We start from the raw sequence: 81,112 nt of genomic DNA on the forward strand, positions 1-81,112 counted from the left end.
CTTGACCATGGGGTGCCAGGCGAACCAGAGCGCACCGAAGAGCCAGAAGACGGCGAGCCAGCAGATCGCGAGCCAGGGCCGGTAGCCGTAGCCGACCGTCCACCGCTGCACGACGCCCCAGACCCGCCCCGCACGGCCGAGTTCGGAGTAACGACGCCGCTGCTTCTCCAACTGGACCTTCTGCGCGAGCTCCTCCTCGCCGCCCTGCTGGTAGACGGCGGCGAGCTGTTCGTACGGTCCGGGCGCGAAGTCGGGCTGCACCTTGAGCAACCACTGGAGCCGGGTCTGCACCGGCACGTCCGGGTCGGCGGTGATGCCGGCGAACTCGAAGTCGTCCACGGCGACGCCGCCCTCGGCTGCCCACAGCCCCGGCCCGTCGGTCACCGACACCGCTTTGAGGCGGCTCAGCACCACCTTCCCCTTGGGCTGCTGCCCCTCGGGGATGTGCAGGCGGAACTGGTGGACGGTGAGGCCGTAGGCGTTGAGCGCGATGTCCGCGGCGGTCGAGCCGAGGTGCGAGTCGCTGAACGTGGCCATCTTGCCGACCTCGCCCAGCCGGATCCGGACGCCGCCGACCGCGGTGAACCCGCGGCTGCACAGGAGGTCCTTGCCGATCGTGATGGCGCGGGCGTCCAGCGACGGCTTCTGCGTGCCGTTCGCCCGGAGCCGCGGGAGGGTCAGCTCGGCGCCGGACATGTCGAGCGTGGAACCGATGTTCGCGTTCTGCAGCCGGACCGAGCCCTTGGCCTTCAGCTCGCGCAGGAAGAGCGTGCCGCCGACCTGGAGGCGGTCGGCGAACAGGACGTCGATGCCCGGCCCGTGCAACGAGACGCCGGACATGCTGGCGCTGCCCATGATGTGCGCGTTGGACAACCGCACCTGGCCGTAGGTGTGCAACGGCTGCGAACGGGTGCCCGCGCCGTTGACCGCGCTACGGGCCTCGACGTCGCCACGCACCTGCATGCCGTCCGCGTGCAGTGCGACGGGGATGCGGTTCGTGACGTCGCCGGCGAGCTCCTCGGCGACCTCGCGCGGCCCGATCACCGCGCCGGACAGCCGGAGGTAGCCGCCGATGCTCGCGTTGGGCAGCCGGACCGTGCCGGTGCTCGTGAAGCCGTCGTCGAGCTCGAGGTTGCCCTCGACCCGGATGCGGTCGGCCACGAGCGTCGCGGCCTCGTCCGCGGACCCGTGCGGCAGGACCAGCACCTGGTTGTCGACGCGGTGGGCGGAGTTGAGGCGGGCGCCGGTGAACTCGACGTTCCCGTTGACGCGCGCGCCGTCGAACAGCACCCGTCCGTCCGCGGTGAAGCGGCCGCCCTCGGCGTTGCAGAAGACGTTGCCCACGACGACGATCCCGGACGCGTCGAGCGCGTCCTTGCCGGTGTTGATCAACCGCGCGCCGCCGAGGTGGACGCTGCCGCCGATCGACGCACCCCTGAGCCTCACCTCACCTCGCGCGCGCATCGCGATGGCCTGGACCGAGCCGCTGACCCTGATCCGGGCACCGAGCAGCGCGTGGTCGGTGTCGGACCGCAGCACCGAGCCGGCGAGTCTCAAGGTGCCGTCGACGGCGGCGTCGGTGAGGTCGACGGTGCCGGTGCAGGTGAACCCGGCCTCGAGGACGAGGTCGCTGAAGACCCTGAGATTGCGGCCCTGCAGGCCGGGCACGCGGGTGCCGCGCAACCGCAGGCCGATGAGCCGGGCCATCCGGAGGTCGAGCGGCTCCTCGAACGTGCAGTGGGTGAGGTCGATCACCCGCGTGACGCGGGTGCCCTCGAGTTCGAACTTGCCGGTGATCCGCGCGTTGCGAAGCCTCAGAGCGGGTAGTCCCTTGCGCGGGACGCGGTACAGACCGGTCAGCAGACCGGTGAGCACCTCGCCGCGAGCGCTCTGTCCGGTCAGGTCGATCTCGGTACCACCCGCGTAAGCCGCTGCGACCTGGCGCTCGACTTCGGTCAAGTCTTCCGGCTTGATCACTTCGTCCTCCCCTGACGAGTTGGATCATCCCTGGTGGAGTTCCGGCTTGGCGAGGGTCCGAACAGTTAACGTGAGGCACATGAGCACGCCGGAGTCGGAGATCAGCGGCCGCGTCCCGAAGCTGCTGCGGGTGAGTGCCGCCGTGAGCTGGCGCTTCGTCGTCGTGATCGCCGCGTTGTACGTGGTGGCGTACGCGTTGGGCTTCATGGCGTCGGTGGTGATCCCCGTCGCCATCGCGCTGCTGCTCGCCGCCCTGTTCTCGCCTGGGGTGTCGAAGCTCGTCGAGTGGCGGGTGCCGCGCGGCGTGGCGGTGACCGTGATGATGATCATCGGCATCGGTGTTCTCGGCGGTGTGCTGACGTTCGTGATCAGCGAGTTCTCCCGGGGTCTGCCCGAACTGCAGACGCAGGTCGCGGCGTCGCTCGACACGATCCAGACGTGGCTGAAGGACGGGCCCGCGCACCTGTCGGACGCGCAGCTGCAGAACTACGTCAACGAGATCGTGAAGACGATCAAGGAGAACCAGGCCGAGATCACGTCCGGTGCGCTGACGACCGCGGCGACGTTGGGCGAGCTGCTCACCGGGCTGCTGCTGGCGCTGTTCACGCTGATCTTCTTCCTGCACGACGGCGACGGCATCTGGCGCTTCGTGACTCGGGCGGTGCCTCGCGACGTGCGTCAGCGCGTCGAGGTGGCGGGTCGTCGTGGGTTCAGCTCTCTCGTTTCCTATGTGCGCGCCACGGCCGTGGTCGCGATCGTGGACGCCGTCGGTGTCGGTGTCGGGCTGGCGATCATCGGGGTGCCTCTGGTCGTGCCTCTGTCCGCGTTGGTGTTCCTCGGGGCGTTCATCCCCATCATCGGTGCGGTGTTCACGGGTGCCGTCGCGGTGTTGATCGCGTTGGTGACCAACGGGCCGATCGCGGCGCTTGTGGTGCTGGCTGTGCTGATCGGCGTGATGCAGTTGGAGTCGCACGTGCTGCAGCCGTTGTTGCTGGGGCGTGCGGTCAAGCTGCACCCGTTGGCCGTGGTGCTGGCGATCGCCGGCGGGTTGGTCACCGGGGGCATCGCCGGGGCTTTGCTGGCCGTGCCGTTGCTGGCGGTGCTGAACTCCGGGATCCGGTCGCTGGTGTCGGACTCGGACGCGGTGCAGAAGCCGGAGAAGGTGGACGTGCTGAATCCTCAGGACACGGCGCCGAAGGACGACAACAGCGAACGGGTCAAAGAGCTTTAGGCCATGGACACAAGGTTGCGGCCGTAGGCCTTGGCTGCCAGCAACGCCGCATCGGCCGCAACCAACAGGTCCGGCAGCTCGTACCCGAACCGAGTCGTCGTCGACACTCCTATGGACACAGTCAGCCCGTGCAGCTCCCGAGGCTTCCCGTCCGTGGCCATCGTCGGCACGCGAAGAGCGGCCACGGCCTTGCGCACGCGTTCGGCGACGTGCTCGGCCTCGTCCGGCGTGGCCTCGGGCAGCAGCACCACGAACTCCTCGCCGCCGAACCGTCCCACCAGGTCTCCGCGGCGCACGGTGCCGCGCAGCAGCAGGGAGATCGCGGCCAGCGCGGCGTCTCCTGCCAGATGGCCGACCTCGTCGTTGACGCGCTTGAAGTGGTCGAGGTCGAGGAGCATGACGGCCATCGGGCGGGTGCGCTCGGAGCCCTTGGTGAGTTCGTAGCGGGCTCGGCTGTCCCAGTGGACCGCGTTGGCCAGGCCCGTTTTGGCGTCGCGCTGGGCCGAGCGGCGCCATTGGGGGAGTTGGGCGGCGCGTTCCAGCAGGGCGAGGGGTGGGCCGGCGATCAGGGCGTGGACGGCGTTCGACTCCGCCACGCAGCCCATGAGGCCGCCGATCGACACCGCGACGATGCCGAGGATGGCGTCGATGGGGTCGCCGACGTTCTCCTCGAAGGTGGCCGAGGGGCTGCGGAGCTTGAGGCCGAAGGAGATCAGGCCCGCTCGCAGGATCAGCAGGAGGGCGGCGGCCAGGGTGAGGACCAGGAGGTTGGCGTGCGGGCCCGCCCAGCTGAGCACGTAGCGGGTGGCGAAGACGGCCAGTGCGGTGGCGCTCAGGGTGAAGAGCCAGCGGTGGGTTTCCGGGCGCTGGGCCAGCAGGCAGTGCAGGGCCGGGCCGAACAGCAGCAGGACCAGCAGGTTCGGCGGCAGGGCGAGGATGCCCGCCGTCAGGTAGCAGAGGTGGGCTGCCCACGGGTTGCGCTCGGTCTCGCCCAGGCGGTGGCTGTAGATGGAGCTGCCGATGATCACCGCACCCGCGGTGCCCGCGATGGCCGCGAACCTGACGATTTCGGAGGGTGACGGCGTTTCCGACGAAACGATCGCGTGCACGACGGTGGCGAACGCGAGCATGTCGATGAACAACCAGTAGCAGAGCGCGGGCCGCCGCAAAGTCCACACCGGCCAGTCGCGCACCTGCATTCACCCTCCCCCGAACCCGGAGAGCGTCGCACATTCCTCCGTTCGGCAGAAGACGGCCACCTGGGGGTTAGCCAGCACACGTTCACGCGGCAGGATGGTGTCCGAAGGGAGCACAGAGTGCGCAAAGAGCCTGCCGAACGTGTGACGAAGGTGATCGACGACCCGACCACGCCCCTGTGGCGCGGGACGATTGCGCTACGCATAGTCACATTTCTCTTCGCGACGGCGAACATCATCGCGAACCAGTCCGACTACGTACGGCCGTGGCTCGCGTGGGCCACGCTCGGGGTGATGGCGCTGTGGTCCGTCTTCACGAGCCGCGCGTACAGCACGACGTGGGGCAGGCGGTGGCCGCTCGTCCTCGTCGACCTGGCGCTGACCTGCGGTCTCATGTCGCTGTCGCCGTTGATCATGTCCGACTACCAGTTGCTGGTCCAGCACGTCCCGCTGATCACGACGATCTGGGCGTGTGTGCCGGCGGTCGCGCTGGGTGCGCTCGGCGGGGCGGCCGCGGGCTTCGGCGGTGGGCTGACCGTCGGACTCTTCACCTACCTGTCCCACCGTTCGCCGAGCCTCGACCTGCTGCGCGACGTGGTGCTGCTCGCCGGTGCGGGCATGGTCGTCGGCATGGCGTCCGCCACGGCACGGCGTTCCGCTGTGCTCCTCGCACAGGCCTTGAGAGCGGAAGCGGCCACGGCGGAACGCGAGAGGCTTGCCCGCTCGATCCACGACAGCGTGCTCCAGGTCCTCGCCCGCGTGCGCAAGCGCGGCCTCGAGGTCGGCGGCGAGGCGGCGGAGTTGGCCACGATGGCGGGCGAGCAGGAGGTGGCGCTGCGGAACCTGGTCGCCGCCGCCCCTGGCGACTCCACTGTGGATGGAGAGATCGACATGCGGCCGGGGCTGCAGTTGCTGGCCACGCCACGCATCCAGGTGTCCACGCCCGCCACTCAGGTCATGCTGAAGGCCGCCGCCGCGAACGAGCTCACGTCGCTGGTGCGCGAGGCGCTGTCCAACGTGGACAAGCACGCCGGTGAGGACGCACGGGCCTGGGTGCTGCTGGAGGACCTGGGGGAAGAGATCGTGCTCAGCGTCAGGGACGATGGTCCCGGCATCCCGGAAGGCCGGATCGCGGTGGCCGCCGCGGAGGGCAGGATGGGGATCGAGAAGTCGATCAAGGGCCGGGTGGAGTCGCTCGGTGGCACGCTCGAGCTCCAGACCGGGCCGGGGGAGGGCACGGAATGGGAGGTTCGGGTGTTCAGGAAGGGGGCGGCAGGATGACGGTCTCGGTGATGGTCGTGGACGACCACCCGATGTGGCGCGAAGGCGTGGCACGCGATCTGCAGGAACGCGGCTTCGAGATCGTGGCGACCGCGGGCGACGCGCCCTCGGCCGTGCGGATCGCGAAGGCCGTGCGGCCCAACGTGGTCCTGATGGACCTCAACCTCGGTGAGCTCTCCGGGGTCGACGCGACCGCGATGATCACCAGCGAGCTGCCGGACACGCGCGTGCTCGTGCTGTCCGCGTCCGGCGAGCACGACGACGTGCTGCAGGCCGTGAAGGCGGGCGCGTCCGGTTACCTGGTGAAGTCCGCGTCCTCCGAGGAACTGGTCGAGGCCGTGTCCCGCACGGCCGCGGGCGACGCCGTGTTCACCGCGGGCCTCGCGGGTCTGGTGCTCGGTGAGTACCGGCGGATGGCCGCCGCGCCGGACGACTCGGAGGAGAAGCCGCAACTCACCGAGCGGGAGACCGAGGTGCTGCGGCTGGTGGCCAAGGGCCTGACCGCACGGCAGATCGCGAACCGCCTGGTGATCTCCCACCGCACGGTCGAAAACCACGTCCAGTCGACTTTGCGCAAACTTCAACTGCACAACCGGGTGGAGTTGGCGCGTTATGCCATCGAGCACGGTCTCGACGCCGATCCGGAGGCAGAGAAATGACAGACCCCAGAATGTCGGACGCCAGAGAGTTACGAGTGTCCGACGCCGAGCGCGAGCACGTCGTCAGCCTGCTGAACAAGGCGGTGGGCCGCGGCATGATCACGCTGGACGAGTTCACCGTCCGCACGGACACCGCTCTGGCAGCCAAAACTCGCGCCGACCTCAACGCGGTGCTGATGGACCTGCCCGGCATGGTCAACAACGAACTGGCCCGCGAGCGCACCGAACTGAAGAACACGATGAGCACCACGACCCGCAAGGGCCACTGGGTCGTGCCGAACGAGCTCGTCATCCGCAACACCCTCGGCACCACGAACCTCGACTTCACCGCCGCCGAGGTGCCGCCGGTCGTCAACGTCGACCTGGACGTGTCGCTCGGCACCGTGAAGATGCTGCTGCCGGCCGGGGCGTCGCTCAACTTCGACGCCGTCGAGATCACCGCGGGCGAGGTCAAGGACAAGGTCCGCAACTCCATGGGCAACCCGCACTTCCAGCTCAAGGGCGTGGTGCGCGGCGGGACCGTGGTGGTCAAGCGCAGCAAGCGCTGATCTGCACGCCGACCTGCGAACCCGCAGGATCGAGGCATGCGATGCCTCGTGACCGGCGCGACCGGGTACCTCGGCGGACGACTCGTGCCCAGGCTGCTGGCCGAAGGGCACGAGGTCCGCTGCCTGGTGCGGTCGCCGGAGAAGTTGCGCGACGTCCCGTGGGCCGCTGACGTCGAGATCGTGCGCGGAGACGTGCTCGGGGACCTGGACGAGTCGATGCGGGACGTCGAGGTCGTGCACTACCTCGTGCACTCGCTGCAGTCGAAGGACTTCGCCGACGCCGACCGCAAGGCCGCGGAGAACACGGCGAAAGCCGCCGAGCGGGCGGGTGTGCGGAGGATCGTCTACCTGGGCGGACTGCACCCCGAGGGCACCGAGCTGTCACCGCATCTGGCCTCCCGCAAGGAGGTCGGCGAGGTCTTCCTGCGGTCGGGGGTCCAGGCCGTGGTGCTGCAGGCCGCGGTGATCATCGGGTCGGGGTCGGCGAGCTTCGAGATGCTGCGCTACCTCACCGAACGGCTGCCGGTCATGGTCACGCCGCGCTGGGTGCACAACCGGATCCAGCCGATCGCCGTGCGGGACGTGCTGCGCTACCTGGTCGAGGCCACCACGCTCGAGAACGAGAACCGGACGTTCGACGTCGGCGGCCCGGACGTCCTGACGTACCTGCAGATGATGCTGCGGTACGCCGAGGTCGCGGGCCTCCCCAAGCGCCGTGTGCTGCCCGTGCCTCTGTTGACTCCGGGTCTGTCGTCGCACTGGGTCAACGTCGTCACGCCCGTGCCGCGTTCGATCGCGAAGCCGTTGATCGAGTCGCTGGTGCACGAGGTGGTGTGCCGCGAGAACGACATCCGCGAGGTGCTGCCGGGCGAGAACACCGGCTACGACAAGGCCGTCGAGCTGGCACTGAGCAAGATCCGCGACGCCGACGTCGAGACCCGCTGGTCGGGGGCGACGCTGCCGGGCGCGCCGAGCGAGCCGCTGCCGACCGACCCCGGCTGGTCCGGCGGTTCGGTCTACACCGACGAGCGTGAGCGGCGCACGAGTGCCACGCCCGAACGCCTGTGGGAGGTCGTCGAGGGCATCGGTGGCGAACGCGGCTGGTACTCGTTCCCGCTGGCCTGGGCGATTCGGGGGTGGATGGACCGGCTGGTCGGCGGCGTGGGGCTGCGGCGCGGGCGGCGTGATCCGCAACGGCTGTACGTGGGTGAGGCGCTCGACTTCTGGCGGGTCGAGGAGATCTCGCGCGGTGAGCTGCTGAGGCTGCGGGCCGAGATGAAGGTGCCCGGCAAGGCGTGGCTGGAGCTTCGAGTGGCGGGCAACGAGGGACACGGGTCCACTTACCGCCAACGCGCCGTGTTCGTGCCCAAAGGGCTCACCGGACACATCTACTGGTGGGCCGTCTGGCCGTTCCACGGCATCGTGTTCGGCGGCATGGTGCGCAACATCGCCAATGAAGCTGAGCTGCACAAGAACTTCAGAAAGTCCTGATGGACTGCACAAGCAGCAAAGGGTGAAACTTCCCGCATGAAGGCTCTCGTCAAGGTCGCCGCTGGGCCTGGCCTGGAACTGACCGACGTCCCGGACCCCACCCCCGGACCGACGGACGTGCTGGTCAGGGTGCTGCGCACCGGTATCTGCGGCACCGACCTGCACATCGACTCGTGGGACGACTGGGCCGCGACCAACATCAAGGCGCCGCTGGTCCTCGGCCACGAGTTCGTCGGCGAGGTCGTCGAGATCGGCGGCAGCGTCACCGGCGTCAAGGTCGGCGACCTGGTCAGCGGCGAGGGCCACCTCGTCTGCGGGACCTGCCGCAACTGCAAGGCCGGCCGCCGCCACCTCTGCGCCAACACGCGAGGTCTGGGCGTGCACTCCAACGGCGCGTTCGCGCAGTACGTCGTGCTGCCCGAGCAGAACGCCTGGGTGCACCGCACGCCCGTCGACCTGGACGTGGCCGCGATCTTCGACCCGTTCGGCAACGCCGTGCACACCGCGTTGAGCTTCCCCGTCATCGGCGAGGACGTGATCATCACGGGCGCCGGCCCGATCGGCATCATGGCCGCCGCCGTCGCCAAGCACGCGGGCGCGCGCAACGTCGTGATCACCGACATCTCCGAGCACCGCCTCGACCTCGCCCGCAAGGTCGGCGTCGACCTCGCGGTGAACGTCGCCGAGAAGACCATCGCCGATGCTCAGGAGGAACTCGGCATGGCCGAGGGCTTCGACATCGGCATGGAGATGTCCGGCAAGCCGGTCGCGATGCGCGACATGATCGCGAACATGGCCCACGGCGGCCGCATCGCGATGCTCGGGCTGCCCGCGGACGAGTTCTCCGTCGACTGGAGCAGCGTCGTGCTGAAGATGCTGCACATCAAGGGGATCTACGGCCGCGAGATGTTCGAGACCTGGTACTCGATGACCGTGCTGCTGCAGCGCGGCCTCGACCTCGCACCGGTCATCACGCACCGGTACGACCACACGCAGCACGCGGAGGCCTTCGCCACCGCGCGCGAAGGCAAGTGCGGCAAGGTCATCCTCGACTGGAGTGGAGCCTGATGTACGGCGAGCTGAAGACCGACCTCCTCAAGACCATCGAGGAGATCAGGGAGGCCGGGCTCTACAAGTCCGAACGCGTCATCGCCACCCCGCAGAACGCCAGCGTCAGGGTCGGTTCCGGCGACGAGGTGCTGAACTTCTGCGCCAACAACTACCTCGGCCTCGCCGACCACCCGCAGCTCATCGAGGCGGCCAAGAAGGCGCTCGACGACTGGGGCTTCGGCATGGCCTCGGTGCGGTTCATCTGCGGCACCCAGGAACCGCACAAGGAACTGGAGCGCAAGCTCAGCGAGTTCCTCGGCACCGAGGACACGATCCTCTACAGCTCGTGCTTCGACGCCAACGGCGGCCTGTTCGAGACGCTGCTCGGCGCCGAGGACGCGATCATCTCAGACGAGCTGAACCACGCCTCGATCATCGACGGCGTGCGCCTGTCGAAGGCTCGCCGGTTCCGCTACAAGAACCGCGACATGGACGACCTGGAGCGCCAGCTCAAGGACGCCGCCGACGCCCGCTACCGCCTGATCGCGACCGACGGCGTGTTCTCGATGGACGGCTACCTCGCGCCGCTGGACGAGATCTGCGACCTGGCCGAGCGTTACAACGCCCTGGTCATGGTCGACGACTCGCACGCCGTCGGCTTCACCGGCCCGACCGGCCGCGGCACCCCGGAACTGTTCGGCGTGCAGGACCGCGTCGACATCGTCACGGGCACGTTGGGCAAGGCGCTGGGCGGCGCGTCCGGCGGGTACACCTCGGGCCGCAAGGAGATCGTCGAACTGCTGCGCCAGCGCTCGCGCCCGTACCTGTTCTCGAACTCGCTGGCGCCGTCGATCACGGCCGCCGCCATCGCCACGCTCGACATGCTCTCGAACTCGTCGGAGCTGCTGGTCCAGCTGCGGTCGAACACCGAGCTGTTCCGCCGGCGGATGACCGAGGAGGGCTTCGACCTGCTGCCCGGCGAGCACCCGATCATCCCGGTGATGATCGGCGACGCGGCGGAGGCGGCGAAGCTCGCGGACCTGTTGCTGGAACAGGGCATTTACGTCATCGGGTTCTCGTACCCGGTCGTGCCGCACGGCAAGGCACGAATCCGCACGCAGATGTCGGCTTCACACACCACCGAGGACGTTAACCGGGCGGTCGATGCGTTTATCGCCGCACGCGCAAAGATGTAAAGATCGGACTTGTACCGGCTCCAAGAACTACTTCCTTCGGTGATATTCGGGGCGAAACAATGGAGCCGGTACCGGTTTTTCTTCTAGCTTCTTCGACATGCCACGACGAAAGTCCAGTGTGGTGGGACGCGAGTTCGGCGACGGCGTCCGGCACGCCATCGAGCAGACCCAGTCGACCCACCGCAAGATCGCCGAAGAACTCGGCTGGGACGAAGCCAAACTCTCCGACCTGGTGCGCGGCAAGGGCGGCGTGACCGAAGCCGACGTCACGCTGCTGCTCGGCTTCTGCCGCGTCAAGACGCCGGAGGTCCAGCGCCTGCTCGCACTGTTCCGCGAGACACGCGAACGCGGGTTTCTGCAGTTCCCCGGCGACGAGCAGATATCCACGCTGCTCAAGCAGGAGCTCCTCGCCAACGAGATCACCGTCTGGTCGTCGCTCCTCGTCCCCGGCCACCTCCAGACCACCGACTACATGCGTGCCGCCGTCGACGGAGTGGCTCAGCCCGAGTCGGTCGACTACGAGATGGTCATCGCCGCGAAGCTCGAACGCCACAAGCTCTTCCACTGGAGCCGCACGTTCGTCTTCTACATCCACGAATATGCCCTCCGCTTGCCTGTGGGTGGGCCGGACGTGATGAAAGATCAATACATCCACTTGCTGGGGATGGCACAGCGTTCCTACATCACCCTGCGAGTCGTACCGGCCTCGATCGGCTCGCACGCCGGCGTTTCAGGTTCATTCATCCACCTCGGCTACGAGAAGTTCGAACCGGCCGTCTTCCTCGAAGGCGAGAACTCCGGCCTCTTCCTGGAAGACCCGACGTCGATCGCTGTCTACACCGCAGTGCTGAAGCGGCTCGACGATCAAGCTCTGGATCCGGAACAATCGAAGGAGCTGATCACCGGCTTCCTGATCTGAGGAGACGTTCCGCATGTCGACCTGGCGCAAGAGCTCCTACAGCCCGAACTCAAGTGACTGCGTCGAGGTCGGCCGCGGCGTCGGCATCCGGGACAGCAAGGCGCCGGCCACGCACCTCGCCGTCTCGGGCGAGGCGTGGTCTGCGTTCCTCCGTGATGTGACCCGCGTCACTCGACGGTAAGAATCCGTCTGGTCGGCGCACTACCTCACGTGGAGGACTTCTCGGCGGTGTACCGCGAGTGCTACCCGCGGGTGCTCGCTTATGCGGCGAGCCACGCGGGGCTGCGGCTTGCCGAGGACATCACCAGCGAGACCTTCACGATCGCGTGGCACAAGTCCGACCAGATGCCGTCGAACGCGCTGCCGTGGCTGCTCGGCATCGCGCGCAACCTGGTGCGTTCGGCTCGTCGGCAGACGACGCACATCGAGCTCACGGACTTCCCGGCCGAGGACGACTTCGCGGTGATCGAGCTCCGGGCGGCACTGGCGAGCCTGTCCGAGGCGGATCAGGAGGTGCTGACGCTCATCGCGTGGCACGGACTGGCCGCGGCCGAGGCCGCACAGGTGCTGGGGTGCACGACCGCCACGTTCTTCGTACGGCTGCATCGGGCTCGGCGACGTCTGCAGGCCGCTCTCTGGACACCGAACTTCGACCGTGCGAGGGCGTCGTGGAAGACATCCTGAAGGACCTGGCGCAGGCCAAGCCGCCGACGCCCGAGGTCGACCGCGACCGGATGGAACGCGACCTCGCACGCATCGTCACGTTGCCGCGAGAGAGGCCGGCGCGAAAGCAGCTCGTGCGGCGGTTCGCTCCGTTGGCCGTCGTTGCTGCCGTGATCATCCTTGCGGTCGTGGTGCTGCCTGATCCTTCTCAGCCCGTGCAACCGGCTGCCACGTCTCAGTGGTGGCGGGTGTTGCGGCAGCAGTCGTCGTTGATGGTCGTCGGGGAGCCGTCGAAGCTGTACGTCGTGCGGTTCGATTCCAAGACTGATCAGTGGCAGGCCGGGAAGCGCGAGATCGCGGTGGTGCAGAAGGACGGCGAGGTCAAGCCGTTCTCGCGACAAGACGACACCGCGTGGGAGGCCTCGGGCCGGCCGGAGGTCGCGCCCCAGTTCGGCGGCAGCAGGTCGGTGCGCATCGGTCCGATGGCGCCTGCGGTGCAGGAGTCCTACGTCAGCGGGCTCTCGCTGACGTCCACCTACTGGGAGCGGCTGGAGTCGTTCGACGACCTGCCCGCGGACCCGGCGGGCATGAAGGCGAAGCTGCAGCCCGAGGAAAAGGGTGCTTACGGACTCGCGGACCTCGTCATGGCCGTGATGATCGCGGACGTGCGCGACGACCAGCGGCGGGGAGCGTTCGAACTGCTCAAGTCGCTCGACGGGGCGCGGTACCTCGAACGCGTGCCCCTGCCCAACGAGGGCGTGGGGGTCGGGGTGGCGTTCCCCGCGCCGCCGCAGTTCCAGTTCAGCGACGTCGAAACCCAGATCGTCATCAACCCCGCGACGGGCAAGCCGGTCCTGAAGCGGAACGTCATCACGACGTCCCAGCACGGCCTTCCCGCGCAGACGTCGATCGCGGAGGAGCAGTACCTCCTGCTGGAGGGGACGAACGTCGAGCCGATCCTGCCGCTGGGCGTCGCCGTGAACGGTGGAGTGGAATCCCCCATCATTGAGCGGTGATCGACCCACGACGGCTCCGCGTGCTGCGCGCGCTCGCTGACCACGGCACCGTGACGGCCGCAGCCGCCGCGTTGCACCTCACGCCGTCAGCGGTGTCGCAGCAGCTAGCGGCGCTGGAGTCCGAGGCAGGGCATCCGTTGTTGCTGCGCAAGGGCAGGCGGGTGTCGCTGACTCCGGCCGGTTCGTTGCTCGTCGCGCACGCCCACGTCGTCGCCGCCGAACTGGAGCGCGCACAGGCCACTTTGGACGCTCTCGCCTCCGGCACGGCCGGGCGCGTGGCGGTGGCGGCGTTCGCGTCGGCGATCACGCAGGTCGTCGCACCCGCGCTGGCGGCGTTGAAGGAACGCTCGATCGAACTCTCCGTGCGCGACGCCGAAGGGCACGAGAGCGTCCGGCTCCTGCTCGACGGCGAGATCGACGTGGCGATCACCGAGGAGCACCGCACGACGGACCGCCTCACCCGGTTCCCGCTGTACACCGAGCCTTTCGACGTCGTGCTGCCGCCGGAGCACCCGGTGTCCGGACCGGTCGACCTGGCGTCGCTCGCCGACGAGGACTGGGTGGTGACGCTGCCCGGCAACCCGCTGCGGGACGTCGTGGAGATGGCGTGCGCGCAAGCCGGGTTCACGCCGCGCATCAGGCACACGTCTGACGACTTCCGCGCGATCGAGGCATTGGTCGCGGCAGGTGCGGGGGTGGCGTTGGCGCCCCGGAACGCCGTCGGTGGCGTGCGGGTGGGCAGCGCCGTGGCGGTACGACGGGCCGTGTCGGGCGTGGCGCCGTTGCGACGAGTCGTCGCGGCGGTGCGCCGTGGGTCCGAGGACCACCCGTTGATCCGGGCGGTGTTGGACGAGCTCCAAGCCTAGGGCGGTGGGATGGTCACGCTCAGCTTGGCCGCGATGCGGGTCAGCGCCTGGCGGTCGGCGGCGGAGAGCGGGTCGAGCACGAACTGCCGGACCGTGCGCAGGTGCGTCGGCGCGGCGGCCTCGACCACCTCGTAGCCCTCGTCGGTGAGGAAGGCGACGGTGTAGCGGCCGTCGTCGGGATCAGGGGACCGCACCACCCAGCCACGCTGCTCGAAGCGCTTGACCACGTTGGACAGCCGCGACAGCGACCCGTTCGCCAGGTGCGCGAGCTCGCTCATGCGCATGGTGCGGTCCGGCGCCTCCGAGACGTGGCTGAGCACCAGGTAGTCGAAGAGGCTCAGCCCCGACTCCTGTTGCAGCGGCGCCTCCAGCCGGCCCGGCATCAGCAGCAGCAACGAGACCAGCCCGGTCCAGGCGTCCTTCTCCTCGGCGTTCAGCCACTCCATGCGCGGCAGCTTACTTCACGCTTGAAGTCATGTACTGTTGACTTCAAGCGTGAAGTCAATGGAGGTAATCATGAGCAAGCCGGAGTTCTTCGCCACCCCCGGATACGGCGAGACGCAGCTGAAGAACATGCACTACAGCCAGGCGGTCCGCATCGGCGATCGCGTTGAGATCTCGGGTCAGGGCGGCTGGGACGACTCGTTCGAGTTCCCCGAGACGCTGGAGGACGAGATCGTGCGGGCGTTCGAGAACGTCGAGCGCACGCTCGCGACGGCGGGCTCGTCTTGGGCCGATGTCGTGCACGTGAACTCGTACCACGTGCTCGGCGACGACTCGTTCGACGACCACAACCGTGTGATGGTGGAGCAGTTCCGTGCGCGCATGGGCGAGCGTGCGCCGATCTGGACCGAGAGCGGAGTTACCGCCCTCGGTCACCCGAAGATGCGCATCGAGATCCGCGTGACCGCGATCGGCTAGACGCGAGGCAGGTGGGCGGCGACCTCGGCGAGTGCGTCCAGGGTGTCGTGGTCGATCCGGCCGCCGGCGGTCTCGGCCTCCGCGATGGTCACGGACTTGCCGTCGCGGTCGCTGCCGTAGCGCAGGCCGGTGAAGTGGATCTCGGCCAGGCCGAGCAGGTGGCTGCCGAGCGGGTGGACGTCGCCGCTGCCGTGCCTGTTCATGACGGTTTCGAACTCGCGGGCGTCGCCGGTCGAGGCGAGGCCGACCCACACCACCGAGATCACCGCGGTGTTGCCCGCGCCATCGGTGACCGCGAACAGGGCTCGTTCCAGTGAGGTGCAGCGGGTCCGGGTGAAGAACTCGCGAATCTCGCCGAACGACACCGCGACGCACTCGGCCTGCTGCCGTGCGGTGCGCTTGAGCTGCTTCATGCCCATGCGCTGCCACGCGCCTTCGGCGTCGCCCCTGCGTGCCGCCTTCTGACCTTCGGCTTTGCGCGGGCCGAATCGTAACGACGACCCACCCGAGCCCACTTCGGTCGAGCCGAGGCCGCCGATGGAGCTGACGCCGCCCGTACCCGCAGCGACGGTCAGCGCCAACGCTCCCGCCACCACCACGCCGGCGCCCTTCTTGCCGCCACCTCCGCCGTTCAGCGGGATGACCTTGCCGTCCTTGGTGATGAAGTCGGTCATGCGATCAGAACGCGGGGGCAGGACCCCCGCGTTGATCACACGATCGGGTGAAGCGCTAGTGCGGGGCGCGCGCCGCCAGCTTGGCCGACGCCGGGTCGCCCGCCGCCAGTGCGCCGCGGGCCGCGAGCTGGCAGATGTCCATGCTGGACGTCGCGAGCCTCGCGCCGACGCTGGAGAGCGCGGTGTGGTTCATCGACAGCGACGTGACGCCCATGCCGATGAGCACGCACGCGAGCAGCGGGTCGGCCGCTGCCTCGCCGCAGACGCCGACGGGCTTGCCGGTGGCGGTGGCCGCCTCGCCGACCAGGGAGATCAGGCGCAGCAACGCGGGCTGCCACGGGTCGTTGAGGGCGGCGACCCCGCCGAGCTGGCGGTCTGCGGCGAAGACGTACTGGGCCAGGTCGTTGGTGCCGATGGAGATGAAGTCGACGACCTGCAGGATCTCTTTCGCGGACAAAGCAGCGGACGGGACCTCGACCATCACGCCGACGCGGGCGATGCCGGCCTTGCGGGCGCGCTCGACGAACCAGGCGGCCTCGGCGGCGGTGGCCACCATCGGGGCCATGACCGAGACGTCGGCGCCGGAGGACTCGGCCGCGGCGGCGATCGCCTCGAGCTGGCGGTCGAGGACCTCGGGGCGGTCGAAGGCGACGCGCAGGCCGCGGACGCCCAGGGCCGGGTTGGGCTCGGGGTCCGGGCTCAGAAACGCCAGCGGCTTGTCCGCGCCCGCGTCGAGGGTGCGCACCACAACGGGTTTGCCCGCAAACGGCGCCAGCACGGCCTCGTAAGCAGCAGTCTGCTCAGCAACGGTCGGTTCCTCAGCTGCGTCCAGGAAGCAGAACTCCGTGCGGAAGAGGCCCACGCCCTCCGCACCCGCCTGAGCAGCGGCCTTGGCGTCCGCGGGGGAGCCGACGTTGCCGAGGACCTTCACGCGCAGGCCGTCCTTGAGGACTCCCACGCCGTTCCACTCGGCCTTTTTGCCGGTGCCGGCCGCGCGGACCTTGCCGTCCGACTCGCGGACCTGGCCCGTGTCGCCGTCGACGTCGAGAGAGGTGCCCTCGAACGCGAGAATGCCGCGGCACGCGACGATGGCCGGGATGCCCAGCGAGCGGGCGAGGATCGCCGTATGCGAGGTGGGTCCGCCCTCTTCGGTGACCAGGGCGAGGACCTTCGACGGGTCGAGGCCCGCGGTGTCGGCGGGCGCGAGGTCGCGGGCCACCAGCACGGACGGCGACGCGAGGTCGGGGACGCCGAGCGCGGGCAGGCCGAGGAGCTCCGCGACCACGCGGTCGCGGACGTCCTGGACATCGCGGGCGCGTTCGGCCATGTAGCCACCGGCGGCCTGCAGCGCGCCGATGAACTTCTGGGCCGCCTGGTGCACGGCGCGGGCGGCGGGCAGCGACTCGTCGGCGACGAGCTTCTCGGCGGACTTGATGAGCGACGGGTCGCCCGCCATCGCGGCGGTGGTCTCCAGCACGGCGCGGGCGTCGCCCTCGACCGTCTTCGCGCGCTCCATCAGGCGCTGCGCCACGGCTTCGGTGGCCGGGCGGATGCGCGCGGCCTCGGCTGTCGTGTCCGCAGGTCGTGGACCTGCAGGAGGTTCGGGCAAGGCCTCGGCGACCTTCACCACTGGGCCGGAAGCCCGGCCGCTGCTGACACCGACACCGCTGAGCCGCGTGCTCGACATGGTCTAGACCATACCCTCCGACCGGAAACCCAGGACAGTTCAGTGTGACCAATTCACAGCCTGGGCGCGGACTGGGCCGAACGGAGCGGTGACCAGCCGTGCGGCTTCCGTCCGCCCTCACCGCAGTGGTGCCGTGCCGAGCGTCGGAGAACACGGTGAAGATCGTGATCACCGCACCGGGTCAGCCGACCTCGGCGGCCGTCGGGTAGGACGGCTGCGCGCCCGCCTTCGTGACGGACAGCGCCGCCACCTTCGCGGCGTAGCGCGCGGCCCGCACCAGGTCGTCGCCCTCGGCGAGCCGGGCGGACAGCGCACCGGCGAACGCGTCACCGGCGCCGGTCGTGTCGACCACCTCGTCGACCTCGATCGACGGCACCTCGACGACGCCGGACTTCTCCACCACGGCGGCGCCGCGCGAGCCCAGGGTGATGATGGCCGAGGCCGGGCCCAGGTCGAGCAGGCCCTGCCAGTCCGAGGCGAGTTGTGCGGCCTCGTGCTCGTTCACGATCAGAACGCTGAGCCGCCGCAACGTCTCCGCGGGCAGGTCGGCGACCGGCGACAGGTTCAGCACGGTCCGGACGCCTGCTTCCGAGGCCACGCCGATCGCGTGGACCACCGTCTCCAGCGGCACTTCCAGCGAACAGGTCAGCACCTGCACGCCGTCGAACGACAGAGCGTCCACATCGGACAACGACACGTCGGCGTTGGCGCCGGGGGAGACGACGATCGAGTTCTCGCCGTCCGGCGTCACGGTGATGTACGCGATCCCGGTGGGGCGCTCGGAAGTCTTCACCAGTGCCGTGCCGACACCGGACGACTCCAGCGACTCGCGCAGCAGCGAGCCGTACCCGTCGCCACCGACAGCACTTACCAGCGCGACGGACGCTCCGACGCGAGCGGCGGCAACGGCGGTGTTCGCGCCCTTGCCGCCGGGCAGCACGACGGTGTCGCCGCCGAGCACGGTCTCACCGCCGGCGGGCCGCCTGCCGACCTCGACCACGAGGTCGGCGTTGGCGGACCCGAGAACGAGCAGAGTCTGCGTCACTTGACGAACTCTGCCACGTTCTTCGCGGTGATGACCTTGACCTCGACGTCCACGACCTGCTGGACCGGCTCGCCCTTGGCTGCGTGCACGGCCTGCTCGACGGCCCTGGACCCCAGCAGCTTCGGCTGCTGCGCGACGGTCGCGGCGAGCGTGCCGTCCTGGATCGCCTTCAGGCCGTCCGGCGTGCCGTCGAAGCCGACGACCTGGACGTCCTTGCCGGCGCGGGCACCGAGGGCCTTGATCGCGCCGAGCGCCATCTCGTCGTTCTCGGCGAAGAGGCCCTTGAGACCGGGGTGGCCCTGCAGCAGGTTCGTGGTCTCGTTGAGGCCCTTGGCGCGGTCGAAGTCGGCGACGGCCGAGGCGACGACCTTGATGTTGCCGCTGTTCAGGCCCTGCTCGAAGCCCTGACCGCGGTCACGCGACGCCGACGCGCCCGGGATGCCCTTGAGGTGCGCGACCTCGCCGGACGTGGCGCGGCCGAGCTCGATGGCCGCGAGGCTGCCGCCCGAGACGTTGTTCGAGGCGACCTCGGCGGCGACCTTGCCCTCGACGGCGCGGTCGACCGAGATCAGCGGGATGTTCGCGGTCTCGGCGGCCTTCGCGGCGGGCGCGGACTGCTTGGAGTCGACCGGGTTCAGGATGATCGCCTTGACGCCCTGGGTCACCAGCGTCTGCACCTGGTTGACCTGGTTCGTCGCGTCGTTCTGCGCGTCGACCACGGTGAGCTTGGCACCGAGCTTGTCCGCCATCTCCTGCGCGCCCTGCTGCAGCTCCACGAAGAACGGGTTGTTCAAAGTGGACACCGCGAGGCCGATGGTGATGTCTCCGGACGCCCCTGTTCCGCTGCAGCCGGTCGCCACGAGAGCAGCGGCACCGAGCGTCAGCGCGATCCGTCGGGTCACCTTCATTGGTGTCTTCCTTACCTGTTGCGGGTTTTCTCAGCGACGGCGAAGTGAGTCGAGCAGCGCGGCGAGAGCGATCACCGCGCCGATGACGACCTGCTGCCAGAACGGCGGGACCTGCAGCAGGTTGAGGCCGTTGCGCAGGACGGCGAGCACGAGTGCGCCGACCAACGTCCCGGTGGCGCGGCCAACGCCACCGGACAACGACGCACCGCCGATGACGACCGCGGCGATGGCGTCGAGCTCGTAGCCGACCGCTGCCTGCGGACCGGCGGACCCGAGCCGTCCCGCGAGCACGAGGCCCGCGGCGGCGGCGAACAGGCCGGACAACGCGTAGATCCAGAGCTTGTTGCGGCGCACGTCGATGCCGCTGAGCTTCGCGGCCTCCTCGTTGCCGCCGATCGCGTACATGCGACGGCCGAGGTTGGTGCGCGTGAGGACCAGGCCGGTGATGCCGAAGAAGGCGAGCATCAGCAGCAGCGGCAACGGAACCATCGGCGCGAGGTTCGAGCCGAGGAACGTGACCAGCGCGTCGGTCTCGTGCGGCTGGCCCTCGGAGAACACCAGCGTGAGACCGCGGGCGACGCTGAGCATGGCCAGCGTCGCGATGAACGGCGGCAGCTTGCCGTAGCTGACCAGCGCGCCGTTGACGAGGCCGCAGAGCGCGCCGACCAGCAGACCGATCGGGCCCGCGGTGAGCGCACCGACCATCGCGGCGAGCGCGGCGATGCTGCCGACGCTCAGGTCGATGCCGCCCGCGACCACCACGAACGTCATGCCGAACGCCATGATCGCGATGACCGCGGCCTGCACGCCCACGTTGAGCAGGTTCTGGGCGTTGAGGAACGCCGGCTGCATGATCGCGATGACCAGGGCGAGGACGAGAAGCCCCGCGAGGGCACCGTTCTCGCTGGCGTACTTGCGGATGCTGATCGTGCTCACGCTGAGATCTCCTGCACGGCGAGTGCCATCACCTGGTCTTGGATCGCGCCCTTGGGCAGCTCACCGGCTATCCGGCCGTGCGCCATCACGACGACCCGGTCGCTCATCCCGATCACCTCGGGCAGATCGCTGGACACGAGCAGCACGGCCCGGCCCTGCGCGGTCATGCGGTTGATCAGCTCGTAGATCTCGACCTTGGCGCCGACGTCGACGCCCCTGGTCGGTTCGTCGAGGATCAGCACCTTCGGGTCGGCCAGCAGCCACTTGCCGATGACGACCTTCTGCTGGTTGCCGCCGGAGAGCTCCTTCACCGGCTGCTCGACGCGGCCCTTGATCCGGAGCTTGCCCGCGATGTCGTGCAGGCGCTGCTGGTCGCGGTTGCCGAGCGTGACGAGTTCGAGGTTCCGGCCGACCGTGGCGGTGAGGACGAGGCCCTGGCCCTTGCGGTCCTCCGGGACCAGGCCGAGGCCTGCCTTGATCGCGGCCTGGACGTTGTGGCTGGGCAACGGTTTCCCGTCGACCTCGACCTTGCCGTGGTCGTAGCCGTCGACACCGAACGCGGCCCGCACGACTTCCGTCCGTCCGGCTCCGACCAGGCCCGCGATGCCGACGACCTCGCCCGCGTGGACCTCGATGGTGATGTCCTCGAAGACCCCGCGCTTGGTGAGGCCCGAGATGCTCAGCAGCGGCTGGCCCGGACGTTGTTGTGCGCGCGGGTACTGCTCGTCGATCGGGCGGCCGACCATCAGCTCGATCATGTGCTGGGTGGTGGCCTTCGGGCCGAGGACTCCGACGCTTCGCCCGTCGCGCAGCACGGTGATGCGGTCGGCGACGCGCTGGATCTCGTCGAGGTGGTGGGTGATGAAGACGAGGCCGACGCCGTTGTCGCGCAGCTGGGCCATGATCTGCAGCAGCCGGTCGGTCTCGGTCTCGGTGAGCACGGCGGTCGGTTCGTCGAGGATCAGCACGCCCGCGTTCTTGTCGAGCGCGCGGGCGATCTCGATCATCTGCTGCTGGGCGATGCCGAGGTCCTTGACCTTGGCGTCCGGGTCGACGTTCAGGCCGACGCGGTTCAGCAGTTCCGGTGCCCTGCGGCGCATCTCGGCGCGGTCGACGAAGCCGTACTTCCTCGGCAGCCGGTTCAGGAACAGGTTCTCGGCGACGCTCAGTTCGGGGACCAGCGCCAGTTCCTGGTGGATGACGGCCAGGCTGGAGTGGCCCTCGATCGTGCCCGCGTCGTGGCCGTGGATGCCCGCGAGGACCTTGACCAGCGTGGACTTGCCCGCGCCGTTCTCGCCGAGCAGGACGTGGACCTCGCCCGCGAAGATGTCGAGGTCGACACCGTCCAACGCTTTGGTGGCACCGAAGTGCTTGGTGATGCCACGGGCCGTGATGAGGGCGTTCACAGCTCGGCCTCCCCGAGGGAACCGCGCAGCACGAGCTTCGCGGTGAGACGGACGTCGTCGGGCTGCCGTCCGTCGATCAGGGCGAGGAGGCTGCGCGCGGCGGCCCTGCCCATCTCGACGGTGGGCTGCGCGATGACCGTGATCGGCGGGTCGAGCAGCGGGAACCACGGCTGGTCGTCGAACACCGCGAACGCGATGTCGTGCGGGATCTGCAGGGCGCGGGCCCTGATCTCGCCCAGCGCGCCGAGGCCCATCAGGTTGTCCATCGCGATGAGGGCGGTGACGCCGTCGTCGAGGAGCCTCGCGGCGGCCTGACTACCGCTCCCCTGGCGGAAGTCGCCGTGCACGACCTGCGCGAGGCCACCGAGCGAGCCCGTGAGCACGTCGGTTCGTTCTCTTCCAGTGGAGGTGTTCGGCGGACCCGCGATCACTCCGATGCGGGTGTGGCCGGCGCCGACGAGCCGCCGGGCGAGCGCGGTCAACGCCTCGCTGCCGTCAGCGCGGACGACGGGGCATGTGGCGCCCCTGACCGTCCGGTCGAGCAGAACCAGGGGTACGCCGCCTGCGCTCACTTCGCGAACCAGACCCGGGTCGTCTGTCGCAGGGCACAGCAGGAGGCCGTCCACCCGGCGGTCGAGCAGGGTGCGCACGTAGGTGGCTTCCTGCTCGGTGTTCTCGTCGGCGTTCCCGATCACGACGCAGTAGCCCTGTGACCGGGCTTCGTCCTCGACCGCTCGGGCGATCTCGGCGAAGAACGGGTTCAGCAGATCGCTGATGACCAGACCGAGGGTCTGGGTGCTGGTGGTCCTGAGGGAGCGCGCCAGGGCGTTGCGCCGGTAGCCGAGCTCCTCGATCGCGGCGAGCACGCGCTCACGGGTCTCGGGTGTCGGTGCGGCATGCCCGTTGAGCACGCGCGACACGGTGGCGGTCGAGACGCCGGCGTGCTGCGCGACGTCCTTCATGGTCGTCACAAGGCCGTAGTTAATCGATTACACATGGATGTAGTCAAGCCGAGACCGGTGGATGAGTAGGTGTACGGATGTCACCGGGCGTGCTCTGCCTCACTCTGATCACATGGACGGACAGGATCGCCTCGGAGACGAGCAGCGCCTCGCGCTGGAGCTCGCTGCCATCGGGCAGCGGCTGACGACGATCAGCACGGAGCTGCGTGAGCGCTCCGCCTCGACCGCGACCGCGGTTCTCGAGGCACCTGAGGTGGCGCGGCCGGTCGCGGTGCCGCAGCCGCCGGCCACGACCGTCCCGACTCCGCCGGCCGGAGCGCCGCCTGTGGGTGCGCCGCAGCAGGCGAATCCCTGGTCACAGCAGACCGCGGCCTCGGCCCAGCTGCCTCCCGCCGGCCCGCCGTTCCCCGGCCAGCAGCCACCTCCCGGCGCGCAGTTCCCGCCGCCGGGACCGCAGTTCCCGCCTCCGCCCGGCCGGCAGTGGCCCCACCCGCAGCAGCAGCCGTGGCCCCAGCAGCCGCGCGAGACCCTGTTCGAGAAGCTCGGCAAGGACGGCGCCGGCGCCAAGCTGCTGGCGTGGGTCGGTGGCGCGATCACCGTGCTCGGCTTCGTGTTGCTGCTGGTCCTCGCCGTGCAGCGCGGCTGGCTCGGCCCGTTGCCGCGTGTGATCGGTGGTGCGGTCTTCAGCGCCGCGCTGGTCGGCATCGGCATGTGGCTGCACCGCAACCCGGCCGGACGCACCGGCGCGATGGCACTCGCGTTCACCGGTTTCGCCGGGCTCTACCTGGACGTGATCGCCGCGACCAGCCTCTACCACTACCTGCCCGAAAGCGTCGGCCTCGTCGTCGGACTCGCCGTCGCGGCAGCCGGTGTCGTGCTCGCGCTGAAGTGGGAGTCGCAAGCGCTCGCGGTCACCGTCGTCGCAGCGTGCGCGCTGTGCTCGCCGATCATCACCGAAGGCTTCACGGTCCTGCTCGTCGGCTTCCTGCTGGTGCTCAAGATGGCCAGCACGCCGGTCCAGATCAGGCGCAACTGGCCGGGCCTCGCCATCGCCGGTGGCTTCCCGCCGATCCTCGCCTCGCTGCTCACCACCGCTAACGCCATCCCGCGCTCCTACGAGTGGACCGTGGTCGGCGTCGCGGCGGCCACGACCGTCGTCGGCATCGCGGTCGCGTTCCTCACGATCCGCAAGCGTCCCGACGACGTCGTCGCGGTCGCGTTGATCGCGGGGTCGGCGCTGCCGGCGATGTTCGCGACGACGCTGCTGGAGAACCCGGCCAACTCGATCCTCGCCGGTGTGGTCGCCGCCGTGCTGCTGGCGATCTGGATGGTCCCCGACCTGCCCCGCGCGTTCACGACGGCGGCCGGTGCGACGGGCATGCTCGCGTTGTTCCAGACCACGGTGATCGCGCTCGACGGCAACGTCCGCACGGCGATCGTGCTGGCCGAGGCGGTGCTGCTGGCGTTCCTCGCGGCTCGCCTCAACAAGAAGAGCGCGCTGGTGGGCTCGATCGCGTTCGGCTTCGTCGGGTTCATCATGACGGTCGGGATCGCCGTGCCGATCACGTGGCTGCTCGACGAGCCGCGCTTCTTCAACAACGTCGAGGCCGGCGACTACGCGGCGGGCCTGGTGACGGCGATCGTGCTCGGCGTGTTCGCGGCGGTGCTGCCGTGGGCCGCGCTGAAGATGCAGGTGCTGCGCGAGCCGGCCAGGCACCCGTTCCCGTGGATCGTCTCGGGGCTCGTGCTGCTCTACGGCGCGGCGGGTGCGGTGCTGTGCGCGGCGCTCCTCGTGTCGCCGGACGAGACCGGGTTCCTCTTCGGACACTCCGTCGTCACCGTGTCGTGGACGATCGCCGCGTTGTTCCTGCTGGTCAGGGGGATCAACAACAAGGCGCTGCGGATCTCCGGCCTGATCCTGGTCGCCGCCGCGGTCGTGAAGCTGGTGCTGTTCGACCTCTCCGCGCTCGACGGCGTCGCCCGCGTGCTGGCGTTCCTCGGTGCCGGTCTGGTCCTGCTCACCGCGGGCGCCCGTTACGCCAAACTGGTGACATCCGCGAAGAATCCGCAGTCATATGAATCCAAACCAGTGGCTCCGCCCTCCTACTGATCGTGCTGCCGTGGTCCGCACCGCCGTCGCGGACCACGGCAGTACTACATCCAGGCATAGATTTCCCTCGGTCGAGTGACTGAAGTGGATCGAAGCCACCCGGAAGTGTTCCCATCGGCCGTATGGCAAAGCCACGCCTCGTGGCCGCGGTTCTAGCGCTCTCAGCGGCCTTCGCGGCGATGGGTGTTCACCAAGGGCACGAGTACACGACCACTTCTTCCGCATCGGTGGCACCGCTTGCGTACGTGGTGGGCAAGACCGGTCTCGTCCAGGTCGTGGACACCCGCAACGGTGCCGTTCTGGTGCAGGCCGACACCGGGGGCCGCGCGACGGGTGTCGCGGTGTCGCCCGACGGGCGGCGGCTCTACGTGGTCAACGGGTGGACCGGCGCGATCACCGTCGTCGACCCCCAGAGCGGTGCGATCGTCGACCGGCTCTTCACGCAGGTCCAGCTCTCGCACGCGGTGATGCGCCCGGACGGCCAGCGGCTCTACGTCTCGGCCAGCGGCGGCGTCGCGGTGGTGGACCCGGAGAACTTCCAGATGGTCGCGGTGATCAAGGCGGGCGGGCAGCCGCAGGGCCTCGCCGCCCACCCGGACAACAAGATCCTCTACGTCGCGAACTCCCAGGACGGCACGGTCGGCCTGGTCGACACCGCGACGGCGTTCCAGACCTCGACGGTGCAGGTCGGCGGGCTGCCGCAGCACGTGGCGATCTCACCGGACGGCAAGCGCCTGTACGTGAGCAGCATGCGCCTCGGCCAGACGACGCCCGGCACGTTGTCGGTGATCGACACGACCACGAACCAGGTCGTCGGCGCGGTGGAGGTCGGCAGGGGAGCGGGCAGCATCGCCGTCACGCCGGACGGCCGCACGGCCTACGTGACGCTGCCGAAGGAACGTTCCGTCGCGGTCGTCGACACGGCGTCCATGACGGTGCGCGAACGTTTGCCCATCGACTCGCCGAGCGTCGCCATCGCGCCGGGTGACACGAGGGTCTTCCTCGCCACCGGCGCGACGACGACGGTCCTGGACAGCACGAACGCGGTGCTCACCACGTACCGGATGAAGACGGGTGAGCTGGAGGCGAGGCCGCGCCTGTTCGACGCGGCCCTGATCGCCTTCCCTCCCGGTCAGCCGACCGGAACGGGCCTGCGGACCTCGTCGTCGAAGTCGTCGAGGTCGTCCACCGGCTCGTCGTGAAGGGCCAGGCGTTCCTGGATCTTCTTGAGCGGGCCGGGTGACCACCACGCGGCGTTGCCGAGCAGCTTCATGACCGCGGGCACGAGCAGCATCCGGACCACGGTGGCGTCGAGCGCCAGCGCGAGGATCATGCCGACGCCGACGAACCGCATCATCGCCACCTGCGAGAACGCGAACGCACCGGTCACCACGATCAGCAGCAACGCAGCCGAGGTGATCACGCGGCCGGTCTTCGCGAGGCCGGTGGTCACCGCCTCCTCGGTCGTCGCACCCTGGCCGCGGGCCTCGACCATCCTGCTGAGGAGGAAGACCTCGTAGTCCGTCGACAGCCCGAACACGATGGCCGCCATCAGCACGACGATGCCGGACTCGAGCGGCCCCGGCGTGACGCCGAGCCAGTCTGCGCCGTGGCCGTCCTGGAAGATCCACACCAGCACGCCGAACGTGGCGGACAGCGACAGCGCGCTCATCAGCACGGCCTTGATCGGCAGCACGACCGAGCCGAACGCCAGGAACATCAGGATCAGCGTCGCGCCGACCAGCAGCGTGACCATCAGCGGCAGACCGTCGGCGATGGCGTCGAGCGAGTCGCTGACCGTCGCGGTGTTGCCGCCGACCAGCACCTCGGCCCCGTTCGGCGGAGCGATCGCGCGGACGTCCTTGAGCGCCTGCTTCGACTCCTCGCTCAGGGCGTCGCCGTCGAGACCGGCGGACGCGGCCGTGACGCCGTTGCCCGAGCCCGTCGGCTGGACCTCGCCGACACCGGGGACGTCCTTGACCTTGCCCAGGTAGGCCTGGACCGCGGCCTCGTCACCACCCTTGACGACGATCTTGAAGCCGGTATTGGAGAGCGCCGAGAAGTTCTGGTTGATGTTCTCGGTCGCGACGCGCACGGCGTTGCCCTCGGGCAGCACCTTCTCCGTCACCTGGCCGAACTGCACGCCGAGGAACGGCGAGCCGAGCGCGAGGAGCACACCGACGATCGGCACGGCGATGAGCACGGGCCGCTTCATGACCTTGCCGCTGAGCTTGCGCCAGCCGCGTTCGCTGGGCTCCTTCTTGCGCCACGGCATCGCGAGCTTGTCGACCCGGTGGCCGAGCACGCCGAGCAACGCGGGAAGCAGCGTGACCGAGACCAGCGCCGCGATCGCGACCGAGGCCACGCCGCCGTAGGCGAGGGACTTCAGGAAGCCGTGCGGGAAGAGCAGCAACCCGGCCAGTGCGATGACCAGCAGCGTCGCGCTGAACACCACAGTGCGGCCTGCACTTGCCACCGTGCGGCCGACGGCCTGTTCGACCGTACGGCCTCGAGCGATCTCTTCGCGGAACCGGCCGACCATGAACAGGCCGTAGTCGATCGCCATGCCCAGGCCGAGCAGCGAGGCGACGTTGACCGCGAACGAGTTGACCTCAGTGAAGATGGCGACGGCGTGCAGCACGCCGAGCGCACCCATGATCGCGAGCCCACCGACGACAACGGGGAGGCTGGCGGCGACCAGGCCGCCGAAGATGATCACGAGCAACAGCAGGACCAGCGGCAGCGAGAACATCTCCGCGCGCGTCAGGTCCTCCTGGGACATGTCGTTGATGGCCTTCTGGGTGGGCACGAGCCCGCCGACCTGCTCGGTGAAGCCGTCGATCTTCAGCTGGGGCTGGATGTCCTGGAACTGCTTGATCTGCTCGTTCGAGTCACCACTGCTCAGCGTGATGGCGACGAGAGCCTGCTGCTTGTCGTCCGACGGCACCGGTCCGACGGCCTTGAGCACGTCGTCCTTGGGAAAGCCGCTGACGTGGTCGACGACCTTCTTGAGCTCCACCGGGTTGGCGAAATCGCCGCGATAAATGACGATCACGTCACCGTTCTGCCGCCCGAACGCCTCCTCGGCTACTTTGTCGGCCCGCGCAGCCTCACTGGAAGGAGCCTCGTAACCACCCTGGCTGAGCTTGTCGAACACGCCGATGCCCCACACACCGCCGACGACCGCGAGCAGTACGGTCGCGATCAACACCACCCACCGGCGGCGATATGCGATAGATCCCCACTTCGCGAACATCGACGACCGGCCTCCTGGGTTACCGTGCTGTAAATCCCGTGAACTCTTGTAAACACCGTTCACTGAAACCGTACGGGTCAGCGGACGGGGTCTACAACCCGATGGAGTGACATATGACCGAGGCCACTCGCCGAGAACGACTCCGCGCCGAGACCGAGCGTGAGATTCGGCAAGCGGCCCGCACTCTTTTGGTGGAGAGCGGCCGCGACGCGGTTACCCTGCGTGCGATCGCACGCAAACTAGGCATCACCGCGCCGGCCCTGTACCGCTACTACGACTCGCACGACGCGCTGCTGCGCCAACTCTGCGACGACATCTGCGCCGACATGGCGGCTGCCCTGCACACGGACCTGGCCGCGGACACGTCAGGCCAGGTGGGGTGCAAGGTTCGCGCCGTGTGCCACGCCTTCCGCCGTTGGGCGCTGGCCCACCCGCAGGAGTTCGCGCTGGTGTTCGCCTCGCCGCGCGACCCGTTGGGCGCCGACCAGTTCGGCTCGGTGTTCCTGCAGTTGGCTGGGCCGCTGATCGCGTCCAACGAGGACGCACACCACGTAGAGGAGGAAGTGCCCTCCGTGCTGCACGAGGACCTGGTGAGGTTCCAGCAGGTGCTGCGGGACGCGGTGGCGGAGCACGGCGTGACGCTCGCGGACGAGGTCCTCAACCTGGGCAAGATCTACCACGTGGTGCAGTCGTGGGTGCGGCTGTACGGGCACGTGGCGCTGGAGGTGTTCGGGCGGTTCCCGTTCGCGGTGAGTAACCCGGAGCCGATGTTCGACAGCATGCTGGACCAGATGTTGTCGGACATCGGGTTCGCGCAGGTCGAGCAGTGATGTAGCGCCGAGCGGACGTTCGACGACATACGACCCGTGGCAGCCACCGATCTCCCTGACACCGTCGAAGAACCGGAGCCGTCGAGCGGCCCGGGCCAGGCCGTCCTCGACCTGCTGGACAAGGCGATCGGACTGCAGGCGCCGCTGGTGCGCAAGAACATCGCCCGAGCTCGTCAGCGCAACCCGGAGTCGACGCCCGCCGAGGTCATCGGCACGCTGGAGAAGATGTACGTCAGCGCTCTGACCGGCACGGGAGCCGCAGTCGGAGGAGCGGCGGCCGCGCCCGGCGTCGGAACCGGGGTCGCACTGGCGCTGTCGGCAGGCGAGGCGTTGTCCTCGCTCGAACTGAGCGCCCTGTACGTTCTCTCGCTCGCCGAGGTCCACGGGATCCCGCTCGACGAGATCGAACGCCGCCGCACCCTCGTCCTGGGAATCCTGCTCGGCGAGTCCAGCTCCAAGACGATCGGCAAGATCGCCGAGCGCACCGGCCAGCACTGGGCCCGTCAGCTCGTCAACGCGGTGCCCGTGACCACCTTGAGGCAGATCAACAAGGTCCTGGGCAGGAACTTCATCACCAAGTACGGCACCAGGCAGGGGATCATCGTCCTCGGCCGGGCGGTCCCGTTCGGCATCGGCGCGCTGATCGGCGGTGGCGCCAACGCGGCCATGGCCACCTTCGCCGTCCGGGCAGCCCGGCGCGCTTTCGGCCCGGCCCCGGAGGAGTGGCCGGCGCAGCCGTAGCCGCGCCGGCTCCTCTCGTCCCTACAGAACGATGTTCACCAGACGACCCGGCACCACGATCACCTTGCGCGGCTCGCCACCGGCGACCAGTTCGGCGATCTTCTCCTCGGCCAGTGCCGCGGCCTTGATCTCGTCCTGCGCCGCGGACGCCGAGACGACGACCCGCGAGCGGACCTTGCCGTTGACCTGGATCGGGTACTCGACGGTGTCCTCGACCAGGTACTGCTCGTCGGCCGTGGGGAACGGGCCGTGTGCCAGCGAGCCGTCGTTGCCCAGCTTCGACCACAGCTCCTCGGCCACGTGCGGGGCCTGCGGGGCCAGCATCAGCACCATGGCCTCGGCCAGCGCGCGGGGCGTGCCGGACGAGTAGTGCTTGGTGACGAAGTTGTTCAGCTCGATCAGCTTCGCGCCCGCCGTGTTGTAGCGCAGGTTGGCGTAGTCGTCGTGGACGCCGGCGATCGTCTTGTGCAGCAGCCGCAACGCTTCCACCGAAGGCTCGTCGGAGGTGACGCGCAGCGAGCCGTCGGTCTCGTCGACCAGGTTGCGCCACAGGCGCTGCATGAACCGTTGCGCGCCAACGACGTCCTTGGTCGCCCACGGCCGTGACACGTCCATCGGGCCCATGGACATCTCGTAGAACCGGAAGGTGTCGGCGCCGTACTTCTCGCACATCTCGTCCGGCGTGACGACGTTCTTCAGGCTCTTGCCCATCTTCCCGTACTCACGGCGGACTTCCTCGCCGTTGTACGTGTACTTGCCGTCCTGCTCGACTACCTCGTCGGCCGGGACGTAGACGCCGCGCGGGTCGACGTAGGCGTACGCCTGGATGTAGCCCTGGTTGAACAGGCGGCGGTACGGCTCGTCGCCGGACAGGTGGCCCAGGTCGAACAGGACCTTCTGCCAGAAGCGCGAGTACAGCAGGTGCAGGACCGCGTGCTCGACGCCGCCGATGTACAGGTCGACGCCGCCGGGGTCGGTCGCGCCGTGCTCGGCCGTGCGCGGGCCCAGCCAGTACTTCTCGTTCTCCGGGTCGACGAACCGCTCGGTCTCGACCGGGTCGACGTAGCGCAGCTGGTACCAGCACGAACCCGCCCAGTTCGGCATGGTGTTCGTGTCGCGGCGGTACGTCTTCAGGCCGTCGCCCAGGTCCAGCTCGACGGTGGTCCACTCGGTCGCGCGCGACAGCGGCGGCGACGGCTCGGTGTTCGCGTCCTCCGGGTCGAAGGTGCGCGGCGAGTAGTCGTCGACCTCGGGCAGCTCGATCGGCAGCATCGACTCGGGCAGCGCGATGGCGGTGCCGGCCTCGTCGTAGACGACCGGGAACGGCTCGCCCCAGTAGCGCTGGCGGCTGAACAGCCAGTCGCGCAGCTTGAACTGGACGGTGCCGTGACCGTGGCCGTTCTCCTCCAGCCAGCCGATCATGGTCTTCTTGGCTTCGTCGATCGCCATGCCGTCCAAGAAGCCACTGTTCACCGCCGGGCCGTCGCCGGTGTAGGCCTCGCCCTCGAAGCCTTCCGAGGGCTGGACGGTGCGGATGATGGGCAGGTCGAACTTCTTCGCGAAGTCCCAGTCGCGCTGGTCCTGGCCGGGCACGGCCATGATCGCGCCCGTGCCGTAGCCCATCAGCACGTAGTCGGCGATGTAGACCGGGATGTCCTTGCCGTTCACCGGGTTCGTGGCGTACGCCCCGATGAAGACGCCGGTCTTCTCCTTGTTCTCCTGACGGTCCAGTTCGGACTTCAGGGACGCTGCGCGCCGGTACGCGGCGATGTCTGCCACGCGATCGGACGTCGCAATCTGGTCCACCAGCTCGTGTTCCGGTGCCAGGACCATGTAGGTCGCGCCGAACAGCGTGTCCGGACGGGTCGTGAAGACCTCAATGTTCTCGCTTCCCACCGCAAATCGGACTCGGGCACCGTGCGAGCGCCCGATCCAGTTGCGCTGCATGGCTTTGACCTTGTCCGGCCAGTCCAGCCTGTCCAGGTCGTCGATCAGCCGGTCCGAGTACGCGGTGATGCGCATCATCCACTGGCGCAGGCTTTTCCTGAACACCGGGAAGTTGCCACGCTCACTGCGACCGTCCGCGGTGACCTCTTCGTTCGCCAAGACAGTACCCAGTCCGGGACACCAGTTGACGGGCGCCTCCGACATGTAGGCCAGGCGGAAATCGCCCAAGATCCTTTGCTGGTCGGCAAAAGACAGCTCAGACCACGTGCGGCCGCCCTCGACGTCGCGCTCGCCAGACTCGAACTGCGAGATCAGCTCGGCGATCGGACGAGCCTTGCCGGCGTCGGCGTCGTACCAGGAGTTGAAGATCTGCAAGAAGATCCACTGGGTCCACTTGTAGTACTCGGGGTCGATCGTCGAGATGCGACGGCGCTCGTCGTGACCCAGCCCCAGCCGGCGGATCTGGCGCAGATAGGTGTTGATGTTGTCTTCGGTGGTCTTGCGCGGGTGCTGACCCGTCTGCACCGCGTACTGCTCCGCGGGCAGGCCGAACGCGTCGAAACCCATGGTGTGCAGCACGTTGCGGCCGTTCATGCGGTGGTACCGCGCGAAGACGTCCGTGCCGATGAAGCCCAGCGGGTGGCCGACGTGCAGGCCGGCGCCGCTCGGGTACGGGAACATGTCCTGCACGAACAGCTTGTCCGCGGGCACGTCACCCTTGAGCGCGCCAACGGGGTTGGGCGCGTGGTAGGTGCCGTGGTTCTCCCAGTACCGCTGCCACCGCTCCTCGATCTGGTTCGCCAGCTCGGCGGTGTAGCGGTAGGCGGGAATCTCCGCCGCGTCCGTGCTCATTTCAAGGTCCCTCTCACGTCTGTTCCTGCCCCTGACATGACGAAACCCCCCAGCCCATACGGGCATGGAGGGTGGCCGCGCCGACCGTCTCTCGAAGAGGTCGTCGCGGCTAGATAAGGAGCAGGCGGGCCGTGCTCATGTCCTCAACGGTATCAGCGCAGCGCAAGCACGATGAACCGGGCGGTGGCCTGCGGCACATCAGACCGGGGTGAGCGTGAGGCCGGCGGCGGTCCGGTCTTACCCTCATGGGGTGAACATCGTGCTGTCGGTCGTCCTGGGTGTGCTCGGCGTCGCTCTCGGCGCGGTCGGTCTGCTGGGTCTGCAGGGCAAGCTGCGCCGCAACCGCTTCGTCGGCGTGCGCACGGCCGCCGCCCTGCGGGACGAGGAGACGTTCGCGCTGGCCAACCGGGTCGCGGGTGTGCCGAACGTGGCCGCCGGCGTCGTGGCCGTGGTGTCCGGCGCGATGGCGTTCGTGATGGCCGACCTGGCGGTGACCGCCGGGGTCATCGGGCTGATCGGCGCGCTCACGATCGCCCTCGCGGGTGGCGTGATGGGCAGCCGGGCGGCCGCGCTGGTGCCGGAGCCGGTCAAGCCGAAGGGCTGTGGCGGGTGCGCATGCGGTGGTGGCGGCTGCTCGCCTCTCGCGGGGCTCTAGGACTTCTCGCAAGGCCGATCACTGGGTGGTCCGGCCTTTTCGTGCCCACGTTTCACGTGAATCAAGACCGCTGACCCGGCTCACAAGCCCCCTTTGGATCGCTCAGACGTCAGTACGCTGTCCACCGTGCGAACAGCGTACAAATGCCGGGCTTACCCCTCTGCTGAACAGGCTGCGGTACTGAACCGTACGTTCGGGTGCGTACGTCTGGTGTGGAACATGACGTTGGGACAGCGCAGGCAACGTTTCCTGACCAAGGGCATTCGCACGTCGTACCGAGAGACAGACAATGCGTTGACCGAGTGGAAACGGACCGAAGGACTCGCGTTCCTGTCCGAGGTGTCGTCAGTGCCCCTGCAGCAGACGCTGCGCCACCAGCACACTGCGTTCCAGAACTTCTTCGCTCAACGTGCCCAATACCCGAGGTTCAAGTCTCGGATGGGTCGGCAGAGTGCGCACTACACGCGCTCCGCGTTCCGAATGCGCGACGGCTTGCTGACGCTCGCTAAAAATGCAACGCCGCTGAAGTTCGTGTGGTCGTTCAACGACATCGACGTCGTCGAACTGGATCCGACGATGGTCGTGATCTCCCGCGATCCAGATGGACGCTGGTACGCAACCTTCGCCGTGGACACGGACGCACCGGTCTCCGCTGAGCCGACCGGGCGCTCCATCGGCGTAGACCTGGGCTTGTCGGACTTCCTCGTGACCAGTGACGGCGAGCGGATCGCCAACCCACGACATCTTGCGGTCAAAGCCCGAAACATTGCCCGCTACCAGCGCCGAATGGCTCGCTGCCAGCGGGGAAGCAGTAATCGACGCAAAGCGAAAGCCAAAGTCGCGCGTGCTCATCGCAAGGTCCGCAACGCTCGTCAAGACTTCCTGCACCGCTCTACCACTCGGCTGGTGCGTTCAGCCGACGTTATCGTGATCGAGGACCTGAACATCCGGGGAATGGTCCGCAACCGCCACCTCGCCCGCGCGATTTCCGACGTGAGCTGGGGCGAGTTTCGCCGTCAACTCGAATACAAGTGTTCCCGGACCGGGCGCGCGCTGGTCGTGATCGACCGCTGGTTTCCGTCCAGCAAGCTCTGCTCCACCTGCGGCCACCGACTGACACAGCTCTCGCTGTCGTCTCGGCATTGGACGTGTCCGAGTTGCCGCACCCGGCACGACCGGGACATCAACGCGGCGAAGAACATCCTTGCGGCTGGTCAAGCCGTAGCCCGAGGCGACTCGGGCGATGCCTGCGGAGCTGATGTCAGACGGAAGGGTTCGCCCCTACCGCAATCGGCAGCGAAACAGGAAGCCCGAGTTGTGGGTGAAGTCAAGTGAATCAGTTGTCCTTGGGGTCGTTCGGATAGGTCGACAGCAGCGCCAGCGGCATGCCCTGCCGGCGCAGCACCCTGCCCCACAGGTCGGCCTTCGCGCCGACCAGCACGTCGTCGGCCAGTCCGGTCACGACGAACCAGTCGCCGCGGTCGATCTCGCCCTGCAACTGGCCCTCGCCCCAGCCCGCGTAGCCCGCGAACACCCTCAGGCCGCGCACCAGCGGCATCAGGTCGTCCGGTTCCGCGTCGAGGTCGACCAGGGCGACCGGGCCCTGCACGCCGACCAGACCCTCCACGGCGGACGGGTCGGTGCCCGCCTTCAACGCTGCCAGGCACAGCGCCGTCTTCTGCTCGACCGGGCCGCCGATGTAGATGCACTGCGGCTTCGTGACGTGTGAGCCCCATGGCGGCAGCACGTCGTGCACCGCCACCTCGGAGGGGCGGTTCAGCACGACGCCGAGGGTCCCCTCTGGACGTTGGTCGATGATGTAGACGACGGTGCGCTTGAAGTTCGGGTCGTTCAGGCTCGGAGCAGCTACCAAGAGGGAACCTGGCTCGACTTCGACTTCGTCATCGGGACGCACGTCACCATGAAATCACCCGTGATCGCCGGAACAACTCAGGCCCGCGTCCCGTTAGACTGAGGTGTCGGATGTCTTTGTGTCCCCCGGGCTCAACAGACAACCGCCCTTGCGGAATACCGTTCGGCTGGAACCGCTTGGTGCACCGCGCCGTGAGGCGACCTGGCATCCGGCACCAGGGGAGCCGGACCGCGAGGTCCGGCTTTCGTGGTTTTCACCGCCACGCGCTTAGAGTGCAACGGTGACAACGCTTGCGGTGGAGAAGCACCACTGGGGATCACGCCGGTTCCTCGGCATCCCCGCCTACCGCAGACTTCTCGCCACCCGCCTCGCGTCGCAGTGGGGTGACGGGCTCTTCCAGGCCGGGCTCGCCGGGGCCGTGCTGTTCAACCCCGAGCGCCAGGCCGATCCGGCGGCGATCGCGGCCGGGTTCGCGGTGCTGCTGCTGCCGTACTCGCTGATCGGGCCATTCACCGGCGCTCTGCTCGACCGGTGGGACCGCAAGCGGGTCATCGTCGTCGCGAACCTGCTGCGCGCCGCGTTCGTGCTGCTCACCGCGCTCGCCGTGGGCGCTGGGCTGAGCGGGCTGCCCCTCTACGTCTCCGCGCTCGTCGTCATGGGCATCGGCCGGTTCGTCGGGTCCGGGCTTTCGGCGTCACTGCCGCACGTCGTCGACGAGGACCACCTGGTCGAGGCGAACGCGCTGGCCACGACGGCCGGCGCGGTCATGGCCGTGATCGGTGCGGCCAGTGCGATCGGGTTCCGCACACTGCTCGGCGCCGGGGACGGCGGTTCGGCGTGGACCACCAGCATCGCCGTGGTCGGGCTGCTGCTCAGCGCGTTCATCGCCAGCCGGTTCAAGGCGGGCGTGCTCGGGCCGGACGAGGTCGACGAGCCGAACCACGCCATCACGGCCGTTGCCCGTGGCCTGGTCGACGGCGCGAGGGCCACCTGGCGCACGCCGAGCGTGACGGCCGGGCTGGCCGCGTTGCTCGCGCACCGGGCCGCGTTCGGCATCAGCCTGATGATCACGCTGCTGCTGATGCGCTACAGCCTGGAGGACGTCGGCATCCTCAAGGCCGGCATCGGCGGGCTCGGCGAGGTCGCGGTCGCGGGCGGCGCCGGTGTGCTGCTCGCCGGCGTCCTGACCGACCGGATCGTCGACAGGTTCGGCACCAAGCGCACGATCTGCGGTGCGTTGCTGCTGACCGCCGCGGCCCAGGTCGGACTCGGGCTGCCGATGACGCTGCCGACCATCCTGCTGGCCAGCTTCGTGATCATCTTCGCCGGTCAGATCGTCAAGCTCTGCGTGGACACCGCCGTGCAGCAAGACGTCGGTGACGAGGTGCGCGGGCGCGTGTTCGCCCTCTACGACACCCTCTTCAACATCGCGCAGGTCACGGCGGTGTCCATCACCGCGATGGTCGTCCCGCTGAACGGGCGCTCGCACGCGCTCATCCTCGTCGCCGCGAGCCTCTACCTGGTCGGACTCGGCGCCTACCTGTTCCTGTCAGCGCGGGAACGGCAGGTGCAGCATCCCGGCCTCGTGCGCGAAGACGACGGCAGCCACCCGATCGGGTAGATCCAGCCTTCGCAGGATGTCGGCCACCTCGTCGGCCACCCGTTGCAGCGCGAAGCCGAGCACACGCGCGATCTCGTGGTCGGCGTGACCACGCGCGAGACACCTCAGCACGGCCCGTTGGTCATCGGTCAGCACGTCCAGGTCCCGTACGGCAGGAACTGCGGAAAGCCCCCACACGATCATCTGCACCACCCCCATGCGCCCCCCTGGCGCACTTCACATGGTGCACCCCGGCGCTGACATTTCGCTCACACCGGGATTCCATTCACTCACAATGAGTCACCGGGCAGGCGGGGTGATCCCTTGTTCACGCGCCCAGTCGAGCAACGCGGCCTCGGCCTCGTCGCGGTCCAGCGGTCCGCGGTCGAGCCTGAGCTCCTTGAGGAACTTCCACGCGGCACCGACCTCGCGGCCCGGCGCCAGGCCGAGCAGCTTCATGATCTCGTTGCCGTCGAGGTCCGGACGCACGCGCGCGAGGTCTTCCTCGGCCTCGATGCGCGCGATGCGTTCTTCGAGAGAGTCGTAGGTCCGGCGCAGCAGGCTCGCCTTGCGCTTGTTCCGGGTCGTGCAGTCCGCACGGACGAGCTTGTGCAGCCGCGTCAGCAGGTCACCGGCATCCGTCACGTACCGGCGCACGGCCGAGTCGGTCCACTCGCCGTTGCCGTACCCGTGGAAGCGGAGGTGCAGGTAGACGAGCTTGGCGACGTCCTCGGTGATCTCCTTCGAGTACCGCAACGCCCGCAAGCGCTTGCGGACCATCTTCGCGCCCACGACCTCGTGGTGGTGGAACGAGACGCCGCCGCCGGACTCGAACTTCCGGGTCGCCGGCTTGCCGATGTCGTGCAGGAGCGCGGCGATCCTCAGCACCAGATCGGGTGACTGATCAACTTCTTCAAGATCAATTGCCTGTTCCAGCACAACCAGCGAGTGGTCGAAGACGTCCTTGTGCTGATGATGTTCGTCGATCTCCAGCTTCATGGCCGTGAGCTCGGGCAGCACGACGTCGGCCAGCCCGGTCTCCACCATGAGCTCGATGCCGCGGCGGGGGTGAGCCCCGCACAGGAGCTTCGAGAGCTCCACCTGCACGCGCTCCGGCGTGATGCGGGCGAGTTCGCCTGCCATCGACCGCATCGCCTCGACCACCCGGGGCGCGGCGGTGAAGCCGAGCTGCGAGACGAACCGGGCCGCGCGCAGCATGCGCAGCGGGTCGTCGCCGAACGACTCCTGAGGCGTCGCGGGGGTGTCCAGCACGCCTTCACGCGCCGCCTGCAGACCACCGGTCGGGTCGACGAACTGCGAGGCGGCGATGTCGAACGCCATGGCGTTGACCGTGAAGTCACGCCGGACCAGGTCGCCGTCGATGGAGTCACCGAAGGTCACCTCGGGGTTGCGGGTCACGCCGTCGTAGACGTCCGCGCGGAAGGTCGTGATCTCGATGATCTCGCCCTTCTTCGACGCGCCGACCGTCCCGAAGGCGATGCCGGTGTCCCACTGCGCGTCGGCCCAGCCGCTCAGCAGCTTCTGGATCTCCGCTGGTCGCGCGTCCGTGGTGAAGTCGAAGTCGTTCGTCGGGCGCACCAGCACGGCGTCGCGCACACTTCCACCCACGAGGTAGAGGCGCTTGCCCTCGGCTGCGAACCGAGCGGCGAGCTCAGCGACGACTGGTGTGATGGTGGGCTTTTCCACCACCGCATTCTGCTGGAGCGATCGAGACACGAGAAACCAGCGTACTCAAGGTTCGTAAGTACGATCGGCCGTATGCCGCCGTCAGCCGCACGTTCCGGGAGTCCCAAGCCGGGGCGCCGGAAGCGACGCCGGGGCCGCAGGCTCGAGACCGTCGACGAGACGTCGGCCGGTGGCCTGGTGCTCGACGCAGAGCAACGGGCTGCGGTGATCGGCAGACTTGACCGCCGAGGCCGGTTGCTGTGGTCTTTGCCCAAGGGTCACATCGAGGCCGGCGAGACCGCGGAACAGACCGCGGTGCGCGAGGTCGCCGAGGAGACCGGTATTCATAGCAGGGTGCTGCGCCCGTTGGGGTCGATCGACTACTGGTTCGTCGCGGACGACCGCCGGGTGCACAAGACGGTTCACCACTTCCTCCTCGAAGCGACGGGGGGAGAGCTTTCCGACGAAGACGTGGAGGTCACCGAGGTGGCGTGGGTGCCACTCGGCGAGCTGGACGAGCGACTCGCGTATGCCGACGAGCGCCGACTGGTCCGCCGAGCCGCCGAACTGCTCTCCGACCGCTGCCGGAACGGGGCGGAGTCGGCGTGAGCCTGAGGAAGTTCGTCTGCACAGCCGCCGTCACCGCGTTCGTGGTGCTGGCCGCGCCGCCCGCCGGCGCCCAGCAGTCACAACCGGACGAGATCGACGCGCTGCCGTTCATGCCCGCTCCCGCCACGCAGGTGTGGGCGACCAGATCTCTCTCCGCCCAGCCCGGCACGGCGCAGCCGCAGTTCCTGCGGCTCGACATCGACCAGCTCACGCCCCGGTTCGTCACGAGCGACTCCCCGGGGACCGTCAAGATCACCGGCAAGATCGCGAACGTCGGCGACCGCAAGGTGTTCGACATCGTGCTGCGCCTGGAGCGCGGTGTGCCGCTCGCCACCGAGGACGAGCTGCGCAAGTCGTTGCGGGAGCCGGCGGCGGCCGAGGCCGTGCAGCCGAAGTTCACGCCGGTCACCGGTGAGCTCGAGCCCGGCCAGCAGAAGGACTTCACGCTGGAGGTGCCGCTGCGCGGTACCGAGCCGACGTCGCTCGAGATCGAGCAGCCGGGCATCTACCCGATCCTCGCGAACGTCAACGGCAGGCCGGACTACGGCGGCCAGGCGCGTCTCGCGGCGCTGTCGACGCTGCTCCCGGTGCTGGGCGTGCCCGGCGGCGAGACCAAGGGCAAGCCGGGCGACGGCGCGAAGCTGACGGTGCTGTGGCCGATCGCGGACCGCCCCCGGCTCGTCCGGCTCGGCGGCGAGGGCCAGTCGGAGCTGATCGACGACGAGCTCGCGGCGTCGCTCTCGGTCAACGGCCGGCTGTACGGCCTGTTGCAGGCCTACGAGCAGGCGGTCCCGTCGATGAGCACGGCCATGTGCCTCGCCATCGACCCGGACCTGCTGCGCACCGTGCAGGCGATGAGCACCGGCTACCGGCTGCGGGGCGGCGCCGAGGGCAAGGGCAGGATCGAGGCGAAGCTCTGGCTCGACCGCCTCAAGCTCGCGGTCACCGGCCGGTGCGTCGTCGCGCTGCCGTACGCCGACGCCGACCTCGTGGCGCTGAACAGGGCGAAGCTCTCCACCATGCGCACGCTCGCGGTGACGGACGGACCCAAGCTCATCCAGGACGTCCTGTCCGTGCGGCCGCTGCCCGACCTGGTGTGGCCCGAGGACGGCGTGCTCGACCAGCCGACGTTCGACGAGCTGGTCACCCCGCAGCCGGACAAGGGCTATCCCGGCGCGAAGTCGCTGCTGCTCGACCCGAAAGGACTCGCCGACGCGCCGGGCACCGCGCCCGTCGGGGTCGGCGGCAAGACCCCGGTCACCGCCGTGAAGATCGACTCGATGGTCTCGGACGCGCTGCAGGGCAGCGAGTCGCGGCCGCGCACGTTGTCCGGCGTGACCACGCCGGTCGAGAGCCAGCCGGTGTCCGTGCAGAACGCGCTGGCGGTGCTGGTGTTCCGCGCCGGCTGGCAGGGCGACGGCCGCAACGTGCTGGTCGCGCCGCCGCGCCGCTGGCACGCACCGGTCTCGGAGATGACGGAGTTCCTGACCACCGCCCGGAAGCTGCTGGCCGGCAACTACGCGTCCCAGACGGGGCTCGAGGAGCTCACCGGCACCACCCCCGCGGTGACGAACGCCAAGATCGCCTACCCGCCGGAGGCCGGTGCGCGGGAGATCTCGGCGCTCATCTCGGACTCGGTGACGAACCAGAGCGTCGAGCTCAACGGCCTGGTCGCGGCCATGCAGCAGGAGGACAGCGCGCACGCGTCGCCCGGCGACCTGGCCGACCCGCTGTGGCTCGGGCTGCTGCGGGTGATGTCCGGTGCGTGGCGGGGCAACGAGGAGGGCGCCCGGTCCGCGGCCGAGGTGAGCCAGGGCGAGCTCAACGCCCTGACCGGCATGGTCGGCGTGACGCAGCCGAACAGCCCGATCCTGCTCGGCTCCGGTGACAGCCCGATCCCGGTCACGATCACGAACAAGCTCGACGTCCGCGTGACGGTCCGGATCACCCTCGCCGACACCCCGGGGATCCGGAAGCTCGACCTCGCCGACCAGGTGCTCCCCGCCCGCGGCGAGCGCGTCGTGCGGGTGCCCGTCGAGGTGCTGAGGTCCGGCCGGTTCCCGGTCAGCGTCCGGCTGACCACTCCCGAGGGCGTCGCTCTGGGTGACACTGTCAAGCTGGAGGTGTCGTCGTCCGCCTACGGCACCATCACGGTGATCATCACCGTGATCGCCGCGATCGCGCTGGTCCTGCTCTCCGGACGGCGCATCTACAAGCGGGTCCGTGCTCGCAACGGCGAGAACGGCGGCGCACCGTCCATCGAGAACGTCACACCGGAGAAGTCGAGCGCGTGAGCGAGACAGCCACGACCACCCAGCCAGAGCAGCAGCAAGGACCGTCGGTCGCCAGGGCCAGCGGATCGATGGCGATCGCGACGATCGTCAGCCGCGCCACGGGTCTGCTCTCGAAGGTGCTGCTGGTCGCGGCACTCGGCATCGGCACCCTCAACGACTCGTACCAGGCCGCCTCGACGCTGCCGACCATGATCAACGAGCTGCTGCTCGGCGGCATCCTGACCAGTGTGGCCATCCCGCTGCTGGTCAGGGCCGAGAAGGAGGACGGCGACGGCGGTGAGTCGTACGCCCAATGGCTGATCAGCATGGGCACGGCCATCCTCGGCGTCGGCACGGTCATAGCGGTCGCCAGCGCACCGCTGCTCACCTCGCTGTTCATCGCCGACTCGCCGAACGCGAACCGCGACCTGGTCACGGCGTTCGCCTACCTGGTGCTGCCCGGCATCGTGTTCTACGGCCTGACCGCGCTGCTCAGCGCGGTGCTCAACGCGCGGCACGTGTTCGGCCTGCCCACCTGGGCGCCGGTGCTGAACAACCTCGTCGTGATCGTCGTTCTCGGCGTCTACTGGATGCTCCCCGGCGACATCACGCTCAACCCGGTCTCCATGACCGACTCCCACGTCCTGGTGCTCGGCCTCGGCACCGCGCTCGGCGTCGCCGTGCAGGCGTCGGTGCTGATCCCGGCGCTGCTCAAGACCGGCTTCCGGTTCAAGTGGCGGTTCGGCTGGGACGCGCGGCTGGCCGAGTTCGGCGGTCTCGCGTTCTGGGTGCTGCTCTACGTCGGCCTCGGGTTCGCGAGCCTGACCGTGCTGACCAAGGTCGCCACCCACGGCAACGGCGCGCTGGCCGCGTTCAACTTCCAGTGGCTGATCGCCCAGGTGCCCTACGGCGTGCTCGGTGTCTCGCTGCTGACCGCCCTAATGCCGAAGATGAGCCGGGCCGCGGCGAACAACGACAACGACGCGATCGTGCGCGACCTGCTGTTCGGCAACCGCATGTCCTCGATCCTGCTCATGCCGTTCAGCGTCCTGATGACGGTGTCCGGTGTGGCCATCGGTCTCGCCGCGTTCGGGTTCGGCAAGTCGGGCGTGGAGGGCGGCACCGCGGTCGGCCTGGCGCTCGCGCTGTCGGCGTTCGGCCTGGTGCCGTACGCGATCACGCTGCTGCAGATCCGGGTCTTCTACGCGATGAAGGACGCGCGCACGCCCACGTTGATCCAGGCGCTGATCGTGGCCGTCCGGATCGCCCTGCTGTACTTCTTCCTCGCCGTGGCGGAACCCGAGCAGCTCGCCGTCGGCGTGTCGCTCGCGATGTCGCTGAGCTTCGTCTTCGGCGCGGTCGTCGGTCAGGTGTGGCTGCGGGTCCGGCTCGGCCGCCTGCGCACCGGCTTCACGATCTGGACCGTCTGCCTCACCGTGGTGGCGTCCGCGCTGGCGTTCGCCGTCGCCAAGGGGGTGAACGCGCTGCTCCTGGACCTGATCGGGTTCTCCGGCCCGGTCGTGGCCGCCTGGTTCGAGACCATCCTGGTGACGCTGATCGGCCTGCCGCTCGCGTTCGGCCTTTTGGCGGCGTTCCGGGTGCCCGAGATGAAGCCGGCGATCGCCAAGATCAACCGTTTGGTGCGGCGAAGGTGACTCCAGTCCGTGAGCGCCTTCCCGTAGCCTGGTGTCCGTGAGTAGCGGAGTTCACGCCGCCCTGAATCCCGGCGGCGTCATCGGCAATGGCCGCTACCGGCTGCTCGCGAAATCCGGTGCGGACGCCAGGTCCAACGCGGAGTTGTGGCGCGCGAGAGACGGTCAGCTCAACCGGGACGTGGCGCTGACGGTCCTGCTGGGCAACCTCGCGGACAACGAGGCGGCCGCCCGTGCCCGCCGGACGGTCGAACGCGCGATGCACGCGTCGTCGTTCACGCACCCCGGTGTGTCGCGGGTGATCGACGTGCTGACGCCCGGCACCGGCATCCGTCCCGACGAGGGCATCCTCGGCATCGTCATCGCCGAGTGGACCCAGGGCACCGACCTGGTCGACCTGATCGCGGAGGGCCCGCTGCCGGCGGGTGCCGCGACCCGCCTGCTCGAACCGCTCGGCGCCGCCATCGAGGGCGCGCACCACGCCGGCCTCGTGCTGGGCGCCGACCACCCGCAGCGCATCCGGGTCACCTCGGACGGCCGCCTGCGCCTCGCGTTCCCCGGTCCGCGGCCGGACGCGATCGCGCGCGACGACGTCAAGGGCCTCGGCGCGATCCTGTACCTGCTGCTCACCGGCCGGTGGGCGCTGCCGGGCGGTCCCCAGGGCGTGCCGGTCGCGCCGACGGGGCCGGACGGGTCCGTGGTCGCACCGAACGCGTTGCACCCGTACCTGCCGCACGACCTGTCGTCCGTCGCGGTGCGTTCGCTGGAGGACACGTCGGTGGGCGGCATCCGCACGTCCGCGGCGATCCTGCAGGTCCTCGACCAGATCGCGGCGGAGGAAGCGCAGACGGCGCTGATCCCGGCCGTGGCGTCACCCCGTGATGACGACGACGACCAGGTCGTGTGGACGACCCAGCGGCCGCGCCAGGACAAGCAGCAGAAGAAGAAGCTGTGGATCAGCGTCGGCGTGCTCGCCCTGGCCACGCTGACCGTGATCATCTGGCTGAGCGTGCAGATCGTCGGGTTCTTCAGCGACGAGCCGTCCAAGGGCGGCGGCCCGACCGTGGTGATCAACCAGCCGGGGTCGAACGGCCAGACCGCGCCTCCGCCCGCGGCGGCCGGTCCGGTGCAGCCGGGTCAGATCGGCGTCTACGACGTGACGAACCAGCCCGACAACGCAAACCAGGCGAGCCGGGCGGTCGACAACAACGCGGGCACGTTCTGGCGGACCGACAACTACTTCCAGCAGTTCCCGACGCTGAAGCCGGGCATCGGGCTGATGGCGTCGTTCGCGGAACCGGTGAAGCTGGCCTCGGTCACGATCACCTCGCCCAGCAAGGGCACGCACGTCGAGATCCGGGTGGCGTCCGCGCTCGACTCGCCGATCGAGGAGACCAAGGTCGTCGGCGTCGCGGACCTGTCCGACGGGCAGACCCAGATCCAGCTGAACGACCACGAACCGACCGGTCACGTGCTGATCTGGATCACGCAGCTGACGAGCTCCGGCGGTGGCAAGAACCAGACGGAGATCCGAGAGGTCCTGTACACGCGAGCCCAGTAGAACTACGCGTGCACTCTGGGTAGACCTGTCCGGGTGATCTGTGATCACCCTCGCTAAAGTGCGTCCCGTGACCGCCGCAGCCAGCTCGGACGCCGATCTCATCTCGGCCCACGCCGCAGGTGACCCCTACGCGTTCTCGGAGCTGGTCAAACGGCACCGCGACCGGATGTGGGCGGTGGCGTTGCGCACGCTGCGTGATCCGGAAGAGGCCGCGGACGCGCTGCAGGAGGCGTTCATCTCGGCCTTCCGGGCGGCGTCGTCGTTCCGCGCGGAGTCACAGGTCACCACCTGGCTTCACCGGATCGTGGTGAACGCGTGCCTCGACCGGATGAGACGCAGACAGACAAGACCGACAGTGCCGCTGCCCGAGGCCGGTCCCGGCGAACCCGTCGCTCCCCGTGACGCGATGAGCGACCGCGAGACCAGCCTGATGGTGCAGCAGGCGTTGATGGAGCTGCCGGAGGAGCAGCGGGCGCCCATCGTGCTCGTCGACGTCGAGGGGTATTCGGTCGCCGAAACGGCGAAGCTCCTCGGCATCGCGGAGGGCACGGTCAAGAGCCGGTGCGCGCGTGGGCGCGCCAAGCTCGCCAAAGTTCTCGGGCACCTCAGGAACCGAATCGCAGATGCGAACGTCCCAGCTGACGGTGTGAATGTGCAAGAGCAACGTCAGTGGGAGGGCCGATGACCGGCATGGAGCGCGTGCCGATGGGTCCGCCGTGGTCTGTTGACCTCATCGCGGACCTGCACGCGGGCGTGCTGCCCCCTGAGGTCGCCGCACAGCTGCGCCCGAGGGTCGAGGCGGACCCCGACGCCAGGGAGGTCCTGCAGGCGCTCGACGCGACGCTGGTGGACCTCCGGTCGTTGCCGTCGGTCCCGATGCCCGACCACGTGGCCGCCCGGATCGACGCCGCGCTGGCCGCGGAGGCCCGTCCGGGCATCGCGCCGGTCGTGTCGCTGAACGACGCCCGCAAGCGCCGCAACCGCCGGCTCGGCATGGGCGGGGCCGGCGTGCTGGTCGCCGCCGCGGCCGCGTTCGGCATCGTGCTGGCCGTGTCACCGGGTGCGCAGCAGCCGCCCGCGAACGAGGCCGCACCCGCACCGACCACGTCGTCCACCAGCGCGAACGCCGCCCCTCCGCTCGCGTTGTCGGAGGCCGAGCTCGGCTCCGCCGTCGGTGAGGTGCTCAAGGCGCAGAACTACGGCCCGCTCGAAACGCCCGACCGGCTGTCCGGCTGTCTGAAGGGCGGCGGCATCACGAGCTCGGGCAACCCGCTCGGCATCAGCCCGATCAACCTCGACGGCAAGAACGCGGTCATGGCGATCCTGCCCGCCGGTCTCGGCCAGTTCCGGCTGGTGGTGCTGGACCCGGCGACCTGCGGACCGGACAAGCCCGAAGGCGTGCTGGCCGACACCACGATCAAGAGGTAGTCGCGGAAGTCACGGAATTAGCTGCACCTACGATCCGTTGAGCCAGTCAGACGACGAGATCGAGGAGTTGCAGAGCCGTGAGCGTGCGCAACGTGATCATCATTGGATCGGGACCGGCCGGGTACACCGCGGCGGTCTACGCGGCACGCGCGCAGCTGGAGCCCCTGGTCTTCGAGGGTTCGCAGTACGGCGGCGCCCTCATGACGACGACCGAGGTCGAGAACTACCCCGGCTTCCGCGACGGCATCATGGGCCCCGAGCTCATGGAGCAGATGCGCGAGCAGGCCACCCGCTTCGGCGCCGAGCTGCGCGCCGAGGACGTCGAGTCGGTCGAGCTGACCGGTGAGATCAAGAAGGTCGTCGCGAACGGCGTCACCTACGAGGCCAAGGCCGTCATCCTCGCGATGGGTGCCGCGGCCCGTTACCTCGACATCCCCGGCGAGCAGGAGCTGCTCGGCCGCGGCGTGTCCGCGTGCGCGACGTGTGACGGGTTCTTCTTCCGCGACCACGACATCGCGGTCGTCGGCGGCGGCGACACGGCCATGGAGGAGGCGACGTTCCTCACTCGCTTCGCCAAGTCCGTGACAGTCATCCACCGCCGTGAGGAGTTCCGCGCCTCGAAGGTCATGCTGGAGCGCGCCCGCGCCAACGAGAAGATCAAGTGGCAGCTGAACACCCAGGTCACCGACGTGCTGGGTGACGGCACCGTGTCCTCGATCAAGATCAGGGACACCAAGACCGGCGCCGAGTCGGAGATGCCCGTCACCGGTTTCTTCCTGGCGATCGGCCACGACCCGCGTTCGGCGCTGGTCAAGGGCCAGGTCGACCTGGACGCGGAGGGTTACGTCCTGACCAAGGACAAGTCTTCCTACACGAACCTGGACGGCGTGTTCGCCGCCGGTGACCTGGTGGACCACGAATACCGTCAGGCGATCACCGCCGCGGGCTCCGGTTGCAGCGCCGCGATCGACGCGGAGCGGTGGCTCGCCGAGCACGGCACCGAGCAGGCCGAGATCGCCGCCGAGGCCGTCGGTGGCGGCTACGGCAAGAGCATCTGAAGTTCCTTCTGCGAGACGTTTTAGGGAGAGCAACATGGCAGGCGCCACCGTCACGGTGACCGACAAGTCGTTCGCGGACGACGTGCTGACCAGCGAGAAGCCCGTGCTGGTCGACTTCTGGGCGACCTGGTGCGGCCCGTGCAAGATGGTTGCGCCGGTGCTGGAGGAGATCGCGGCCGAGCACGGCGAGAAGATCACCGTCGCCAAGGTCGACATCGACGCCAACCCGTCGATCGCCCGCGACTACCAGATCATGTCCGTGCCGACGCTGATCCTGTTCCAGGGCGGCCGTCCGGTGAAGCAGATCGTCGGCGCGAAGCCCAAGGCCGCACTGCTCAAGGACCTGCAGGACGTCCTGGCCTGAGCCGGAGAACTTGCACGAGCTGAGAACTTCTCTGCAACGCGCAACGTGGCCCGCCCGTCTATCGATAAGACGAGCGGGTCACGTTCGTTTTGGTGCCGGGACGGTGATCTCGGTACGACTGTGAGTAGCCCTGCATCGATCACTGAGCGCAGCAGGGCACAATGAGGACTTCCCAACTGACGCGCCGACCAGGTTCGGCGCCCTAGTCGAGCGAGGGTGCATGCAGCTGCTCCGCCGCGGGGACGTCGGAAGTGATGTTGCCGAGATCCGGTCGATCCTGACCAGGCTCGGACTGCTTCCGCCGGCCGACCCACAGGCGCCGCCGGTGTTCGACCAGCAGGTCGAGCACGCCGTGCGCGCGTTCCAGCAGCAGCGGGGGCTGATCATCGATGGCATCGTCGGCCCGGCGACCTACCGATCGCTCCGTGACGCGACGTTCCGGTTGGGGGACCGGCCGCTCGCGTACCTGATGTCGCAGCCGACGACCGGTGACGACGTGCTGGTGCTGCAGGAGCGCATGCTGGAGCTCGGTTACGACGCCGGCCGCGCCAACGGCGTGTTCGGCCAGCAGACCGAGCAGGCGCTGAGGAACTTCCAGCGCGACTACGGACTGATCGTGGACGGCATGTGCGGTCCCGACACGGTCCGCGCGTTGCGCCAGCTCCAGCCGAAGGTCCGCGGCGGCCGTCCGCAACTGCTGCGTGAGCAGGAACGGCTCCGCGGTGCCGGCTCCCGCCTGTCCGGCAAGCGGATCGTGATCGACCCCGGCCACGGCGGCCAGGACCGCGGTGTGGTCGTGGACGGGCTGTCCGAGTCCGAGCTGATGCTGGACCTGGCCCGCCGTCTCGAGGGCAAGATGGCCGCCACCGGCATGGAGGCGCTGCTCACGCGCGGTCCGGACAACTGCCCGGACGAGGCGGAGCGCGCCCGGTTCGCGAACGAGGCGGGCGCCGACCTGATCCTGTCGCTGCACAGCGACGGCAACTCGTCGCCGAACGCGCAGGGCGTGTCGACGTTCCACTACGGCACCGGCAACGGCACGTCGTCGACGGTCGGTGAGGCGCTGGCCGGGTTCATCCAGCGCGAGGTCACCGCCCGCACGACGATGTCGAACTGCGGTTCGCACCCGAAGACGTGGGACCTGCTGCGGCTCACCCGCTGCACGGCCGTCCGCGTCGAGGTGGGCTACCTGACGAACGCGGAGGACCGGGCACGCCTCGCGACTCCCGGGTTCCGCGACATCGTGGCCGAGGGCATCCTCGTGGCCGTGAAGCGTCTCTACCTGCTCGGCAAGGACGACCAGCCGACGGGCACGTTCACGTTCAACGACCTGCTGCGCTACGAGATGGCCAAGGGCTGACGTTCTGACGAAAAAGGCCCCCTCGCTTCGGCGAGGGGGCCTTTTCGCTGTCTCAGACCGGGCGGAAGCTGGGTTCCGCGGTGGAGACGGTGACGCTGTTGAGGAGCCGTTCGAGAGCGGCCTCCACGTCTTCCTTCCACGTGATGGAGCTGCGGAGCTCCATGCGCAACCGGGGCCAGCGCGGGTGCGGCCGCACGGTCTTGAAGCCCACGCTCGTCAGGAAGTCGGCGGGCGTGACGCAAGTCTGCTCTTCGTCGTCCGGGCGCATGTCGCCGAACGCCTCGATGGCCTTCACGCCACGACGCGTCAGGTCCTTCGCCACGGCCTGCACGAGCACTCGCGCGAGCCCTCCGCCTCGGAACTCCGGGAGGACGTCCAGCGACGTCATGAGGACCGCGTCCGGGCTCACCGGAGACGTGGGGAAGGCGGCGCTGCGCGGAACAGCGGCCGGTGGTGCGTAGAAGACCGAACCGGCGGGGATGCCGTCGCAATAGATCATGCGACCGCACGAACCCCACTCGAGCAGGACGCTGGAGACCCAGGCTTCCTTCTCGAACTCGGTGTCGCCGTACTCCTCGGCCTGTTCACGCAGATGAGGAGCCAGTTCCCAGAAAACGCACGTCCTGCTGTGCTTGGAGAGATGCTCCAGGTTGTCCAGCGTGACGCCTACGACGCGACGGGACACCCCGACCTCCACCCGTTAACACACAAAGCGAACCCATACGAGGGTAGGCGAATGTGACGGAACCCGGAAGGCGCGTGCCCTGAACGGGACGACGGTTACACTCGCTCGGGACATTTCCTATACAGGAGTCCCACATGACTGTGCCCGGACAGCCCGCCAAGCAGGGCCCCAGAAGCCTTGATCCCCACCTCCGTCGCTACGCAGCGCGCACGGCAGGGATGACGGCATCGGAGATCCGGGCACTTTTCGCAGTCGCGTCCCGTCCCGAGGTCGTATCGCTGGCCGGCGGCATGCCCCACCTGGCCGCTCTGCCCCTGGAGTCGCTGTCGGCGGAGATCGGTCAGCTGGTGGCCTCCGAGGGCCTGGTGGCCCTGCAGTACGGCTCGGCGCACGGCGTCCCGTTGCTGCGCGAGCAGATCTGCGACGTGATGGCGCTGGAAGGCATCAACGGCCACCCGGACGACGTGGTGGTGACCGTGGGCTCCCAGATGGGCCTCGACATGGTCACCCGGATCTTCTGCGACCCCGGCGACGTCGTGATCGCCGAGGGACCCTCCTACGTGGGCGCTCTCGGGTCGTTCACCGCGTACCAGACGCAGGTCGTGCACGTCGCGATGGACGCTGACGGACTCGTGCCCTCGCTGCTGCGAGAGGCGCTGGAGGCTTGTAAGCGCGCGGGCCAGCGGGTCAAGTTCCTGTACACGATCCCCAACTTCCACAACCCGGCCGGCGTGACGCTGGCGGTGTCGCGACGGGCCGAGATCCTGCAGATCTGCCGGACCTACGGCGTGCTGGTCGTGGAGGACAACCCGTACGGGCTGCTCGGGTTCGACGGGCAGACCTACCCGGCGTTGCGGTCGATGGACCCCGACAACGTGGTGTACCTCGGGTCGTTCTCGAAGACGTTCGCGGCCGGTCTGCGGGTCGGCTGGGTGCTGGCGCCGCACGCCGTCCGCGAGAAGCTGGTGCTGGCGGCCGAGTCGGCCACGCTGTGCCCGCCCACGCTGAACCAGATGATCGTGTCCCGGTACCTGTCGACGCAGGACTGGAAGGGCCAGATCAAGACCTACCGCGAGGCGTACCGGGAACGCCGGGATGCGGCTGTGTCGGCTCTGGAGCAGCACATGCCGCAAGGTTCCACGTGGAACATTCCGGACGGCGGCTTCTACGTCTGGGTGACGGTGCCGGAGGGCATCGACACGAAGGCGATGCTGCCTCGCGCCGTGACGGCCCGCGTGGCCTACGCGTCCGGCACCGGCTTCTACGCGGACGGCTTCGGCTCCCGCCAGTTGCGGATCTCGTACTGCTACCCGACGCCGGAGCGGATCCGGGAGGGCGTCCGCCGCCTGGCGAACGTCATCGAGGAAGAGATGCAGCTGGCCGCGACCTTCGGGGCGACGCCGGGCCGTCAGCTGTCCGGTCCGCAGACCCCGTCGCCCGACACCGCCTGATCTTCTTTGGAGTTTTGCTGTGGCTGACCGTGTGGTCGCTGTGCTGTCCGGTGGGCTCTCCCACGAACGTGAAGTCTCGATCCGCTCGGGCCGCCGGTTGTCGGCCGCCCTGCGGTCGGTGGGTCTGACGGTGGAGGAGTGGGACGCCGACGCCTCGTTGCTGACGCGCCTCGGCTCCACCCGTCCGGACGCCGTCGTCGTCGCCCTGCACGGCGGTGAGGGTGAGAACGGGTCGGTGCAGGCGATCCTCGAGATGTTCGGCGTGCCGTACGTGGGCACGGACTCGCGGGCGTGCCGGCGGGCGTGGGACAAGCCGACCGCCAAGGCCGAGCTCGCCCGTGCCGGACTGGCGACGCCGGAGTGGGTCGTGCTGCCGCACGCGACGTTCCGGGAGCTGGGCGCCAAGCCCGTGCTCGACGCGATGGTCTCGACGCTCGGCCTGCCGTTGATGCTGAAGCCGGACCAGGGCGGGTCGGCGCTGGGCGCTCAGGTCGTGCGTGACGCTGCCGAGCTGCCGCCCGCGATGGTCGGGTGCCTGGCGTACGGGGACACCGTGCTGGCCGAGCAGTTCATCTCCGGCGTGGAGGTGGCGGTCGCGGTCGTCGACGGTCCGGAGGGTCCGTACGCGCTGCCCGCGGTCGAGATCGTTCCGGAGACCGGCGTGTACGACTACACCGCTCGGTACACCGCGGGGCTGACAGACTTCCACGCGCCGGCTCGGCTGGACGCCTCCTCCGCCAAGGCGGTGGGGGAGCTGGCGGTCGCGGCGCACCGGTTGCTCGGACTGCGGGACGTGTCGCGGACCGACGCCATCGTCGCCGAGGACGGCACCGTCTACTTCCTGGAAGTGAACGTGTCGCCGGGACTGACCGAGACGTCGCTCCTGCCGATGGCCGTCGAGGCGGCGGGGCAGTCGCTGGGCGAGATCTACGCCGGTCTGGTCGAGCGCGCCGTCGCTCGTTGATCTCTCTTCATAGGTGACGCCCCGTATCCAATTGGATGCGGGGCGTCATCGTCACCGTGACATAAGACCCTGGTGTGATCCTATGGACCTACTCGGATGTCCGAATTGTCGTTTCTGGGCTCATCATGCCGATGATCCTTTGAAGATCATCAACTGACCCGAATTCGACGACGATCCGGCCTTTTCGCTGCCCGAGTTCGACCTTCACGCGGGTGTCGAAGTTGTCCGAGAGGCGCTCGGCGAGGTCCTGCAGACCGGGCGCGTGCAGCTGCTTGCGCGGGGCGGCCTTCTCCTTCTTCGGCTTCTCGTTCTTGGCGATCGTGACCGCTTCTTCGGTCGCGCGGACCGACATGCCCTCGGCGACGATCCGCACCGCGAGGTCCTCCTGCATTCCCGCGTCGTCCAGACCGAGGAGCGCCCGCGCGTGGCCGGCGCTCAGCACGCCCGCCGCGACCCGTCGCTGGACGGGGAGGGGGAGCTTCAGCAGCCGGATCGTGTTCGTGACGACGGGGCGGCTGCGCCCGATGCGGTCCGCGAGCTCCTCGTGCGTGACGCCGAACTCCTCCAGCAGCTGCTGGTAGGCCGCCGCCTCTTCGAGCGGGTTGAGCTGGACGCGGTGGATGTTCTCCAGCAGCGCGTCGCGCAGCATGGCGTCGTCGGCCGTCTGCCTCACGATGGCCGGGATCGTCTTGAGTCCGGCCTGCTTCGTGGCCCGCCAGCGGCGCTCGCCCATGACGAGTTCGTACGTGTCCGCAGTCAGTTCGCGGACGACGATCGGCTGCATGAGCCCGAACTCCTTGATGGAGAACGAGAGCTCGTCGATCGCGTCATCGTCGAACACCTGGCGCGGCTGCTTGGTGTTCGTCCTGATCGAGTTGACCGGAATCTCGCGGTACACCGCGCCCGCGACCTCACCGGCAGGCTGCACGGTCTGGGTCCTGGTGGCCCCGTTGCCGGCCACGGCGGGCCGGATGGTGCTGGGCGCACCGGCCGGCGGACCCTGGGGGATGAGGGCGGCCAGGCCGCGCCCGAGTCCGCCCTTGCGCTGCTCCGTCATGCGCCCTCCTTCTTGGCCCCGCGGATCGCGATCTCCTTGGCGGCGTCGAGATAGCTCATCGACCCGCGCGAGCCCGGGTCGTACGTCAACACCGTCTGACCGAATCCTGGTGCCTCGGAGACCTTCACGCTGCGCGGAATCACGGTCTTGAGGGCGACGTCGCCGAAGTGGCCACGCACCTCACTGGTCACCTGGTCCGCGAGCTTCGTGCGGCCGTCGTACATCGTGAGGAGGATCGTGGAGATGCTGAGCTCCGGGTTGAGGTGCTGCTGCACCAGTTCGATGTTGCGCAGCAGCTGGCTCAGACCCTCCAGTGCGTAGTACTCGCACTGGATCGGGATGAGGACCTCCTGCGCCGCGACCATCGCGTTGACGGTCAACAGGCCGAGGCTCGGCGGACAGTCGATGAAGACGTAGTCGGGCTGCAGCTGGTCGAGCGCCTCGGGGGAGAGCGCCTCCTTGAGCCGCGCCTCGCGCGCCACCATCGAGACGAGCTCGATCTCGGCGCCGGCGAGGTCGATCGTCGCGGGCACGCAGAAGAGGTTCGGTGACGTCGGGCTGACCTGAGCGGCCTCCGCGATGGAGATCTCGCCGATGAGGACCTCGTAGACCGACGGCGTACCGCTGCGGTGCTCAACGGAGAGCGCCGTGCTGGCGTTGCCCTGCGGGTCGAGGTCGATCACGAGCGTCTTGAGCCCGTGGATCGCGAGCGCGGCAGCGAGGTTCACCGTGCTCGTCGTCTTGCCGACACCGCCCTTCTGGTTGGCGACGGTGATCACCCGGCGATGGGTCGGGCGGGGGAGCAGTGACTCGTCGGGGTGCAGCACGCTTGCCGCACGAGCCGCCTCTTCTGCAATCGGGGTCCACACCACGGCGCTGTCATCTCCGTTGTTGGTCGGCTTGGCTTTGTGTTTGGGGGTCTTCGTTTCACGTGGAACATCGGCAGCCTGGAACTCCGGGTACACGCTCACCGACCCCTCCGCTGCTGGCGCTCCACGATGAGCACCGTCGTAGGCACCTCAAGTACGTCCGCTCCCACGACGACCACGTGCGGGTTGGCGCCCCCAGCTTTGAGCACCGCCGCACCGTCGCGTTCCAACTCCTCCTGCGCGCGCTCACCCTTGAGCGCCACCATCCGCCCGCCACCCTTGAGAAGCGGCAGGCACCACTTCGTCAGCTTCTCCAGCGGAGCCACCGCCCGCGCCGTGGCGGAGTCGCAGTTCAGCAGCTGCTTCCGAACCGGCCCCTCTTCCGCACGCCCGCGGAGGACCGTCACGTTGTCGAGCTGCAGCCGTTCCTTCACTTCCTCGAGCCACGCGATACGACGAGCCATCGGCTCCAGCAACGTGATCCTCAGGTCGGGCCGCGCGATGGCGAGCGGCACCCCCGGAAGCCCGGCGCCTGAGCCCACGTCGACGACCCGTTCGTTGGGCTGGAACAGCTCCTCGATCACCGCCGAGTTGAGCACGTGCCGATCCCAGATCTTCTCGACCTCACGAGGACCGATGAGTCCGCGCTCCACGCCGTGCTCCTCCAGGAGCCTGACGAACTCAGCGGCACGCTCAACGTGCTCACCGAAGACGAGCTTCGCGTTGTCGGGCAACTCCCCGGCCATGTTCTCCATCCGCGTTTCACGTGAAACCACGCGGCGGCGGTGTCCCAGCGGCCGGTGGAAAAGCTGGCGAATGCCAGGGCACCATCATGACGGATCGACAGTGGGTGGCGCCAAATCCTGAGCGCCGTTTCACGTGAAACTTGGGGGAAAGTTGCATCCGATGCTCTACACCGTCGCTTGGGGCGGTCCTGGGGTTGTGTCGACGATGTGCCATCCGGCGGGTGGGGTGTATCTGGAGGGGAAGGTTCGGGCATTGCGCCGGCTTGGGGTGGATGTGTTGGTGTCTGCGCAGACTGATGAGGAGCGGGTTGAGTGCGACCTCGTGGATCAGGAGCGGGTGGTGGTGGCTGCCGGGCTGCGGTACGTGTGCCTTCCAATTCCGGATCGGTCGGTGCCGGATGTTGCTTCGGCTGTTGCTGTTGTTGAGCCGCTTGACGCGTTGTATCGGCGTGGGGCTCATGTGGTGTTCCACTGTTGGGCTGGGATTGGGCGGTCTTCGTTGTTGGCTGGGTTGTTGTTGGGGATGGAGGGGGTGGAGCCGGGGGAGGCTTGGCGGTTGATCTCGGAGGCTCGGGGGTGTTCGGTGCCGGACACGGCGGAGCAGGGGGAGTGGTTGACTGGGTGGTGGGCGGGTCGGGGGTAGGTGGTTTCACGTGGAACGTTGCGTTGTGGGGGTCGCGTTCCAGCGGGGTGGTCGCCTTGCTTGCGGGTGGTCACCGTGGGTGCGTGGTTGCGTAGGTCAAGACGGGCCGGTGCCGGTCATCGCCGCTACGCGACGATAGCGATTGGGGCTTGACCTTGAGCCTCTAGCTGGATGCACATATCGGCCTTAAAAGGCCGGGCTCGAAGTGCCCGGCCGATCCCTGCAACGGTCGCATCCAGCTCCTCAAGGTCAAGCCCCAATCGCCGAGCTGGGCACGTCACCACCGCCACCTAGTGCTACGAGGTACACACGCCTCGGCTTCGCCATTGCCGTTGGCGGAGCGGGGGCTCGGCTTCGCCGTTGCCTGTTGTGTTCGGAGAGACGCCTCGGCTTCGCCGTCGGACAGGGGAGACCGTTGCGTCATCCCGCCCGCCTGACCACCAAGCACATACCCCCCGTCCCACTCCTGCTCCCGCCTCCCGCTTGCCTATCCACGCCGCGCCTGCCCGCATTCCCTCTCCCGTCCCTCGCCTCACCCTCGCGCCACCGCTCTCGGAACCCTTGGCTCTTTCCGCCCCTTCGTCCTACGACGCTCCGCTCCTCCCACGCCACTCCTCCCACGCCGCCTCTCCCACGCCGCCTCTCCCACGCCGCGCCCACCGCCCTCCTGCTCTTCCTCCCGCCCTCACCTCGCCCTCGCGCCTACCGCTTCCCGGGACCTTTGGCCTGTTCCGTCCTGGCCCTGGACAGCAAACGGCCCCTGGTTCCGGGGGAACCAGGGGCCGTGAGGCTGGAGCTGTCAGGGCTTCGGGAAGATGATTACCCGGCGCTGCGGCTCTTCGCCTTCGCTTTCGCTGTGCACGCCTGCGACTGAGGCGACGGCGTCGTGGACTACCTTGCGCTCGAACGGGGTCATGGGGTGCAGGCGGGCTCGTTCGCCTGAGGCGGCGACCTTTTCTGCGGTGGTGCGGCCCATCTCCGCCAGTTCGGCGCGGCGGCCTGCTCGCCACTGGGCGATGTCGAGCATGAGGCGGGAGCGGACTCCCGTTTCCTGCTGGACTGCCAGGCGGGTTAGTTCCTGGAGTGATTCGAGGACGTTGCCTCGGGGGCCCACCAGCTTGGCGAGGTCTTCGCCGCCGTCGATGCTGACGATGGCGCGGCCGCTTTCGACGTCCAGGTCGATGTCGCCGTCGTAGTCGAGCAGGTCCAGCAGGCGCTCGAGGTAGTCGCCCGCGATGTCGCCTTCCTGGACGAGAAGGTCCTCGGTCTTGCTCGGCGACTGCGGCTCGGCCTCAGTCGTGGCTTCGGTCTGGGCCTCGGCCTCCGACGACGCCTCCACGTCGTCGGTCGCCTGCAAGGTCTCCGACACGATGTCTCCTCTCCGGGGCAACGCCCGAAATCAGCGGCGCTTCTTGCTGCCCGGCTTCTTGCTGGTGGATCGGCCTGGGGTCAGGCCGGGGATCTCGGTGTTGGAGTTGCCGTTCGTGGCAGCTTCCGTGGAGGACGCCTTCGGCGCGCCGCTCGGGCCCGCGGTCGGCATGCGCTTGGCGCCGTTGGCCGGCTTGGCTCCCGGTGCGGGCTTCTTCGGGTTGACCGGCTTCGCGCCCGGCTTCGGAGCGAGGGCCTGGCGGGTCTCGACGACCGTGGCCTTCTTCTCCTCTTCCTCGGCGTCGATGCGCTTGTAGACGAAGTGCTGCTGGCCGAGGGTCCACGCGTTGTTGGACAGCCAGTACAGCAGGATCGCGACGGGGAAGAAGAAGCCACCGGCGAGGACGCCCAGGGGGAAGATCCAGAGCGTCAGCTTGTTCATGATGGCCGTCTGCGGGTTGTCCAGCGCCGAGGCGTTCTGGCGCGCGACCGAGTGACGGGCCGTGAAGTGGGTCGCGATGGACGCCACGATCATCAGCGGCACCGACAGCAGGATGACGTTCAGACGCTCGGTGCCGTACTGGGCCAGCTGGTCGGACGGCATCGTGATGAACGTCGAGAGGTTCGTGCCGAAGAGCTTGGCGTTGACGAACGAGTCGACGCCCTGCTTGTCGAAGAAGTAGACCTCGCCCCAGCCGGGCTTGAACGAGCGCAGCACGTGGAACAGACCGATGAACACCGGGATCTGCACCAGCATCGGCAGGCAGCCGCCGAGCGGGTTGACGCCGTGCTCGGACTGCAGCTTCTGCATCTCCTGCGCCTGGCGCTGGCGGTCGTTCGGGTACTTCTTCTTCAGCTTCTGCATCTCCGGCGCGAACTCCTGCATCTTTCGCATGGAGCGCACCTGGCCGACGAACGGCTTGAAGAGGATGGCGCGGAGCGTGAAGACCAGGAAGATGACGGCCAGCGCCCAGGCGAAGCCGCTCGACTCACCGAAGACCTTGCCGAACACCCAGTGCCAACACCACAAGATGAAGGACACCGGGTAGTAGATAAAGTTGAGCACGGGAGCTACTCCTCGGTGGATACGTCGGGGACCTGCCGCCTCGGCGGAACGGGGTCCAGGCCTCCAGGGTGCCAGGGTCCGCAGCGCAGCAACCGGCGGATGGTCAGCCAGGTTCCTCGCAGTGCGCCGTGGACTGTCAGGGCTTCCACCGCGTACGCACTGCAACTCGGGTAGAAGCGGCAGGTCGGCGGCAGCAGCGGCGAGATGAACTTCCGGTAGAAGTGCACCGGCAGCAGCGCGACCTTCGCGGGCAACGTGGTCATCGCAGCACCTTGCGCAGGGCAGAAGAGAAATCGGCGGCGAGCTCGGAACTCGACGCCTCGGCTGCTGGAGCCAACGCCCTGACCACGACGAGAGTTCCCGGCGGCAGGTCTGCCAGCACGGAACGCACCACGTGGCGCAGGCGTCGGTAGACACGGTGGCGCACCACCGAGTTGCCCACTGCCTTGCTCACGACGAAGCCCACCTTGGACGAATCCAAGGTGGGCACGTCAGGCTTCAAGACGTGGACGACCAACCGGGGTCGTCCGGCGCGGCGGCCTCGGCGGACCACCAGGCCGAAGTCCTGGCTGCGGGTGAGCCGGGCGGCCGGTGGTAGCACGACGACGCTGCGCTTACCAGCCGCTGTCAGGCGGACAGCGTGTCACGGCCCTTGCTGCGGCGCGCAGCCAGAATGGCGCGGCCGGCACGGGTCCGCATGCGCAGCCGGAAGCCGTGCGTCTTCGCGCGGCGGCGGTTGTTGGGCTGGAAGGTGCGCTTACCCTTGCTCACGGTCGGTCTCCCGGTGCTTCACTGCTGACAAAGCCTTGTGGTTGTCCCCGACGGCAGTGGACGTAGGCGCGCGAAAGGCGCCCGTCGCAAGCGGGAGACTCGTACGAGGGTACGCATGCCCGGGTGCGGCGACCAAATCGGGGTGGGCCACGCCACGTCTTGTGAGGCGTGCCGGGCCTTGTTACCGTTCGTCCTTCGCGCATGCCGGGGTCGGCGTGGGAGCCGCCACCGACCGGCAACACAACACACCTTTTAGTGCACAGTTGTGGATAACTCTGTGGATACCTCTATTCTCCGTGTCCACATGTGGAGTCTTGGGCTCCGGCGGAGGGGAGGGGAGCGCGGAGGTGTCGAACCAGCAGGTCGATCTTGGTCTCGTGTGGGCCGAGGTGGTGCAGGAACTGGCGACCAGCCACCTGTCCCCTCAGCAGCGCGCGTGGATGAGGGTCACCCGTCCGATCGGTTTGCTGGATGGAACGGCACTGCTCGCTGCTCCCAGTGACTTCGCGAAGGAAGCGATCGAACGCGCACTGCGCGACCCGATCACCGCTGCTCTCTCCCGCAGGCTCGGCCGCTCCGTCTCCCTCGCGGTGAAGGTCGACTCGCCGGAACCGCCGAGTCCCGTCGTGAGCCCGCCGACCACGCCGATCCCGGTCCACGCGATCCAGCCGGTCGCACCGGTCCAGATCCCGGCGATCCCCGGCGTTCCGGCCTCCGACACGCCCGGCCCCGTGATCACGGACGACCCGGAAGAAGAGGTTGACGAGGCCGGCGACGCGCTTGCCGCCGTCTCCGAGATCTGGCCGACGTTCAACACCGCCAACACCGCGGGCGGGGGGACGCCGAACGCGAACCTGCCGTACACGCGGCCCGCGAACCCGTCGCCGTCGCAGACCCGGCTGAACGAGAAGTACAACTTCGACACGTTCGTCATCGGCGCCTCGAACCGGTTCGCGCACGCCGCGGCCGTCGCGGTGGCCGAGGCTCCCGCCAGGGCGTACAACCCGCTCTTCATCTGGGGCGAGAGCGGCCTCGGCAAGACGCACCTGCTGCACGCCGTCGGGCACTACGCCCAGCGCCTGTTCCCCGGCATGCGCGTGCGGTACGTGTCGACCGAGGAGTTCACCAACGACTTCATCAACTCGCTGCGCGACGACCGCAAGGTCGCCTTCCAGCGCCGCTACCGGGACATCGACGTCCTTCTCGTCGACGACATCCAGTTCCTGGAGGGCAAGGAAGGCACGCAGGAGGAGTTCTTCCACACGTTCAACACGCTCCACAACACGAACAAGCAGATCGTGGTGTCGAGCGACCGGCCGCCCAAGCGGCTGGAGACACTGGAAGACCGGCTGCGCACGCGGTTCGAGTGGGGCCTGATCACGGACATCCAGCCGCCCGAGCTGGAGACGCGCATCGCGATCCTGCGCAAGAAGGCGGCCCAGGACCGGCTCGCGGCCCCGGCCGACGTGCTGGAGTTCATCGCCTCCCGCATCGAGCGCAACATCCGCGAGCTCGAAGGCGCGCTCATCCGCGTCACGGCGTTCGCGTCGCTCAACCGCCAGCCGGTCGACATCCAGCTCGCCGAGATCGTGCTGCGCGACCTCATCCCGGACTCGCACGCGCCGGAGATCACCGCACCGATGATCATGGCGGTCACCGCGGAGTTCTTCGGGGTCTCGATCGACGACCTGTGCGGCCCCGGCAAGACGAAGGCGCTCGCCCAGGCGCGGCAGATCTCCATGTACCTGTGCCGCGAACTGACGGACCTGTCGCTGCCGAAGATCGGCCAGACGTTCGGCGGCCGCGACCACACGACGGTCATGCACGCAGACAAGAAGATCCGCAAGGAGATGGCCGAGCGCCGGCGCATCTACGACCAGGTGCAGGAGCTGACGTCGCGCATCAAGCAGCGCGCCCGCCACACTCCCTGATCCACCCAGGTATCGACGAAGGGGTCCTCCACCGCGGAGGGCCCCTTTTCGGTTCGCACCCGGGGACGGCGAACGAGCGCGGGCGGACCTCAGGACGCGACCGAGCGACTCGGTGGCGAACACCCAGGGACGGACCCGCGGTCCGGCACCGAGCACCCGGGGACGCGGCCACGGCGCCACGGCCAACACCCGGGGACGACTTGGGTGCGGCGATGGGACTGCATCAGTGCGTGCGGCTCCAACCACCACCACGCGCCGCACACGTACCCAGGTAGACGAGGCCCGATCCGCCGCGCGGCGAGGCTTTCTGTTCACGCCCGGCACTCGAAGGGGTGGGGACAACTGGAAAAGTCTGTGGCCCCGGCCACGATCTGGCCACAGAAGCCTGTTGAACACCCGGGTACAACTGGCCCGCACCCGGGGACGCACCCGGGGACAACTGTGGACGATCTGTGGATCGAGACCTGTGCACAACTGGCTGTCCCCGGGTGCGCCGATCTGTCCCCGGGTGCCATCCCCCGCTAGTCCACATGGTGGGTGACACCTTGACCTGCAGGTTTAACGCCTGTCCCCACAATCCACAACCCTTACTGTTACTGCTGTTTGATCTCTTCTAGGAAGAACTCAAAAGCAAAACAGCGGTGGATGGTTCCCGGGGATCGGTGCCCGAACCCCGAAGTGACGGGAAGGGCCAGGACGCTCTAACGTGGTTGCTCCGCACCTCGGGACAAGCCGAGGGTCGAGGCTCCCGAACCCCACTGGCTCGTTGTCGTGGTGGCTTGTCGACTGTCGAGGAAAGGACGCCTCATGAAGATCCGCGTCGAACGCGACGGCCTGGCCGACGCTGTCGCCTGGGTCGCTCGCAGCCTTCCGTCCCGTCCACCGGTCCCGGTGCTGGGCGGCGTGCTGCTCGACGCGGAGTCGGAGGACTCGCTGACGGTCTCCGGGTTCGACTACGAGGTCTCCGCTCAGGTCGGCGTCCCCGCGACGATCGCCGACGGCGGCCGCGCTCTGGTCTCCGGGCGTCTTCTCGCCGACATCACCAAGGCGCTCCCGAACCACCCCGTCGAGATCTCGGTCGACGGCGCTCGCATGATGATCAGCTGTGGCAGCGCCAGGTTCAGCCTCCCGACGATGCCGGTCGAGGACTACCCGGCGCTCCCGTCGATGCCGCAGCTGATCGGTGAGCTCCCCGGCGAGGTCTTCGGCGAAGCGGTCAGCCAGGTCGCCGTCGCGGCCGGCAAGGACGACACGCTCCCGATGCTGACCGGCGTCCGCGTCGAGATCGGCGACGGCAAGCTCGTCCTCGTCGCCACCGACCGGTTCCGCCTCGCGATGCGCGAGTTCCCGTGGGAGCCCGACGCGTCCCTGGGCGATGTCGCCGTCCTCGTCCCGGCCCGCACCCTCGGCGACGCGGCCAAGACGCTCGGCTCGTCCGGTGCCAAGGTCGAGATGTCGCTCGCGGCCAACGACGGACTGCTCGGTCTGTCCGGCTCGGGCAAGCGGACCACCACCCGCCTGCTCGACGCGGACTTCCCGAAGTACCGCCAGTTGCTGCCCTCCGAGCACAGCGCCGCGGCGATCATCGACATCGACGCGTTGCAGCAGGCGATCAAGCGCGTGTCGCTCGTCGCCGAGCGCGGCACGCAGGTGCGCCTCGAGTTCGTCGACGGTGGCCTGCGCCTGTCCGCCGGTGGCGACGACGAGGGATCGGCTGAGGAAGAGCTCCCGGTCGAGTACACCGGCGACGCCGTCACCATCGCGTTCAACCCGGGCTACCTGCTCGACGGCCTCGGAGCCGTCCGCACGCAGAAAGTCCACTTGTCCTTCACCACACCCAGCCGACCGGCACTGCTGAAGCCGGTGGACGAGGATGGGAACGTGGCGCCGGGCTACCTGTACCTGCTCATGCCCGTTCGCCTTCCCGGCTGAGAAAACCCTTGCCGGGTACCAGAAGAACGTAGGGGAGAACACCGTGCAGCTCGGACTCGTCGGCCTCGGCAAGATGGGTTTCAACATGCGCGAGCGGGTGCGCCGGGCCGGTCACGAGGTGATCGGCTACGACCGCAACCCCGAGGTCACCGACTCGGAGTCGTTGGCGGACATGGTGTCCAAGCTCGAAGCGCCGCGCGTGGTGTGGGTGATGGTGCCCGCGGGCGACATCACCCGTAACACGGTGAAGGAGCTGTCCGAGCTGCTGGCGCCCGGCGACCTCGTCGTCGACGGCGGCAACTCCAAGTTCACCGACGACCGCGTGCACGCGGACCTGTTGGCGGAGAAAGGGATCGGCTACGTCGACGCCGGCGTGTCCGGTGGCGTGTGGGGCCTCGAGAACGGCTACGCGCTAATGGTCGGTGGCGACGCCGCCCACGTCGAGCAGGCGATGCCGATCTTCGACGCGCTCCGTCCGGAGGGCCCGCGCGAGGAAGGTTTCGCGCACGCGGGCAAGGTCGGCGCCGGCCACTACTCGAAGATGGTCCACAACGGCATCGAGTACGGCCTGATGCAGGCGTACGCCGAGGGCTTCGAACTGCTCGACAAGACCGACGTCGTGGACAACGTGCCCGCGGTCATCTCGGCCTGGCAGCGCGGCACCGTCGTGCGGTCGTGGCTGCTCGACCTGCTGGTCCGCGCACTGGAGTCCGACCCGGAGCTCGACGACCTGCGCGGGTACGTCGAGGACTCGGGCGAGGGCCGGTGGACCGTCGAGGAGGGCATCAACAACGCGGTGCCGCTCCCGGTGATCTCCGCCGCGCTCTTCGCGCGGTTCCAGTCGCGGCAGGAGGACTCGCCCGCGATGCGTGCCGTCGCCGCGCTGCGCAACCAGTTCGGTGGCCACTCGGTGCACCTCGCCGGACCGTCGTCCGGCGGCGGCAGCACCCAGGGCTAGCGAGTGCACGTCAGACACCTCCAGGTCAGCGACTTCCGGTCGTGGGAGCTCGCTGACCTGGAGCTCGAGCCCGGCGCGTCGGTGCTCGTCGGACGCAACGGCCAGGGCAAGACGAACCTGGTCGAGGCGATCGGGTACGTGGCGACGCTGGGTTCGCACCGCGTGTCGAGCGACGCGCCGTTGATCCGGCACGGTGCGCAACGCGCCGTGGTGCGGACGGCCGTGGTCAACGACGACCGCGAGCTGCTCGTGGAACTCGAGATCACGGCCGGCAAGTCGAACCGGGCCCGCATCAACCGGGGCCCGGTGCCGCGTCCGCGCGATGTGCTCGGAATTCTGCGCACCGTGCTGTTCGCACCGGAGGACCTCTCTCTCGTGAGAGGCGATCCGAGCGACCGGAGGCGGTTCCTCGACGAGATGCTCGTGTTGCGCGCACCGCGCTATGCCGGTGTTCGCAGTGACTACGACCGTGTCCTGAAGCAGCGCAGCGCGTTGTTGAAAACGGTGAAGCACTCGCGGTCGGCGGACCTCTCGACGCTCGACGTCTGGGACGGGCACCTCGCGAAGCACGGCGCGGAGCTGCTGGCCGCGCGGTTGAAGCTGGTCCGCGACATGGCGGACCACGTGACCTCGGCATACGCGGAGGTCGCCCCGGAGTCACGTCCGGCGCTCATCGCGTACCGGTCGAGCGTCGGCGACCTGCCGGACGACCGGGAGAGCATCGAGGACCTGCTGCTGGCCGAGCTCGACCGGGTGCGGAGGCAGGAGATCGACCGCGGTGTGTGCCTCGTCGGTCCCCACCGGGACGACCTGGACCTGACGCTCGGCGAACTCCCGGCGAAGGGTTACGCCAGTCACGGAGAGTCATGGTCGTTCGCGCTCGCACTGAGGCTCGGCGGGTACGAGCTGATGCGTGTCGACGGCATCGAACCGGTGCTCGTGCTGGACGATGTGTTCGCGGAGCTCGATCGCGGCCGGCGGCGGCAACTGGCCAAGGTGGCGGCCGCCGCCGAGCAGGTTCTGATCACCGCGGCGGTGGCCGAGGACGTTCCGGACGAGCTGACCGGTGCCCGGTTCGAGGTCCACGGCGGGGAGGTGCGACGTGTCTGACTCCGAGGCTGACTCTGGGGGTTCGAGGCCCCCACATGTAGCTCGATCGGGTGTGTCCGCCCACACATCTGGGGACAAGTCTGTGGATGGTGTGGATAACTCCGTCACAAATCCGGACTTGTCCACAGGTTCATTCACACCTGAGGGTGAGCCTCTGAAGGGTTCGGACCTCGCACGGGCCGCTCTGGAGGCGGCGAAAGCGGCCGCGAAGGCCCGCGGGCGGGTGCCCGGGAGCAAGGCGAAGGGCCGTCCGGTCCAACGTCGCCGGCGTCGCTGGTCGGGTCCGGGCCCGGACGACCGCGACCCCCAGCCGCTCGGGCGGATCGCGTCCAGGATCGCGGCGGACCGCGGCTGGGTCGAGCAACTCCAGGGTGGCCAGGTCTTCGGTCGTTGGGCAAAATTAGTAGGAGAGGACGTCGCCGAGCACGCGAAGCCAATCGCTCTCAGTGACGGGGAACTGACGGTCCAGGCGTCGTCGACGGCGTGGGCCACCCAGCTGCGCCTCCTGCAGCGCGAGCTGATCAAACGGATCGCCGCGGGCGTGGGCAACGGCGTCGTCAAGAAGCTCAAGATCAAGGGACCGGACGCTCCCAGCTGGCGACACGGCCCCAGGCACGCGCCTGGGCGCGGTCCGCGTGACACCTACGGGTGAGGTCCTGTCAAGGGCTCAGCGGCCGTTCTACGGCTCAATGAGCGTTCACCTGCGGATTTGAACCCCCTTTTCGGCCGTCCCGACCCGTCTCGCGCTTCTTGAGGCGCTCTGTGACCGAATCAAAGGTGTCCTTGACCCCGTTCTGTCGGGGTGCACCGGTAGAATCACAGGAGAGTGCCACCCCCCATCCCAGTAAGTCGGGGAACATCGTGCGGGTCCTGCCCGCATCAGCGAGGAGACTCCAGGCCCGTGTCAGAAAAGAAGAACGAGTACGACGCGTCCTCGATCACCGTCCTCGAGGGTCTCGAGGCAGTGCGCAAGAGGCCGGGTATGTACATCGGCTCCACCGGCGAGCGCGGTCTGCACCACCTGGTCCAGGAGGTCGTGGACAACTCGGTCGACGAGGCGATGGCCGGTTACGCGACGACGGTCGACGTCACCCTGCTGGCCAACGGCGGCATCCGGGTCATCGACGACGGCCGTGGCATCCCGACCGGCATCCACCCGGTGGAAGGCGTGCCGACCGTCGAGGTCGTCATGACGAAGCTGCACGCGGGCGGCAAGTTCGACAGCGACTCCTACGCGGTGTCCGGTGGCCTGCACGGTGTCGGCATCTCCGTGGTGAACGCGCTGTCCACCGCCGTCGACCTGGAGATCAAGAACGCGGGCCACGTCTGGACCCAGCGCTACGAGGGCTCCAAGCCCGCGCACGAGCTGCGCAAGGGCGAGCCGACGACGGAGACGGGCACCACCGTCACGTTCTGGGCCGACCCGGACATCTTCGAGACGACCGAGTACAACGTCGAGACGATCGCACGCCGGCTGCAGGAGATGGCGTTCCTCAACAAGGGGATCACGATCATCCTGCGCGACGAGCGGGTCTCGCCGGAGGACGAGGAAGCCGACGCCGAGGGCCACAAGGCCGCGGTGAAGGAGCGCGTCTTCCACTACCCCGGTGGTCTGGAGGACTTCGTCCGCCACATCAACCACACGCGCGAGGCCGTGCACCAGAAGGTGATCGGCTTCGAGGTGCAGGGCGACGACCTCCAGGTCGAGATCGCGATGCAGTGGAACACCGGCTACACGGCCTCGGTCTACACCTTCGCGAACACGATCAACACCCACGAGGGCGGCACGCACGAGGAAGGCTTCCGCGCCGCGCTGACCCGGGTGGTCAACGAGTACGCGCGCGAGAAGAAGCTCCTCAAGGAGAAGGACACGAACCTCACCGGTGACGACATCCGCGAGGGTCTCGCGGCCATCATCTCGGTGAAGCTCAAGGAGCCCCAGTTCGAGGGCCAGACGAAGACCAAGCTGGGCAACAGCGAGGCGAAGTCGTTCGTGCAGAAGTCGACGAACGAGCACCTCGCCGACTGGTTCGAGCGCCACCCCAACGAGGCCAAGACGATCGTCATCAAGTCGGTGTCGTCGGCACAGGCCCGCATGGCCGCGCGCAAGGCCCGTGAGCTGGTGCGCCGCAAGGGCGCGCTCGACATCGGCGGCCTGCCCGGCAAGCTGAAGGACTGCCGCTCGACCGAGCCGGAGCGCTGCGAGCTCTACATCGTCGAGGGCGACTCCGCAGGCGGCTCAGCCAAGGAGGGGCGGGACTCCATGTACCAGGCCATCCTCCCGATCCGCGGCAAGATCATCAACGTCGAGAAGGCGCGCATCGACCGCGTCCTCAAGAACACCGAGGTCCAGTCGCTGATCACGGCCCTGGGCACCGGCATCCACGACGAGTTCGACCTGTCGAAGCTGCGCTACCACAAGATCGTGCTGATGGCCGACGCCGACGTCGACGGCCAGCACATCCGCACGCTGCTGCTCACGCTGCTGTTCCGCTTCATGCAGCCGCTCATCGAGCACAACCACGTGTACCTCGCGCAGCCGCCGCTCTACAAGATCAAGTGGCAGCGCACCGACCCGGAGTACGCCTACTCCGACCGCGAGCGCGACGCCGTGATCAAGGACGGTCTCGCCGGCGGCAAGCGCCTCGGCAAGGAAGACAACATCCAGCGGTACAAGGGTCTCGGCGAGATGAACGCCGAGGAGCTGTGGGAGACCACGATGGACCCGGCGAACCGGATCCTGCGCCAGGTCACCATGGACGACGCGGCCACCGCCGACGAGCTGTTCAGCGTGCTCATGGGCGAGGACGTCGAAGCACGCCGTTCGTTCATCACCCGCAACGCCAAGAGCATCAAGTTCCTGGACATCTGAGTTCGGTCTTGATCCCTAGGCATCCTGGCGTTTCTGGCGAGAAGGAAAGAGAACAGTGAGCGAGACGACTCTGCCCCCGCAGCACGACCGCATCGAGCCGGTCGAGATCCAGCAGGAGATGCAGAACTCGTACATCAACTACGCGATGTCCGTCATCGTGGGTCGTGCGCTGCCGGACGTGCGGGACGGGCTCAAGCCCGTGCACGTCCGCGTTCTGTACTCGATGTTCGACTCCGGCTTCCGCCCCGACCGCGGCTTCAACAAGTGCGCGCGCGTCGTCGGCGACGTGATGGGCAACTACCACCCCCACGGTGACTCGGCGATCTACGACGCGTTGGTGCGTCTCGCCCAGCCGTGGGCGCTGCGCTACCCGTTGATCCAGGGCCAGGGCAACTTCGGCTCTGTCGGCAACGATCCGGCCGCCGCCATGAGGTACTGCGTGCCTTCGCAAACGCGGATCAAGCTGGCTGACGGCTCGACCGTGCGGATCGGCGACATCGTGCCGGGTGCGCTGCCGAACAGCGACAACCCGATCGACCTCAAGGTGCTCGACCGCAACGGTGACCCGGTGCTGGCCGACATGCTGTTTCACTCTGGTGAGCACCCGACGTTGAAGCTGCGCACCAAGAACGGCTTCGAGCTCACCGGCACGCACAACCACCCGGTGCTGTGCCTGGTGACCGTGCTCGGTGTGCCGACGCTGCTGTGGAAGCTGCTGGAGGAGATCCAGCCGGGCGACCGCGTGGCCCTGCAGCGCACCCAGCAGGAGCTCGGCACCACCACGGTCGTCAAGGAGTACGCGGCGGGCATCCTCGCCGGCGGTTTCGTGAGCGAGGGCTTCGCATCGGAGACCCGCGCCGGCTTCAACAACATCGACAAGTCCTACTTCGACTTCGTGCTCGACTCATACGACCTCGTCGTAGGTGGTCGTCGGTATGTCGGCTCCCACGTCATCGAGTCGGGTTCGCTGCTGCACGAGCTGGACATCCAGAACCTGGCGGCGTTCCGCGAGAGCCCGCTCGCTGAGATGATCGGTCAGCGGAGCGCGGCCAAGCGCGTGCCGGAGTTCATTTGGCAGAGCGGTCACACGGTCAAGCGCGCATTCCTCAGCTCGTTGTTCACGGGTGACGGATCAGCTTCGGCGTTGCCGCGGAACACGGTGCAGATCTCGTACTCGACGCGCAGCGCTCAGTTGGCGCGCGAGGTGCAGCAGTTGCTGCTGGAGTTCGGTGTCGTCAGCTCGCAGGTGAGCTACGACAGCGGCGAGATCAAGGTCGTCATCACCAACCGCCGCGACGCGCGGTTGTTCTCGCAGCGCGTCGGCTTCCTCGGCACCAAGCAGGACAAGCTGGCCGCGATCCTCGACACGATTCCGGTCGAGAGCCGCGCGATGAGCAGCGACCACGTGCCGTTCGTCGGTGAGTACATCCGGTCGAACGGTGCGAGCCGCTGGACTGAGCAGGACTGGTTGCGTCGGCACAACGTCGACAGGATCGAGCGGTGGGAGTACAACCGCGACGAGATCGCCGAGCGGGTCACGAACCGTGAGGTGCTCGATGTCGTCGAACCGTTGGTGGACGGCCGGTTCTACTACGCAGAGGTCACTTCGGTGACGGACGCGGGTGTGCAGCCGGTGTTCAGCCTGCGGGTCGACACGGACGACCACGCGTTCGTCACGGACGGGTTCGTCAGCCACAACACGGAATGCCGGCTCTCCCCGTTGGCCATGCAGATGCTGGCCGACATCGAGGAAGACACCGTCGACTTCCGCGACAACTACGACGGCCGCATCCAGGAGCCGACGGTCCTGCCGTCGCGCATCCCGAACCTGCTGATCAACGGCAGCTCGGGCATCGCGGTCGGCATGGCGACCAACATCCCGCCGCACAACCTCCGCGAGGTCGCGGAGGGCGTCGTGTGGGCGTTGGACAACTTCGAGGCCTCCGACGAGGAGACCCTCGAAGCCATGATCGCCCGGATCAAGGGCCCCGACTTCCCGACGTACGGCCAGATCCTCGGCACCTCCGGCATCGAGGACGCGTACCGCACCGGCCGCGGCTCGGTCCGCATGCGCGCGGTCGTCGAGATGGACGAGGACGCCAAGGGCCGCACGATCCTGGTCGTCACCGAGCTGCCGTACCAGGTGAACCCGGACAACCTGGTCGAGAACATCGCGTCGCTGGTCCGCGACGCGAAGCTCACCGGCATCGCGAACATCGCCGACGAGTCGAACCGCCGCATCGGCATGCGCATCGTCGTCACGCTCAAGCGCGACGCGGTGGCGAAGGTCGTGCTGAACAACCTCTACAAGCACACCCAGCTGCAGTACTCGTTCGGTGTGAACATGTTGTCGCTGGTCGACGGTGTGCCGCGCACGCTGCGCCTCGACCAGATGATCCGCCACTACGTGAAGCACCAGATCGAGGTCATCGTCAGGCGCACGCGGTTCCGCCTGCGCAAGGCCGAGGAGCGCGCGCACATCCTGCGCGGCCTGGTGAAGGCGCTCGACCAGCTCGACGCCGTCATCGCGTTGATCCGGCGGTCCGAGACGCCGGACATCGCGCGCACGGGCCTGATGGAGCTCCTCGACGTCGACGAGGTCCAGGCCAACGCGATCCTCGAGATGCAGCTCCGCCGCCTCGCGGCCCTGGAGCGCCAGAAGATCATCGACCAGTTGTCCGAGATCGAGGTCGAGATCGCTGACCTGAAGGACATCCTCGAGAAGCCGGAGCGGCAGCGCACGATCGTGCGCGACGAGCTCACGGCGATCGTGGACAAGTTCGGCGACGACCGCCGCACGAAGATCATCCCGTTCGACGGCGACGTGTCCATGGAGGACCTGATCGCGGTCGAGGACGTGGTCGTCACGATCACGCGCACCGGCTACGCGAAGCGCACCAAGACCGACCTCTACCGGGCGCAGAAGCGTGGCGGCAAGGGCGTGCAGGGCGCACAGCTCAAGCAGGACGACATCGTCGCGCACTTCTTCGTGTGCTCGACGCACGACTGGATCCTGTTCTTCACGAACAAGGGTCGTGTGTACCGCACGAAGGCGTACGAGCTGCCCGAGGCGAACCGCAACGCGCGTGGCCAGCACGTCGCGAACCTCCTCGCGTTCCAGCCGGACGAGGAGATCGCGCAGGTCATCCAGATCAAGAACTACGAGGTGTCGCCGTACCTCGTGCTCGCCACCCGGAAGGGTCTGGTCAAGAAGTCGAAGCTCACCGACTTCGATTCCAACCGATCGGGTGGACTTATCGGCATCAACCTCCGTGAGGACGACGAGCTCGTCGGAGCCGTGCTGTGCTCGGCAGATGACGACCTGCTCATGGTGTCCGCCGACGGCCAGTCGATTCGCTTCCACGCGACCGACGACGTGCTGCGTCCGATGGGTCGTGCCACGTCAGGCGTGCAGGGCATGCGTTTCAACGCCGATGACGAGCTGCTCTCCGTCGGCGTCGTCCAAGAAGGACTGTTCGTTTTGGTCGCGACGGACGGTGGGTACTCGAAGCGAACGCCCATCGAGGACTACCCGGTCCAGGGGCGTGGCGGCAAGGGTGTGCTGACCATTCAGCACGACCGCCGACGTGGCAGGCTGGTAGGCGCGCTCATCGTCGACGTCGACGACGAGCTCTACGCCATCACCTCGAGCGGCGGGGTCATCAGGACTCGGGCCGAGCAGGTGCGCAAGGCTGGACGGCAGACGAAGGGCGTGCGGCTGATGAACCTCGGTGAGAGCACCACTTTGATCGCCGTCGCACGCAACGCGGATGAGGCCGTCGACGTCACTATCGGTGAGACGTCTGTCGCGGAGGATTCTGCCGTCGACGAGGCAGCCACCCCCACCGACTCGGCCGAGTAGCCGGAATCGCTAGCGAGAGGTCAAGGACAAGCTCGTGACTCCACCCGAGAACCGCGAAGGTCGGGACGCGGACAAGACCGCGGTGATCACCAAACCGACTCCGCAGAATTCCGTGCCCAAGCCCGCCGAGAAGAAGGCGGACTCGGCAGCGGCCTCCGGTTCCTCGGGTGGAACCGCGCAGGACAAGACCAAGCCCGTGTCGGCGGAGAAAGCGGCCGAGGCCGCCGCCCCCGTGCAGGAGAAGCCGAGCGCACCCGCGCAGGAGAAGCCGGCGACTCCCGCTCCGGCAGCCACCCCGGCCGCGCCGGCGGAGGAGAAGACGGTGTCGCTCGGCGCCGCCGCTCCGACCCCGGCGCCGGCCGCGGACGAGCCGGTCGTCGTCTCGACACCGCCGCCCTGGCAGCGCGTGACGAACGACACGGAAGCGGCTCAGAGCGACACGACCGAGACGTACACGGCTCCGGCCGCGCCGCCCGTGCCGTCCGCCGCTGAACCGGCCCCCGCCTTCCCGCAGACCGACCCGGACACCGTCAAGGTGCAGAAGCCGGTGGTCACGGGCTCGGCAGTGCCGGTCGGCCTCGGCAGCAGCCGCACGTCGGTGAACATGGGCAGCAGCGGGGCCCGCCCCGCCGCGTCCACCCCGTCGGCCCGCCGCCCCGGCCGCGGCCCGCGTCGCGCCTCGCTCCAGGTGAAGCGCGTCGACCCGTGGTCGGTCCTCAAGCTCGCCCTGGTGCTGGGCGTCGCGCTGTTCTTCGTGTGGCTCGTGGCGGTCGGCGTGCTCTACGGTGTCCTGCACGGCATGGGCGTCTGGGACAAGATCAACAGCACCGCGAACGACCTGCTCCAGGCCAACGAGCCGGGCGAACCGCTGATCAGTGCCGGCCGCGTGTTCGGCGTCTCGGCGATCATCGGCGCCGTCAACATCGTGCTGTTCACGGCCCTCGCGACCGTCGGCGCGTTCGTCTACAACGTGTCCGCGGATCTGGCCGGTGGCTTGGAGTTGACGCTCTCCGAGCGTGAGTGACCCCCGATTTGGGAGCGGCGAGGACGATCCTGTAAGGTTCTCCTCGTCGCCCCAAGGGGTGACAGTTGATCGAGGGCCTATAGCTCAGGCGGTTAGAGCGCTTCACTGATAATGAAGAGGTCGGAGGTTCAAGTCCTCCTAGGCCCACTCGATTCGGGGACAATTGTGTCGGCAGAAAGCGCCGACCACAGCCCGAATCATCGTTTCTTATCTGGGGGCCAAGCCCCCAGACCCCCGGCCGGGGGCAAGCCCCCGGAACCCCCATCACAGTTGATCGCTCAGCGCCGGACCGGTTGCTGTAACGTGGTGGGGTCGCTTGCTTTTTGGTCTTTGGGAGGGATTCGAAGTGGCTAAGAAGATCATCGCACTCGTCGTGGTCGCCGGTGCGGTTCTGTTCTTCGTGAAGCGCAGCCGTTCGGCCAAGGCCGACGCGGACCTGTGGCGCGAGGCCACCGCTCCCACCGACTGATCTTCGCTCTGACGGGTGGTCCGCCGCCCTCAGGCTCGGGGACGTAGCTCAATTGGCAGAGCACCGCCTTTGCAAGGCGGGGGTTAGGGGTTCGATTCCCCTCGTCTCCACGTATCAATGGCTCGTGCTCGCAAAGAGCGCGAGCCATTTGCTTTCCGGGGCCGAGCCCCACTCTCTCGTGCTGAAGCCCTCGTTCGCGGCGTTGCGAACGAGGGCTTCAGTGCATTGTGGGTGTCACTTCACGTCACGCTGCGGCTAGTGACTTCTTCGGGCTCTTGCGCAGGGCGTCGATGCTCCAGGCGCCTGCGCCCGTGAAGGCCAGCAGGAGGAACGCCCAGGAGTAGATCGCCGCCAGTTCGCCGCCGTTCTCGATCGGGAGCAGGGCCTTCGGCTGGTGGACGACGAAGTAGGCGTAGGCCATGGCGCCCGAGCTGAGCAGAGCGGCCCAGCGGGTCCAGAGGCCGATGGCGATCAGGCCGCCGCCGATCAGTTCGATCAGGGCCATGGGGCCGGAGGGCCACGAGATCAGGTCGACGCCCTTGGACAGTTTCTGCACCCCGTGGAACACGAAGAACAGGCCGATGATGATGCGGAAGAGCGCGAGGGCGTGCTCTCGTCGTTGCTCCAGGAACTCCATGATCGGGTCCTTCCGGGGGGGCGGGGGCAGGGGGCAGGCACAAAAGGTATGGACCAATTTAGAGTGTGCCGCTCAAGGCGCTTTTGGTATCTGGTTGACTGTTGCCCCTATGAAACGAGCACTGTTGCTGCCCCTGCTCGGCGTCCTCGCCGCGTGTGGCACCCCTGATGCCCAGAACGCGCCGGTGCCGACGACGCAGACCAAGCAGGTCACCACCACGACCAGCGCGGCTCCGACAGTGCCGCCCGCGCCCCAGCCCGCGAACGACGGCACCTGCCCGTACCTGGCGACCGCTTTCGTGGCTGAAGCCAACGGTCAGCGTGTACCCAAAGTGAAACTGTCAACGGACGAACCTCACCCAACGTGTTTTTTCTACGCCAATGCAACTGAGGTTCAGTTGACCGTGCGTGTGTACGTGGGTGCCGAGAGCGTTGCGAAGCTCATCGTGAACGAGGCGGCGCCGGATGGTTCACAGCCCGCGAACTCGCCCACCGGCTGGACCGGAGGGTACGTGAACGACAACAGCGGCGTCGTCTACGCCGTGGCGAAGAACGACGCCGCTGTGGTCGTCACGAGCAATCAAAAGCAGTCGATCAAGGCCCGGCGCATCGCCGAAGAGGCGATCAAGGGCCTGAAGCTCTGACCTACCTGATCGGCTCCTTCTGGGACGGCACCTGGCCGTTGAGGACGGGCTCCGCGTGCGGGGCCTGCTCCTCGTCGTCCTGCAGCTGGATCTCCTGCGGCCTGCGCGTCATCGCGACGTAGCCGGCAGCCGCGGCCGCGATCAGCAGACCCAGCACCCACGGCCAGCGACGGCGCTTCGGTGCGTCGGCACCGAGCTGGGCCGCGGCCTTGCGGATCTCCTTGGCGCGCACCTTCGCGTCCTTGCGGGCGCCCTTGGCCGCCTTCTTCACTTCCTTGCGCACGACCTCGGCCTTGCCCATGAGGTCGGCGCGCGTCTTCGCGCTCTTCTTGGCGAGCCGCTTGCGTGAGCGGCGCGTCTGCTTCTCCCAGTCCTCGGCCTTGCCCATGAGCGTGTCTGCCCGCTCGACGAGTGCGCCGCGAACCTGGTCTGCTGTGATGCCGCGGTCGGCCAGCTTGGCCTCGGCGACGTGACCAGCGCGAACGACTCCCTGGCGGGCGGCCTTCAGACCGGTGCCGACAGCCTTGCCAACGTTCTCGCCGGCCCGGGTCATGACGTCCACCTCGTCCATCCTCTGCTCCACACGTTGTCGTCCGGTGATGTCAACAGGTGTACCCATCGTGCCCGTTTCTGAACATCGCCGCCTGTGATGGCACGATGGGGTGGTGGCTGACAGCAACGAATCCTTCGTCGGGACCAAGGTGACGGCGACCCTGCACACCACGCAGGGCGACATCCGGATCAACCTCCTCCCCGACCACGCCCCCAAGACGGTGGCGAACTTCGTCGGGCTCGCCGAGGGCACCAAGGACTACACCGAGGCGAACGCGAGCGGTACCAAGTCGGGTCCGTTCTACGACGGCACCCTGTTCCACCGCGTCATCGCGGGCTTCATGCTCCAGACCGGAGACCCGACCGGTACCGGTCGCGGTGGCCCCGGCTACCGCTTCGCCGACGAGTTCCACTCGGACCTCCAGTTCAACAGGCCGTACATCCTCGCGATGGCGAACGCCGGGCCCAACACCAACGGGTCCCAGTTCTTCATCACCGTGGCGCCGACGACGTGGCTGAACTTCAAGCACACGATCTTCGGTGAGGTCGCGGACCAGGAGTCGCGCAACGTCGTCGACGCGATCGGCGGCACCACGACCGGCGCGGGCGACCGTCCGGTCAACGACATCAAGATCGAGCGGATCACGATCGAACGCGCGTGAGCAACGCCCCCGTGCCACCGGACGGGCCGATCGGAGCGCAGCCGGACCTACCGGTCTGCGTGCGTCATTCCGATCGGCCCACCCGGCTGCGCTGCTCCAGGTGCGACCGTCCGGCGTGCCCGGACTGTCTGCGCGACGCCTCGGTCGGCATGCACTGCGTCGACTGCGTGAACGAGGGCGCCCGTTCGGTCCGCCAGGCCCGCACGTCCGCGGGCGCGGTGGTGTCGACCGGCAGGCCGATCATCACGCAGGTGATGATCGCGCTCAACGTGATCGCCTACGTGGTCACGGTCGTCCAGTCCGGCAGCCCGATGAACAACCAGCGGGCCGGCCTGTTCACGGCGACGTCGATGATCCCGGAGCTCACCGCCAACGGTGAGTGGTGGCGCATCCTGACGTCGGGCTTCATGCACTTCGGCCTGATCCACCTCGCGCTCAACATGGCGGCGCTGTTCGTCGTGGGTCCGGTGGTCGAGCAGGAGCTGGGCAAGCTGCGGTACAGCGCCGTGTACTTCCTGTCGCTGCTCGGCGGCAGTGCGGCCGCGTTCTACTTCGGCACCGTCTGCCAGCAGCTCGCCGGAGCGTCCGGCGCGGTGTTCGGCCTGATGGGCGCGCTGCTGATCGTGTTCAAGCGGCAGAAGCGGGACATCTCGACGATCCTCGTGGTCGTCGGCATCAACCTGGTGTCGAACCTCTTCACCAACGCCTCGCTGCTCGGGCACCTGGGCGGGTTCGTGATCGGTGGCCTGCTGACGCTCGCGCTGGTCAGGGCACCGCGGAAGAACCGCGACGCCTACCAGATCGGCGCTGTGGCGGCGGCCGCGTTGTTGCTCGGAGTCATGTTCGTGTTGCGTGCCTCCGAACTCGACACAGCGGCGGAACTCGTCCTCGAGTACGCCAGGACGTGCCGCTAGAACTGATTCACGGCCGCAGCGCGTGCAGCACTCCGGCGACTTCTTCGGGGTCGGCGCCGAGGTCCAATCTCGTGAGCACCACGAGGCGGTCGTCGGCGTCGAGTTCCAACGTCTGCTGTTCCCTGCCGAGCCGGCGGGTGGTCTGCAGCTTCACCTTCACCTCGTGCCACGGCAGCAGCGTCGTGCCCGCGAACCCGCGCACGGCCAGGCCATCGGCGTCCGCGGTGAGCCTGGGCCGCGCGATCGTGGCGAACGCCGCGAGGCAGGTGACCAGCAACGTCGCCAGTCCGATGAGGAGACGGCCCGCGTTGTCGTCGGCGAGGAACGCCGCGACGGCGAGAGCGAGGGCGGCCACCCACGCGACGGCGACCAGCGAGACGGGCGTCGACCAGGTTCGAGTCACACTGTCGAGTGTCCCGCATGAAATGTGGACAACTGAACGGGTCCGCATGAGGGAAAACCGTCGCTTGTGCATTTTGGTGCAAAGTTGTCCACAGGACTTGTCCCCAATGGGGATGACTTACAGCTGTGTGCTTCGGTGACGCTCGGATGAACCAGGTGAACCTGGAGCGAACAAAGGTCGGCCCGGACGTGTGACGTCCGGGCCGACCTCTACGAACGGTGACTTGCCGAGCGCCTAGCGCCAGCGCATCGTCATCAGCAGGCCGATGATCATCAGCGCGAAGCCGATCGCGAAGTTCCACGCGCCCAGCTCGAGCATGAACGGGATCTTCTCGGCGGCGATGTAGTTGACGACCAGCCACGCGAGGCCCAGCAGCATGAAGCCGAGCATGACAACGACGTAGACCGGGTGAGACGGCCCCGCTGCCTTGACCTTGACCGGCGTGCGGCGGTCAGTGGGTGCGGTGTAGACCGCCTTCTTCCGGACCTTCGACTTGGGCATGCTGTCCTCGCCTGACGTGGAATCCGTGAGTGACGCAAGTTTACGTGCACTACTCGGTAGACACGTTAACGTAGCGGCGGTGGTCAGCGAACCATCCTTGTAGACGCAGTTGTTTTCAGTTCACAGTCCGTGCGGAGGTTCTAGGTGAACTCGGGACCCCAGCAGCCGCCTCCACGGCGTCCTGTACCTCGTCGTGACGACCTGCAGCACGTGCGGGCCTCGCAGTCGCCCCAGCCTGTACCGCCGCCGGAGGCGACCCAGTTCACCAGCGCTTTCTCCGGAAGTCTCCCGCCGAACGGCCAGGCGCAGCACCGCCGGCCGCCGCCGTTCCAGCCACCGCCGCCGTTCCAGCCACCGCCGCTGCAGGGTCCGCCACCGGGCACGCCCGCGCGCGGGATGCCGCAGCCGGGTCGTCCCGGCCCGCCTCCCGGAACGCCGCCGGGCGGGATGCCCCGCCGGCCGATGCCTCCGCGTCCGCGCCCGGTCGATCCCCCCACCGAGGTGATCCCGCGCGTCGAGGACGACTACGACGACGAGTACTACGACGATGACGAGTACTACGACGACGAGCCGGCGCCCAAGGACGCCCTGCCGCCGGACAGCCTCGCGCGCAAGACCGTGCGCGGCGTCGGCGAAGCCCTCATCACGATGGGCCTGGTCGTACTGCTGTTCGTCGTCTACGAGGTCTACGTGACGGACCTGCTCTCCGCGGAGAAGCAGCAGGACGCGACCGCCGCGCTCGACTCCGAATGGAGCTCGAACGTCGTCACGCCGCCCCCGGCCGACCCGAACCGCAAGTCGCAGCTCAACCTCATCGAGGGCAAGGCCTTCGCGAAGATGTACATCCCGGTCTTCGGCAACGACTGGAAGTTCTCCGTCGTCGAGGGCACCACGGACAAGCACCTCGAGATCGGCCCCGGCCACTACAAGGACACCGCCCAGCCGGGCGAGGCGGGCAACTTCTCCATCGCGGGCCACCGCGTCGGCAAGGGCGCGCCGTTCAACGACCTCGACCTGCTCCAGTCCTGCAACTCGATCGTCGTGCAGACCCAGACCCAGTGGTTCGTCTACCGCGTCCTGCCGATGAGCAGCGAGGTGGCGGGCTGGGCGACGAACCCGAAGTCGAAGGAAGCCGCCTGCACCGGCGTCGCCCCGCTGTCGACGACGCTGGGTGACGCGTACGCGAAGACCGTCGGCCAGGAGATCGTCGTTCCGACCCAGGGCGAGGTCATCGCACCGATCCCGCACCACGTGGGCGCCCCCGTGCCCGCCGACAAGCAGGCCCGCCTGCTGACCCTGACGACCTGCCACCCGCGTTTTTCGGACAAGCAGCGGCTGATCGTGCACGCCATCGAGACCAAGAGCTACCCGGTGGCCGACGGCTTCGTGCCGCCAGAGATGACGGAGGGCTGATGTACAGCTGGATCTGGCGGCACCTGCCGGGCCCGCTGTACCTGCGGGTCGTCGAGGCGGTCGTGCTGGTCGTCGGCATCGTCGCGCTGCTGATGTTCGTGGTGTTCCCGTGGGCGGAGCCGAAGCTGCCGTTCAACAACGTCACGACGCAGTGAGCCGCTCCTCGGCGAGTCGCAGGTACTCGCGGACGTAGCCGAGGAACGGCTCGGGGTCGGTGTCGTACCGCGCCAGCGCCCAGTACACCCCGTCCTCCTCGTCGTTCACCCTCTGAGTGATGCGCCAGGTCGCGTCGTCCCACTCGGCACGCGGCACACCGGCGACGACCTGTAGAGCGGCTTCGCGGCCGAGGAACCAGTCGGCGTCCTCGTAGGACATCGGTGTGATGCCGAGTTCGAGGAGGACCTGCTCGACCAGTGCATCGGCGTCCCGCTTCTCGAGCCTGGTCGGTGACTCGCCGGCGAGTTCCCGCAGAGCGGGGGAGTCGATGCCCGCGACCAGCATGTCGCACGCGAGCCACACGACCCGTTCCGGGTCGATCGCGTTGTCGGCGAGGTCGACGTTGAGGCGGAGCAGCGCGTCGGAACTCATGCCGTCCACCTCGTGAGCTCGGCGTCGGCGGTGCTGATGATTTCTTCGAGCGACAGCGCTCCCGGCAAGAGATCGACGTTGTCGAGTTCCAAGCCGAACGACCACAGCACGGTCAGCAGCGCCGCGTCCGGCGTGCAGGTGGACCTGACGGACGCGCTGGCCAACTCAACCACGGCGGGCATGTCCACCTCGGCGACGAGCAGGTCGCACGCGAGCCGGATCGCGTCCTCGGTCGACAGCCTGGTGGCGGCGAGGTCGACGTTGAGGCGAAGTAAGCGGTCGCGGAGCTTGGTGTTCACGAGCTAAGTGTCCGTGTGGGCGCGACCGAAATAAGTGAAACCGCCACCGGTCCCACACGGTGGCGGTTTCATCGAGGAACGGCGATCAGCCGTTCGAGATCGTGGTCATCTCCTCGCGCGAAACGACCTTCACGCGCTCACGGCCGTGTGCCGCACCCAGTGCGATCTCGTGCGCGTCGAGCCTGCTCCAGCCCTCGTTCGTCACGAACGGCACGCCGCGCTGCTCCAGGAACTCGACCACCGACGCCGGCGAGGGCGAGGTGGCGGGAGGCAGTGCGGCGGCGTCTTCCAGGAGGCTGGTGATGGTCTCGAGGGCGTCGCCCTTGGTGTGGCCGATGAGGCCGATCGGGCCGCGCTTGATCCAGCCCGTCGTGTAGACGCCGGGCATGGGCACCTCGTCGAGGTCCAGCACGCGGCCGGCGAGGTGGGGGATCGTGCCCGAGACGTGGTCGAACGGGATGTCGGCCAGGTGCGTCGAGAGGTAGCCGACCGCGCGGTACACGGCCTGGACGTCCCAGTCGGTGAAGGTGCCGGTGCCCCGGACGTTGCCGTCGCCGGTCAGTTCCTGGGTCTCGGTGCGCAGGCCGGTGACGTGGTCGGTGCCGAGCACCTCGACCGGTGCTTCGAGGAAGTGCAGGTGCAGGCGGCGGGGGCGGGTGCCGACGTCGCGGATCGCCCACTCCTGGAGGGTCTTCACGATCATCTCGACCTGCTTGTTGGTCCTGATCGCGTGCATCGAGGCCTCGTCGAACTCGATGCCCTCGGCGTGGACGATGACCTCGACGTTCGGGGAGTGGTCGAGCTCGCGCAGTTCCAGCGGCGTGAACTTCGCCTGGGCCGGGCCTCGGCGGCCGAAGACGTGCACGTCGGTGACGGGGGAGGACGCGAGGCCCTCGTAGACGTTCGACGGGATCTCGGTGACCAGCAGCTCGTCCGCGGTCTTGGCCAGGATGCGGGCGACGTCCAGGGCGACGTTGCCGACGCCGAGCACCGCGACGGACTCGGCGGTCAGCGGCCAGGTGCGCGGGACGTCGGGGTGGCCGTCGTACCAGGACACGAAGTCCGCGGCGCCGTAGCTGCCGGGCAGGTCGATGCCGGGGACGTCGAGGGCGCGGTCGGCCATGGCGCCGGTGGAGAAGATGACGGCGTCGTAGAACTGGCGCAGGTCGTCGAGCTTGATGTCGACGCCGTACTCGACGTTGCCGAAGAAGCGGACGGACGGCCGGTCGAGCACCTTCTGCAGGGCCGTGACGATGCCCTTGATGCGCGGGTGGTCGGGTGCGACGCCGTAGCGGACCAGGCCGTAAGGGGCCGGCAGCTTCTCGAAGAGGTCGATCTGCGCGTCGACGTCGGACTTGGTGAGGATGTCGGCGGCGTACACGCCTGCCGGTCCAGCGCCGACGATGGCGACGCGCAAGGGGCGACTCATGACACCTATTTTAGGGTAGCCTTACCTGCATGGAGACGAGAGCTAACTCACTCGACTCGACCGACTAGGCTCTCTTCATGCGCGTGCTCGTGGTCGACAACTACGACAGCTTCGTCTACAACCTGGTCCAGTACCTGGCACAGCTGGGTGCGGAGTGCGTCGTGCGGCGCAACGACGAGGTGGACCTCGATGAGATCGGCAAGGTCGACGGTGTCCTCGTCAGCCCCGGCCCCGGTACGCCGGAGCGCGCGGGCGCGAGCATCGACGTCATCAAGAAGTGCGCCGACATCGGCAAACCCGTCTTCGGCGTGTGCCTCGGCCACCAGGCCATCGGTGTGGTCTGGGGCGGCACGGTGGATCGCGCGCCCGAGTTGTTGCACGGCAAGACGAGCATCGTCTTCCACGAGGGCAAGGGTGTGCTCGCCGGCGTGCCGCAGCCGTTCATCGCGACGCGCTACCACTCGTTGACGGTGCTGCCGGAGACGATCCCGGCGGAGTTCGAGGTCACCGGCAAGACCGAGACCGGCATCGTGATGGGCATGCGCCACAAGGAACTCCCGGTCGAGGGTGTGCAGTTCCACCCCGAGTCGGTGCTGACCGACGGCGGCCACCGGATGCTCGCGAACTGGCTGAAGGTCTGCGGCTTCGAGGTGCCCGAGTCCACGGTCGCGACGCTCGAGAGCGGCATGCGCACGCTCGCCGCGGCCGCGCGCCTCTAGTCCAAAAAAAGGGGGCGGCTTCCCAACTGAACTGGTCCCCGGAAGTTGGACTGGCTAACTGAAGGTTAGGTCGCGAGGGTCTGGGCT

At 68.3% G+C, this 81,112-nt stretch carries 77 protein-coding genes, 2 tRNA genes and 1 pseudogene (1 of these 80 only partly in view); 49 read left to right on the top strand and 31 right to left on the bottom strand.

The features are described 5' to 3' along the window. Window positions 1-1,977, bottom strand: partial view of a translocation/assembly module TamB domain-containing protein gene (locus tag IEY88_RS26190; RefSeq protein WP_229693762.1) — the 5' portion only. The gene continues 201 nt to the left of window position 1, outside the view; the window shows 1,977 of its 2,178 coding nt (coding positions 1-1,977); the start codon lies at window positions 1,975-1,977; the stop codon falls past the left edge of the window. A gap of 79 nt (window positions 1,978-2,056) precedes the next feature. Here IEY88_RS26190 and IEY88_RS26195 point away from each other — a divergent pair, with 79 nt between their 5' ends. Then, window positions 2,057-3,208, top strand: coding sequence for an AI-2E family transporter (locus IEY88_RS26195; protein ID WP_189157484.1), 1,152 nt, complete (start codon window positions 2,057-2,059; stop codon window positions 3,206-3,208). Here the strand turns inward: IEY88_RS26195 and IEY88_RS26200 are convergent. Further along, window positions 3,205-4,407, bottom strand: a complete 1,203-nt coding sequence (locus IEY88_RS26200) for a GGDEF domain-containing protein (protein WP_229693763.1) — start codon at window positions 4,405-4,407, stop codon at window positions 3,205-3,207. The two genes, IEY88_RS26195 and IEY88_RS26200, sit on opposite strands and share 4 nt — an antisense overlap. Window positions 4,408-4,524: 117 nt before the next feature. Here IEY88_RS26200 and macS point away from each other — a divergent pair, with 117 nt between their 5' ends. From macS to IEY88_RS26255, 11 genes are all read left to right on the top strand, one after another. Continuing rightward, a complete protein-coding gene (gene macS / locus IEY88_RS26205; RefSeq protein WP_229693764.1) occupies window positions 4,525-5,685 on the top strand; it encodes a MacS family sensor histidine kinase in 1,161 nt (386 codons plus the stop codon). Further along, window positions 5,682-6,344, top strand: coding sequence for a response regulator (locus IEY88_RS26210; protein WP_189157485.1), 663 nt, complete (start codon window positions 5,682-5,684; stop codon window positions 6,342-6,344). The genes macS and IEY88_RS26210 overlap by 4 nt, the downstream gene beginning before the upstream one ends. Before the next feature lie 35 nt (window positions 6,345-6,379). Next, window positions 6,380-6,892, top strand: coding sequence for a DUF1707 SHOCT-like domain-containing protein (locus tag IEY88_RS26215; protein ID WP_229693765.1), 513 nt, complete (start codon window positions 6,380-6,382; stop codon window positions 6,890-6,892). Window positions 6,893-6,928: 36 nt separating this feature from the next. Continuing rightward, window positions 6,929-8,383, top strand: a complete 1,455-nt coding sequence (locus tag IEY88_RS26220; protein ID WP_189157487.1) for an SDR family oxidoreductase — start codon at window positions 6,929-6,931, stop codon at window positions 8,381-8,383. A 36-nt stretch (window positions 8,384-8,419) separates the two neighbouring features. After that, window positions 8,420-9,451, top strand: coding sequence for an L-threonine 3-dehydrogenase (tdh, locus tag IEY88_RS26225; RefSeq protein ID WP_189157488.1), 1,032 nt, complete (start codon window positions 8,420-8,422; stop codon window positions 9,449-9,451). Next, a complete protein-coding gene (locus IEY88_RS26230; protein WP_189157489.1) occupies window positions 9,451-10,629 on the top strand; it encodes a glycine C-acetyltransferase in 1,179 nt (392 codons plus the stop codon). The genes tdh and IEY88_RS26230 overlap by 1 nt, the downstream gene beginning before the upstream one ends. A 97-nt stretch (window positions 10,630-10,726) precedes the next feature. Next, window positions 10,727-11,548, top strand: coding sequence for a DUF5753 domain-containing protein (locus IEY88_RS26235; protein WP_189157490.1), 822 nt, complete (start codon window positions 10,727-10,729; stop codon window positions 11,546-11,548). A 13-nt stretch (window positions 11,549-11,561) separates the two neighbouring features. Then, window positions 11,562-11,729: a DUF397 domain-containing protein gene (locus IEY88_RS26240; RefSeq protein ID WP_189157491.1), complete on the top strand. Its 168-nt coding sequence runs from the start codon at window positions 11,562-11,564 to the stop codon at window positions 11,727-11,729. A gap of 29 nt (window positions 11,730-11,758) precedes the next feature. Continuing rightward, a complete protein-coding gene (locus IEY88_RS26245) occupies window positions 11,759-12,232 on the top strand; it encodes an RNA polymerase sigma factor (protein ID WP_189157492.1) in 474 nt (157 codons plus the stop codon). Beyond that, window positions 12,217-13,227 carry a hypothetical protein gene (locus IEY88_RS26250; protein ID WP_189157493.1) on the top strand — a complete coding sequence of 337 codons (1,011 nt, stop codon included), beginning with the start codon at window positions 12,217-12,219 and terminating at the stop codon, window positions 13,225-13,227. Before IEY88_RS26245 ends, IEY88_RS26250 begins: the two co-directional genes overlap by 16 nt. Then, complete coding sequence (locus IEY88_RS26255; RefSeq protein ID WP_189157494.1) at window positions 13,224-14,093, top strand: LysR family transcriptional regulator; 870 nt, start codon at window positions 13,224-13,226, stop codon at window positions 14,091-14,093. The genes IEY88_RS26250 and IEY88_RS26255 overlap by 4 nt, the downstream gene beginning before the upstream one ends. Here the strand turns inward: IEY88_RS26255 and IEY88_RS26260 are convergent. After that, on the bottom strand, window positions 14,090-14,539 hold the full coding sequence (locus IEY88_RS26260; RefSeq protein ID WP_189157495.1) for a MarR family winged helix-turn-helix transcriptional regulator: 450 nt from the start codon (window positions 14,537-14,539) through the stop codon (window positions 14,090-14,092). The genes IEY88_RS26255 and IEY88_RS26260 overlap by 4 nt on opposite strands. Window positions 14,540-14,609: 70 nt before the next feature. Here IEY88_RS26260 and IEY88_RS26265 point away from each other — a divergent pair, with 70 nt between their 5' ends. Beyond that, window positions 14,610-15,014 carry a RidA family protein gene (locus IEY88_RS26265; protein WP_189157496.1) on the top strand — a complete coding sequence of 135 codons (405 nt, stop codon included), beginning with the start codon at window positions 14,610-14,612 and terminating at the stop codon, window positions 15,012-15,014. Here the strand turns inward: IEY88_RS26265 and IEY88_RS26270 are convergent. From IEY88_RS26270 to IEY88_RS26295, 7 genes are all read right to left on the bottom strand, one after another. Further along, entirely contained in the window at window positions 15,011-15,688 is a 678-nt protein-coding gene (locus tag IEY88_RS26270; RefSeq protein ID WP_189157497.1) for a hypothetical protein, read from the bottom strand. The two genes, IEY88_RS26265 and IEY88_RS26270, sit on opposite strands and share 4 nt — an antisense overlap. Before the next feature lie 55 nt (window positions 15,689-15,743). Beyond that, window positions 15,744-17,375: a phosphoenolpyruvate--protein phosphotransferase gene (gene ptsP, locus IEY88_RS26275; RefSeq protein ID WP_189157498.1), complete on the bottom strand. Its 1,632-nt coding sequence runs from the start codon at window positions 17,373-17,375 to the stop codon at window positions 15,744-15,746. A 181-nt stretch (window positions 17,376-17,556) separates the two neighbouring features. Further along, the gene (locus IEY88_RS26280; protein WP_189157499.1) at window positions 17,557-18,420 is read right to left on the bottom strand and encodes a ribokinase; all 864 of its coding nucleotides are present in this window, start codon (window positions 18,418-18,420) and stop codon (window positions 17,557-17,559) included. Next, window positions 18,417-19,328 carry a substrate-binding domain-containing protein gene (locus IEY88_RS44435; RefSeq protein WP_229693766.1) on the bottom strand — a complete coding sequence of 304 codons (912 nt, stop codon included), beginning with the start codon at window positions 19,326-19,328 and terminating at the stop codon, window positions 18,417-18,419. The genes IEY88_RS26280 and IEY88_RS44435 overlap by 4 nt, the downstream gene beginning before the upstream one ends. Window positions 19,329-19,358: 30 nt before the next feature. Beyond that, window positions 19,359-20,264 (bottom strand): ABC transporter permease, encoded by a 906-nt coding sequence (locus IEY88_RS44440; RefSeq protein WP_229693767.1) that lies wholly within the window; start codon window positions 20,262-20,264, stop codon window positions 19,359-19,361. Continuing rightward, complete coding sequence (locus IEY88_RS26290; RefSeq protein WP_189157500.1) at window positions 20,261-21,670, bottom strand: sugar ABC transporter ATP-binding protein; 1,410 nt, start codon at window positions 21,668-21,670, stop codon at window positions 20,261-20,263. Before IEY88_RS26290 ends, IEY88_RS44440 begins: the two co-directional genes overlap by 4 nt. Then, the gene (locus IEY88_RS26295) at window positions 21,667-22,632 is read right to left on the bottom strand and encodes a LacI family DNA-binding transcriptional regulator (RefSeq protein WP_229693781.1); all 966 of its coding nucleotides are present in this window, start codon (window positions 22,630-22,632) and stop codon (window positions 21,667-21,669) included. The genes IEY88_RS26290 and IEY88_RS26295 overlap by 4 nt, the downstream gene beginning before the upstream one ends. A gap of 112 nt (window positions 22,633-22,744) precedes the next feature. Between IEY88_RS26295 and IEY88_RS26300 the strand changes: the two genes are divergently transcribed. Beyond that, the gene (locus IEY88_RS26300) at window positions 22,745-24,742 is read left to right on the top strand and encodes a DUF2339 domain-containing protein (protein ID WP_189157502.1); all 1,998 of its coding nucleotides are present in this window, start codon (window positions 22,745-22,747) and stop codon (window positions 24,740-24,742) included. Window positions 24,743-24,864: 122 nt separating this feature from the next. Next, a complete protein-coding gene (locus IEY88_RS26305) occupies window positions 24,865-25,944 on the top strand; it encodes a beta-propeller fold lactonase family protein (protein ID WP_189157503.1) in 1,080 nt (359 codons plus the stop codon). On the opposite strand, the gene IEY88_RS26310 is transcribed toward IEY88_RS26305, so the two are convergent. Further along, a complete protein-coding gene (locus IEY88_RS26310; RefSeq protein ID WP_229693782.1) occupies window positions 25,875-27,953 on the bottom strand; it encodes an MMPL family transporter in 2,079 nt (692 codons plus the stop codon). The two genes, IEY88_RS26305 and IEY88_RS26310, sit on opposite strands and share 70 nt — an antisense overlap. A gap of 158 nt (window positions 27,954-28,111) precedes the next feature. Here IEY88_RS26310 and IEY88_RS26315 point away from each other — a divergent pair, with 158 nt between their 5' ends. Then, window positions 28,112-28,828: a TetR/AcrR family transcriptional regulator gene (locus tag IEY88_RS26315; RefSeq protein ID WP_189157505.1), complete on the top strand. Its 717-nt coding sequence runs from the start codon at window positions 28,112-28,114 to the stop codon at window positions 28,826-28,828. Window positions 28,829-28,864: 36 nt separating this feature from the next. Beyond that, the gene (locus IEY88_RS26320) at window positions 28,865-29,569 is read left to right on the top strand and encodes a hypothetical protein (RefSeq protein ID WP_189157506.1); all 705 of its coding nucleotides are present in this window, start codon (window positions 28,865-28,867) and stop codon (window positions 29,567-29,569) included. 21 nt (window positions 29,570-29,590) lie between these two features. Here the strand turns inward: IEY88_RS26320 and leuS are convergent, their stop codons facing one another. Beyond that, window positions 29,591-32,368: a leucine--tRNA ligase gene (gene leuS / locus IEY88_RS26325; protein WP_189157507.1), complete on the bottom strand. Its 2,778-nt coding sequence runs from the start codon at window positions 32,366-32,368 to the stop codon at window positions 29,591-29,593. A gap of 250 nt (window positions 32,369-32,618) precedes the next feature. Between leuS and IEY88_RS26330 the strand changes: the two genes are divergently transcribed. Together IEY88_RS26330 and IEY88_RS26335 are read left to right on the top strand one after the other, a co-directional pair. Further along, complete coding sequence (locus tag IEY88_RS26330; protein WP_229693768.1) at window positions 32,619-33,023, top strand: SdpI family protein; 405 nt, start codon at window positions 32,619-32,621, stop codon at window positions 33,021-33,023. A gap of 126 nt (window positions 33,024-33,149) precedes the next feature. Continuing rightward, a complete protein-coding gene (locus IEY88_RS26335) occupies window positions 33,150-34,358 on the top strand; it encodes an RNA-guided endonuclease InsQ/TnpB family protein (protein WP_189157509.1) in 1,209 nt (402 codons plus the stop codon). A gap of 1 nt (window position 34,359) precedes the next feature. On the opposite strand, the gene IEY88_RS26340 is transcribed toward IEY88_RS26335, so the two are convergent. Beyond that, complete coding sequence (locus IEY88_RS26340) at window positions 34,360-34,938, bottom strand: YqgE/AlgH family protein (RefSeq protein WP_189157510.1); 579 nt, start codon at window positions 34,936-34,938, stop codon at window positions 34,360-34,362. A gap of 238 nt (window positions 34,939-35,176) precedes the next feature. Here IEY88_RS26340 and IEY88_RS26345 point away from each other — a divergent pair, with 238 nt between their 5' ends. Next, window positions 35,177-36,517, top strand: a complete 1,341-nt coding sequence (locus IEY88_RS26345) for an MFS transporter (protein WP_229693770.1) — start codon at window positions 35,177-35,179, stop codon at window positions 36,515-36,517. Here IEY88_RS26345 and IEY88_RS26350 read toward each other — a convergent pair. Then, entirely contained in the window at window positions 36,446-36,715 is a 270-nt protein-coding gene (locus IEY88_RS26350; protein WP_189157511.1) for a LuxR C-terminal-related transcriptional regulator, read from the bottom strand. The genes IEY88_RS26345 and IEY88_RS26350 overlap by 72 nt on opposite strands. An 81-nt stretch (window positions 36,716-36,796) precedes the next feature. Beyond that, window positions 36,797-38,233, bottom strand: coding sequence for a CCA tRNA nucleotidyltransferase (locus IEY88_RS26355; protein ID WP_189157512.1), 1,437 nt, complete (start codon window positions 38,231-38,233; stop codon window positions 36,797-36,799). 42 nt (window positions 38,234-38,275) lie between these two features. Here IEY88_RS26355 and IEY88_RS26360 point away from each other — a divergent pair, with 42 nt between their 5' ends. The 9 genes from IEY88_RS26360 (at window position 38,276) to IEY88_RS26400 (ending at window position 48,487) form a co-directional block, all read left to right on the top strand. After that, window positions 38,276-38,791 (top strand): NUDIX hydrolase, encoded by a 516-nt coding sequence (locus IEY88_RS26360; RefSeq protein ID WP_189157513.1) that lies wholly within the window; start codon window positions 38,276-38,278, stop codon window positions 38,789-38,791. Then, complete coding sequence (locus IEY88_RS26365) at window positions 38,788-41,085, top strand: DUF6049 family protein (RefSeq protein WP_189157514.1); 2,298 nt, start codon at window positions 38,788-38,790, stop codon at window positions 41,083-41,085. Before IEY88_RS26360 ends, IEY88_RS26365 begins: the two co-directional genes overlap by 4 nt. Next, complete coding sequence (murJ, locus tag IEY88_RS26370; RefSeq protein ID WP_229693771.1) at window positions 41,082-42,719, top strand: murein biosynthesis integral membrane protein MurJ; 1,638 nt, start codon at window positions 41,082-41,084, stop codon at window positions 42,717-42,719. The genes IEY88_RS26365 and murJ overlap by 4 nt, the downstream gene beginning before the upstream one ends. Before the next feature lie 31 nt (window positions 42,720-42,750). Then, window positions 42,751-44,277 carry a protein kinase family protein gene (locus tag IEY88_RS26375; protein WP_373294187.1) on the top strand — a complete coding sequence of 509 codons (1,527 nt, stop codon included), beginning with the start codon at window positions 42,751-42,753 and terminating at the stop codon, window positions 44,275-44,277. A 67-nt stretch (window positions 44,278-44,344) separates the two neighbouring features. Further along, window positions 44,345-44,962 carry an RNA polymerase sigma factor SigM gene (gene sigM, locus IEY88_RS26380; protein WP_089927514.1) on the top strand — a complete coding sequence of 206 codons (618 nt, stop codon included), beginning with the start codon at window positions 44,345-44,347 and terminating at the stop codon, window positions 44,960-44,962. Beyond that, window positions 44,959-45,705, top strand: a complete 747-nt coding sequence (locus tag IEY88_RS26385; protein ID WP_229693772.1) for an RsmA family anti-sigma factor — start codon at window positions 44,959-44,961, stop codon at window positions 45,703-45,705. Before sigM ends, IEY88_RS26385 begins: the two co-directional genes overlap by 4 nt. A gap of 83 nt (window positions 45,706-45,788) precedes the next feature. Then, the gene (gene trxB, locus IEY88_RS26390; protein WP_229693783.1) at window positions 45,789-46,763 is read left to right on the top strand and encodes a thioredoxin-disulfide reductase; all 975 of its coding nucleotides are present in this window, start codon (window positions 45,789-45,791) and stop codon (window positions 46,761-46,763) included. Window positions 46,764-46,797: 34 nt separating this feature from the next. Beyond that, window positions 46,798-47,127: a thioredoxin gene (gene trxA, locus IEY88_RS26395; RefSeq protein ID WP_093595124.1), complete on the top strand. Its 330-nt coding sequence runs from the start codon at window positions 46,798-46,800 to the stop codon at window positions 47,125-47,127. Between the two features lie 220 nt (window positions 47,128-47,347). Further along, a complete protein-coding gene (locus IEY88_RS26400; RefSeq protein WP_189157517.1) occupies window positions 47,348-48,487 on the top strand; it encodes an N-acetylmuramoyl-L-alanine amidase in 1,140 nt (379 codons plus the stop codon). 52 nt (window positions 48,488-48,539) lie between these two features. Here IEY88_RS26400 and IEY88_RS26405 read toward each other — a convergent pair whose 3' ends face one another. Then, window positions 48,540-49,172 (bottom strand): GNAT family N-acetyltransferase, encoded by a 633-nt coding sequence (locus IEY88_RS26405; protein ID WP_189157518.1) that lies wholly within the window; start codon window positions 49,170-49,172, stop codon window positions 48,540-48,542. A gap of 134 nt (window positions 49,173-49,306) precedes the next feature. Here IEY88_RS26405 and IEY88_RS26410 point away from each other — a divergent pair, with 134 nt between their 5' ends. Next, window positions 49,307-50,623, top strand: a complete 1,317-nt coding sequence (locus IEY88_RS26410) for an aminotransferase-like domain-containing protein (protein WP_189157519.1) — start codon at window positions 49,307-49,309, stop codon at window positions 50,621-50,623. Window positions 50,624-50,642: 19 nt separating this feature from the next. Then, a complete protein-coding gene (locus IEY88_RS26415) occupies window positions 50,643-51,587 on the top strand; it encodes a D-alanine--D-alanine ligase family protein (RefSeq protein ID WP_189157520.1) in 945 nt (314 codons plus the stop codon). Window positions 51,588-51,675: 88 nt separating this feature from the next. Here the strand turns inward: IEY88_RS26415 and IEY88_RS26420 are convergent, their stop codons facing one another. The 3 genes from IEY88_RS26420 to rsmG all read right to left on the bottom strand — a co-directional run bounded on the left by IEY88_RS26420 (window position 51,676) and on the right by rsmG (window position 54,259). Continuing rightward, complete coding sequence (locus IEY88_RS26420; RefSeq protein ID WP_189157521.1) at window positions 51,676-52,644, bottom strand: ParB/RepB/Spo0J family partition protein; 969 nt, start codon at window positions 52,642-52,644, stop codon at window positions 51,676-51,678. Beyond that, window positions 52,641-53,516, bottom strand: a complete 876-nt coding sequence (locus IEY88_RS26425) for a ParA family protein (protein WP_189157576.1) — start codon at window positions 53,514-53,516, stop codon at window positions 52,641-52,643. Before IEY88_RS26425 ends, IEY88_RS26420 begins: the two co-directional genes overlap by 4 nt. 95 nt (window positions 53,517-53,611) lie before the next feature. After that, the gene (gene rsmG / locus IEY88_RS26430; protein ID WP_189157577.1) at window positions 53,612-54,259 is read right to left on the bottom strand and encodes a 16S rRNA (guanine(527)-N(7))-methyltransferase RsmG; all 648 of its coding nucleotides are present in this window, start codon (window positions 54,257-54,259) and stop codon (window positions 53,612-53,614) included. A gap of 205 nt (window positions 54,260-54,464) precedes the next feature. Here rsmG and IEY88_RS45560 point away from each other — a divergent pair, with 205 nt between their 5' ends. Continuing rightward, window positions 54,465-54,902: a protein-tyrosine phosphatase family protein gene (locus IEY88_RS45560; RefSeq protein ID WP_189157578.1), complete on the top strand. Its 438-nt coding sequence runs from the start codon at window positions 54,465-54,467 to the stop codon at window positions 54,900-54,902. A 799-nt stretch (window positions 54,903-55,701) separates the two neighbouring features. Here the strand turns inward: IEY88_RS45560 and IEY88_RS26440 are convergent. Genes IEY88_RS26440 through rpmH form a run of 5 tightly spaced genes read right to left on the bottom strand, consistent with a single transcriptional unit; the run spans window position 55,702 to window position 58,107 of the window. Continuing rightward, window positions 55,702-56,271, bottom strand: a complete 570-nt coding sequence (locus IEY88_RS26440) for a Jag family protein (protein WP_189157522.1) — start codon at window positions 56,269-56,271, stop codon at window positions 55,702-55,704. Between the two features lie 30 nt (window positions 56,272-56,301). Then, a complete protein-coding gene (gene yidC, locus IEY88_RS26445) occupies window positions 56,302-57,336 on the bottom strand; it encodes a membrane protein insertase YidC (protein ID WP_189157523.1) in 1,035 nt (344 codons plus the stop codon). A gap of 5 nt (window positions 57,337-57,341) precedes the next feature. Continuing rightward, window positions 57,342-57,599: a membrane protein insertion efficiency factor YidD gene (gene yidD, locus IEY88_RS26450; protein ID WP_030480223.1), complete on the bottom strand. Its 258-nt coding sequence runs from the start codon at window positions 57,597-57,599 to the stop codon at window positions 57,342-57,344. Further along, window positions 57,596-57,937 carry a ribonuclease P protein component gene (gene rnpA, locus IEY88_RS26455; protein WP_189157524.1) on the bottom strand — a complete coding sequence of 114 codons (342 nt, stop codon included), beginning with the start codon at window positions 57,935-57,937 and terminating at the stop codon, window positions 57,596-57,598. The genes yidD and rnpA overlap by 4 nt, the downstream gene beginning before the upstream one ends. A gap of 26 nt (window positions 57,938-57,963) precedes the next feature. Then, window positions 57,964-58,107, bottom strand: coding sequence for a 50S ribosomal protein L34 (gene rpmH / locus IEY88_RS26460; RefSeq protein ID WP_189157525.1), 144 nt, complete (start codon window positions 58,105-58,107; stop codon window positions 57,964-57,966). A gap of 347 nt (window positions 58,108-58,454) precedes the next feature. Here rpmH and dnaA point away from each other — a divergent pair, with 347 nt between their 5' ends. The 11 genes and pseudogenes from dnaA to IEY88_RS26510 all read left to right on the top strand — a co-directional run bounded on the left by dnaA (window position 58,455) and on the right by IEY88_RS26510 (window position 72,375). Continuing rightward, on the top strand, window positions 58,455-60,038 hold the full coding sequence (gene dnaA, locus IEY88_RS26465) for a chromosomal replication initiator protein DnaA (RefSeq protein ID WP_189157526.1): 1,584 nt from the start codon (window positions 58,455-58,457) through the stop codon (window positions 60,036-60,038). Between the two features lie 807 nt (window positions 60,039-60,845). Next, window positions 60,846-61,970: a DNA polymerase III subunit beta gene (dnaN, locus tag IEY88_RS26470; RefSeq protein WP_189157527.1), complete on the top strand. Its 1,125-nt coding sequence runs from the start codon at window positions 60,846-60,848 to the stop codon at window positions 61,968-61,970. A gap of 43 nt (window positions 61,971-62,013) precedes the next feature. Further along, entirely contained in the window at window positions 62,014-62,928 is a 915-nt protein-coding gene (gene gnd / locus IEY88_RS26475; protein WP_268241266.1) for a phosphogluconate dehydrogenase (NAD(+)-dependent, decarboxylating), read from the top strand. Between the two features lie 3 nt (window positions 62,929-62,931). Then, on the top strand, window positions 62,932-64,038 hold the full coding sequence (gene recF, locus IEY88_RS26480; RefSeq protein WP_189157529.1) for a DNA replication/repair protein RecF: 1,107 nt from the start codon (window positions 62,932-62,934) through the stop codon (window positions 64,036-64,038). Between the two features lie 118 nt (window positions 64,039-64,156). Beyond that, window positions 64,157-64,690, top strand: a complete 534-nt coding sequence (locus IEY88_RS26485) for a DciA family protein (RefSeq protein WP_229693773.1) — start codon at window positions 64,157-64,159, stop codon at window positions 64,688-64,690. A 249-nt stretch (window positions 64,691-64,939) separates the two neighbouring features. Continuing rightward, the gene (gyrB, locus tag IEY88_RS26490) at window positions 64,940-66,910 is read left to right on the top strand and encodes a DNA topoisomerase (ATP-hydrolyzing) subunit B (RefSeq protein WP_189157530.1); all 1,971 of its coding nucleotides are present in this window, start codon (window positions 64,940-64,942) and stop codon (window positions 66,908-66,910) included. A gap of 55 nt (window positions 66,911-66,965) precedes the next feature. Further along, window positions 66,966-70,772 (top strand): intein-containing DNA gyrase subunit A, encoded by a 3,807-nt coding sequence (gyrA, locus tag IEY88_RS26495; RefSeq protein ID WP_189157531.1) that lies wholly within the window; start codon window positions 66,966-66,968, stop codon window positions 70,770-70,772. A gap of 322 nt (window positions 70,773-71,094) precedes the next feature. Beyond that, window positions 71,095-71,796: a DUF3566 domain-containing protein gene (locus tag IEY88_RS26500; protein ID WP_373294192.1), complete on the top strand. Its 702-nt coding sequence runs from the start codon at window positions 71,095-71,097 to the stop codon at window positions 71,794-71,796. Window positions 71,797-71,869: 73 nt separating this feature from the next. Next, window positions 71,870-71,943, top strand: a tRNA-Ile gene (locus tag IEY88_RS26505). Between the two features lie 199 nt (window positions 71,944-72,142). Further along, window positions 72,143-72,262: pseudogene (locus IEY88_RS44445) on the top strand (DLW-39 family protein); the annotation flags it as partial. Between the two features lie 40 nt (window positions 72,263-72,302). Further along, window positions 72,303-72,375: transfer RNA gene (locus IEY88_RS26510), tRNA-Ala, on the top strand. Between the two features lie 134 nt (window positions 72,376-72,509). On the opposite strand, the gene IEY88_RS26515 is transcribed toward IEY88_RS26510, so the two are convergent. Next, window positions 72,510-72,902 (bottom strand): DoxX family protein, encoded by a 393-nt coding sequence (locus IEY88_RS26515; RefSeq protein ID WP_189157532.1) that lies wholly within the window; start codon window positions 72,900-72,902, stop codon window positions 72,510-72,512. Window positions 72,903-73,011: 109 nt separating this feature from the next. Between IEY88_RS26515 and IEY88_RS26520 the strand changes: the two genes are divergently transcribed. Then, the gene (locus IEY88_RS26520) at window positions 73,012-73,545 is read left to right on the top strand and encodes a DUF2020 domain-containing protein (protein WP_189157533.1); all 534 of its coding nucleotides are present in this window, start codon (window positions 73,012-73,014) and stop codon (window positions 73,543-73,545) included. Window position 73,546: 1 nt separating this feature from the next. Here the strand turns inward: IEY88_RS26520 and IEY88_RS26525 are convergent, their stop codons facing one another. Next, complete coding sequence (locus IEY88_RS26525; protein ID WP_189157534.1) at window positions 73,547-74,116, bottom strand: hypothetical protein; 570 nt, start codon at window positions 74,114-74,116, stop codon at window positions 73,547-73,549. Between the two features lie 94 nt (window positions 74,117-74,210). Here IEY88_RS26525 and IEY88_RS26530 point away from each other — a divergent pair, with 94 nt between their 5' ends. Both IEY88_RS26530 and IEY88_RS26535 read left to right on the top strand, forming a co-directional pair. Next, complete coding sequence (locus IEY88_RS26530) at window positions 74,211-74,759, top strand: peptidylprolyl isomerase (protein WP_189157535.1); 549 nt, start codon at window positions 74,211-74,213, stop codon at window positions 74,757-74,759. Continuing rightward, entirely contained in the window at window positions 74,756-75,673 is a 918-nt protein-coding gene (locus tag IEY88_RS26535; protein WP_229693774.1) for a rhomboid family intramembrane serine protease, read from the top strand. Before IEY88_RS26530 ends, IEY88_RS26535 begins: the two co-directional genes overlap by 4 nt. Window positions 75,674-75,680: 7 nt before the next feature. Here the strand turns inward: IEY88_RS26535 and IEY88_RS26540 are convergent, their stop codons facing one another. Together IEY88_RS26540 and crgA are read right to left on the bottom strand one after the other, a co-directional pair. Next, window positions 75,681-76,076 (bottom strand): PH domain-containing protein, encoded by a 396-nt coding sequence (locus IEY88_RS26540; protein ID WP_229693775.1) that lies wholly within the window; start codon window positions 76,074-76,076, stop codon window positions 75,681-75,683. A 234-nt stretch (window positions 76,077-76,310) separates the two neighbouring features. Next, window positions 76,311-76,577, bottom strand: a complete 267-nt coding sequence (gene crgA / locus IEY88_RS26545) for a cell division protein CrgA (protein WP_030465604.1) — start codon at window positions 76,575-76,577, stop codon at window positions 76,311-76,313. A gap of 144 nt (window positions 76,578-76,721) precedes the next feature. Here crgA and IEY88_RS26550 point away from each other — a divergent pair, with 144 nt between their 5' ends. Further along, a complete protein-coding gene (locus tag IEY88_RS26550; protein WP_229693776.1) occupies window positions 76,722-77,990 on the top strand; it encodes a class E sortase in 1,269 nt (422 codons plus the stop codon). Further along, window positions 77,990-78,145, top strand: coding sequence for a hypothetical protein (locus tag IEY88_RS26555; protein WP_189157537.1), 156 nt, complete (start codon window positions 77,990-77,992; stop codon window positions 78,143-78,145). Before IEY88_RS26550 ends, IEY88_RS26555 begins: the two co-directional genes overlap by 1 nt. Here the strand turns inward: IEY88_RS26555 and IEY88_RS26560 are convergent. From IEY88_RS26560 to IEY88_RS26570, 3 genes are all read right to left on the bottom strand, one after another. Next, window positions 78,132-78,578 (bottom strand): hypothetical protein, encoded by a 447-nt coding sequence (locus IEY88_RS26560; protein ID WP_189157538.1) that lies wholly within the window; start codon window positions 78,576-78,578, stop codon window positions 78,132-78,134. The two genes, IEY88_RS26555 and IEY88_RS26560, sit on opposite strands and share 14 nt — an antisense overlap. Continuing rightward, window positions 78,575-78,877 carry a hypothetical protein gene (locus tag IEY88_RS26565; protein ID WP_189157539.1) on the bottom strand — a complete coding sequence of 101 codons (303 nt, stop codon included), beginning with the start codon at window positions 78,875-78,877 and terminating at the stop codon, window positions 78,575-78,577. Before IEY88_RS26565 ends, IEY88_RS26560 begins: the two co-directional genes overlap by 4 nt. An 85-nt stretch (window positions 78,878-78,962) precedes the next feature. Continuing rightward, on the bottom strand, window positions 78,963-80,306 hold the full coding sequence (locus IEY88_RS26570; RefSeq protein WP_189157540.1) for an FAD-dependent oxidoreductase: 1,344 nt from the start codon (window positions 80,304-80,306) through the stop codon (window positions 78,963-78,965). 77 nt (window positions 80,307-80,383) lie between these two features. Here IEY88_RS26570 and IEY88_RS26575 point away from each other — a divergent pair, with 77 nt between their 5' ends. Continuing rightward, window positions 80,384-81,025, top strand: coding sequence for an aminodeoxychorismate/anthranilate synthase component II (locus IEY88_RS26575; protein ID WP_189157541.1), 642 nt, complete (start codon window positions 80,384-80,386; stop codon window positions 81,023-81,025). Window positions 81,026-81,112: the final 87 nt, after the last annotated feature.

The sequence above is a fragment of the Lentzea pudingi genome, assembly GCF_014646255.1.
Lineage (GTDB): Bacteria > Actinomycetota > Actinomycetes > Mycobacteriales > Pseudonocardiaceae > Lentzea > Lentzea pudingi.

Coding starts and splice junctions, on each gene's coding strand:
- IEY88_RS26195 (WP_189157484.1), top strand. CDS start 2,057: ATGAGCACGCCGGAGTCGGAGATCAGCGGCCGCGTCCCGAAGCTGCTG.
- IEY88_RS26200 (WP_229693763.1), bottom strand. CDS start 4,407: ATGCAGGTGCGCGACTGGCCGGTGTGGACTTTGCGGCGGCCCGCGCTC.
- IEY88_RS26210 (WP_189157485.1), top strand. CDS start 5,682: ATGACGGTCTCGGTGATGGTCGTGGACGACCACCCGATGTGGCGCGAA.
- IEY88_RS26220 (WP_189157487.1), top strand. CDS start 6,929: ATGCGATGCCTCGTGACCGGCGCGACCGGGTACCTCGGCGGACGACTC.
- tdh (WP_189157488.1), top strand. CDS start 8,420: ATGAAGGCTCTCGTCAAGGTCGCCGCTGGGCCTGGCCTGGAACTGACC.
- IEY88_RS26230 (WP_189157489.1), top strand. CDS start 9,451: ATGTACGGCGAGCTGAAGACCGACCTCCTCAAGACCATCGAGGAGATC.
- IEY88_RS26235 (WP_189157490.1), top strand. CDS start 10,727: ATGCCACGACGAAAGTCCAGTGTGGTGGGACGCGAGTTCGGCGACGGC.
- IEY88_RS26240 (WP_189157491.1), top strand. CDS start 11,562: ATGTCGACCTGGCGCAAGAGCTCCTACAGCCCGAACTCAAGTGACTGC.
- IEY88_RS26260 (WP_189157495.1), bottom strand. CDS start 14,539: ATGGAGTGGCTGAACGCCGAGGAGAAGGACGCCTGGACCGGGCTGGTC.
- IEY88_RS26265 (WP_189157496.1), top strand. CDS start 14,610: ATGAGCAAGCCGGAGTTCTTCGCCACCCCCGGATACGGCGAGACGCAG.
- IEY88_RS26270 (WP_189157497.1), bottom strand. CDS start 15,688: ATGACCGACTTCATCACCAAGGACGGCAAGGTCATCCCGCTGAACGGC.
- ptsP (WP_189157498.1), bottom strand. CDS start 17,375: ATGTCGAGCACGCGGCTCAGCGGTGTCGGTGTCAGCAGCGGCCGGGCT.
- IEY88_RS44435 (WP_229693766.1), bottom strand. CDS start 19,328: ATGAAGGTGACCCGACGGATCGCGCTGACGCTCGGTGCCGCTGCTCTC.
- IEY88_RS26295 (WP_229693781.1), bottom strand. CDS start 22,632: ATGAAGGACGTCGCGCAGCACGCCGGCGTCTCGACCGCCACCGTGTCG.
- IEY88_RS26300 (WP_189157502.1), top strand. CDS start 22,745: ATGGACGGACAGGATCGCCTCGGAGACGAGCAGCGCCTCGCGCTGGAG.
- IEY88_RS26305 (WP_189157503.1), top strand. CDS start 24,865: ATGGCAAAGCCACGCCTCGTGGCCGCGGTTCTAGCGCTCTCAGCGGCC.
- IEY88_RS26315 (WP_189157505.1), top strand. CDS start 28,112: ATGACCGAGGCCACTCGCCGAGAACGACTCCGCGCCGAGACCGAGCGT.
- leuS (WP_189157507.1), bottom strand. CDS start 32,368: ATGAGCACGGACGCGGCGGAGATTCCCGCCTACCGCTACACCGCCGAG.
- IEY88_RS26350 (WP_189157511.1), bottom strand. CDS start 36,715: ATGGGGGTGGTGCAGATGATCGTGTGGGGGCTTTCCGCAGTTCCTGCC.
- IEY88_RS26360 (WP_189157513.1), top strand. CDS start 38,276: ATGCCGCCGTCAGCCGCACGTTCCGGGAGTCCCAAGCCGGGGCGCCGG.
- IEY88_RS26385 (WP_229693772.1), top strand. CDS start 44,959: ATGACCGGCATGGAGCGCGTGCCGATGGGTCCGCCGTGGTCTGTTGAC.
- trxA (WP_093595124.1), top strand. CDS start 46,798: ATGGCAGGCGCCACCGTCACGGTGACCGACAAGTCGTTCGCGGACGAC.
- IEY88_RS26400 (WP_189157517.1), top strand. CDS start 47,348: ATGCAGCTGCTCCGCCGCGGGGACGTCGGAAGTGATGTTGCCGAGATC.
- IEY88_RS26410 (WP_189157519.1), top strand. CDS start 49,307: ATGACTGTGCCCGGACAGCCCGCCAAGCAGGGCCCCAGAAGCCTTGAT.
- IEY88_RS26420 (WP_189157521.1), bottom strand. CDS start 52,644: ATGACGGAGCAGCGCAAGGGCGGACTCGGGCGCGGCCTGGCCGCCCTC.
- rsmG (WP_189157577.1), bottom strand. CDS start 54,259: ATGGCCGGGGAGTTGCCCGACAACGCGAAGCTCGTCTTCGGTGAGCAC.
- IEY88_RS45560 (WP_189157578.1), top strand. CDS start 54,465: ATGTGCCATCCGGCGGGTGGGGTGTATCTGGAGGGGAAGGTTCGGGCA.
- yidD (WP_030480223.1), bottom strand. CDS start 57,599: ATGACCACGTTGCCCGCGAAGGTCGCGCTGCTGCCGGTGCACTTCTAC.
- dnaN (WP_189157527.1), top strand. CDS start 60,846: ATGAAGATCCGCGTCGAACGCGACGGCCTGGCCGACGCTGTCGCCTGG.
- IEY88_RS26515 (WP_189157532.1), bottom strand. CDS start 72,902: ATGGAGTTCCTGGAGCAACGACGAGAGCACGCCCTCGCGCTCTTCCGC.
- IEY88_RS26520 (WP_189157533.1), top strand. CDS start 73,012: ATGAAACGAGCACTGTTGCTGCCCCTGCTCGGCGTCCTCGCCGCGTGT.
- IEY88_RS26525 (WP_189157534.1), bottom strand. CDS start 74,116: ATGGACGAGGTGGACGTCATGACCCGGGCCGGCGAGAACGTTGGCAAG.
- crgA (WP_030465604.1), bottom strand. CDS start 76,577: ATGCCCAAGTCGAAGGTCCGGAAGAAGGCGGTCTACACCGCACCCACT.
- IEY88_RS26555 (WP_189157537.1), top strand. CDS start 77,990: ATGTACAGCTGGATCTGGCGGCACCTGCCGGGCCCGCTGTACCTGCGG.
- IEY88_RS26560 (WP_189157538.1), bottom strand. CDS start 78,578: ATGAGTTCCGACGCGCTGCTCCGCCTCAACGTCGACCTCGCCGACAAC.
- IEY88_RS26570 (WP_189157540.1), bottom strand. CDS start 80,306: ATGAGTCGCCCCTTGCGCGTCGCCATCGTCGGCGCTGGACCGGCAGGC.
- IEY88_RS26575 (WP_189157541.1), top strand. CDS start 80,384: ATGCGCGTGCTCGTGGTCGACAACTACGACAGCTTCGTCTACAACCTG.